Here is a 96,428-nt window from a genome sequence, read left to right on the forward strand (position 1 = left end):
AACATGAGGGGATTGCGACCTGGTGCGTGGAAGGGGGGCGCTCCGGGTGGTACCGGGGCCGCCCGGATGCGCTCAGCGCCGCTGCCCGTACCCCTGCAGCCGCTCCCCCGCCTCCTTCAGCTGCTCCCGCGACAGCAGGGACGGCGTCAGGCCCGGCACGGAGGAGGCCGTCAGCCACAGGCGGCACATCCACTCCAGCTGGGCGGTGCGGTCGTAGGCCTCGGCCAGGGTCGTGCCGTAGGTGACGGTGCCGTGGTTCTGCAGGAGGCAGCCGGAGCGGCCGGCGAGGGCGCGGAGCATGTTCTCGGCCAACTCCTCGGTGCCGTACGTGGCGTAGGGGGCGACCCGGACGGGGCCGCCGAGCGCGCCGGCCATGTAGTGGATCAGCGGGAGTTCGGGGACGAGGGTGGAGACGGCGGTGGCGTGCACGGCGTGGGTGTGGACGACGGCGCGGGCGTCGGTGGTGCGGTAGACGGCGAGGTGCATGGGCAGTTCGCTGGTCGGTACGAGCGTGCCGCGCACCTGCCGCCCGTCGGGGCTGACGCCGGTGATGTCGTGGGGCCCGAGCCGGTCGTAGGGGACGCCCGAGGGGGTGACGAGGACCGTGTCCCCGACACGTACGGAGACGTTGCCGGACGTTCCGACGACCAGGCCCTCGGAGACGGTCCGGCGCGCGGTGGCCACGAGTTCCTCCCAGGCCCGGGCCTCCTGGTCCGGCACACCGCTGCCCCGCGGTTCCGGCGCATCCCGCGCGCCGCCGTGGACATCCTGGATGTCCCGGGCATCCCGCCGCTCCCCTCGCTGTTCAGCCATGCCGCGATCCTGTCAGGCGGGCGCCGGCCTGTCCCGGTGCGGGCGCGAGGGCAGGGGGAAGCCTTCGGCGGCGACCGCGCCCCGTGGGTGGCACGTCATGACCCGGCGCCCCGCGGGCGCACCGCCCGCGGGGCGCCCTGCCGGGTGACCGAAATCTCGTCAGGGAAGGCATGACCCGGCCGAGGCGGTCCGCGACGGGCCGCCGGCCTTACGGAATCCGGGGCCGGCGGCACCGGACCGGGTGCCGTGAGCCCCAAGGGTGCAACGACCCCCCTACCCGGACACCGGCAAGCCCCTCCCAGTTCATCTTTCGTTCATCTAGGTTACCTACGTTCATCCAGCCAATGACCTCGAACGATTGCCTGGGTAAATGGAAGGCATCTCGCTGATCCTCGCGATTGTGGTGGTAACCGCTCTCGCGTTCGACTTCACGAACGGTTTCCACGACACCGCGAACGCGATGGCCACCACCATCTCGACAGGTGCCCTCAGACCCAAGGTCGCGGTGGCCATGTCCGCCGTCCTCAACCTGGTCGGCGCCTTCCTCTCCGTGGAGGTCGCCAACACGATCTCCAAGGGCCTGGTCGACGAGAGCGGCATCCGTCCCGAGGTCATCTTCGCCGCACTGGTCGGCGCGATCCTGTGGAACCTGCTGACCTGGCTGGTCGGACTGCCGTCCTCCTCCTCGCACGCCCTGATGGGCGGCCTCATCGGCGCCACGGTCGCCTCGGCCGGCGTCGGTGCCGTGCACGGCGACGCGCTGGTCACCAAGGTGCTGATCCCGGCGATCGCCGCCCCGCTGGTCGCGGGCGTCGCGGCCATGCTCGCGACCAGGCTGACGTACAGGCTCGGCGGGAAGGCCGACGGGAAGGCCTCCGCGAAGGGGTACCGCGCCGGGCAGATCGCCTCGGCGGGCCTGGTCTCGCTGGCGCACGGCACCAACGACGCGCAGAAGACGATGGGCATCATCACCCTCGCCCTGGTCGCCGGCGGCACCCTCGCCCCCGACTCCGACCCGCCCCTGTGGGTCGTCATCTCCGCGGGCATCGCCATCGCGCTCGGCACCTACCTCGGCGGCTGGCGCATCATCCGGACCATGGGCAAGGGCCTGACGGACCTTCAGCCGCAGCAGGGCTTCGCGGCGCAGACCAGTGCCGCCACGGTCATCCTGGCCTCCTCCCATCTGGGCTTCTCGCTCTCCACCACGCACTCGGTCTCCGGTGCGGTGATGGGCGCGGGGCTGGGACGCAGGGGCGGTGTGGTCCGCTGGTCCACCGCCACCCGGATGTTCGTCGCCTGGGGTCTGACGCTCCCGGCCGCCGCGCTGGTCGGCGCCATCGCCGAGTGGGTGACGGGCTTCGGTTCCTGGGGCACCGCCGTGGTCGCGGTCTTCCTGGTCTCCTCCAGCGCCGCGATCTGGAAGATCTCCCGTCGCGAGGTCGTGGACCACACGAACGTCAACGACGAGGCCGGGGAACCCGCCGGCGTGGTGACGGCGGCGATGGCCGCGGTGACGCCGCCGCCGGCCGGCACCCCCGTGGACGGCCTCACGGCGACGATCCCCGCACAGAAGACGGCCTCGGAGCCGACGCCCACCCAGGCCACCGTCTGACCACGAGGTCACAGAAGGAAGCAGCAGCAACATGAAGATCGACTGGGCGGCTCTCGGCTCCGTCTTCGGCGTCAGCCTCGTGGTCACCGTGGCCCTGGTGGGCCTGTTCACCCTCGGCGTGGCCGGTCTGTCGCGACGCGAACGGGCGGCGGAGCAGGGGGAGTCGGCGGCGCTGGCGGTCACCGGCGCGTACGCCGCGTTCGCCGCGTGCGCGGTGGCCGTGGGATATGGGATCTATCTGATCGTCGCCTGACGGCGCTCCGACTCGTCCGGCCGCGTTCCCGCGCCCCGCACGGCGCCCTCCACGAGGGCCCGGGCGGGGCGCTTCGCCGTGTGCGGCGAGGGCGGGCGCGGCGTGGGTGAGACCGGTGTCGCCCGTGCCGTGTGGGCCTCAGCACAATCGTCCCGCCGCAGGTCAAAGGCAAGTTGACGGCTGTTCTCGCCCCGTGGTGGACTTCCGGGGCCATGTACGGCGGCAGGAGAGGAAGTCCGGTGCGAATCCGGCGCGGTCCCGCCACTGTGACCGGGGAGGTGTCTCCCCGGGAGCCAGGAACTCTCGCCTCCGGTCTCGTCGAACCAGGGCGTGGACACCCTGAGTGAGGACATATCGCTATGCCCGGCAGTGCACTGAAGTCCCGTACCAGGTCCGTGCCCTTCGACGCAGCCGGCTGAGCCCCCGTGCGTGCCGATCGCGTGTACGCGTACGGCGCCGCCGCCGGACTCCTCGGCGACCTCCTCCTCGGCGACCCCCGCCGAGGGCATCCGGTCGCCGCGTTCGGGCGGGCCGCCGGGGCCGTGGAACGGGTGCTGTGGCGCGACCACCGCGGGTGGGGCGCGCTGCACGCCGCCGTGTGTACCGGTGGCGCCGTCGCGCTGGGCGCCGCCGCCCGCCGGGCCGTACGGTCCTGCCCCGCCGCTTCCGTCGCGCTGACCGGCGTCGCCACCTGGGCCGTCGTCGGCGGGACCTCGCTCGGGCGGGAGGCCCGGGCCGTCGGGCGGGCCCTGCAGGCGGGGGACGTCGAGGCGGCGCGGGCGCGGCTGCCGCACCTGTGCGGCCGGGACCCGCAGACGCTCGACGCGCGGGAGATCGCACGCGCGGTGGTGGAGTCGGTGGCGGAGAACACCTCCGACGCCGTGGTCGGGGCGCTGGTGTGGGGCGCCGTGGGCGGGGTGCCGGGGCTGCTCGGGTTCCGGGCGGTGAACACGCTGGACGCGATGGTGGGGCACAGGTCGCCGCGCTACCGCAGGTACGGGTGGGCTTCCGCCCGGCTCGACGATCTCGCGGGGTGGCCGGGGGCGCGGCTGACCGCCTCGCTCGCCGTGCTGGCGGGCGGCGATCCGCGCGGGGCCGTGCGGGCCTGGCGGGCTGACGCCGCGAAGCACCCGAGTCCCAACGCCGGGCCCGTGGAGGCGTCGTTCGCGGGGGCGTTGGGAGTGCGGCTCGGGGGGACGTTGTCGTATGCGGGACGGGTCGAGCACCGGCCGGTGCTGAACGGTGGGGGGCGTGGAGTGGAAGTGGGCGACATCGAGCGGGCCGTCCGGCTGTCCCGGCGGGTGAGCCTGCTGGCGCTGGGAGCCGGCGCCGCCGGTGCCTGGCTGCGGGGGCGGCTGCCGGGGAGGGGCGTATGACCGGACGCGGGCTGCTGGTCGCCGGCACCACCTCCGACGCCGGCAAGAGCGTCGTCACCGCCGGGATCTGCCGCTGGCTGGTGCGGCAGGGCGTCAAGGTCGCGCCCTTCAAGGCGCAGAACATGTCGCTCAATTCGTTCGTCACCCGCGAGGGCGCCGAGATCGGGCGGGCACAGGCCATGCAGGCGCAGGCGTGCCGGGTGGAGCCGACCGCGCTGATGAATCCCGTGCTGCTCAAGCCGGGCGGGGAGCGCAGCAGCCAGGTGGTGCTGCTCGGCAGGCCGGTCGGGGAGATGAGCGCGCGGGGCTACCACGGCGGGCGGCAGCAGGCGTTGCTGGGGACCGTCCTCGACTGTCTCGCCGAGTTGCGGGGCACGTATGACGCGGTGATCTGTGAGGGGGCCGGCAGCCCGGCCGAGATCAATCTGCGGCGGACCGACATCGTGAACATGGGGATCGCCCGTAACGCCCGGCTTCCCGTGCTCGTGGTCGGCGACATCGACCGCGGCGGTGTCTTCGCCTCCTTCTTCGGGACCGTGGCCCTGTTGTCGCCCGAGGACCAGAGGTGCGTCGCCGGGTTCCTCGTCAACAAGTTCCGCGGCGACGTCTCCCTGCTGGAGCCGGGGCTGGACATGCTCCGGTCGCTCACCGGGCGGCGGACGTACGGCGTACTGCCCTACCGGCACGGGCTCGGCATCGACGAGGAGGACGGGCTGCGCGTCTCGATGCGCGGGACGGTACGCGAGTCCGTCGTCGCGCCGCCCGTCGGCGAGGACGTGCTGCGCGTCGCCGTGTGCGCCCTGCCGCTGATGTCCAACTTCACGGACGTGGACGCCCTCGCCGCCGAACCCGGCGTCGTGGTGCGGTTCGTGGACCGGCCGGAGGAACTCGCGGACGCGGACCTCGTGGTGATACCCGGGACCCGCGGGACCGTGCGGGCGCTGGAGTGGCTGCGGGAGCGGGGGCTGGCGGCGGCCCTCGCCCGAAGGGCCGCCGAGCAGCGGCCCGTTCTGGGCATCTGCGGCGGCTTCCAGATCCTCGGTGAGCACATCGAGGACGACGTGGAGAGCGGCCTCGGCCGGGTCGACGGGCTGGGCATCCTGCCCCTGAAGGTGCGCTTCGCCCGGGACAAGACCCTCGCCCGGCCGGCCGGCGAGGCCCTCGGCGAGCCCGTCGAGGGGTACGAGATCCATCACGGCGTCGCCGAGGTCACCGGCGGCGATCCCTTCCTGGACGGGTGCCGGGCCGGGCAGACCTGGGGCACTCACTGGCACGGCTCGCTGGAGTCGGACGGTTTCCGCCGGGCGTTCCTGCGGGAGGTGGCCGCCGCCGCGGGCCGCCGGTTCGTGCCGGCGCCCGGCACCTCCTTCGCCGCGCTGCGCGAGGAGCAGCTCGACCGGCTCGGCGACCTGATCGAACAGCACGCGGACACGGACGCGCTGTGGCGGCTCATCGAGTCCGGCGCGCCGCAAGGACTGCCTTTCATTCCACCGGGAGCGCCCGCATGAGCACTGTGTTGTTGTTGTCCACCGCCGACACCGATCTGCTGGCGGCCCGTGCCTCCGGCGCCTCCTACCGGATCGGCAACCCGACCCGCGTCGACGTCGCCGGCGAGCTGCCCGCGCTGATCGAGGGCGCGGACATCGCCGTCGTACGGCTGCTGGGCGGCAAGCGGGCCTGGGAGGACGGGCTGGCCGCGCTCAGGGCGTCGGGGATTGCCACCGTGCTGCTCGGCGGGGAGGCCGTGCCGGACGCCGAGCTGATGGCCGAGTCGTCCGTGCCCGCCGGTGTCGTGGCGGAGGCGCTGCGCTATCTCGTCGAGGGCGGGCCCGCCAACCTCACCGAGCTGGCGCGGTTCCTGTCGGACACCGTGCTGCTGACCGGGGAGGGCTTCGACGAGCCGCGGAAGATGCCGCAGTACGGCGTCCGCGGCTCCCGTGCGTTCGTCGAGGGCCGTCCGACCGTCGGGGTGCTCTTCTACCGGGCCCACGAGCTCAGCGGCAACACCGCCTTCGTCGACACCCTGTGCGAGGCGATCGAGGCGCGGGGTGCCAACGCCCTCGCGGTGTACTGCGGTTCGCTGCGCGGTGCCGACGCCGGGCTGTACGAGATCCTCGCGCGGGCCGACGCGCTCGTCGCCACCGTCCTGGCCGCCGGCGGCACCCACGCCTCGCACGCCTCGGCGGGCGGCGACGAGGAGGCCTGGGACATCGGGGCGCTCGCCGAGCTGAACATCCCCGTGCTGCAGGGGCTGTGCCTGACGTCGTCAAGGAGCGCCTGGGACGGGTCGGACGCCGCCCTGACCCCCATGGACGCGGCGATGCAGGTCGCGATCCCGGAGTTCGACGGGCGGCTGATCACCGTGCCGTTCTCCTTCAAGGAGCAGGGACCGGACGACGTCCCGGTGTACGTCGCCGACCCCGGGCGGGCGGCACGGGTGGCCGGGATCGCCGTACGGCACGCGCAGTTGAGGCACAAGCCGAACGCGGACAAGAAGGTCGCGCTGGTCTTCACCGCGTACCCGACCAAGCACTCGCGCGTCGGCAACGCGGTGGGGCTGGACACGCCCGCCTCGGCGGTGCGGGTGCTGGACGCGCTCAAGGAGGCCGGGTACGGACTCACCGAGTACCCCTCCGGCGGCGACGAGCTGATCCACCGGCTCATCGAGGCGGGCGGGCACGACGTCGAATGGCTCACGCAGGAGCAGTTGGCCGCCGCGCCCGCGCGCGTGCCGCTCGCCGACTACCAGGCGTGGTTCGGCAAGCTCGATCCGGAGCTGAGGGACGCCATGGCCGAGGCGTGGGGCGAGCCGCCGGGTTCGCTGTACGTCGACGGGGACGACATCGTGCTCGCCTCCCTCCGGTTCGGGAACGTCGTCGTCATGATCCAGCCGCCGCGCGGCTTCGGCGAGAACCCGATCGCGATCTACCACGACCCGGACATGCCGCCCTCGCACCACTACATGGCGGCCTACCGCTGGCTGGAGAACAGTTTCGGCGCCGACGCGATCGTGCACATGGGCAAGCACGGCACGATGGAGTGGCTGCCGGGCAAGGGACTGGGTCTCAGCGGGGGCTGCGCGCCCGACGCGGTCCTCGGCGACCTGCCGCTGATCTACCCGTTCATCGTCAACGACCCCGGCGAGGGCACCCAGGCCAAGCGGCGCGGGCACGCCACCGTCGTCGACCACCTCGTGCCGCCGATGGCGCGTGCGGACACGTACGGCGACCTGGCCAAGCTGGAGCAGCTGCTCGACGAGTACGCGCTGGTGTCCGACCTGGACCCGGCGAAGGCGCCGGCGGTGCGCGCGCAGATCTGGACGCTGGTGAAGGCGGCCGAGCTGCATCACGACCTGCATGTCGACGAGCAGCCGGACGACGCCTCGTTCGACGAGTTCGTGATGCACATCGACGGCTATCTGTGCGAGATCAAGGATGTGCAGATCCGGGACGGTCTGCACATCCTGGGTGGCGGCCCGGAGGGTGAGGCGCGGGTGAACCTCGTCCTCGCCGTGCTGCGGGCCTCGCAGGTGTGGGGCGGGCAGGCGAACGCGCTGCCCGGGCTGCGGGCCTGCCTGGCCGGACACTTCGGGCTGGCCGAGAAGGAGCTGCTGGCCGAGCCGGGGGCGCCGGTGAAGGTGCCGGTGGAGCTGACGGATCTGGTCACGGGTCCGTCCCGTACCGCCGCCGACGCGGTCGATCTGCTGGAGCAGCTGTGCCGGCGGATCGCGGAGGGTATGGAGTCGCGCGGCTGGACGGCGTCCGAGAGCACCGCTCTCGTGCGGGAGGTGCTCGGCACCGAACTGCCCGACGCGGTCGCCGTGCTCACCTTCGCCTGCGCCGAGGTCGTGCCGCGCCTCGCCCGCACCGGCGACGAGATCGGCCACATCCTCCGGGCCCTGGACGGCGGTTACGTCCCGGCAGGCCCGTCGGGCTCGCCGACCCGGGGCCTGGTCAACGTCCTGCCGACCGGCCGGAACTTCTACTCCGTCGACCCCAAGGCCATCCCGTCGAGGCTGAGTTGGGAGGTGGGGCAGTCGCTGGCGGACTCGCTGGTGCAGCGCTACCTCGCCGACAACGGCGAGTACCCGAAGTCGGTGGGCCTCACGGTCTGGGGCACGTCGGCCATGCGCACCCAGGGCGACGACATCGCCGAGATCCTCGCGCTGCTGGGCTGCCGGCCGGTGTGGGACGACGCCTCACGCCGCGTGAACGGCTTCGAGGTGATCGGCCTGGCCGAACTGGGCCGGCCCCGCATCGACGTCACCGTGCGCATCTCGGGCTTCTTCCGGGACGCGTTCCCGCACGTGGTCGGGCTGATCGACGACGCGGTGCGGACGGTGGCGGAGCTGGACGAGCCCGCCGGGAGCAACTTCGTGAAGGCCCACGCCGACGAGGACACCGCCGCGCACGGTGACCGGCGGCGCGCCACGGCCCGTGTCTTCGGCTCCAAGCCGGGGGCGTACGGTGCCGGGCTGCTGCCGCTCATCGACGCCCGGAACTGGCGCTCCGACGCCGACCTCGCCGAGGTGTACGCCGTCTGGGGCGGCTACGCCTACGGGCGCGGGCTCGACGGGCGGGCGGCGCGCGGGGACATGGAGACGGCGTTCCGGCGGATCGCGGTCGCCGCGAAGAACGTCGACACCCGCGAGCACGACCTGGTCGACGCCGACGACTACTTCCAGTACCACGGCGGCATGGTCGCCATGGTCCGGCACCTGACGGGCACCTCCCCCGAGGCGTACGTCGGTGACTCGGCCACCCCCGACCAGGTGAAGACCCGCACCCTGGGCGAGGAGACCCACCGCGTCTTCCGGGCCCGCGTGGTCAACCCGCGCTGGATGGCGGCGATGCGCCGGCACGGCTACAAGGGAGCCTTCGAGATGGCGGCGACCGTCGACTACCTCTTCGGCTACGACGCCACCGCCGGGGTCGTCGACGACTGGATGTACGAGAAGCTCAGCGCGGAGTACGTCTTCGACCCGGAGAACCGGGACTTCATGAAGCAGTCCAACCCGTGGGCGCTGCGCGGCATCACCGAGCGGCTGCTCGAGGCCGCCGACCGGGGGCTGTGGGCGGAGCCGGACGCGCAGACACTGGAACGGCTGCGCGCCACCTACCTCGAACTCGAAGGCGACCTGGAGGGCGACGACCAGTGAGCACCCCCTTTCCGTTCACGGCCGTGGTCGGCCAGGACGACCTGCGTCTCGCGCTGCTGCTGAACGCCGTGTCGCCGGCGGTCGGCGGCGTGCTCGTCCGTGGTGAGAAGGGCACGGCCAAGTCGACCGCCGTGCGGGCGCTTTCGGCCCTGCTGCCACAGGTCGCCGTGGTGCCCGGCTGCCGCTTCTCCTGCGACCCCGCCGCACCGGACCCCGCCTGCCCGGACGGACCGCACGAGCCCGGCGCGGGGATCCACCGGCCGGCCCGCATGGTCGAGCTGCCGGTCGGGGCCTCCGAGGACCGGCTGGTCGGGGCGCTCGACATCGAGCGGGCGCTCGCCGAGGGCGTGAAGGCCTTCGAGCCCGGACTGCTCGCCGACGCGCACCGCGGGATCCTCTACGTCGACGAGGTCAACCTCCTCCACGACCACCTGGTCGACCTGCTGCTGGACGCCGCCGCGATGGGCGCCTCGTACGTCGAGCGCGAGGGTGTCTCCGTACGGCACGCCGCGCGCTTCCTGCTCGTCGGCACCATGAACCCGGAGGAGGGCGAGCTGCGGCCGCAGCTGCTCGACCGTTTCGGGCTGACCGTCGAGGTCGCGGCCTCGCGCCAGCCGGACCAGCGCGTGGAGGTCGTCAAGAGGCGGCTGGCCCACGACGCCGATCCCGCCGCGTTCGCGAGCCGGTGGTCGGCCGAGGAGAGCGAGGTACGGGCGCGGATCGTGGCGGCGCGGGAGCTGCTGCCGTCGGTGCGGCTGGGCGACGGGGCGCTGCGGCAGATCGCCGCGACCTGTGCCGCCTTCGAGGTGGACGGCATGCGGGCCGACATCGTGATGGCACGCACCGCCACCGCGCTGGCCGCCTGGGCGGGGCGTACCGAGGTGCTGGCCGAGGACGTGCGGCAGGCCGCGCTGCTCGCCCTGCCGCACCGGCGCCGGCGCAACCCGTTCGACGCACCGGGGCTCGACGAGGACAAGCTGGACGAGACGTTGCAGGAGTGCGCGGACCCGCCCGGCAACGACGAGGACGACGATCCCGACCCGGACGGGCCGGGCGGCGGTCCCGGCGGGGACGGCGGGCAGCCCGATGCGGGGCCGCAGGGGGGCGACGGCGCGCGGCCCGAGGAGCCGGGCGAGGGTGCGCCCGCGCCTGCCGGAGCCGGCGAGCAGTCCGCCGTACGGGCCGGCGAGCCGTTCCGTACGAAGGTGCTGAGCGTTCCGGGGATCGGCGAGGGCGCCGCCGGGCGGCGCTCGCGGGCGCGCACGGAACACGGGCGGACCACCGGGGCGCGACGGCCCGAGGGGGCGCTGACCAAGCTGCATCTGGCGGCGACCGTGCGGGCGGCGGCGCCGCATCAGCGGGCGCGGGGACGGTCCGGGCGGGGTCTGGTCGTGCGCAGGGACGATCTGCGGCAGGCGTCGCGGGAGGGCCGCGAGGGCAATCTCGTGCTGTTCGTGGTCGACGCCTCCGGGTCCATGGCGGCCCGGCAGCGGATGGGTGCCGTGAAGGGGGCCGGGCTGTCGCTGCTGCTGGACGCGTATCAGCGGCGGGACAAGGTGGGCCTGGTGACCTTCCGGGGTGCCGGGGCCGACGTCGCGTTGCCGCCCACCTCGTCCGTGGACGCGGCGGCGGTGCGGCTGGAGTCGCTGCCGACCGGCGGGCGTACGCCGCTCGCGGCCGGTCTGCTCAAGGCGCACGACGTGCTGCGCGTGGAGCGGTTGCGGGATCCGGCGCGGCGGCCGCTGCTCGTGGTGGTGACCGACGGGCGCGCCACCGGTGGGCCGGAGCCCGTGCTGAACGCCGGGCGGGCGGCCCGGTTGTTCGCCGCCGACGGGGTCGCCTCGGTGGTCGTGGACTGCGAGTCCGGGCCGGTGCGGCTGGGACTCGCGGGGCGGCTCGCGGGTGAGCTGGGCGGTACGGCGGTGACGCTGGACGAGTTGCGGGCCGACGCGATCGCCGGGCTGGTGAAGGACGTGCGCAGGAGGGCCGCGTAATGCCGCAGGGACAGCCGAGTGTCGTACCGGACGACGGGCTGACCACGCGTCAGCGCCGCAACCGGCCGCTGGTCGTCGTGCACACCGGCGTGGGCAAGGGCAAGTCCACCGCCGCGTTCGGACTGGCGCTGCGGGCCTGGAACCAGGGGTGGCCGATCGGGGTGTTCCAGTTCGTCAAGTCGGCGAAGTGGAAGGTCGGCGAGGAGAACGCGCTGCGGGTGCTGGGCGCCAGCGGTGAGGGCGGGACCGTCGACTGGCACAAGATGGGCGAGGGATGGTCCTGGGTCCAGCGGGACATCCAGGGGGACAACTCGACCAACGAGGAGAAGGCCCGCGAGGGCTGGGAGCAGGTCAAGCGGGACCTCGCCGCCGAGACGTACAAGCTGTACGTGCTGGACGAGTTCGCCTATCCGATGCACTGGGGGTGGGTGGACGTCGAGGAAGTCGTGTCCGTGCTGCGGGAGCGGCCGGGGACCCAGCATGTGGTGATCACCGGGCGGAACGCGCCGGAGGCGCTCGTCGACTTCGCCGACCTCGTGACGGACATGTCCAAGGTCAAGCATCCGATGGACGCCGGGCAGAAGGGGCAGAGGGGCATCGAGTGGTGACGTCGGTGCCCCGGCTGGTCATCGCCGCGCCTTCCTCGGGGAGCGGCAAGACCACCGTCGCCACGGGGCTGATGGCCGCGTTCGCCGCCCGGGGGCTCGCCGTGTCCCCGCACAAGGTCGGGCCGGACTACATCGACCCCGGGTACCACGCGCTCGCGACCGGGCGCGTGGGACGGAACCTCGACGCGTATCTGTGCGGGGCGGAGCTGGTGGCCCCGCTGTTCCTGCACGGGGCGCGCGGCTGCGGCGTCGCCGTGGTCGAGGGGGTGATGGGGCTGTACGACGGTGCCGCCGGGGAGGGTGAACTGGCGTCCACCGCCCATGTCGCCAAGCTGCTGCGGGCGCCGGTCGTGCTCGTGGTCGACGCGTCGTCGCAGTCGCGGTCGGTGGCGGCGCTGGTGCACGGGTTCGCGTCGTGGGATCCGGAGGTACGGGTCGCAGGCGTGATCCTGAACAAGGTCGCGTCGGACCGGCACGAGGAGTTGCTGCGGGAGGCGCTTGAGTCGGCGGGGGTGCCGGTGCTCGGGGTGCTGCGGCGGGCGGCCCGCGTGGACATCCCCTCCAGGCATCTGGGGCTGGTGCCGGTCGCCGAGCGGCGGGCCTCGGCGGTAGAGGCGGTGGCTGCCATGGCCGCGCAGGTGGAGGCCGGGTGCGATCTGGAGGCGTTGCTGGGGCTCGCGCGGAGTGCGGGCGCGTTGCCGGGGGCGCCGTGGGATCCGGCCGAGGCCCTCGGGGCATTGGCCCCGGACCACCCCCGCGCACCTGTGGAAGGCCCCGGCCCACGGGTTCGGGTCGCCGTCGCCGGCGGAGCCGCGTTCACCTTCTCCTACGCGGAGCACGCCGAGCTGCTCGCCGCCGCCGGGGCCGAGGTCGTGGTGTTCGATCCGTTGCGGGACGAACGGCTGCCCGACGGCACGCGCGGTCTGGTCGTCGGGGGCGGGTTCCCCGAGATGTACGCCGCCGAGCTGTCGGCCAACGAACCGCTGCGCGGGGCCGTCGCCGCGCTCGCGGACCGGGGCGCGCCCGTCGCCGCCGAGTGTGCCGGGCTGCTGTACCTCTGCCGAGAGCTGGACGGTCAGCCGATGTGCGGGGTGCTGGGCGTGGACGCCCGGATGTCGCAGCGGCTGACCCTCGGCTACCGCGACGCCGTCGCCGTGAGCGACAGTGTGCTCGCGGCGGCGGGAACGCGGATGCGGGGCCACGAGTTTCATCGCACGGTCGTCGAACCGGCGGCCGGGCCGGTGCCCGCCTGGGGGGTGCGCGCCCCACGGCCGCGCGTGGAGGGTTTTGTGGAGCGCGGTGTGCACGCGAGCTATCTGCACACGCACTGGGCGTCCGCGCCCGGTGTCGCCCGTCGGTTCGTGGAAAGGTGCCGGACGTCATGAGCAGCAGGCTGGTCGGGGTGGGGGTCGGACCGGGCGACCCGGAACTGGTGACCGTGAAGGGCGTGGGCGCCCTGCGGGCCGCCGAGGTCGTCGTCGTTCCCGTGATGGACACCGGGGAGCGGGGGCGGGCCGAGGCGACCGTGCTGCACTACGTGCCCGAGGAGAAGGTCGTCCGGGTCGTGTTCGCGCTGAACGAGCGGACCGACCGGGCCCGGCGTGAGGCGGCGTGGGACGCGGCGGGTGAGCGGGTCGCCGGGCTGCTGCGGCTCCACGCCCACGTCGCGTTCGCCACCATCGGGGACCCGAACGTGTACTCCACGTTCACCTATCTCGCGCAGACCGTCGCCGAGTCGGTCCCGGGCACCGTCATCGAGACCGTCCCCGGCATCACCGCCATGCAGGACCTCGCCGCGCGCTCGGGTGCCGTGCTGACGGAGGGGACCGAGCCGCTCACGCTGGTGCCGGTGACCGCCGGTGCCGCCGTGCTGAAGGAGGCGCTGAACGGGCCCGGGACCGTCGTCGCCTACAAGTTCGGGCGGCAGGCCGCCGAGGTCGCCGAGGCGCTGCGGGAGAGCGGGCGGATCGAGGGTGCCGTCTGGGGGTCCGCGCTCGGGCTGCCCCAGGAGTCCGTGCGGCCCGCCGCGGAGCTCGACGGGGCGCCGCTGCCGTATCTGTCCACGCTCATCGCGCCCGCGCGGCGCGACGGCGGCCGGGGCGGCAAGCTGTGACGTCCCCGGGGTCATTCCGCGATGCCCACCACCAGCCAGATGAACGCCGCTCCCCCGATCGTGCACAGCAGGGTCGGCCCGGCGGTGTGCCTGTGGTGGGCCTCGGGGAGGATCTCGGCGGCGGCCAGATAGAGCAGCGCCCCGCCGAACAGGCCGAGATAGCCGCCCAGTACGGGCTGCGGGATGGTCACCAGCAGCGTGCTCGCCGCGCCCACGACGGGGGCCACGGCGTCCGCGAACAGCATCGCGACCGCCCGGCGGCGGGCGTTGCCGTACAGGGTCGTGAGGGTGAAGGTGTTGAAGCCGTCCGCGAAGTCGTGGGCGATCACCGCGAGCGCGACCGCCACGCCCATGCCTTCGCCGATCTGGAAGGCGGCGCCGATGGCCACGCCGTCCATGGCGCTGTGCGCGACCATCGCGGCGGCGGCCGTCAGGCCCACCTCGGGCGTGCGCTCGTGCTCGTCGGCGCCGTGCGCCGAGCGCCGCGCGGCCAGCAGCCGTTCCACACCGTGGGCCAGCAGGAAGCCGGCCACGAACAGGAGCAGGGCGGCCGGGACACCGTGCACCTCGGTGCCGGCCGCCGCGAGTGCCTCCGGCAGCAGGTCCATGCCGACGACGCCCAGCATCAGGCCGCCGGCCAGGCCCAGCACGAGGTGACGGCGGTCCGTCACGTGCTGCGCCGTCCAGCCGCCCGCCAGCGTCATCAGGAACGCGCCCAGCGCGACGAAGACCGCCATGCGCCCTTGCTATCCGATCAGCCCGCGGTCGCGCACATCCGGCCGCACGCGCGTTGACTTCCGTACGAGAGGACTCGAACCCATGGCCGAAGCCCCCACCGGCAAGGTGACCTTCGTCGGTGCCGGCCCCGGCGCCGCCGATCTGCTGACGTTCCGTGCCGCGCGTGCCATCGCCGAGGCCGACGTCGTGATCTGGGCCGCGAGCCTGGTCCAGGCGGAGGTGCTCGAACACGCCCGTGCGGGCGCCGAGATCCTCGACTCGGCGACGATGTCGCTGGAGGACGTCGTGGCCGTGTACGAGCGGGCCCGGGCCGAGGGGCTGAAGGTGGCCCGCATCCACTCCGGCGACCCTGCCCTGTGGGGCGGTACGCAGGAGCAGGCCGACCGGTGTGCCGCGCTCGGCATCGCGACCGAGATCGTGCCGGGCGTCTCCTCGTTCTCCGCCGTCGCCGCGATCGCCGGGCGGGAGCTGACGATCCCCGAGGTGGCGCAGTCCGTCGTGCTCACCCGGCTCGGCGGCGGCAAGACGCCGATGCCGCCGGGCGAGGAGGTGCGTGAGTTCGCCCGGCACGGCACCACCATGGCGGTCTTCCTGTCGGCGGCCCGCAGCGGGCAGTTGGTGCGGGAGCTGCTGGAGGGCGGCTATCCGACGGCCACCCCGGTCGTCGTCGCGTACCAGGCGACCTGGCCGGAGGAGCTGGTCGTGCGGTGCACGGTCGGGACGCTGGAGAAGACGGTGAAGGAGCACAAGCTCTGGAAGCACACCCTCTTCCTGGTGGGTCCGGCGCTCGACGCGCACGGCACCCGCTCGCACCTTTACCACCCGGGCCACTTCCACGGCTTCCGCAAGGCCGACCCCGAGGCCCGCAGGGCCCTGCGCGAACGGGGCGCGAGCACATGATCAGGGTCGTCGGCACGGGCACCGGCGCACCGCTGCCGGACGACGTGGCCGCCGGCGCCGAACTGGTCGTCGGCGGGCGGCGCCATCTTCAGGCCGTGCGCCTGCCCGAGGCGGCGGGGCGGATCGTGCTCGGGCCGCTGGCCCCCGCGCTCGACACCATCGAGGAGTACGTCGCCGAGGACCGGCAGGTCGTGGTGCTGGCGTCGGGGGACCCCGGGTTCTTCGGCATCGTACGGGCGCTCGCCGAGCGGTTCGGGACGGAGCGGCTCGAGGTCCGGGCGGGTGTCTCGTCCGTGGCCGGCGCGTTCGCGCGCGCCGGGCTGCCCTGGGACGACGCGGTGGTCGTCTCCGCGCACGGGAGGGAGCTGCGGACGGCGGTGAACGTGTGCCGGGCACGGCCGAAGGTGGCCGTGCTGACCGGGCCGGGCGCCGGACCCGCGCAGCTGGGGGCGGCGCTGCTGCACAGCGACCGCGTGCTCGTGGTCGCCTCCGCGCTGGGTGACCCGGCCGGGGAGCGGGTGGAGCGGGTGACGCCCGCCGAGGCCGCGGCCCGCGACTGGGGGGCGGCGGTGAGCGTCGTGCTGTGCCTGGACGAGCGTCGGACGCTCGGCGCGGTGCGTACCGTCGCGGGCCCTGCCGGGGGGCCCGCCGGATGGGCGCTGGACGAGGGCGAGTTCACGCACCGGGACTCGATGATCACCAAGTTCGAGGTGCGGGCACTGGCCCTGGCCCGGCTCGGGCCGCGCCTCGGTGATCTGGTCTGGGACGTCGGGGCGGGGTCCGGATCGGTGGCCGTCGAGTGCGCGCGGCTCGGTGCCGCGGTCGTCGCCGTGGAGAAGACGGCGGACGGTGTGGAGCGGATCCGGGCCAACGCGGCGGCGCACGGCGTCGACGTCCGGGTGGTGCACGGGCAGGCGCCCGGGGCGCTGGCCGGGCTCGACGACCCCGACGCGGTGTTCGTCGGGGGCGGGGGGCGTGAGCTGCCCGCCCTTGTCGCGCAGTGCGCGCGGCGGGCGCGGCGGACGGTGGTCGTCGCCCTGGCCGCGCTGGACCGGGTGCCGGGGGTGCGCGAGGCGCTCACCGGGGCCGGGTTCACCTGTGACGGGGTGCTGTTGCAGTCGTCGCGGCTCGCGCCGCTGCCGGGTGAGGTGAGCCGTCTCGCGGCCGCCAACCCCGTCTTCCTGCTGTGGGGCGTCCGGCCCCCGGCGTGTACCGAAGGAGTTCCTCAGTGATCGGGCTCATCTGCGCCACGGCGGCGGGAGCGGCGGCGCGGGACCGGCTGGCCGCGGCGTGGCCGGACCGGACGCGCGTGTACGAGGGTCCCGTGGGGGACGCCGTGCGGGCCGCCTTCGTGGAGTGCGAGCAGCTGGTGTGCTTCCTGGCCACGGGCGCCGTGGTACGGCTCGTGGCCCCGCTGCTGGGTGACAAGGCGTCCGACGCCGGAGTGGTGTGCGTCGACGAGGGCGGCCGGTTCGCGGTCTCCCTGGTGGGCGGGCACGGCGGCGGTGCCAACGAACTCGCCCGTGAGGTGGGTGCGTTGCTGGGTGCCGAGCCCGTCGTCACCACGGCGACGGACTCCGTCGGGCTGGCCGGTCTGGACACGCTGGGCCTGCCCGTGGAGGGTGACGTGGCCGCCGTGTCCCGGGCGCTGCTCGACGGCGAACCGGTCGCCCTGCGCGCCGAGTCGGCGTGGCCGCTGCCCGCGCTGCCGGTCGCCGCGGAAGGGGCCTACGTCATCCGGGTCAGCGACCGTGCCACGGAGCCCGCGGCGGGCGAGGTCGTCCTGCGGCCGCCGTCCCTCGTCGTCGGCGTCGGCGCCTCGAAGGGAGCCCCCGTCGACGAGGTGCTCGCGCTGGTCGGGGGCGCCCTGCGGGAGGCCGGTCTGTCCCCTCGCAGCATCGCCCGACTCGCCACCGTCGACGCCAAGGCCGAGGAGGCCGGGATCGTCGCCGCCGCCGAGCGGCTGGGCGTGCCCCTGGTGACGTACTCCGCCGAGCGGCTGGCGGCCGTCGAGGTCCCCAACCCCTCCGACGCCCCCCTCGCCGCCGTCGGGACCCCCTCCGTCGCGGAGGCCGCGGCGCTCCTCGGCGGCGGCGAACTCCTCGTCCCCAAGCGGAAGTCGGCGATGGCGACGTGCGCGGTCGTACGGCGGCCCGCGCGCGGCAGGCTCGCGGTGGTCGGGCTCGGGCCCGGGGCCCGCGATCTGCTCACCCCGCGCGCCGGGGCGGAGCTGCGCCGCGCCTCCGTCCTCGTGGGGCTCGACCAGTACGTCGCCCAGATCCGCGATCTGCTGCGCCCCGGCACCCGGATCCTGGAGTCGGGGCTGGGCGCCGAGGAGGAACGTGCGCGCACGGCGGTCGAGGAGGCGCGCAAGGGGCACGCGGTCGCGCTGATCGGCAGCGGTGACGCGGGCGTCTACGCCATGGCGTCGCCCGCGCTGGCCGAGGCCGGCGACGACATCGACGTGGTCGGCGTCCCCGGAGTGACCGCCGCGCTGGCCGCCGGCGCGATCCTCGGGGCCCCGCTCGGGCACGACCACGTGTCGATCAGCCTGTCCGACCTGCACACGCCGTGGGAGGTCATCGAGCGGCGGGTCCGGGCGGCCGCCGAGGCGGACATCGTCGTGACGTTCTACAACCCGCGCAGCCGGGGCCGCGACCGGCAGCTGCCCAAGGCGCTGGCGATCCTCGCGGAGCACCGCGCGCCGACGACGCCCGTCGGTGTCGTACGCAACGCCTCCCGGCCGGACGAGTCCAGCCGGCTGACCACCCTCGCCGCACTCGATCCGGCGACGGTCGACATGATGACGGTCGTGACTGTGGGCAACACGGCCACCCGGGAGATCGCGGGGCGCATGGTGACGCCGCGCGGCTACCGCTGGCAGCAGGAGGAGGCCCGGTGAACCGTGTGGTCCACCCCATCGAGCAGGAGTCCTTCCGGCGGCTGCGCACCCGGCTGGACACCTCCCGCTTCCCGCAGCTCACGCGGGCGGTGGTGGAGCGGGTGATCCACTCCGCCGCCGACCTCGACTACGCGGACGACCTCGTCATGGACGAGGGGGACCTGGTGTCCGCCCATGCGGCGCTGCACTCCGGCGCCGCCGTCGTCGTGGACGTCGAGATGGTCGCCGCCGGTATCACCCGGCGCGACACCGTCTGCCGGCTCAGGGACGCCCGGTCCGGGCCGGGGCTGACGCGTTCGGCGCACGCCGTGCGGCTGGCGTACGAGGACGTCGGGCCGGGCGCGATCTGGGTGGTCGGCTGTGCCCCGACCGCGCTGGAGGAGCTGCTGACGCTGGACGCGCGGCCCGCGCTGGTGATCGGGCTGCCCGTCGGTTTCGTCGGCGCCGCCGAGTCCAAGGCGGCGCTGCGGGAGAGCGGACTGCCCGCCGTGAGCAACGTGTCCGAGAGGGGCGGTTCGGCGGTCGCCGCGGCCGCGCTCAACGCCCTGCTGTACCACCCCACTTCGCACGAGGAGAAACCGTGACCACCCCGCCGCCCGCCCTGCTCATCGCCGGCCACGGCACCCGGGACGAAGCCGGAGCCGAGGCGTTCCGCGACTTCGTCCGGGAGCTGGGGCGCCGCAACCCGGAACTGCCCGTCGCGGGCGGGTTCATCGAGCTGTCACCGCCGCCGCTGGGCGAGGCCGTCACCGAGCTCGTGGAGCGGGGCGTACGCCGCTTCGCCGCCGTGCCGCTGATGCTGGTGTCCGCCGGGCACGCCAAGGGCGACATCCCCGCCGCGCTGGCCCGCGAGAAGGAGCGGCACCCCGGGATCTCCTACACCTACGGGCGCCCGCTGGGCCCGCACCCGGGGCTGCTGTCGGTGCTGGAGCGGCGGCTCGACGAGGCGCTGGGCACCGGGGGGCGTACGCCCGGGGACCGCGCCGACGTGACGGTGCTGCTGGTGGGGCGCGGGTCCACCGACCCGGACGCCAACGCCGAGGTGCACAAGGCGGCCCGGCTGCTGTGGGAGGGGCGCGGGTACGCCGGGGTGGAGACGGCGTTCGTGTCGCTGGCGGCGCCGGACGTACCGAGCGGGCTGGACCGGTGTGTGCGGCTGGGGGCGCGGCGGATCATCGTGCTGCCCTACTTCCTGTTCACCGGCATCCTCCCCGACCGGGTGCGATCGCAGACGGAGGGCTGGGCGGCCGCGCACCCCGAGGTCGAGGTGCGCTCGGCGGACGTGATCGGCCCGGAGCCGGAACTGCTCGACCTCGTGATGGAGCGGTACGAGGAGGCCGTGACGGGCGATCTGCGGATGAACTGCGACACCTGCGTCTACCGCATAGCGCTGCCCGGCTTCGAGGACAAGGTGGGCCTGCCGCAGCAGCCGCATTTCCACCCCGACGACGACGGCCACCACGGGCACGGGCATCACCACGGCGCGCACTCCCATGCCCACTGACGGGCACGATCTGCGCCATCACGGCGACGCCGAGGTCCGCGACGACGGCGCGGACCTCGTCGACCTCGCCGTCAACGTCCGCGCGGACACGCCCCCGCTCTGGCTGCGCGAGGTCGTCGCCGGCTCGCTGGCCGGGCTCGCCGCCTATCCGGACGGGCGGCGCGCGCGGGCCGCGGTGGCCGCACGGCACGGGGTCGGCGTGGAGCGGGTGCTGCTGACGGCCGGTGCCGCCGAGGCCTTCGTGCTGCTGGCGCGGGCGCTGGAAGTACGTCACCCGGTCGTCGTGCACCCGCAGTTCACCGAGCCGGAGGCCGCCCTGCGGGACGCCGGGCACACCGTCGGCCGGGTGCCGCTGCGCGAGGCGGACGGCTTCCGCCTGGATCCCGCGGCGGTACCGGACGACGCCGACCTGGTGGTGATCGGCAACCCGACCAACCCGACGTCTGTGCTGCACCCGGCATCGGCCGTGACCCGACTGGCACGTCCCGGGCGGACGCTGGTCGTGGACGAGGCGTTCATGGACGCCGTGCCCGGCGAGCGGGAGACGCTGGCCGGGCGGACGGACGTCCCCGGGCTCGTCGTGCTGCGCAGCCTGACCAAGACATGGGGCCTGGCGGGGCTGCGCGTCGGGTACGTCCTCGCCTCCCCCGAGACCGTCGCGGACCTCGAACGCGCCCAGCCGCTGTGGCCCGTCTCGACACCCGCGCTGGCCGCCGCCGAGGCGTGCGTGACGCCCCGGGCCTTGGCGGAGGCGGGCCATGCCGCCCACCGCGTCGCCGCCGACCGGGCCCACCTGGTGGCGGGGCTGTCGCGGATCCCCGGGCTCCGGATCGTGACACCGGCCGAGGGCCCCTTCCTCCTCGTCCGGCTGCCACGGGCCGCCGCCGTACGCCGGCGGCTGCGCGCCCTCGGCTTCGCGGTCCGGCGCGGGGACACCTTCCCGGGGCTCGACGAGGACTGGCTGCGGCTGGCGGTACGGGACCGGGCGACGGCCGGCTCCTTCCTGCGGGCGCTGGAGCGGGCCTTGACGGAGCAGGACCGCTGATCCCCGGGCCATGGGGGCCTGCGGGAAGCGGAACCCGGCACCGTTGAGGTGCCGCCGGCGTAGGGCAGCCTGCGGTTGCCCGGGGTCGCCGCGGGCCCGTGCCGGCGTCCGGCCGGCGGCACGGGCCCGTGGCGGCCAGGCGTCAGCCGCGGTCGCGGCGGGCCAGGGCGACCGCTCCGCCGCCGGCCACCAGCAGGGCGAGGGCGCCGCCCGCGATGTACGGGGTCGTCGAGTCGCCCCCGGTCTCCGCGAGGCCGGCCTCCGCGGCGCCGCCCTGGGGCTCGACCCCGGTGACGGGGTCGGTGCCCGTCGCGGCGCTCGGCGCGGGGGCCTCCTCCTCCGGCTCGGCGGGCGCGGGAGGCGTCTCGCAGGTCGCCTTGGCCAGGGTCACGGTGCCCCGTACATCGGCCACGTTGAGCTTCAGCGGGTTGACGGACACGTTCAGTTCGAGAGCGGTGGCGGCCGCCGTACGGGAGGTCGTCTCGCGCCGGGACAGGTCCAGGCGCACCTCGCCCACGCCCGGTACCGTCACGTTCGTCGTCCCACCGGCGGTGAGCGTCACCTTCTTGCCCAGCACGGTCACCCCGGCGACGTCGGACTCGGCGACCGGGGCCTCCCCCGCGGCGCAGGTCGCGGTCGACGTGACGGTCTCGACCTCGATGACCGACAGCAGCGGCAGACCGGGCACGTTCAGCCGGGCGCCGGCCAGCCGGGTGCTGCCCTCCGCCTTCCCGTCGGCCACGGTGGCCTTGGCCTGCGCCACGTCCGCGCGCAGCACGCTGAACGGCCTTCCGCCGTCGACGCCGTCCAACTGGGCGGTGAGCGCGGTCTTCTCGGCGCTCTGCGGGGCCTGCACCTCGTTCAGGGTGACCGCGAGCGGGACGTCGACGGTCTTGTTGAGCAGGGAGACGTCCAGTCCGGTGCGCAGGACGAGCGCGCTCGCGCGGCCCTGGTCCCCTGTCGCGTGCGCGGGGCCCGCGCCGGCCAGCGCCGCGGGACCGGCGGCGAGGACGGCGGCGGCCGCGAGCGCGACCGGACGGCGTGCGGGCATACGGAAGTTGTTGCTGTTCAAGGTGGTAGGACCCCCCAGAAGAGTGATGCGTGGGACTCCGCAAGAATTACGCACCGAGAGTGAACGGGCGGCAATCCTGCGTCACTTCACTCCATCGTGGGGTTTCTGTGAACGAGTTCGATTTCCCGGTACGCCTGTGCGCACGCCGGGCACTCCGACAGGCGGCGCGGCGGGAGCGCTCCTATGCTGAGGCAAAGAGCCTTGCGGCCCGAGGTCGCGGGCCTCTGCTCGTACGGCGGGGAGACAGCCCATGACGCGTTCCTGTCGAAGATGGCGCAGGGGGGCGGTGATCGCGGCGGCTGTGGGGGCGCTCCTGGCCCCGGCCGCGGGCACAACCGCCTTGGGAGCACCAGGGTCCGCCACGGCCGCGGCCGGGCAGCCCTCACCTTCCCCGTCGCCCTCGGACGGCTTCCGTACCCTCACGCCCGAGGTGAAGCGTCAGGTCGACGCGGCCGTCGAGAAGGTCATGCGGGACGCGGACGTACCCGGTGTGACCGTGGGCCTGTGGACACCCGGCAAGGGCAGTCATGTGCGCTCGTTCGGCGTCGCCGACAAGGAGACCGGCCGGCCGATGACGCCGGACCTGTACACGCGGATCGGCAGTGAGACCAAGACCTTCACCGTGACGGCGCTGCTGCGGCTGGCCGACGAGGACAGGATCGGTCTCGACGACGTCATCGGCCAGTACGTCGAGGGCGTGCCCAACGGGGACAAGATCACCCTTCGCCAGCTGGCCGGGATGCGCAGCGGGCTCTACAACTACTCCGAGGACCAGGACTTCTTCAAGGCGCTGACGTCCGACCCCCAGCGGCCCTTCACCCCGCGGGAACTGCTCGACTACTCCTTCAGGCACCCGGTGCTCTTCCCGCCGGGCGAGAAGTTCTCCTACAGCAACACCAACCTGATCCTGCTCGGGCTGGTCGTCGAGGAGATCAGCGGCCTGCCGCTGCGGGACTACATCCGAAAGAGTGTCACGGGGCCCGCCGGCATGGACCGCACGCTGCTGGCGACGGATGCCGCCTTCCCGGAGCCGCACGCCCACGGGTACACCAACCAGACCGCGGACGGGAAGGTCGCCGACAGCACCTACTGGAACCCCTCCTGGGCCTGGGCGGCCGGCGCGATGATCTCCACCCTGGAGGATCTGCGCGTCTGGGCGCCCACCGTCGCCACCGGTGTCCTGCCCGACGGCCGCACCCTGGTCAGCCCCGCCACCCAGAAGCAGCGGCTCGAAACACCGCCCACCGGCATCCCGGGCGCCGGGTACGGGCTCGGCATCTTCGAGGTCCAGGGCTGGATCGGGCACAACGGCTCCCTGCCTGGCTACGAGTCGCTGACCATCTATCTGCCGCAGGCCGAGGCCACCCTCGTCGTGGTGCTGAACACGGACATCGGCGAGGGCGGCACGGAGCCCAGCACGCTCTTCGGCGACGCCATCACGAAGATCGTCAGCCCTCGGCACGTGTTCGACCTGCCCGCCCAGCCGACGGGCCGCTGAATCCGCCGGGGCTGCTGCATCCGCCGGGGCCGCTGCATCCGCCGGGCGCGACCGCGGCTTCGGGCGCCGGGCGCCGGGCGCCGGGCGCCGGGCGGGTCTAGCCGACGATCCGGCCGTCGAGCACCACCCTCCGCGGGGCCGCCAGCGCCCGCACGTCCGCACGGGGGTCCGTCGCGTACACCACCAGGTCGGCCGGGGCCCCCTCGTCGAGGCCGGGGCGGCCGAGCCACCGCCGGGCCGACCAGGTCGCCGCCGACAGGGCCTGGAGCGGGGGGATCCCGGCGGTGACCAGTTCCTCCACCTCGGCGGCCGCGAGGCCGTGTGCCAGTGAGCCGCCCGCGTCGGTGCCGACATAGACCGGGATGCCGGCGTCGTAGGCGCTGCGGACGGTGTCGTAGCGGCGTGCGTGGAGCCTGCGCATATGGGCCGACCAGGCGGGGAACCTGGAGTCGCCGGCGTCGGCCAGCGTGGGGAAGGTGGCGATGTTGACGAGGGTCGGGACGATCGCGACGCCGCGCTCGGCGAAGAGCGGGATCAGGTCGTCGGTGAGGCCGGTGGCGTGCTCGACGCAGTCGATGCCCGCCTCGACCAGGTCCCGCAGGGAGTCCTCGGCGAAGCAGTGGGCGGTCACGCGGGCGCCCAGCCGGTGGGCCTCCGCGATGGCGGCCTCGGCCGCGTCCCTCGGCCAGCAGGCCGACAGATCGCCGAGGTCGCGGTCGATCCAGTCGCCGACGAGCTTGACCCAGCCGTCGCCGCGGCGGGCCTCCTGGGCGACGTAGGCGACGAGGTCCTCCGGCTCGATCTCGTGGGCGTAGTTGCGGATGTAGCGGCGGGTGCGGGCGATGTGGCGGCCGGCACGGATGATCTTCGGCAGGTCCTCGCGGTCGTCGATCCAGCGGGTGTCCGAGGGCGAGCCCGCATCGCGGATCAGCAGGGTGCCGGCGTCACGGTCGGTGAGCGCCTGCTTCTCGGCGACGTCCTGGGGGACCGCGCCATGCTGGTCGAGGCCGACGTGGCAGTGGGCGTCGACCAGGCCGGGGAGGGCCCAGCCCCGCACGGTGCGCACGTCGCGGACGCCGGCGGGGCGGTCGTAGGAGATCCGCCCGTCGATCACCCACAGCTCGTCGCGGACGTCGTCGGGACCTACGAGGACGCGGCCCCTCACGTGCAGCACTTCGCTCATGTACCGCACCCTAACGCCCCGCTGTACGGCCGGTTTCCGGGTGCGGATCGTGGGGCCGGTCGAGCGGTTTCCCGAGCCCCTCAACTGGCGTTGTCCTCCTCCACGCTTGCCATGGCGGGGTCGAGGAGCCTGGAGAGGAAGTGACGGGTGCGCTCGTGCTGGGGGCGGGCGATGACCTGCTCGGGGCCGCCGTCCTCGACGATCAGCCCGCCGTCCATGAAGACCACCCTGTCCGCCACCTCACGGGCGAAGGTCATCTCATGGGTGACGACCATCATCGTCATGCCCTCCTGGGCGAGCACGCGCATGACGGCGAGCACGTCCCCGACGAGTTCCGGGTCGAGGGCCGAGGTCGGCTCGTCGAAGAGCATGACCTGCGGGCCCATCGCCAGGGCACGGGCGATGGCCACGCGCTGCTGCTGGCCGCCGGAGAGGGAGGACGGGTACGCGTTCGCCTTCTCGGCGAGGCCCACGCGCTCCAGGTTCTCCGCGGCCACCTTCGCGGCCGCGGCCTTGCCCCGGCGCAGCACCCGGCGCTGCGGCAGGGTGAGGTTCTCGGTCACCGTGAGGTGCGGGAAGAGGTTGAACTGCTGGAAGACCATGCCGATCCGGCGGCGTACGGCGTCGATGTCGACGTCCGGGTCGGTGAGTTCGGTGCCCCCGACGAGGACCTGGCCCCTGGTCGGCTCCTCCAGCAGGTTGACGCAGCGCAGCAGCGTCGACTTGCCGGAGCCGGAGGGGCCGATGACGCACGCGACCTCGCCCTGGCCGATCTCCAGGTCGATGCCGCGCAGGACGTCGTTGTCGCCGAAGGACTTGTGCAGGTCGCGGATCTCGATCTCGGGCCGGCTCATTTCACGGCCTCCTGGGCCTTCGCCTCCATGCGGCGTACGACGAAGCCGAGCGGGATGGTGACCAGCAGATAGCACAGGCCGGCGACCAGGATCGGCGTGGAGTTGGCGGTCTGGCTGGCCAGGTCACGGCCGAACTTCGACAGCTCCCGTTCCTCCAGCGTGACCCCGAGGAACAGCACCAGCGAGGAGTCCTTGAAGAGGAGCACGAGTTCGTTGGTGAGCGGCGGCAGGATGATCCGGAAGGCCTGCGGGAGGATGATCGAGACCATCGCGCGGGCCGGGGAGAAGCCCAGCGAACGGGCCGCCTCCATCTGTCCCTTGGGCACCGCCTGGATGCCCGCGCGGAACGTCTCCGCCATGTACGCCGCCGCCACCAGGCCGAGCGCGAGGGCGACCTTGCCGTAGGTGCCGCCGGGGATCTCGGTTCCGGGGAAGGCGAGCGGGACGGCCACGCCGATGAAGATGAAGATCAGCAGGGCGGGCAGGCCGCGGAAGATCTCGATGTAGACGCCGGCGACCCAGCGGTAGGGGCCGACGGACGACAGCCGCATCAGCGCCAGCACCATGCCGAGCACCAGGCCGACGGCGAAGCCGGAGACGGTGTAGAGCACGGTGTTCTTCAGCGCCAGCGTGATGACGTCCGGGAACATCTGCCGGGCGATGTCGCCCTGGGCGAACTGGTTGGCCAGCCGGCCCCAGTCGGCGCCGGCCGCGAGGGCGATCAGGGCGCCGACGAACACGACGTACTGCGCGCCCCGGGACAGGCTGCGCCTCTGACGCCGCGTCAGCCTCTTCCTGGCCGGCTGCACCTCGGCCTTGGTGGCGTCGGTCATGAGGCGGCGGGCGAGGGGGAGGCGGCGGACTCCTCGTACGGGCCGATCCACTGCTCGTACTGCTTCTTGTACGTGCCGTCGGCCTTGGCGTCGGCGAGCGCCTTGTTGATGGCGGCGAGCAGTTCGGTGTTGCCCTTCTTCACCGTGAAGCCGTACTGCTCACCGGTGTTGACCTGCTCGGCGACCTGGAAGGCGGCCGCGTTGGCCTTGTCCTTGAGCCAGCCCTGGACGACCGGGTAGTCGATGACGACGGCCTCGACCTGGCCGGTGCGCAGGCCGTTGAGGACGGCGTCGGAGGACTCGAAGGAGACCGGGTCGAGGCCCTGGCTCTTGGCGTGGTCCTCACCGGTGGTCTGCGCCTGCGCGCCGACCTTCTTGCCCTTGAGCTCGGCGAAGGACTTGATGCCGCTCTTCCTGTCGACCAGCACGGCCTGGGTGGCCTCGAAGTACGGGTCGGAGAAGTCGACGTTCTTCTTGCGCTCCTCGGTGATGGTCATGCCGGCGGCGGCCAGGTCGCACTGGCCGGCGTTGAGGGACCCACCGGTCTTGAAGTTCTCGAAGGGCTGGTCGACGATCTGCTGCCGCACGCCGAGGTCCTTGGCGACCAGGTCGACGAGGGAGACGTCGAAGCCCTGCACCTCGCCGTCGATCTCCGACTGGAAGGGCGGGTACGGCAGGTGGGTGCAGGTGGTGAGCTGGCCGGCCTTGACGACCTCCACCCCGCCGGCGGCGGTCTTCGTACCGCTGCCGCCGTCGCCGTCCGACGAGCAGCCTGCGACCAGCGCCAGCCCGGCCGTCGCGGTGATGGCGGCCAGTATGCGGGCGCGGCGCCCGAGGACCGTGTTCACGGGGTACCTCCTGTGCGGGAACTGAATGTTCCGATTATAAGGAGAGCTTTGGGATGCCCAAAACAAACCGATGGCTCCGGGGCCGGGAGACCTGCGAAACCACCGGTGACCGGGGCTCCGACGGCCGGGCGGTTACGCTCGACGGCGTCGATCCCATGACCGAAGAGAGCACCGCCGTGACCCATCCCCTCCTGGACCTCGCCCCGCTGAGCGCCGCGCACTTCGCCTCCGTCGAGGACCGGGTGGCACGGCTGCTGGACACCCGGCAGGACGTCGTGATCATGCAGGGCGAGGCACTGCTGCCGCTGGAGGGCGCGATCCGGGCGGCCGCGGGGCCGGGGACGGTCGCACTGAACGTGATCACCGGCCCGTACGGCCGGACGTTCGGCGACTGGCTGCGGGACTGCGGGGCGACGGTGCGCGACCTCGCGGTGCCCTTCCACACGGCGGTCACCGCGGAGCGGATCCGGGAGGCCTTCGCCGAGCACCCGGAGATCGACTTCGTGTCGCTGGTGCACGCGGAGGCGGCGACCGGGAACACCAACCCGGTGGCGGAGATCGGTGCGGTGGTGCGTGAGCAGGGCGCCCTCTTCTACCTCGACGCCGTCGCCTCGGTGGGCGCCGAGCCCGTACTGCCGGACGCCTGGGGGGTGGATCTGTGCGTGATCGGCGCGCAGAAGGCGATGGGCGGGCCCGCCGGGGTGTCGGCGGTGTCGGTGAGCGAGCGGGCGTGGGCCCGGATGGCGGCGAACCCGCGGGCACCGCGGCGCTCCTACCTGTCGCTGCTGGACTGGAAGGAGCGCTGGGTCGACGCCGGCCGCGAGGCCCTGCCGCACGCGCCCGCCCAGCTGGAGATGCTGGCGCTGGAGGCGTGCCTCGAACGCATCGAGACGGAGGGCCTGGAGACCGTGATGGCCCGCCACGGCTGCGCCGCGGCGGCGACGCGCGCCGGGGCCTCGGCCCTGGGCGGCGGCCTGGAGCCGTACGTCCACAAGGCCTCGGAGGCGGCCCCGGTGGCGACGACCCTGCGCACTCCGCCGGGCGTCGTGGCCTCGGAGCTGGTCGCCCGCGCCCTCGCCTCCGACCCGGCCCTGCCGCTCGCGGCGGGCGGCGGCGCCCTGGCCCAGGAGATGATCCGCGTCAACCACTACGGCCCGGACGCCACCCTCCACACGGTCCAGGCAACCCTGGCAGCCCTCGGAGCAGCCCTCGCAGCCCAGGGCCACCCCACGAACCCGGAAGCCTGCCGCCGGTCGGCGGAGGAGGCCTGGCGGTAGGAACCGGGGGCAACGGGCCGGGGCCCCGGTTCGGGGAGCCGGTGGCCGGGGTGTGCGTGGGCCGGTCCGGTGCCGGAGGTTGCTGGCATGCTCGGCGCATGACGTCTGACACCCCCGCCCCCCTGACCCTCCCCGACGGCCGGCCGGTGCCGAGCACGACCGGTGACGAGCGGGCCATGCTGGAGGGCTGGCTCGACTTCCACCGGACCACTCTGGAGCTGAAGTGCCGTGGGCTGGACGACGCCCAGCTGCGCCTCGCCTCGGTCCCGCCCTCGTCGCTCACGCTGCTCGGGCTGGTGCAGCACCTCGCGGAGGTCGAGCGGAACTGGTTCCAGCGGGTGCTCGCCGGTCTCGACGTACCGCCGGTGTACGAGGAGGAGACCGGGTACGCCCTGCACCCGGAGCGCGGTCTCGACGAGGCACTCACCGTCTGGCACCGCGAGGTCGCGCGTGGCCGGGAGATCTCCGCCGGCCGACCGCTGGACGACACCGGGCGGCTGGTGGACGGGCCGCTCGCCGGCATGGACGTGTCCCTGCGCTGGGTGCTCATCCATCTGATCGAGGAGTACGCCCGGCACAACGGTCACGCCGACATCCTCCGCGAACGTATCGACGGTGTGACCGGAACCTGAATTCACGGCAATTAGCGAGCATTCTCCGGTCATCATTCCGCAATTTAATCCGGCGCAGCTTCCCGTTCGCTTCTGCCCGCTTCTCCCGACCTTAAACGCAACGATTTCGCTCACACCGAGCCGTCCGGTCCGGGGAGGTCTCGTGCGGGTTGCATCGCTGTGACGCATTACACATCACGCCCGTTTTGCACCGTATGACGTGGGTAAACACGGACATTTTGCCACCCCTCGCACCAACCTCCGCGCACGCGCGATAACACAGGACGCGACCTTTCGTAACCCCACCCGGCAATGCATTTTCAATTCGCGATGGGTAAATTGAATTTGCATGACTGCCGCACAAGCAGACCTGTACATAGACCGCCCGGCGGTGGCCGACGGCGCCGCTTTCTGGCGGCTCGCCAAGGAATCCGGAACACTTGACCTGAACTCCGCGTACAGCTACCTCCTGTGGTGCCGGGACTTCGCCGGCACCTCGGCCGTGGCGCGGACGGCCGGCGGCGAGGCCGTCGGGTTCGTCACCGGCTTCCTGCGGCCGGACAGCCCCGGGACCCTGCTCGTCTGGCAGGTGGCCGTGGACCCCGCCCAGCGCGGCCGGGGGCTCGCCGCACGCATGCTCGACGCCCTGACCGCCCGGGTCGCCGCCGAGCACGGGCTGACCTCCGTCGAGACCACGATCACGCCGGGCAACACCGCCTCCGAGCGACTGTTCACCTCGTACGCCGCGCGCCACGACGCGGGCGTCGAGCGCGAGGTGCTCTTCGGCACGGACCAGTTCCCGGACGGCCCGCACGACCCCGAGGTCCTGTACCGCATCGGCCCGCTGACCCACCTGCCGCACACGTCGGACTGACGCGCGCACGCAGGCACGCAAGGCACACGAGCCTCGGCGGACCCGTCGGCGCCCCTCCCCCATGCCCCCCAGCTTGCTCTCGCCACGACCCCCGCACTGACCAGTCGCACAGAGGAGCGAATTACCGTGACCATCACCCAGCCCGACCTCAGCGTCTTCGAAACCCTGGAGTCCGAGGTGCGCAGCTACTGCCGCGGCTGGCCCACCGTCTTCGACCGTGCGCGCGGCAGCCGGATGCACGACGAGGACGGCCACGAGTACCTCGACTTCTTCGCCGGCGCCGGCTCGCTGAACTACGGGCACAACAACCCCGTGCTGAAACGAGCGCTGCTCGACTACCTGGAGCGGGACGGCGTCACCCACGGTCTCGACATGTCGACCACCGCCAAGCGCGGCTTCCTGCAGACCTTCCAGGATCTGGTGCTGCGTCCGCGTGACCTGCCCTACAAGGTCATGTTCCCGGGCCCGACGGGCACCAACGCCGTGGAGTCCGCGCTGAAGCTGGCCCGGAAGGTGAAGGGACGCGAGGCCATCGTCTCGTTCACCAACGCCTTCCACGGCATGTCCCTCGGCTCCCTCGCCGTGACCGGCAACGCCTTCAAGCGGGCCGGTGCCGGTATTCCGCTGGTGCACGGCACACCGATGCCGTTCGACAACTACTTCGACGGCACGGTCCCGGACTTCCTGTGGTTCGAGCGCCTGCTGGAGGACCAGGGCTCCGGCCTCAACAAGCCCGCCGCCGTGATCGTCGAGACGGTGCAGGGCGAGGGCGGCATCAACGTGGCCCGGCCCGAGTGGCTGCGCGCGCTCTCCGAGCTGTGCGAGCGCCAGGACATGCTGCTGATCGTCGACGACATCCAGATGGGCTGCGGCCGTACCGGCGCCTTCTTCTCCTTCGAGGAGGCCGGGGTCGTCCCCGACATCGTGACGGTTTCGAAGTCCATCAGCGGGTACGGGCTCCCCATGTCGCTGTGCCTGTTCAAGCCCGAGCTGGACGTCTGGGAGCCGGGCGAGCACAACGGCACCTTCCGCGGCAACAACCCGGCGTTCGTCACCGCGACCGCCGCGCTGGAGACGTACTGGACCGACGGCTCGGCGATGGAGAAGCAGACCCGTGCGCGGGGCGAGCAGGTCGAGCAGGCCATGATCGCCATCACGGAGGAGAACCTCGCCGACGTCAAGGAGTACCGGGGCCGCGGCCTGGTCTGGGGCATGGAGTTCCACGACAAGGAGCGTGCCGGGCGGGTCGCCAGGCGCGCCTTCGAACTGGGGCTGCTCATCGAGACGTCCGGCCCCGAGAGCGAGGTCGTCAAGCTGCTGCCCGCGCTGACCATCACGCCCGAGGAACTCGACGAGGGCCTGCGTGTCCTCGCCCGCGCGGTCCGGGAGACCTCCCCGGTCGTCACCGCCTGAAGCACCACCCGTTATCTAGGAGGCATCGCACCACCGTGATCGTCCGTTCGTTCAAGGAACTCGAAGGCACCGACCGGCACGTGAAATCGGCGTCCGGCACCTGGGAGAGCAAGCGCATCGTCCTCGCCAAGGAGAAGGTCGGCTTCTCCCTGCACGAGACGGTCCTGTACGCCGGCACCGAGACGTCGATGTGGTACGCCAACCACGTCGAGGCCGTGGTGTGCGTAGCGGGCGAGGCCGAGCTGACCGACCACGAGACCTCCCGGACGTACACCATCACGCCCGGGACCATGTACCTCCTCGACGGCCACGAGCGGCACACGCTGCGCGTCAAGGAGGACTTCCGCTGCATCTGCGTGTTCAACCCGCCCGTGACCGGGCGGGAGGACCACGACGAGAACGGCGTCTACCCCCTGCTCACCGAACCCGAGGAGGTGTGACCGGGATGACCACCACCGGCGTCACCGATCTGTACCCCAGCCGCGGCACCACCGAGGTGTCCACGCCCCGCAAGGACCCCGTCGTCTGGGGCGCGCCCGGCACGCCGGGCCCGATCGACGTCGCCGATCTCCAGGCGTACGAGCGTGACGGCTTCCTCGCCGTCGAGCAGCTCATCACGGACGACGAGGTCGCCGTCTACCGGCGGGAACTCGACCGGCTGGTGAACGACCCGGCCATCCGCGCCGACGAGCGCTCGATCGTCGAGCCGCAGTCCAAGGAGATCCGCTCCGTCTTCGAAGTGCACCGGATCAGCGAGGTGTTCGCCTCCCTGGTGCGCGACGAGCGGGTCGTCGGGCGGGCCCGGCAGATCCTCGGCTCGGACGTGTACGTCCACCAGTCGCGGATCAACGTCAAGCCCGGTTTCGGGGCGAGCGGCTTCTACTGGCACTCGGACTTCGAGACCTGGCACGCCGAGGACGGACTGCCGAACATGCGCACGGTGTCGGTCTCGATCGCACTGACCGAGAACTACGACACCAACGGCGGGCTCATGATCATGCCGGGGTCGCACAAGACGTTCCTCGGGTGCGCGGGGGCCACGCCGAAGGACAACTACAAGAAGTCGCTGCAGATGCAGGACGCGGGCACGCCCTCGGACGAGGCGCTGACCTCGATGGCCTCGGAGTACGGCATCAAGCTGTTCACCGGCAAGGCCGGTTCGGCGACCTGGTTCGACTGCAACTGCATGCACGGGTCGGGTGACAACATCACGCCGTTCCCGCGCAGCAACGTGTTCATCGTGTTCAACAGCGTGGAGAACACGGCCGTGGAGCCGTTCGCCGCGCCGGTGCGGCGCCCGTCGTTCATCGGGGCGACGGACTTCACCCCGGTGAAGTGACCCACCGCGCCTGAGCGTTACGACCGGAGCCCGGACCCCCGTCACGAGGGGCCGGGCTCCGGTCGTGCGGCGGGTCAGCCGGACAGCACGTCGAGGATCCGGTCCACGTCGGCGGCCGTGTTGTACAGGTGGAACGAGGCCCGCAGATTGCCCGCCCGGCCGGAGACCTGGACATCCGCGCGCGCCAGTTCCTCAGCGCGGTGCGCGAGCCCCGGCACGGAGACGATCGCCGAGCCCGGCGCGGGGACGGTCTCGTGGCCGAGGGCGCCCAGTCCCGCGCGGAAGCGGTCGGCGAGGGCGACGTCATGGGCGTGCACGGCGTCCACGCCGAGTTCCTCGATCAGTTCGAGGGAGCGGCGCAGCCCGGCGTAGGTGAACAGTGCCGGGGTGAGGTCGAAGCGCCGGGCGGAGTGGGCGAGTTCGGTGACCGGGCCGTAGCAGCTGTCCATGGGGACCTCCCCGGCGACCCAGCCCGCCAGCACCGGCGTCAGCCCGGCGAAGTCCTCCGGGACGACGAGGAAGGCCGCCCCGTGCGGGCCGAGCAGCCACTTGTAGCAGGTCACGGCGGTGAAGTCGTAGGCACTCGCGTCCATGGGCAGCCAGCCGGCTGCCTGGGAGAAGTCGACGTACGTCCGGGCCCCGTGCTCGCGGGCCGCCTCGCGCAGCGCGGGCAGGTCGGCGACGCGCCCGTCGGCCGACTGCGCGGCGCTGACCGCGACCAGCGCGGTGCCCGGGCGTACGGACTCCGCGATCCGCTCCAGCGGCACGGCCCGCACCTTGAGGTCGCCGCGCACATGGAACGGGTTGAGGACGGAGGTGAAGTCGTCCTCGGCGGTGAGGACTTCGGCACCCGGGGGGAGCGAGGCGGCGATCACGCCGGTGTGCGCGGCGACCGAGGCACCCGCCGCCACCCGGCCGGCCGGGACCGCGGCCAGCCGGGCGAAGGCGGCGCGAGCGGCCTCCACGTCGTCGAACAGCGGGTCCAGGGGCCGGCCCTCGACCCGCAGCCGCACGGCCTCGTGCAGCGCGGTCACGGTGCGGGCCGGCAGCAGCCCGTTGCTCGCGGTGTTCAGATAGGTGTTCTGCGGGGCGAACTCGGAACGGACCAGGCTCTCGAAGGTCTCCATGGATCCACTGTGCGGCCGGAGGATCTCCCCGTCCATTGCGCATTTCTACGTGGATTCCCTAAGGGTCTCTTATGGACCCGGCCTGACCTGCGCCTTCATCGGCGAGGCGGCACCGCGCACCCGTCAGGGCCGCACGCGTCCGCCTCGCCGTCATCGATCAGCGTCAGCGGCGTGCGCTCGCCCCAGGCCTGGGTCAGCGCCCGTTCGAACACTTCGGCGGGCTGGGCTCCGGAGACCCCGTACTTCCGGTCGAGCACGAAGAACGGCACTCCGTTGGCACCGAGCTGTGCGGCCTCCCGCTCGTCGGCGCGCACCTCGTCGGCGTAGGCCCGCGGGTCGGCGAGCACCTTGCGCACCTCGGCCTCGTCGAGCCCGGCGCCGGTGGCGATGCCCACGAGCCGCTCGTCGTCGTTGAAGACGGACTGCTCCTCGGCGAAGTTCGCCCGGTACAGCCGCTGCATCAGCTCGTCCTGGCGGCCGTGCTCCTTGGCCAGGTGGAGCAGCCGGTGCATGTCGAAGGTGTTGCCGTGGTCGCGGTCACGCGTCCGGTACTCCAGCCCCTCGGCGGCGGCCTGCGCGCCCAGGTTGTCCTCGCCGGCCCGCGCCTGTGCCTCGCTCATGCCGTACTTCTTCGCGAGCATCGTCAGCACGGGCTGCACGTCGTCCTTGGCCCGGCCCGGGTCCAGTTCGAAGGAACGGTGCACCACCTCGACCTCGTCGCGGTGCGGGAAGGCCGCGAGCGCCTTCTCGAAGCGGGCCTTGCCCACGTAGCACCAGGGGCAGGCGATGTCGCTCCAGATCTCGACGCGCATATGTCTCGGCTCTCTTCGACTCGTAGGGGCACGGAGGTCTCCCTCCACGAGATGGGTGAACGTTCAAGGGGTGGCGTCGATTCCCGTGTCGACCCGGGGGTTGACGGCGGAATCAACCCGGCGGTCAACTCGCGGGCCGACGTGCGCCGCCGCGAGCGGCAGGCTCAGGGACATGACGACGACCGACCACGTCGAGCGATGCCCCGGACGGCGTACCCGTGGCGAGAGCCCGGTGGCCGCCGCCGCCCTGTGGATGCTGGGCATGGCCACGCGCCGGCTACGGTGCCCGCGGCGCCGGGGCGGTTCGGCTCGCCGAGAGCCCGCGCCCCGACGTCGTGCTCATGGACCTCGGCACGCCGGTGCTCTACGGCGTCGCGGCCACGGCCGCCGTACGCCGCAAGGCCCGGACAGCGCGGTGCTGGTGCCGGCCACCTACGCCGACGACGACTCGGCCTTCCCGGCGCTGCGCGCGGGCGCCCTCGGCCGTCTGACCAAGGACGCCGACGACGAGGTCGGGGCGGCGATCCGCGCCGTGCACCGCGGACGCAGCCGGCTCGGCCCCCGTGGTCCAGGCACGCCTCGTCGCCCAGGTCCGGTCGCAGGCGGTCCCGCCGGGCACCCCGCGCCGGGAAGGGGGCGCGGTGGGGGCGTCCTGCCGGAAGGCCTGACCCCGCGTGAGGCCGAGGTGCTCACCCTCATCGCCCGGGGCCTTTCCTACGCGGAGATCTGCGACCGGCTGGTGGTGAGCCGGGCCACCGTGGAGACGCACATCAACCGCAACTTCGCGAAGAGATGACCTCCCCCGCCACGGCTTCACCGCTCCAGACGCCCGTTGAACCGCCGGGGCAGCCCCAGCGGATTGCCGTCCCGGAGCTCCGGCGGCAACAGGGCCTGGGGCGCCCCCTGGTACACCACCGGCCGCAGCCACCGCTCGATCGCCGTTCCGCCCACGGAGGTGGACGTCGAGGTCGTGGCCGGGTAGGGGCCGCCGTGGTGCTGGGCCGGCGCCACGGCTACCCCGGTCGGCCACCCGTTCACCAGCACGCGCCCCGCGAGCGTCGTCAGCCGCGCCAGCAGCTGACGCCCGCGCCCCTCCCCCGCGGCCTCCTCCGCCGACAGGTGCACCGTCGCCGTCAGGTTCCCCGGCAGCCGGGAGAGCACGGCCGTCGCCTCGTCCTCGTCCTCGTAGCGGACCACGACCGTGACCGGTCCGAAGCACTCCTCCAGCAGCAGGTCGTACGGGCCCTCGTGCGCCAGCTTCCGCGCCGGCACCGTCAGGAAGCCGGCGCTGACCGTGTGCTCACCGCCCGCGCCGGGTGTCACGGGCGACTCGACGCCGTCGAGCGCGGCCCGCTCGGCGACCCCGGCGACGAAGTTGTCCCGCATCCGGCGGTCCAGCAGTACGCCGGCCTCGGTGTTGCTGACCGCGTCCGTCAGCGACTTCACCAGCTGGTCGCCCGCCGCGCCGGACGGCGCCAGCACCAGCCCGGGCTTCACGCAGAACTGCCCGACGCCCAGCGTCATCGAGCCCGCCAGCCCGGCGCCGATCTGCTCGGCGCGTTCCGCGGCCGCCGCCTCGGTGACCAGCACCGGGTTCAGGGAGCCCAGCTCGCCGTGGAAGGGGATCGGGACGGGACGCGCGGCCGCCGCGTCGAAGAGGGCACGCCCGCCGCGCACCGAGCCGGTGAATCCGGCCGCTGCGACCAGGGGGTGCCCGATCAGCTCCACTCCCGCCTCGAAGCCGTGGACGAGGCCCACCACCCCGTCGGGGACCCCGTGTTCCCGGGCGGCCCGGCGCAGCACCTTGGCGACCAACTCGGACAGGGCGGGGTGGTCGGGGTGGGCCTTGACGACGACGGGGCACCCGGCGGCCAGGGCGCTGGCGGTGTCGCCGCCTGCGACGGAGAAGGCGAAGGGGAAGTTGGAGGCGGAGTAGACGGCGACGACGCCCAGCGGGATCTTGTAGCGGCGCAGGTCAGGGATGGGCGGGGTGGCGGTGTCGTCGGGGTGGTCGACGACGACGTCGAGGAAGGCGCCCTCCTCGACGATGCCGGCGAAGGCCCGCAACTGGTAACAGGTACGCGCGAGTTCGCCGGTCAGCCGGACGGGGCCGAGCGCGGTCTCGGCGTCGGCGGTCTCCACGAGGCCGTCCCGGGCCGCTTCCAGTTGATCGGCGGCGGAGCGGAGGAAAGCGGCGCGGACGGTGCGGTCGGCGAGGGCACCCCGGGCGTCGTGCGCGGCACGGACGGTGGTGTCCACCTCCTGGGCTGTGGCCTCCACCGCAACCTGTTCACGCTGCTTCCCGGTACGGGGGTCGACACTCCAGACTGGTGCTGCTGCCACCGCGGGTCCCTCCAGATGTCTTGCCGCATACGTACGTCACTCACGACGTCACCGACCAGCGTTGTTCGATATACTGAACGCCGTCTCTGTTCGTGAATATGATGGAGACTATATCTCCGGTTTCCCGTCACGAAGGGGTCAAGGGCGATGTCGGCAGCCGAGACAGGCGGCGGGGCGCAGGTCAAGTCCGCGGTGCGGACCGTGGAACTGCTCGAGTACTTCGCGGGATCTCCCGGCATGCACTCGCTGGCCGCCGTGCAGGAGGCGGTGGGCTATCCCAAGTCGAGCCTCTACATGCTGCTGCGCACGCTCGTCGAACTCGGCTGGGTGGAGACGGACGCGACCGGCACGCGGTACGGCATCGGCGTGCGGGCGCTGCTCGTCGGCACGTCGTACATCGACGGCGACGAGGTGGTCGCGGTGGCCCGGCCGACGCTGGACCGGCTCTCGGACGACACCACGGAGACCATCCACCTGGCCCGCCTGGACGGCACCAACGTCGTCTATCTCGCCACCCGCCAGTCCCAGCACTACCTGCGCCCGTTCACCCGCGTAGGCCGCCGGCTGCCCGCGCACTCCACCTCGCTGGGCAAGGCGCTGCTCAGCACCTTCTCCGACGAGCAGGTGCGCAAGATGCTGCCCGAGACCCTGCCGGCGCTGACCGAGAACACCATCACCGACCGGGAGAAGCTCATCGAGGAGCTGCATCTGGTTCGGGAGCAGGGGTACGCCGTCGACCGCGAGGAGAACACCCTCGGCCTGCGCTGCTTCGGCGTGGCGATCCCCTACCGCACCCCCGCCCGCGACGCCATCAGCTGCTCGATCCCGGTGGCCCGGCTCACCCCCGCGCACGAACAGATGGTCAAGGACGCCCTGTTCGACGCCCGCGACCGGCTGACGCTCGCCACGCGGAGGCTGTAGCCGTGGACCGTGGGAGGCGGCCCGCTCTCCCGCGCGCAGGAGCCGAGAACAACTCCTACGTCTACGACGCGCTGCGCGCCGGTCCGGCGCCCGGGACCGTTCCCAGGCGGTGATCGCGGCGCACGAGGCCGGGTTTCTGAGGAGCCGATGAGAAAACGGGACGGAAGGGAACGTTCCGGCCGGTGCCGCTCGTCTGTAAGGCGGGATGAACAAGACGATCAGGCGCGCGTCGGTCTTCGCGCTGCTCCTGGTGCTGGTCCTGCTGGTCAGGGCCACCTGGGTGCAGTTCTACAAGGGCCAGGCGCTCGCGGACGACAAGGACAACCGGCGCAACGCGATCGAGCTGTACAGCGAGCCGCTCGGCAACATCGTCGTGGCCGGCGACTCGGTGACCGGCTCGGCCCGGACGACGAGCGGCGACCTCAGATACAAGCGGACGTACAAGGACGGCGCCCTGTACGCGGCGGTGACGGGCTACAGCTCGCAGGTGTACGGCGCCACCCAGCTGGAGGGGATCTACCAGGACCTGCTGGACGGCACCGACACCCGGCTGAAGACCGTGATGGACACGGTCACCAACCAGCGTGCCGACCCGGGTGACGTGATCACGACGATCGACCCGGCCGCCCAGCGGGCGGCCTACGAGGCGCTGGGCGACAAGAAGGGCGCCGCCGTCGCGATCGACCCGGGGACCGGGAGGATCCTGGCCGTCGTCTCGACCCCGTCGTACGACCCGTCGGAGATCACCGCGGGCAACCCGGAGGTCTGGACACAGCTCACCGAGGACGACGAGGACAAGCCGATGACCAACCGGGCGCTGCGCCAGCCGCTGCCGCCCGGCTCCACCTTCAAGCTGGTCGTCGCGGCGGCCGCGCTGGAGGACGGGCTGTACGCGTCGGTGGACGACAGGACGGACAGCCCCGACCCGTACCCCCTGCCGCAGTCCTCCAGCAACCTCACCAACGAGAACCCGAACGCGCCCTGCGAGAACGCCTCGATCCGGGTGGCGCTCCAGTACTCCTGCAACAACGTCTTCGGCAAGATGGCCGTCGACCTGGGCCAGGACAAGGTCCGCGAGATGGCGGAGAGGTTCGGGTTCAACGACGGCGAGCAGGACGTTCCGGTGCGCGCGTACGAGAGCGTGTACCCGAAGGAGATGGACAAGGCGCAGACCGCCCTGTCCGGCATCGGCCAGTTCGACGTGACCGCGACGCCGCTCCAGATCGCGATGGTGTCTGCGGCCATCGCCAACGGCGGGGAGCTGGTCGAGCCGCACATGGTCTCGAAGATCACCGACCACAGCGGCGACGTGCTGGAGGACTACGACGACAACGCCTCCAGCAAGGAGATCGTGAGCTCCGACACCGCCGAGCAGTTGCAGTCGGCGATGCAGACGGTCGTCGCGGAGGGCACGGGGTCGAACGCGCAGATCTCCGGCGCCACCGTGGGCGGCAAGACGGGCACGGCCCAGCACGGCGAGAACAACAGCAAGACGCCGTACGCCTGGTTCACCTCGTACGCCAAGTCCGGCTCCTCAAACAAGGAGGTCGCGGTGGCGGTGGTGGTCGAGCAGTCCGACGCGGCGCGCTCGGAGGTCAGCGGCAACGGGCTGGCGGCGCCGGTGGCCAAGGCCGTCATGGAGGCGGTGCTGCGGTAGGAGAGGGGGCGGCCACCGGACTCTGCCGGTGAATGACGACGGTGAGGGACGCCGGGGCGGCGATCGGTCCGCCGCGAGTGCGGGAACCGTCGAGGGCGGCCCCGGGAACTCGCCGCACCGTGGCGCCCGGCCTCACCTGCCCCGGTGCCACTGCGGGTCCCGGCCGCTCAGGCCGACCGCCCGGTCCAGCAGTGGCGCGTCCTGGGGGACGGTGACGACGGGGCCGAAGAGGCTGCCGTCGCGGACCGTCTCCTCGGCCGCCGCGAGCAGGAAGCCGTACGACGCGCGCAGCGCCGCCGGGTCGGGTTCGCAGGGCTGGCCGGTGGCGCGGGCCAGGTCCCAGGCGTGGATCAGCAGCTCGTCGGCCGCGATCACACCCGCGAGGTCGCCGGGCAGGTCCACGCCGCCCGCGCGGGTCATGCCGGTCCAGGCGGCCGGGTCGCGCCAGGCGTCGGCGAGTTCGTCGAGGGCCTTGGGCAACTCCTCACGCCAGCCCGGGCCGATGTCCGGCACGGTCGTGTCCGGGCTGGTGTCGGTCGTCGGGCCGAGGGCCTTGCGGCCCGCGTCCCGGAAGGCGACGGAGAGCCCCAGCAGATGCCCCAAAAGGTGGCGCACCGCCATCTTCGGGCACGGCGTCGGGTCCGCGAGCTGCTCGTCGACGACACCGGCGGCGAGGTGCGCGACGATCCGGGTCTGCGGGCCGAGGTCGAGGGTGGTCAGGTCGGTCATCGGTGCTCCTCCAAGAAGGTGTCCTGGGAGGTAGACGGAGGACGGCGCCGGAAGTCATCGATCGCGGGCCGGATTTCTACGGCATCTTCCCGATCCGGTCCCCCGGGCCTTGGACCCACCATGACCAGGCATGACCGCTACACATGACAACGGCGACACCGGCGGCGTGCCCCGGCGTCCGCCGGCCGACCGCGACGCCGCCCTCTGCCTCGGCGGCGTGGTGGTCTCGGGCGTCGGCACCTCGGCACTGTGGCTGGCCTCCGGTGTCTGGGTGAAGGAACTCACCGGTTCGGACGGCCTCGCCGCGCTGAGCCTGCTCGCCCTGTGGGCACCCGTCCTCGCCGGCCCGGTCCTTGGCACCCTGGCCGACCGTGTCCGCCGCAAACCCCTGCTGATCGCCGCCAGCCTGCTGATGGCGGCGATCCTGCCCACTCTGCTGCTGGTGGACTCCCCGGCGGACGTGTGGCTGCTGTTCGCCGTCCTGTTCGTCCACGGCACGGCAGGTGTGGTGCAGGACGCCGCCGAGTCGGCACTCGTGGCGTCCGCGCTCGACCCGGCCCGGCTCGGCGGCTTCAACGGTCTGCGGACGACCCTCAACGAGGGCGTGAAGCTGATCGCCCCGCTGGCCGGGGCCGGCATCTACGCGGCGTACGGCGGGGCGGGCGTGGCTCTGCTGGACGCCGCCACGTTCGCGCTGGCGGCGGTCCTGTACGCGGCCCTGCGGGTCCGGGAGAGCCCGCCCGCCAAGGGCCGGCGCGCGCCCATGTCCGAGGGTGTCCGGCAGCTGTGGGCGCACCCGCGCCTGCGGCCGCTCGTTCTCGCCGGCGGCACGGCCATGCTCCTCGCCGGCCTCAACGGCGCCCTGCTGTACGCCGTCGTGGAGGGGCTGGGGCGCCCCCCGGCGTACGCCGGTGTCCTCGCCGCCCTCCAAGGGCTCGGGTCGGTCGCGGCCGGCCTTGCCTCCGGCCCCGCCCTGCGCCGTCTCGGTGAGCGCCGGTTCGCGGCGGCCGGGATCGCGCTCACCGGCGTCGCGGTCGCGCTGCGGGCGGTGCCGCACGAGCCGGCGGCATGGGCGGGCAGCGTGGCGATCGGCGCCGGGCTGCCCTGTGTGCTGATCGCCGCCCTGACCGCCGTGCAGCAACAGACCCCGGGCGCCCTGCTGGGCCGTACGGCGGCCTCGGCGAGCACCCTGTTGTTCGCCCCCAACGTGCTGGGGCTCGCGGCGGGGGCGGTCCTGGTGGAGTTGCTCCCCCACCGGCCGCTGCTGGTCCTGCTCGGGCTGGCGCTGCTCCTGACTCCGCTTCAGCTGCCGTTGAGCGCCTGCCGTACCGCCGCCAGGTCGCCGTCGGACGCCAACCCGGCGTGATAGAGACGCAGTTCCGTGGCCCCGAGCGTACGCGCGCGTGCGGCGTCCTCGGCCAGGGTGCCGGGGCGCCCGCCCATCCCGGAGACCACGGTGAAGTTGGCGGCGAGCACGGCACCCTCGGGGGCCCGCTCGGCGAACGGGGTCAGCAGGCCCGCCCCTGCCGTGCACGGCACGACCACGCCGTCCGCGACGGACAGGATGTGGCCCGGGTCCACGCCCGCGTTGGCACCGCAGTGGTACGACACGGGGTCCGCGTGCAGCAGGATCTGGAAGCCGTCGGGCGCGGCGGCGCGGACCGCCGCGACCACCGCCTCCTGGAGGCCGCGTGCCGTGTCGTCGCGCCACGCGCGCGTGGCGGTGGCCAGGGTCTCGCCGAGCAGCCTCTCGACGCCCGCCCAGCCTCCGTCGCAGGGCGCGCCCCGCCACACCGGCTCCAGCGCGGTCCGTACGGCGCCGGCCAGCTGGACCGGGTCGGGGCCCTGTGCGGCGTAGCCCGCCCGGCAGGCGGGGCAGAAGCACAGCGACATCAGGTACTGGGCGGCGTCCCCGAGGGCGACGCCCGCGGTCTTGTCGTGGGTGTGCAGATGGGCGAGGCCGTACCAGCCGAGGGACTCCAGCTCGGTGCCTCGCGCGCCCGGCCGTACGGCGGCCTCGGCGGCCAGCTCGACGAGGTACGCGCGCGTGGCGGGCTGCGCGACACAGGGTGCCCAGGGGTAGCGGTCGCCGTAGGCGTTGACGACGGAGGTGTCCGGATGTTCGTCGCCCAGACGTGAGTTGTGTGCGAGGACCACCCAGGTGTGCGCCTGGAGGCCGGCGTCCGCGAGGGCGGCCGCCGCCTCGCCGTACGCGTCGCCGGGCGCCCAGCCGCCGGCCGGGTAGGGGCGCAGGGGGCGGCCCTTCCAGCGGGCGTCGCCGGGTGGGTAGAGCACGGCGGCGTGCCCGGCGGTGACGACGCGGTGGCGGGGGTGGCGGGGCGTGAGGGCGCGCGTGGAGTGGTAGGCGGCGGCGAGCGTCACCTGGTCCACGCCGAGTGCGGCGATCCGTTCCGGGGCCCGCGGGTCCCCGTTGACGTCCCAGGGGTAGACGAACGCCGACGCCTTCACGGGCCCTCCGCCAGCAGCGCGTGGCCCCGGTCGATCAGCTGGGCGAGCTGCTTGACGTGGTCCTCGCCCGGTTCGTGCAGCGGGGGCCGCACTTCGCCCACGTCCAGCCCGCGCAGCCGCACGCCCGCCTTGACGAGGGAGACGGCGTAGCCGTGGCCCTGGGCGCGCAGTTCGACGAAGGGCCGGTAGAAGCCGTCCAGCAGGCGGTGGGCGGTGTGGTCGTCACCGGATCCGAGGGCCGCGTGGAAGGCGAGGGCGATCTCCGGGGCGAAGCAGAAGACGGCCGAGGAGTAGAGCGGGACGCCCACGGCGCGGTAGGCGAGCTGGGTCAGCTCGGCGGTCGGCAGTCCGTTGAAGTACAGGAAGCCGCCGGGGACCTCGGTGCGTACGGCGCTCACGATCCGCTGCATCAGGTCCAGGTCCCCGAGTCCGTCCTTCAGTCCGATGATCCCGTCCGTGCGGGCGAGTTCGGCGACGGTCCCCGGGGTGAAGACGGCGTTGTCGCGCTGGTAGACGACGACCGGCAGCGCGGTGGCCGAGGCGACCTCCCGGTAGTGCCGCAGCAGGCCCTGCTGCCCGGCGACGACGAGGTACGGAGGCATGGCGAGCAGCCCGTCCGCTCCGGCCCGTTCGGCGAGCCGGGCGTAGCGTACGGCGAGCGCGGTGCCGTATCCGGCGCCCGCGACCACCGGTACGCGCCCCGCCGTCTCCTCCACGGCCGCCCGTACGCAGGTCTCGAACTCCTCCGGCGTGAGCGCGTGGAACTCCCCGGTGCCGCAGCAGGCGAAGACGGCGGCGGCCCCGGCCTCGACTCCCTGGCGGACGTGGGCCCGGTAGGCGTCGAGGTGCGGGGAGCCGTCCGGTCCGAAGGCGGTGACCGGGAAGAACAGCGGCCCGCTGGGAACGCTGAGGCGGGCGGCGAGCGGAGCTGGCGTCACGGGTTCTCCAAGGTCCATATTCATGTTTCACGTCCACATCCCTGAACATGCTCACGCTATGGTGGTCACCCAGGAGGGGTCAAGCAGGTCAACCCCCGATGCACCAGCGGATTCCGTGCCTCCGCAGGCGCCTTGACGGGTGCGGCCGCGCTCCCTAGCGTGGCGTGTCCATGCATGTGAATATCGTGCAGGCATACGGCCGGTTGGCCCCGCCACGCGCTCTTGCCGCTCGTTCATGAGACCCCGCAAGGAGACCCGAGGATGCCCGCTCCCCGCATCGTTCTGCTCACCGGCGCCGCCGGCGGCCTCGGCACCCTGATGCGGGGCCTGCTCCCGGCCCACGGGTACACGCTGCGCCTGTTCGATCAGCGCCCCGTCGAGGACGCGCCGGACGCGATCACCGCGGACCTGGCCGACCGGGCGGCCCTGCGCGAGGCCGTGCGGGGCGTCGACGCGATCATCCACCTCGCGGGCATCTCCCTGGAAGCCTCCTTCGAGAAGATCCTCAAGGCCAACATCGAGGGCACCTACAACCTGTACGAGGCCGCCCGCGAGGAGGGGGTTGCGCGGGTGGTCTTCGCCTCCTCCAACCACGCGGTGGGCTACACCCCGCGCCCCCAGGCCGGCGACCCGCTGATCGAAGTCGGCACCCCGCGCCGCCCCGACACCTTCTACGGCCTGTCCAAGTCCTTCGGCGAGGACCTCGCGCAGTTCTACTGGGACAAGTACGGCGTGGAGACCGTCTCCGTCCGCATCGGCTCCTGCTTCCCGGAGCCGACCGGCGTGCGGATGCTCTCGCTGTGGATGAGCCCCGCCGACGGCGCCCGCCTCTTCCACGCCGCCCTGACCGCCGAGGACGTCGGCCACACGGTCGTCTACGGCTCCTCCGCCAACACCCGCCTGTGGTGGGACCTGTCCACCGCGCGGGCGCTCGGCTACGCACCGCAGGACGACTCCGAGCCGTACGCCGAGAAGCTGATCGCCGAAGAGGGCGAGCTGGAGGCCGGCAACGAGGCGCACGCGTACCTGGGCGGCCACTTCGTGACGGACCCGCCGATCTGGCCGTACTGACGAGATCCCGACCCCGGCAGGGGCGGGCGGGCAGGAAACGGGCCCGCCCGCTCCCCCATGCGGGCACAGCTCACGATGCGGTCCGGCAGCACCCCAGGGGCGCGGGGAACTACGCGACCAGCCACAACGCACCCGCGGACGACACACGCCCCCGCGCCCCGCAACCGGCCGCCCCCAAGACCGAACGGGCACACCCGGGCACCATCACTCCCCTGACAGACCTGGTCAGCACCTCGCACCCGCTGTAGAACTTCCCCCATGGGCCCGAACGGGCAACGGGGCGAGAAGGCGGGTGACAGGGATGAACCGAACCGCGGAGGAACGGCAGCGCGAGATCGTGCGCGCCGCGCGGGCGGCCGGCTCCGTCGACGTCACGGCGCTCGCCACCCAGCTCGGCGTGGCCAAGGAGACCGTACGGCGGGATCTGCGCGCCCTGGAGGACCACGGGCTGGTCCGCCGCACCCACGGCGGTGCCTACCCCGTGGAGAGCGCCGGATTCGAGACCACCCTCGCCTTCCGCGCCACCAGCCACGTCCCCGAGAAGCGCCGGATCGCGGCCGCCGCGGCCGAGCTGCTCGGGGACGCCGAGACGGTCTTCGTCGACGAGGGCTTCACCCCGCAGCTCATCGCCGAGGCGCTCCCCAAGGACCGGCCGCTGACCGTGGTCACGGCGTCCCTGCCGGTGGCGGGCGCGCTCGCCGAGGTGGAGGGCTTCTCGGTGCTGCTGCTCGGCGGCCGGGTCCGCCCGGGCACACTGGCCGCCGTCGACCACTGGACGACGAAGATGCTCGCCGGCTTCGTCGTCGACCTCGCCTACATCGGCGCCAACGGCATCTCCCGGGAGCACGGCCTGACCACTCCCGACCCCGCGGTGAGCGAGGTCAAGGCGCAGGCGGTGCGGGCCGCGCGGCGCACGGTCTTCGCGGGTGTGCACACCAAGTTCGGCGCGGTCAGCTTCTGCCGGTTCGCCGAGGTCGGCGCGCTGGAGACGATCGTCACCAGCACCCTGCTGCCCACCGCCGAGGCACACCGCTACTCGCTGCTCGGCCCCCAGGTCATCCGCGTCTGAGATTCCGGCGCACCCCCTCCACAGGGCGCCGCACGCCCTTCAACACCCCTTATCTCCCCATATGTTCAGGAGCGATGCATGCGAACCCAGAGCCGACGGAGGCCGCGGGCCACGCTCGCCGCGGCCGCCGCAGGGACGCTGCTCTGCCCGCTGATCTCCGGCTGCTGGGCCGGAGCGGGCGGGGCAGGATCCGGCGGCGACTCGATCAACGTCCTGATGGTCAACAACCCCCAGATGGTCGAGCTCCAGAAGCTCACCGCCGCCCACTTCACCAAGGACACCGGCATCAAGGTGAACTTCACCGTGCTGCCGGAGAACGACGTCCGCGACAAGATCAGCCAGGACTTCGCCAACCAGGCGGGCCAGTACGACGTCGCCACCCTCTCCAACTACGAGATACCGATCTACGCCCGCACCGGCTGGCTGAAGGAGATGGACTCCTACGTCGCCGAGGACCCCGCGTACGACGAGCAGGACGTCCTGAAGCCGATGCGCCAGTCCCTGACCGGCGACGACGGCAAACTCTACGGTCAGCCCTTCTACGGCGAGTCGTCCTTCCTCATGTACCGCAAGGACGTGTTCGAGCAGCAGGGCCTGACGATGCCCGCGCACCCCACGTGGACCCAGATCGCGGACCTGGCCGCGAAGGTCGACGGCGCCGGGTCCGGCATGAAGGGCATCTGCCTGCGCGGCCTGCCCGGCTGGGGCGAGGTCATGGCACCGCTGACGACCGTGGTGAACACCTTCGGCGGCACCTGGTTCGACGAGGACTGGAAGGCCCGGCTCGACTCCCCCGAGTGGGAGAAGGCGACGAAGTTCTACGTCGGCCTGGTCCGCCGGCACGGCCAGTCCGGCGCGGCCCAGTCCGGCTTCGCCGAGTGCCTCAACAACATGACCCAGGGCAAGGTCGCCATGTGGTACGACGCCACCTCCGCGGCCGGTTCCCTGGAGGCCACCGGCTCCCCCGTCAAGGGCAAGGTCGGCTACGCCCCGGCGCCGGTCGAGCGGACCGAGTCCTCCGGCTGGCTCTACACCTGGGCCTGGGGCATCCAGCAGGCGTCCCGCAACACCGACAAGGCCTGGCAGTTCGTCTCCTGGGCGTCCAGCAAGGAGTACGAGCAGCTGGTCGGCGACGAGATCGGCTGGTCGAACATCCCGGCGGGCAAGCGGGCGTCGACGTACACGAATCCCGACTACCGCGCCGAGGCCGCCGCCTTCCAGGAGATGACGAAGGAGGCCATCGAGGGCACCCGGCCGGACGACCCGGGCGTGCAGCCGCGGCCCGCGCCCGGCATCCAGTTCGTCGGCATCCCCGAGTTCACCGACCTCGGCACCAAGGTCTCCCTGGAGATCAGCGCGGCCATCGCCGGACGCCAGTCCGTCGACGCGGCACTGAAGAAGTCCCAGCAGCTCGCCGAGCGCATCTCCGAGGAGTACGAGGGACGATGACCGCCACCACCACGGCCCCCGTGGCCGCACCGTCCGCACCCACGAGGAATCGCGAGCCGTCGGGCCGCCTGCGCGCCTGGGCCACCCGGGCGCCGCTCCTGCCCGCCCTGATCTTCATGATCGTCGTGACCCAGCTGCCGTTCGTGGCCACGCTGGTGATCTCCTTCTTCGACTGGAACGCCCTCTACCCCGACGCCCGCCGCTTCACGGGTGCCGACAACTACCGCCACGTCCTGACCGACGCCGCCCTGCGCGACTCGGTGTGGACGACGATCCTGCTGACCGTGACCGTCGTCCTGGTCAGTCTGCTCCTCGGCCTGCTGCTGGCGCTGCTGCTGGACCGAAGGTTCAAGGGCCGGGGCGTGGTGCGCACCCTGCTGATCGCGCCCTTCCTGGTCGTCCCCGTCGCGGCGGCGCTGCTGTGGAAGCATGTGCTGTACAACCCTGAATACGGCTTGCTCAACGGGCTGTTGCACTATGTGGGCGGCCCACAGCCGGACTGGATCTCCGACACCCCGCTGCTCGCGGTCGAGGCGTCCCTCGTCTGGCAGTGGACCCCGTTCATGATGCTGATCGTCCTGGCCGGCCTGCAGAGCCGCGACCCGCAGCAGATCGAGGCCGCGCGGGTGGACGGGGCGAGCGACTGGCAGATCTTCCGCCACCTCACGTTCCCGCATCTGCGCCGCTATCTCGAACTCGGCGCCCTGCTCGGCTCGATCTACATCGTGCAGAACTTCGACGCGGTCTTCACCATCACGTCCGGCGGCCTGGGCACCGCGAACCTCCCCTACACCGTCTACCAGAGCTTCTACCAGGCCCATGAGAACGGCCTCGCCTCGGCCGCCGGCGTCCTGGTGGTCATCGGCTCGATCATCATCGCGACCTTCGCCCTGCGCGTGGTGTCGTCCCTGTTCCGCGAGGAGGTGAAGCGCGGATGAGCGGCACCGCCGTACGCGTCCGTCGTATCCCCCGTAAGGGCACCGGCCTGAGCCTGGTGGCCTGGCTGGCCGGCGTCGTCTTCTTCCTGCCCATCGCGTGGATGGCCCTGACGTCCTTCCACTCCGAGCAGGACGCGGCGACCAACCCGCCGTCCTTCGGCGCCCCACTCACCCTCGACGGCTACCGCGAGTTCTTCGGCGCCGGTGGCGGGGCCGGCCCCTGGCCGTCCCTGATCAACTCGACGGTGGCGTCGCTGACGTCGACGCTGCTGGTCCTGCTGCTGGCACTGCCCGCCGCGTACGCGCTGTCGATCCGCCGGGTGCGCAGGTGGACGGACGTGCTGTTCTTCTTCCTCTCCACGAAGATGCTGCCGGTGGTGGCGGGCCTGCTGCCGATCTACCTGTTCGCCAGGAACGCCGGTCTGCTCGACAACATCTGGCTGCTGGTCGTGCTCTACACCTCCATGAACCTGCCGATCGCGGTGTGGATGATGCAGTCGTTCCTGGCCGAGGTCCCGGTGGCGGTGATCGAGGCGGCCCGTGTGGACGGTGCCCGCCTGCCGACGGTGCTGGCCCGGGTGATCGCCCCGATGGCGCTGCCCGGAATCGCCGCCACCGCCCTGATCTGCTTCATCTTCAGCTGGAACGAGCTGCTGTTCGCACGGGTCCTCACAGGGGTGGTGGCCGAGACCGCCCCCGTCTTCCTGACCGGCTTCATCACCAGCCAGGGCCTGTTCCTGGCCAAGGTGTGCGCCGCGTCGCTCGTCATCTCCCTGCCGGTACTCGCCGCGGGGTTCGCCGCCCAGGACAAGCTGGTCCAGGGCCTGTCGCTGGGAGCCGTGAAATGAAGGCCGCCGTCATCGAGTCCGTGGGCAGGGCCGTCGTCGCCGAGGTCCCGGACCCGGCCCCGGGCCCGCGCGAGGTCGTCGTGCAGGTCGCCGCCTGCGGCCTGTGCGGCACCGACCTGCACATCCTCCAGGGCGAGTTCGCGCCCGAGCTGCCGATCGTGCCCGGCCACGAGTTCGCGGGTGAGGTGGTGGCCGTAGGCACCCGGGTCACCGAGGTGGCACCCGGCGACCAGGTGGCCGTCGACCCCTCCCTGTACTGCTACGAGTGCCGCTACTGCCGCGCCGGCCACAACAACCTGTGCGAACGGTGGGCCGCGATCGGCGTGACCACCGCGGGCGGCGCCGCCCAGTACGCGGTCGCCCCCGTCGCCAACTGTGCGAAGCTGCCCGAGCACATCCGCACCCAGGACGCGGCGCTGGTCGAGCCGCTGTCGTGCGCGGTCCGCGGCTACGACGTCCTGCGGTCCCGCCTCGGCGCCCATGTCCTGATCTACGGTTCGGGCACGATGGGCCTGATGATGCTGGAGCTGGCCAAGCGCACGGGCGCGGCGAGCGTGGACGTGGTCGACGTGAACCCGGCCCGGCTGGAGACCGCCCGGCAGCTGGGCGTGTCGGCGTCGGCGGTGACCGCCGACGAGCTGGACCGGCCGCAGGGCTGGGACGTGGTGGTGGACGCCACCGGGAACGCCGCGGCGATCCAGGACGGCCTGGACCGCGTGGCCAAGGCGGGCACGTTCCTCCAGTTCGGCGTGGCGCACCACGCGACGCGGGTGACGATCGACCCGTACCGGATCTACAACCAGGAGATCACCATCACCGGCTCCATGGCCGTCCTGCACAGCTTCGAACGCGCGGCCGAGCTGTTCGCCAACGGCGTCCTGGACCCCGACGTCTTCATCAGCGACCGCCTGCCGCTGAGCAGCTACCCGCAGGCGCTGGAGCAGTTCGCGTCGGGGGTGGGCAGGAAGATCGTGGTGGTGCCGTAGCGGCACGTGCCGGGCGGCGCGAAAACCGGTGGGCCCCAAGGCCCTCCCGGCCCTACCCTGCCGCACATGCCCCAGCCACACGGTTTCCGCTACGACGTCCACCCGGAGGGCACGGTCGTGGTCACCCACCACGGCCGCGCCGCCGCCGCCCTGCGCGGCCCGCGCGCCGACCGGTTCCTCGCCGAGATCGACGCCGGCGACCCGCAGCTCGTCATGGCCCGCTGGACGGGAAACTACCGCCGTGGCAACGAACGCACCGCCCGCCTGCACCCCCGTAACCGCCGCTGACCCGATCGGCCGCACGGTAAGGGAACGGTAAAGCGGCCCCGGTCGTTCTCGGGTCATGACCGCTATGACCCCCGGCTCGAACATCCCTCTTTCCACCGCCCGCGTGACGGTGGACGTCGCCGCCCCGGTGCGGCTCGACGTATCGGGCCTGCTGCTCACCGCCGACGGCAAGGTGCGCTCCGACGACGACTTCATCTTCTACAACCAGCCCAGCGGCCCGGGCGTGACCTACCGCTCCGGCGGCGGCACGGCCCCCGACGCCATCACGGTCGACACCACCGCCCTCCCCCCGGGCATCGAGAAGATCGTCGTCACCGCGAGCCCGGACGCGGCGGGCCAGACCTTCCAGGGCGTCGAACCGACGGCCACGATCCGCAACGCGGACGACAACAGCGTCCTGGCCACGTTCACGCCCCCGCAGCTCGGCGCCGAGACGGCACTGGTGGTCGTCGAGATCTACCTGCGCAACGGCGCGTGGAAGGCCCGCGCCGTGGGCCAGGGCTACGCCAACGGCCTGGCCGGCATCGCCACGGACTTCGGCGTGTCGGTGGAGGAGCCGGCCGCCCCCGCCCAGCCGGCCGCCCCGCCCCCGGCCGCCATGCAGCCGCCGGTGGCCCCGCCCGCCCCCGTCATGGACCCCCGCATCGCCGCACCGCCGGCGCCCACCGCGCCCCCGGCCACCCCGCCGGCCCCGGCAGCCCCCGGCGCCGGGAAGATCAACCTCGACAAGGGCCGGGTCAGCCTCCAGAAGAACCAGACGGTCTCCCTGGTCAAGGGCGGCCGCCCGCTGCTCTCCCAGGTCAAGATGGGCCTCGGCTGGGAGCCCGCCTACCGCGGCCGGGACATCGACCTCGACGCCTCGGTCATCGCGTACGGCCCGCAGCGCAACCACATCGACAGCTGCTACTTCGGCAAGCTGCAGATCGTGGGCGGCGCGATCAAGCACTCCGGCGACAACCTCACCGGGGAGGGCGGCGGCGACGACGAGGTGATCGTGGTCGACCTCGGCCGGCTCCCGCAGGAGGTCACCGGCCTGGTCTTCACGGTCAACTCCTTCTCCGGCCAGAAGTTCACCGAGGTCGCCAAGGCCTACTGCCGGCTGATCGACGCCGCCAGCGGCGAGGAGCTCGTCCGCTTCGACCTCACCAACGCGGAGGCACAGACGGGCGTGCTGATGGCCAAGCTGATCCGCCAGTTCTCCGGCGAGTGGGAGATGACCGCCATGGGCGACTTCGTCAAGGCCCGCACGGTCCGCAACATGGTCAAGCCGGCTGCCCAGGCCCTGTAACGAGCGGCGGCACCCGCGCCGGCGCCGGAACGACGGCGGCGGGCGCCCCCACCGGGAGCGCCCGCCGCCCACCCGTACCGCGGTGGCGTCAACCCGCCGCGATCCACGGCCAGTCGGCGTCCCGCGCCGCCTCCAGCAGCGGCACCATCCGGAACGCCGCGTCGGAAAGCCCCGCGAACACATGCCGGTTCCCCGTGCCGGACGGGCCGTGGCCCGCCCGGTACCCGGCGAGGTTCCAGGTGTAGACCGGCATGTTCGCCGGGACCTGCTCGGTGGGGCCGCCGTGGCGGCTGCGGGCGTACTGCTCGTCGGTGACGATCAGCACCCGGTCGTGCGCGAGGTAGTGCCGGCGCACCGCCTCGGTGGTGTCGGTGCCGCCCAGGTCGCCGAAGCGCTCCAGCACCTTGAGCACCGACTCCCCCTCGCGGAACGGCACCCGGTTGCTCATCGTCCCGAACTCGACGAGGTCCGCCTGCGCGGCCCGCAGCGCGAGAGCCGTGCCGAAGATCGCCGCCGCGTCGGCCCGGTTGAGCTCCGACCGGTCGGACAGCCGCGAGCAGAACAGCGAACCCGAGCGGTCGACGAGGACCAGCGTCCGGCCGGGCACCGCCGGCACATTGGCCAGCGAGTGCCCGAGTGCCTGCTCCAGCGGGGAATTCATGGGAAGAGGTAGCCGCCGCCTTCGCACCGGGAGGTGCGTGACGTCGTGATCTCACTGCAGGAGGCGCGGCGGGCGCCTGGCGAGCGAAATTGACTACCGCCGCTGGCGCTTCCAGGGGCCGTTGATGGCCAGCATGATGCCCGGTTCCTGGATGTTGGCGTACAGCGTCTTTCCGTCGGGCGAGAAGGTGACCCCGGTGAACTCGCTGAACTCGGGCTCCTCCTCGGTGCCGATGTTCAGGTCGTTGCGGGCGACGGGGTAGGTACGGCCGCTGTCGGTGGCGCCGAACAGGTGCTGGATCCCCTCGCCGTCCTCGGCGATGATCAGGCCTCCGTAAGGGGAGACGGTGATGTTGTCGGGGCCGTCGAAGGCACCGTCCTTGGACGGGTCCGGGTCGACACCGAGCAGCACCTTCAGGGTGAGGGTGCGGCGCTTGGGGTCGTAGAACCAGACCTGGCCGTCGTGCTGGACGGGGCTCTCCTCACGGGCGTACGAGGAGACGATGTACGCGCCCCCGTCGCCCCACCACATGCCCTCGAGCTTGCGGGCGCGGGTGACCTCGCCCTCGCCGAACTGCTCGCGCACGGAGACCGTCCTCGCGTCGCGGTCCGGGACGTCGATCCAGTCGACGCCGTAGACGGTGCCGACCCTGGTGGCGCGGGAGAGGTCGTCGACGAAGTGGCCGCCGGAGTTGAAGCACCGGGGGGCCTGGAGGACACCGGCGTCGTCGGCGAGGGCGCGGAACCTGCGGGGGCCGTACTCGAAGCCCTTCGGCGGGGTCCAGCGGTAGAACAGGCCGTTGGGCTCGTCGGCGTCCTCGGTGAGGTAGGCGTGGCCCCGCCTGGGGTCGATGACGACGGCCTCGTGGTCGTACCGGCCGAAGAACTTCAGCGGCTTGGGGTCGCGGTTGGCGCGCCGGTCGCGGGGATCGACCTCGAAGACGTAGCCGTGGTCCTTGGTCATGCCGTTCTCGCCGGCCCGGTCGGAGTTCTCCTCGCAGGTCAGCCAGGTGCCCCAGGGGGTGGAGCCGCCGGCGCAGTTGTTGGCGGTGCCGGCGATGCCGACCCACTCGGCGACGCGGCCGTCGTGGCGCACCTCGACGACCGTGCAGCCGCCGGGGGCGGCGGGGTCGTAGACCAGGCCCTCGGTGAGCGGGACGGGGTGGTCGTAGTCGGAGCGTGGGCCGTCCATCTCGTGGTTGTTGACCAGGAGGGTGGTGCCGCGGGGGCCCGCGAAGGCGGCGGTGCCGTCGTGGTCGGCGGGCGTGAACTCGCCCGACTCCAGCTTGGTCCGGCCCGCGTAGGTGAGGATCCGGTACGAGAAGCCGGCGGGCAGGGCGAGGATGCCGTCCGGGTCGGGGAGGAGCGGGCCGTATCCGACCCCGCCGTGCCGGGCGGCGGACTCCTCGCCCGTGGTCTCCGTCTCGGCGGACGCGAGGGCACCCGGCGCGCTGGAGAGGGCGCCGACGCTGCCCGCCAGTGCGACGCCGGTGCCGGCGATCGCGGTGGTCCTGGCGAAGTCCCTGCGAGTGAGCGACATGCTGTCTCCTGTGACGAGGGGAGTGCCGTGGAGGGGTGGGGCGGACCTCGGGTCGGCGCAACGGTGTCGTCCGGCCGTGAACGCCGCTTGAACACCGGGCGACACCGCTGGATGCGCTTGCGTGAATCCGTGACGACCCGTCACCGGCCGGCCACTCGGCCGGGCCGGAACCGCTCCGGACGAGCACTCCCGTCCGTCGGGACAGGCGTCAGCCTCCCTGCTGGGAGCGGGCCTTGAAGGCCGCCTTCCTGGCCTCCTTGGCGATCCTCTTGTCCGGGTGGATGCGCCCCATCGCCTCCAGGACGTCGGCGGTGGCCGGATGGTCGACGCGCCAGGCCGCCGCGAAGAAGCCGCTGTGCTGCTCGGCGAGGCCCTCGACCAGGGCGTGCAGTTCCTCGGAGTTGCCCTCGGCGGCGAGCTGCGCGGCCAGGGTGTCCACGGTGAGCCAGAAGACCATCGCCTCGGACGGGGCGGGAACCTCCGCGCAGCCGTGCTCGGTCAGCCAGACCCGGGCGAGACCGCCCAGCTCGGGGTCGTCCAGCACCTCCCGCAGCGCGGGTTCGGCCTCGATGCCGACGAGGGACAGGGCCTGCTGGCAGCGGAGCCGGCGCAGCGGGGCGCCGGGGTCCGCCCCCCGGGCCGCGGCGAGCAACTCCCGTGCGGCGGCGAGGGATTCGCGGCGGGCCAGCCACTGCTCGGTCTCGGCCTGCGCGGCGCGCGGCCCGAAGGTGGCCGTGCCGTCGAGCAGCGCGTCGGCGCCCTTGTCGGCCAGTTCACCCACGGCCGGCGCCTCGATCCCGGCCTCCAGCAGCCGCGCCCGCAGGCCGTACAGGCCGAGCGGGGTGAGCCGGACCATGCCGTAGCGGGAGATGTCGGTGTCGTCCACGGCGGCCGGCTCCTCGGCGTCGTCGGCCTCCGCCATCAGCGCCTCGTCGACCGGCTGGTACTCCACGAGCCCCACCGTCTCCAGCGTCCGGAACTGGTCGTCCAGCCGCATCATCGCGTCGGACACCTGCTCGAGCACGTCGTTGGTGGGCTCGGCCATGTCGCCCGGCACGATCACCGAGGCGGCCAGCGCGGGCAGCGGCACGGCCGCGGCGCCGGGGCCGTCCTCGCTGACGGTGAGCAGGTAGAGGTTGCCGAGCACGCCGTCGAGGAACACGGATCCCGACTCGGGGTCCCAGTCCAGCGCGGAGGTGCCGGCCTCGCCGCCCTCGTCCATCGCGGCGATCAGGTCGTCGAGGTCGGGCACGCTCGCGTCGGAGAGCACCGTCTCCAGGGCACCCAGCCAGACGGCGAGGACGTCGTGCGGGGAGCCGCCGGTCAGCGGCGCCAGCTCCTCACCCGCCGTGACGGTGCCCGCCTCCTCGTCGAGGATCTCGACCAGGCCGGCGTCCACGGCCACCCGCCAGGCCTCGCTCGCCAGCGCCGCCGCGTCGTCGCCGCCCAGCCCGAGCTCCCCGGCCGCGGCCGGCAGCTGCTCGTCGACCAGTCCGCCCCCGGCGTCCACGCGCGTGGCGGGCCCGGCCCAGCGGGCGAGCCGGACGGCCCGGGACAGCACCGGCGTGGCCAGCGCGTCACGCGCCAGCTCCGCTTCGGAGGACAGCCGCACCGGCGGCAGGAAGGAGCTGTCTGACATCGGGAGGATCTCCTAGGGCGCCTCGAAGGCCGTTCGGCCGTCTGCACGTCGTAGGACCGCCGAAAAGCCGTCGTACGACTCAGCCACTCAGCCTAGACGGATTTGAGCACATGCCGCCCGGTTCATCTCCCCGCCGGGTGCCGTACATGGCCAGAACCTTGACAAGTGCCGTGACCACACTGGAAATTGACGCGCGTAGAAACTGGGGGGACAAGTGTTCACCGATACTGTCCCGCCGATCACGGTTTCCACGCGAGTCGCCACCGTTTGCAACGCTCCACTCTCGTCCTGGCGCCCACGTACGTCCCCGGAGGGATCCCTTTGCCGAGCAAGTCTTCCGCGCGCCTCGCCGCGCTCACCGTCGCCGCCGTCTGTTCCGCGGCGTCCACCGTCGTCATCGCCTCGCCCGCGCACGCGGAGGCGGTGCGCATCCATGACATCCAGGGCACCACGCGGATGTCCCCGTACGCCGGCCGGCAGGTCACGGACGTGACCGGAATCGTCACCGGCGTCCGCGGCTACGGCTCGTCGCGCGGTTTCTGGATCCAGGACCCGGCCGCGGACGCCGACCCCGCCACCAGCGAGGGCGTCTTCGTCTTCACCAGCTCCACCCCGAAGGTCGCCGTCGGCGACTCGGTGAGCGTCTCGGGCACCGTCTCCGAGTACGTTCCCGGCGGCACGTCCTCCGGCAACCAGGCGCTCACCGAGATCGTCCGGCCGACGGTCACCGTCCTCTCCAGCGGCAACCCGGTCCCGGCCGCCACGGTGATCGACGCACGGTCCGTGCCGAACGCCTACACCCCGGCCGGTGACCCGGCGGCCGGGGGCTCCGTCAACGGCCTGCCGCTGCGGCCGAGGATGTACGCCCTGGACTACTACGAGTCCCTGGAGGGCATGAACGTCCAGGTCGCCGACACGCGTGTCGTCGGGGCCACCGACCCGTACACCGAGCTGTGGGTGACGGTGAAGCCGCGCGAGAACGCCAGCCGGCACGGCGGCGCGGTCTACGGCGCGTACACCGCGCAGAACACCGGCCGGCTCCAGATACAGTCCCTCGGCGCGGTCGCCGACTTCCCGGACGCGAACGTCGGCGACGTGCTCGCCGGCACCACGACCGGCCCACTGGACTACAACCAGTTCGGCGGCTACACCCTCGTCGCGAGCGAGCTCGGCACCCTGAAGCAGGGCGGCCTGGAGCGTGAGACGACCCGCAAGCAGCGGCGCGGCGAGCTGGCGGTGGCGACGTACAACGTCGAGAACCTGGACCCGTCCGACGCCACGTTCGACGCGCACGCCGCCGCGATCGTGAACAACCTGCAGTCGCCCGACATCGTGTCCCTGGAGGAGATCCAGGACAACAACGGCGCGACGAACGACGGCACGGTCGCCGCCGACCTGACGATGGCCAAGCTGATCGACGCGATCGTCGCCGCGGGCGGCCCGGCGTACGAGTGGCGCTCGGTCGACCCGGTGGACAACGCCGACGGCGGGCAGCCGGGCGGCAACATCCGCCAGGCGTTCCTGTTCAACCCCGAGCGGGTGTCCTTCACGGACCGCGCGGGCGGCGACGCGACGACCGCGGTGGGCGTGAAGAAGGTGCGCGGCAAGGCGGCACTGACGGTCTCCCCCGGCCGGATCGACCCGTCCGGCGCGGCCTGGGCGAACAGCCGCAAGCCGCTGGCCGGCGAGTTCGTGTTCCGCGGCGAGACGGTCTTCGTGATCGCCAACCACTTCAACTCCAAGGGCGGCGACCAGGCACTGCACTCGCAGTACCAGCCGCCGGCCCGTGGCTCGGAGACCCAGCGCCACCTCCAGGCCACCGCCGTGAACGCCTTCGTGAAGCAGCTCCTGGACATCCAGAAGAACGCGGACGTCGTCGCGCTCGGCGACATCAACGACTTCGAGTTCTCCGACACGGTGGAGATCCTCGAAGGCGACGGCGAGCTGTGGTCGGCGATCAAGTCGCTGCCCCGGAGCGAGCGTTACTCGTACGTCTACCAGGGCAACAGCCAGACCCTGGACCAGATCCTGGTCAGCCCGTCGATCCGGCGCAGCTGCGACTTCACGTACGACAGCGTGCACATCAACGCCGAGTTCCACGACCAGATCAGCGACCACGACCCGCAGGTGCTGCGGTTCCGCCCGTAACCGGTCGCGCCCTCGTCAGGGCTGGCTGAAGGCCCCGTCCAGCCAGCCCTGCCAGGCGGCCTCGTCCGCCTTGGCGTCGGCGCCCGGGGCGAAGTCGTGCACGGACATGCCGAGGACGTGCCCCCAGTGGTTGCGCCCGAAGAAGCGGAGCATCGCGTCGTCGGTGCGCAGACCGATGAAGTACGGGTTGCGGAAGTCGAGGACGGCATCGAGGAGTTGGCCCTCGGGCCCGCGCACCTGGACCCGCCCGCCCACGGTGGCGTCGTCCGCCAGCCCGAGCGCCCGACCGACCGCGGCAAGGGCGTCGGGGGCGCCGGACGCCTCGGGTCCGTCGAAGGTGGCGAAGGCGGTGACCGGCCGGCCGCCGAACGCCGTGAGGTACTCGCGCAGGGTGTGCAGGTAGAACTCGGTGTGCTTGCTCGCGCCGTCGTACTGGTTGTCCCAGTCGTCGACGAAGATCCCGCTGTGCACGTACCGCACCCACGCCCGCCGGCCGCCGTCGCGCGGCTCGACGGTGTAGTCGAGCTGGTTGAGGGTCTGCTCGGAGATCCCCTCGACGTCCTCGACACGGTTGGCGTACCGGTGCGGCGGGTCCCAGACGACGACCTCGGACCCGAAGGGGCCCTTGCCGCCCTCGCGCGGCTCGGGCGCCTCCATCGGCCACAGCCAGCCACCGGTACCGGCGGTGAGGGCCTCCCACACCTGCTCGGGTGTGGCGTCGACCTCGAACTCCCGGGCGATCTCGAATTCCTTGGACATGGTGTCTCCTGGGTGGCGGCGGTACCGGCGGTACCGGTGGTCCTAGCTGTCGATTTCCGGTGCGGATGGCTGGGGCTTGACCGTGGGATGGACGGCCACGACGATCCGGTGGGCCCGGCCGCCCTCCGCGTCCGGGGCGTCGTACTTCTGGATCAGCGCGGTCACGCCCGCCGTCAGCTCCTCGACGAAGGCCGCCCGGTCGGCGGCCGAGGCGAACCGCACCTCGCCGTCGAGCGCGTACGTCGCCAGCCGCTTGCGGGCCTTGGCCGCGCCCGTGATCAGCGTGCCGACGTCCCGTACGAGCCGCGCGCCGAGCGCGAGCAGCCAGCGCGCGGACAGCTGGTCGCGGAAGCGGTCCGGGTCGGGCTGCACGGCGGCCGACGCCAGCGGCGAGATCACGTACGAGGCAGCGGTCGCCCGCATCAGCCGCTCGGTGACGTTGCCCTTGCGGCGCTCCCCCGCGAGCTCGACCAGGCCGTGCCGCTCCAGCGTCCTGAGGTGGTAGTTCACCTTCTGCCTGGGCAGCCCCACCTGGCCTGCCAGCATCGCGGCCGAGGCAGGGCCGTCGGCGAGCCGGGCGAGCAGCGCGGCCCGGACGGGGTCCAGACAGACGGCTGCGGCCTCGGGGTCCTCGATCACTGTCACGTCCAGCATGGGACCACCGTCTCACCGAAAACTCTTTTTGTCCAGACGGCTGGAGTTGTCGGTACGGGGTTTCGGGGATCGGGAGTCGGCGTCCGGGGCGGGGTGCGGGGGCCGCGCGTGCCGCACACGAAAGGCCGGCCGGTGTCTCCACCGGCCGGCCTTTCGCCCTCGCCCCCGCACCGGGGCGGCGCCCTTCCACCGCCACTCGGGCGGCGCCCTTCCACCGCGACTCGGGCGGCGCCCTTACGCCGCCTACCGCCCGCCGTGCCGCCGCCGCAGAACCGCCGCCGCGACGACCACCGCACCGGCCGCCGCGCCCGCGGCCAGCCCGGGGTGCCGCAGCCCGGCCAGGACGACCGTACGCACCGGCTGCGGAACGGCAGCGTGCTCGACGGCCTCGGTCGCCTTCGCGGCCCTGCCCTGCACCGCGTGGTTCGCCTTCGCCGCCTTGCCCTGCACCGCGTGGTTCGCCTTCGCCGCCTTGCCCTGCACCGTGTGAGTGGCCTCGGCGGCCTTGCCCTGGACGGCGTGACCGGCCTGGGCGGCGCTGCTGCGCAGCTGGACGGTCATCGCGCCGGCCTTGTCCTTCAGGTCGGCGGCGCGCGCCTTGGCCCGCCCCTTGACGTCCGCCTTGGCCGCCAGCTCCTCGACCGTGTCGCCGAGTTGGCTGCGGGTCTGCGCTATCTGCCGGCGCAGCTCGTCGGGCCCCTTGGCGCCGGTACCCTGCGTCGTCCTGTCTGTCATCGATGTGCCCTTTCCTTGATCTCCTCGACATCGGCCCTGACGCTGCCGAGGGTCTCCTCGGGCGTGGGGGGTGCCGCCCTGCGCAGCTGTGCGCGGCCGGTCGCGGCCAGTAGCCCGGCGAGCGCGAAGAGCACGGCCGTGACGATCAGAGCCGCGGCCCAGACGGGCAGCGTCAGCGAGAGTGCGGCGATGGCCGTGGCGGCGAGCGCGAGCAGCCCGGCGTAGGCGATGGCGCCCGCGGCGCCGAGGAGCCCGCCGCCGCGGCCGGCGCGGCGGCCCTTGGCCGCCAGCTCCTCCTTGGCGAGGCTCACTTCCTGCCGCACGAGTTGGGACAGCTGTTCGGTTGCCTGGCCGACGAGTTCGCCCACCGAGTGGTGCTCCTCGGTCGTGGGCTTGGCGTCCGGGATCCCGGTCACGGCATTCCGCCTCCTCTCGGTTCGGAACACCCGGGTACCCGCACCGACCCTCCCTACCCCTTCGCCGCACCCCGCCCCCGGGCCGCCCCGGCCGACTCCGGAACCGGTCGAGGCGGACCTGCAACAGCGCCGCCTCGGCGACGAGTTCGCCTACGCCGAGACCGGCGGCCGTCAGCCCCGGCTCAGCTCGCCCGGCCGATGATCGTCCGGGCGCCCCGGAGCCCGGACCCCGCCCCGGCGACCGTCCACAGCCGCTCCCCCGGCCGGCCGCCGACGAGAGGCCGGGCGAAGGAGCGAGGCAGACGGACGTACGGCCACGCAGGCAGCCCGTACCGGGAGGGGCCGGGGCCGACGGCACCGCGCGCACCCGTTGGCGGGGGGGGGGGGGGGGGGGGGGGGGGGGGGGGGGGGGGGGGCGGGGGGCGGGCGCCGCCCGCCCCCCCCCCCCCGGGGGGGGCGGCCCCCCCCCCCCGCCCCCCCCCCCCCCCCCCCCCCCCCCCCCCCCCCACCCCGCCTCACACAAACAACGCTTACGGATACATCGTAGAAAATTTAAGTGGAGCTACACGGTCAAGCGGCCGACACTACTCCCATGACGAACCCCTCCCCTGCCCCACGGCCCTTCGGCCGCACCCTGTGCGCGATGGTCACGCCCTTCACCGAGGCCGGGGCGCTCGACCTGGACGGCGCACAGCGGCTCGCCGACCGCCTGGTGGCACGGGGCTGCGACGGGCTGGTGCTCAACGGCACGACGGGCGAGTCGCCGACCACGTCCGACGCCGAGAAGGCGGCGCTCGTCCGGGCGGTCCGGGAGGCGGTCGGGGACCGCGCGTCCGTCGTCGCGGGCGTCGGAACCTCCGACACCCGCCACACGATCGACCTCACCCTGCAGGCCGAGCAGGCGGGCGCCGACGGCGTCCTGGTCGTCACCCCGTACTACAACCGGCCACCGCAGGACGCCGTGGAGGCCCACTTCCGCGACGTCGCGGACGCGTCCGGCCTGCCCCTCGCGCTCTACGACATCCCGGCCCGCACCGGCACCCGCATCGAGCCGGAGACGCTGATCCGGCTCGCGGAGCACCCCCGCATCGTGGCCGTCAAGGACTGCTCCTACGACTTCCTGGGCACCCAGAAGGTCCTGTCCCGCACGAACCTCGCGTACTACGCGGGCTGCGACGAGCACATCCTCGCCCTGTACGCCGTGGGCGCTGCGGGCTGCGTCAGCACGGTGGCGAACGTGATCCCCCGGTACGTCGACTCGGTACTCACCGCCTTCGACGCGGGCGACACGTCGGGAGCGGCCCGCCGCCAGCGGCAGGCCACGCCACTCGTCGAGGCGATGATGGCCGCCGGCCTCCCCGGCACGGTCACCGCCAAGGCACTGCTGACGGCCCTCGGCCTGCCCTCCGGCCCGGTCCGTCCACCCCTGCGGGCTGCCGGCCCCGACGCCACGGACCGCTTGCTGGCGGCGTACGGGCAAGTGACGACGGCCGACGAAGAGGTCGTTGCCGAGGACCTGGTGGCGGCCGAGGAACTGGTGGCAGCCGAGGACCGCACGCCGCACGCGCGGCGACGACCCCGGTGACCGCGAAGGCCCGGGGCCCCGCCGCACGCCATGTCTCCATGGCCTCCACGCGGCAGGGGCCCCCGGCCCCGGCTTTCACGGCGCGGACGGTTCAGGACGCGCCGTTCTCCGTCGTCCGCTCGCTGCCGATCAGCCGGAAGTGCTCCAGCACGTCCTCCGCGGGATCGTCGACCTGGCCCAGGTTGACCAGGCCGATCCGCGGACCGTTGTGCGAGGCCGTGTTGGTCTCGTCGGCGTGCGCGACGCCCGCCGGAAGCCAGCACACCGTCGCGGCGGCCACCACACCGGCCAGCCGGCTCGCCGTGATCTTCGCCCGCTCGTTCGTCATTGCTCAGTCCTCGTCTCACCGTTGCGGCATCCGGACGGACACCGGGTCCACCGGATTCATCTGCCGGGAGCCACCCGAGGTAACGGAGGGTAATCCTTTTAAGTGATCGTTCCGATCGACGGCGGGCGCCGGTGGCGGCTGTTCCGTATCGGATCAGGGCTGGATGATGCCGGCGCTGTCGCGGACGAAGACGGCTCGGGTGTCCGCAGGGCTGTACCGCTCCGTGAACTCGAACTCCCCGGCCGTACCCGCCGCCGGGGAGTCAGGTGGCTCGACGTACAGGACGTAGGTCTTGGCCGTGTCGGACTCACTTTCCAGTTGCAGCCACCCGGTGCAGCCCGCCGCGGGAAACGTACCCGTCGCCCTGACCGTGACCTCGCTGTCCGAGCGCGTGACGGTGAACTGCGCCGTACCGAGCTCGAGGCGCTTGAGGCCACTGTCCTTCCACCGTCTGAAGAGATCGATCCACTCCTGCGGCCACGGGCCGCCGGACGAAACCGGCGGCATGTTCGCCGCTTCCAGACGCTCCAGGATCTCGTCCGCGTGGGCGACCACGTCCTCGTACGTCCACAGGTTCATGGCGGCAGCCATGTGGGCGCGGTCCGTCGGCCGGAACATGGGGCGGATGTGAAGCTCGTACACCGGCGTGCGCATCTGGGAGTACACCTCCGTGAGGACGTCCTTCAGCTCGACTTCGCCGAGAGGGTGCACATCACCCCGCACAGGGATCCTCAGTGCGCCCGCCAGTCTAGATTCGGCCCGGGGTGTCCGCATCAGCGGTGCCGCGGTGCCCCGTTCGTCACGGCTCGGCGTCGCCCGGCGGCAAAGAGGGCTCTCGACAGCACACGAACGCCCTCCCCGGCCGTCCTCGGGCCGTGGGAGGGCGCTCGGCGATGAGATCCGACGCCGACCGACTGCCGACGGCTCAGCAGCGGGTCAGGACATCGGCCGACGCTCAGTTGTGGCTGTGCAGTACGTCGTTCAGGCCGCCCCACTCCGCGTTGTTCGGGCGGGCCTCGACCGTGCCGGTGACGGAGTTGCGGCGGAAGAGGACGTGGGAGGCGCCGGAGAGTTCACGGGCCTTGACGATCTGGCCGTCGGGCAGGGTGACGCGGGTGCCGGCGGTGAGGTAGAGGCCGGCCTCGACCACGCATTCGTCGCCGAGCGCGATGCCGACGCCCGCCTCCGCGCCGACGAGGGACCGCTCGCCGATCGCGACCCGCTCCTTGCCGCCGCCGGACAGCATGCCCATGGTGGAGGCACCGCCGCCGATGTCGGAGCCGTCGCCGACGACGACGCCCTGCGAGATCCGGCCCTCGACCATGGAGGTGCCGAGGGTGCCGGCGTTGAAGTTGACGAAGCCCTCGTGCATGACGGTGGTGCCCGCGGCGAGGTGGGCGCCCAGACGGACGCGGTCGGCGTCGGCGATACGGACGCCGGCCGGGGCCACGTAGTCGGTCATGCGCGGGAACTTGTCGACACCGAACACGCTCAGGTGCAGGCCCCGGGCGCGGGCGGCGAGCCGGACGGTCTCCAGGGTGCCGACGGCGACCGGGCCGAGGGAGGTCCAGGCGACGTTGGCGAGCAGGCCGAAGACGCCGTCCAGGTTCGCCTCGTTGGGCTTGACCAGACGGTGCGAGAGCAGGTGCAGGCGCAGGTACGCGTCGTGGGTGTCGAGCGGCTTGTCCTCGACCGAGGAGATGACCGTCCGGACCGCCACGACCTCCACGCCGCGCACCTCGTCCTTGCCCAGGGCCGCGACGCCGTGCTCACCGAGCAGCTCGGCGGTGCGCGCCGCGTCGAGGCGCTCGGTACCGGCCGGGCCGGGCTCTGCGGCCACCTCGGGCGCGGGGAACCAGGTGTCGAGGACAGTGCCGTCGGCGGCGATCGTGGCAAGGCCGGCGGCCACGGCGCCGGTGGTGCGAGGAGCAGTCGTGTCGGTCATGAGGGCAACCTAACCGGCGGGGGGCCAAGGATGCGAACCAGCGGCGGGATGTCTCAGGTGGCGGGCGGGGCGGCGCCCGCCACGGGACGCAGGACCCGCGCCAGCACCTCCCGGGCCCACTCCTCGTCGTAGGCCACCCCCGTCAGCAGCACCTGCAGGCAGATGCCGTCCATCAGCGCCAGCAACGCCCGCGCGCTCGCCGGATCCGTGCGGCGGGCGAGGTGGACGCCGAGCTCCTCCGCCCACTCCGCGGCCACCGGTCCGAGCGCCGGGCGGCGCAGCGCGGCGAGGTACAGCTCGTACTCCAGCTCCACCCCCGTGCGGTCGCCCGCGAGCCACTCCCCGAGGAGGGCGGCCAGCTCGGCCGGCAGGTCGGCCCGCGGATCGGTCAGCGCCTCGTGTCCGGCGACCAGCTTGGAGAAGCCCTCGTTCGCCTGCCGCAGCGCCGCGACCAGCAGGTCGTCGAGGGTCTTGAAGTGGTACGTCGTCGAACCGAGCGGCACATCGGCCTCCGCCGCGACGGACCGGTGGCTGAGCCCGGCGATCCCCTTGGCGCCGGCCACCCGGATCGCCGCGTCGATGATCCGCTGCCGCCGCTCGGGGTCGTACCGCCGGCCCATCAGTGCCCCCCGCCCAGGTTGAGCACCACGACGCCCGCCACGATCAGCGCGATCCCGGCGGCCTTGGCCACGCTCATCCCCTCCCCCAGGAACAGCATCCCGATCACCGCGATCGCCGCGGTGCCGACGCCGGCCCAGATCGCGTAGGCCGTGCCGACGGAAACCGTCTTCAGGGTCTGTGCCAGCAACGCGAACGCGACCACATACCCGAGGGCGGTGATCAGCGACGGTCCCAGCCTGGTGAAGCCGTGGCTGTACTTCATCGCGGTGGTGGCGGCCACCTCGGCGGCTATGGCCCCGGCGAGCAGAAGGAATCCCATGTGTACGAGGGTACCCAGCGTTATGTACACCCGTACATAAAGCAGGGCGTAAAAGTGGCCCCCGGCGGTGCGCCGGGGGCCACTGAAGAAGCCCGCGAGGGCGACCTCAGACGTTGAAGCCGAGCGCGCGCAGCTGGTCGCGCCCATCGTCCGTGATCTTGTCCGGACCCCACGGCGGCATCCACACCCAGTTGATCCGCAGCTCGCTGACGAGGCCGTCCGTGGCGGACTTGGCCTGGTCCTCGATGACGTCGGTCAGCGGGCAGGCCGCCGAGGTCAGGGTCATGTCGACGGTCGCCACGTTGGAGTCGTCCACGTGGATGCCGTAGATCAGGCCGAGGTTGACGACGTCGATGCCCAGCTCGGGGTCGACGACGTCCATCAGGGCCTCGCGGAGCTCCTCCTCCGAGGCCGGTTTCATCTCCACGGTCTCGCTCATGCCGTCTTCCTTTCGGCGTCGGCGCCGTCACCCAGCGCCTGGGCCGTCGCGTCCTTCCACGCCATCCAGCTCAGGAGGGCGCACTTGACCCGGGCCGGGTACTTGGAGACACCCGCGAACGCGACCGCGTCCTCCAGGATGTCCTCCATCGCGTCGTCCGGCTCGAGCTTCCCCTTGGACTGCATCAGCTCCAGGAAGGTCGCCTGGATCCGCTGCGCCTCGGCAAGTTCCTTGCCGACGAGGAGTTCGTTCAGTACGGAGGCCGAGGCCTGGCTGATCGAGCAGCCCTGGCCCTCGTACGAAACGTCGTTGATGGTCGTGCCCTCGTACTTCACCCGCAGCGTGATCTCGTCGCCGCAGGTCGGGTTCACATGGTGCACCTCGGCATCGCCGTCCCGCAGACCACGCCCGTGAGGGTTCTTGTAGTGGTCCAGGATGACTTCCTGGTACATGGAATCCAGTTTCACCGTTTCAGCACGCCCCTCAGCCGAAGAAGTTCCGTACGTGCTCCAGGCCGTCGACCAGTGCGTCGATCTCGGCCGGCGTGGAGTACAGATAGAACGACGCTCGCGTGGTCGCAGGAATTCCGTAGCGGAGGCAGACGGGCCGGGCGCAGTGGTGGCCCACGCGGACCGCGATGCCCTGCTCGTCCAGCACCTGGCCCACGTCGTGCGGGTGGATGTCACCGAGCGTGAAGGAGATTGCGGCGCCGCGCTCCTCGGCCGTGGTGGGGCCGATGATGCGCAGGTCGGGGAACTCGGCCAGGCGCTTGACCGCGTACTCGGTGAGCGCGTGCTCGTGCGCGAGGATCTTGTCCATGCCGATCGCGTTGAGATAGTCGATCGCCGCGCCGAGGCCGACCGCCTGCGCGATCGGCGGGGTGCCCGCCTCGAACTTGTGCGGGGCGGGGGCGTACGTCGACGAGTGCATCGACACGGTCTCGATCATCTCGCCGCCGCCGAGGAACGGAGGCAGGTCCTCCAGCAGTTCCTGGCGGCCCCACAGCACGCCGATGCCGGTCGGGCCGCACATCTTGTGGCCGGTGAAGGCCACGAAGTCGGCCTGGAGGGCCTGTACGTCCAGCGGCATGTGCGGCGCGGCCTGCGAGGCGTCGACGCACACCAGCGCGCCCACTTCCTGCGCACGGCGCACTATCGCCTCGACGGGGTTGAAGGTGCCCAGGATGTTGGAGACGAGCACGAAGGAGACGATCTTCGTCTTCTCCGTGATGATCTCGTCGATGTTGGACAGGTCGAGCCGGCCGTCGTCGGTGAGGCCGAACCACTTCAGCTTCGCGCCCGTGCGCTGCGACAGCAGCTGCCACGGCACGATGTTGGAGTGGTGCTCCATCTCCGTGATGACGATCTCGGTCTCGGAGTCCACCCGGTAGGGCTCGTCGGCCCAGCCCAGCATGTTCGCCACGAGGTTGAGGGACTCCGAGGCGTTCTTGGTGAAGATCACCTCGTCGCGCGAGGGGGCGTTGACGAACTCCGCGACCTTGTCGCGCGCACCCTCGTACAGCGCCGTGGCCTCCTCGGCGAGCACATGCACACCGCGGTGGACGTTGGCGTTGTAGCGCTCGTAGTACTCACTGAGGGCGTCCAGCACCTGGCGCGGCTTCTGCGAGGTCGCCGCGTTGTCCAGGTACACGAGCTTCCGGCCGTCGTGGATCTGTCGGTCCAGGACGGGGAAGTCCTTGCGGAGCGCCTCGGTGTCGAGGAGGCCCGGCAGCTGTGTCACGCGGATACGCCACCCTTCGTGTCGACTCCGTCGAGCTTGGCATATGCCTCGTAACCCTCGTTCTCCAGCTTGTCGGCGAGCTCGGCGCCGCCGGACTCGACGATGCGGCCGGCCGAGAACACGTGGACGAAGTCGGGCTTGATGTAGCGCAGGATGCGCGTGTAGTGGGTGATCAGCAGGGTGCCGACCTCGCCGGTCTCACGGACGCGGTTGACCCCCTCGGAGACGACGCGCAGCGCGTCGACGTCCAGACCGGAGTCGGTCTCGTCGAGGATCGCGACCTTCGGCTTGAGCAGCTCCAGCTGCAGGATCTCGTGGCGCTTCTTCTCACCGCCGGAGAAGCCCTCGTTGACGTTGCGCTCGGCGAAGGCGGGGTCGATGTGGAGACGCTCCATGGCCTCCTTGACCTCCTTCACCCAGGTGCGCAGCTTGGGGGCCTCGCCGCGGATCGCGGTGGCGGAGGTGCGCAGGAAGTTGGAGACCGAGACGCCGGGGACCTCGACCGGGTACTGCATCGCGAGGAACAGGCCGGCGCGGGCCCGCTCGTCGACGGACATCTCCAAAACGTCCTCGCCGTCGAGGGTGACGGTGCCGCCGGTGATCGTGTACTTCGGGTGACCCGCGAGCGAGTAGGCGAGCGTCGACTTGCCGGAGCCGTTGGGGCCCATGATGGCGTGCGTCTCGCCCTGCTTCACGGTGAGGTCGACGCCCTTGAGGATCTCCTTCGTGGCGTTGTCGGCCTCGACGGTGACGTGCAGGTCTCGGATTTCAAGCGTTGCCATGGGTGCCTCAGGACTCCTGGGTGAGGGAGACGAGCACGTCGTCCCCTTCGATCTTTACGGGGTATACGGGGACGGGGCGCGTCGCGGGGAGGCCGGACGGCTTGCCGGTGCGCAGGTCGAAGGACGATCCGTGCAGCCAGCACTCGATCTGGCAGTCCTCGACCTCGCCCTCGGACAGCGAGACGTTCGCGTGGGAGCAGATGTCGTGGATCGCGAACACCTCGCCCTCGGTGTGCACGAGGGACACCGGCGTGCCGTCGAGTTCCACCCGCTTGGGGGTGTCCTCCTCCAGCTCGCTCAGCGCGCACGCGCGTACGAAGGTGGTCATCCGACCGCCGCCTCCAGCTCCTCCTCGATCTTGGCGAGCAGCCGCTCCTCGATGTCCGGGACACCGATCTGCTGGACCAGCTCGGCGAAGAAGCCGCGGACCACCAGCCGGCGGGCCTCGTACTCCGGGATGCCGCGGGCCATCAGGTAGAACAGCTGCTCGTCGTCGAAGCGGCCGGTGGCGGAGGCGTGACCGGCGCCGACGATCTCGCCGGTCTCGATCTCCAGGTTCGGCACCGAGTCGACCCGCGAACCGTCCGTGAGGACCAGGTTGCGGTTCATCTCGTAGGTGTCCGTGCCCTCGGCCCTGGCCTCGATCAGCACGTCGCCGATCCACACGGCGTGCGCCTCGTCGCCCTGCAGCGCGCCCTTGTAGGCCACGTTCGACTTGCAGTGCGGGGTGTTGTGCGTGACCAGCAGGCGGTGCTCCTGGTGCTGCCCGGCGTCCGTGAAGTACAGGCCGTACAGCTCGGCCTCGCCGCCGGTGCCCGCGTAGGTGACGCGCGGGTGCAGGCGTACGAGGTCGCCGCCGAAGGTGACGACGACGGACTTGAAGGAGGCGTCGCGGCCGACGAGAGCGTTGTGCTGGGCCACGTGCACGGCCTTGTCGTCCCAGTCCTGGACGGAGACGACGGTCAGCTTGGCGCCGTCGCCCAGGATGTAGTCGACGTTGCCGGCGAGCACGGCGTCACCGGTGTGGTCGATGACGACCACGGCCTCGGCGAAGGCTCCCAGCTCGACGACCTGGTGGCCGTAGGCGACCCCGCCCTCGCCGTGCACGGCGATGCGGATCGGCTCGGTGAGGACCGTGTCCTTGGGGACGGTGACGACCCCGGCCTTCTCGAAGGCCGAGTACGCCTGGGCGGCGACGCGGTCCACCGGTGTGCCGGACTTGCCGAGCCGCGCGTCGTCGCGGCCCACGGTCTCGACGACGACGCCCGCGGGGGCCTCGACCTCGACCTTGACGCCCTCGCCGGTGGCGACGGCGGTGCCGTCGTGCAGCCCGCGCAGGCGCTCCAGCGGGGTGAACCGCCACTCCTCCTCACGGCCGTGCGGGACCGGGAAGTCCGCCACGTCGAAGGAGGGCGGCGCGCTCATGCGCGAGACGACGGTCGACTCCGCGGCGACCGCGATCGAGCCGGCGGTGGTCGAACCCACCGGGATGTTCTGGGCCTCAGCCATGGCTGTCGGTCTGCTCTCTTTCCTGCGTTTGCGATCCTCGGCCCGCCCCGGGGGCGGGCCGCCTGCTGCCGTACCGGATGGCGGGCCTCAGCCGACCGCGCCTTCCATCTGCAGCTCGATCAGCCGGTTGAGCTCCAGGGCGTACTCCATGGGCAGCTCCTTGGCGATCGGCTCGACGAAGCCGCGCACGATCATCGCCATCGCCTCGAACTCGCTCAGACCGCGGCTCATCAGGTAGAAGAGCTGGTCCTCGGAGACCTTGGAGACGGTCGCCTCGTGGCCCATGGACACGTCGTCCTCGCGGACGTCCACGTACGGGTAGGTGTCCGAGCGGGAGATGGTGTCGACGAGCAGAGCGTCGCACAGCACGTTCGACTTGGCGCCCGGGGCGCCCTCGCCGATCTCGATCAGACCGCGGTAGGACGTACGGCCACCGCCGCGCGCAACCGACTTGGAGACGATGTTGGACGAGGTGTTCGGCGCCATGTGGACCATCTTGGCGCCGGCGTCCTGGTGCTGGCCCTCGCCCGCGAAGGCGATGGACAGGGTCTCGCCCTTGGCGTGCTCGCCCATCAGGTAGACGGCCGGGTACTTCATCGTCACCTTGGAGCCGATGTTGCCGTCGATCCACTCCATGGTCGCGCCCTCGTAGGCGACGGCGCGCTTGGTGACCAGGTTGTAGACGTTGTTCGACCAGTTCTGGATGGTCGTGTAGCGGCAGCGGGCGTTCTTCTTGACGATGATCTCGACGACCGCGGAGTGCAGCGAGTCCGACTTGTAGATCGGGGCGGTGCAGCCCTCGACGTAGTGCACGTAGGCACCCTCGTCGACGATGATCAGGGTCCGCTCGAACTGGCCCATGTTCTCGGTGTTGATCCGGAAGTAGGCCTGGAGCGGGATCTCGACGTGCACGCCCGGCGGCACGTAGATGAAGGAGCCGCCGGACCACACGGCGGTGTTCAGCGACGCGAACTTGTTGTCACCGACCGGGATGACGGTCCCGAAGTACTCCTTGAAGAGCTCCGGGTGCTCCTTCAGGGCGGTGTCGGTGTCGAGGAAGATGACGCCCTGCTCCTCCAGGTCCTCACGGATCTGGTGGTAGACGACCTCCGACTCGTACTGGGCCGCGACACCGGCGACGAGGCGCTGCTTCTCCGCCTCCGGGATGCCGAGCTTGTCGTACGTGTTCTTGATGTCCTCGGGCAGGTCCTCCCAGGACTCCGCCTGCTTCTCCGTGGAGCGCACGAAGTACTTGATGTTGTCGAAGTCGATGCCCGACAGGTCCGAGCCCCAGTTCGGCATGGGCTTCTTCTCGAAGAGCTTCAGGCCCTTGAGGCGGAGCTTGGTCATCCACTCCGGCTCGGACTTCTTGCCCGAGATGTCGCGGACGACGGCCTCGCTCAGGCCGCGCTTCGCTGCGGCACCGGCCACGTCGGAGTCGGCCCAGCCGTATTCGTACTTGCCCAGGCCCTCGAGTTCGGGGTGGGCAGTCTCCGTGGGGAGAGTCATGCGGGGTTCCTCCCGGCCGTGCTTGCAGTGTCGTGGGTCTTGGAAGTCTTGGGAACGAACGTCGTGCAGACACCGTCGCCGTGCGCGATGGTGGCCAGCCGCTGGACGTGTGTACCGAGCAGCTCGGCGAAGATCTCCGTCTCGGCCTCGCACAGCTGCGGGAACTGCTCGGCGACGTGGGCGACCGGGCAGTGGTGCTGGCACAGTTGCTCGCCGGTGGGCGCGCTGCGCGCCGTAGCAGCGTACCCGTCCACGCTCAGGGCCCTGGCCAGCGCTTCGGTGCGTTTCTCGGGCCCGGCCGCCTCGACCGCCTGGCGGTACGCGCGCGCCTGGGCGGCGATCCGGGCGCGGGCGAAGGCGGCGACCGCCTCGCTGCCGCCCTCCCGTTCGGCGATCCAGCGCAGCGCGTCGGCGGCGAGCTTGTCGTAGGACTGGTCGAAGGCGTCGCGGCCGCAGTCGGTCAGGGCGAACACCTTGGCGGGACGGCCGCGCGTGCGCGCCCCGTAGACGCGCTGCTCGCGCGCCTCGACCACGTCGTCGGCGACCAGCGCGTCCAGGTGCCTGCGTACGGCCGCCTGGGTGAGTCCGAGCCGTCCGGCGAGTTCGGCGACGGTCGACGGGCCGTGGTCCAGGATGGATCGCGCGACCCGGTTGCGCGTCGAGCGCTCTCCAGTCGCGAACTCCTCCTGAGGGGCCCCCGTGGGGGTCTCCCGAGCCTCGCCGACGTTTTTCACAACGCCATTGTTGCGTAATTCCTCCGACCCTGACAAGCGCCGCCCGATCCGGCGGACGGTGCCCTGCGTCACTTAGGCATACCTAAGCTGACCTGCGGAAACGATCTTTGATCGATCACGTCACGCGCGGTTCGCCGGCTCGCCTGGCCCCCGTCCGAACACCCGAAATGGTGCCCGCACCCCCTCCGACCGGGCCTCTTGCGCGGCGCGCGACCCCGGCCCGTGAAGGGGAGCGGCCGGCGTCCGGTCGCCCCCGCCGAATGACGCGGGGCCCTCAGCGAGCGGTGGCCCGCGGCGCACCGGCCCCGTCCGGAGGAGTTCCCGCACCCGCCCGTCCGGGTGACCGGACACGTACCTAGACTCTGGACCCATGCGAAGTGAGCCCGTGGTCCAGGTGCAGGCCCTGGTGAAGCGGTACGGCGACCGGACCGCGGTGAACGGCCTCGACCTCAGGGCCGGGGCGGGCGTCACCGCCGTGCTCGGGCCCAACGGGGCGGGCAAGACGACCACGGTCGAGACCTGCGAGGGATACCGCAGGCCGGACTCCGGAACGGTGCGCGTCCTGGGCCTCGACCCGGTACGGCAGTCCCGCGAGCTGCGGCCGCGGATCGGCGTCATGCTCCAGTCCGGCGGCGTCTACTCAGGCGCCCGCGCCGACGAGATGCTCCGGCATGTGGCCCGGCTGCACGCGCATCCGCTGGACGTGGACGCCCTGATCGAACGCCTCGGCCTCGGCGGCTGCGGCCGCACGGGCTACCGCCGCCTCTCCGGCGGCCAGCAGCAGCGGCTTGCGCTGGCCATGGCCGTCGTGGGCCGCCCGGAGCTGGTGTTCCTGGACGAGCCGACCGCGGGCCTCGACCCGCAGGCGCGCCGGGCCACCTGGGACCTCGTCCGGGACCTGCGCGCCGACGGGGTCTGCGTGATCCTCACGACCCACTACATGGACGAGGCCGAGCAGCTCGCCGACGACGTCGCGATCATCGACGGGGGCCGGGTCATCGCCCAGGGCTCCCCCGAGGCGCTCTGCCGCGGCGGCGCCGAGAACACCCTGCGCTTCACCGGCCGGCCCGGCCTCGACGTCGGCTCCCTGCTCAAGGCGCTCCCAGCCAACTGCGCGGCCGTCGAGCTGACGCCGGGCGCGTACCGGGTCGTCGGCAAGGTCGACCCGCAGCTGCTGGCGACGGTGACGTCGTGGTGCGCCCAGCACGGGGTGATGCCGGACCGGATCTCGGTGGAACGGCACACCCTCGAAGACGTCTTCCTCGAGCTCACGGGCAAGGAGCTGCGGTCATGACCAGCGCCGGTACCTACGTTCCGAGGCCCGGTGCCGCCCCGCTCCCCCGCATGATCGCGGCGCAGGCGGCGCTGGAGACGAAGATGCTGCTGCGCAACGGCGAGCAGCTGCTGCTGACAGTGATCATCCCGACGCTGCTGCTGGCGCTCTTCAGCACCGTCGACGTCGTCGACACCGGCGAGGGCAAGGCCGTCGACTTCCTCGCACCCGGCATCCTCGCGCTCGCCGTGATGTCGACGGCCTTCACCGGCCAGGCCATCGCGACGGGCTTCGAACGCCGGTACGGCGTACTGAAGCGGCTGGCGTCCTCCCCGCTCCCCCGCTGGGGCCTGATGACCGCGAAGACCGTGTCCGTGCTGGTCGTCGAGGTGCTCCAGGTGATCCTGGTGACGGTGATCGCCCTCGCCCTGGGCTGGTCCCCGCAGGGCAACCCGTTCGCCGTCCTGCTCCTGCTGGTCCTCGGCACGGCCGCCTTCTCCGGCCTCGGTCTGCTGATGGCGGGCACGCTCAAGGCGGAGGCGACGCTGGCCGCGGCGAACCTGGTCTTCCTGCTGCTGCTGGTCGGCGGGGGCGTCGTCGTCCCGCTGGACAAGTTCCCCGAGGCCGCGCAGAGCGTGCTCGGGCTGCTGCCCATCGCCGCGCTGTCGGACGGCCTTCGGGACGTGCTCCGGCACGGGGCGGCGATGCCGTGGGGCGACCTGGGGATCCTGGCCGGCTGGTCGGTGGTGGGGCTGGCGGCGGCGGGCCGCTTCTTCCGCTGGGAGTAGCCCGGAGCGGGCCCCTAGTGAAAGCGTGCACAAGCCCGGGCCTACGATGGTCCGCGTGCCGAACGTGACCCGCCCCGCCGCCGCAGCCGCCGTGCGCAACCCGCTCGCCTTCATCGCCGCGCGCTGGACCCCCACCTCCCGGACGGTTCGGCGGGCCGCGCTCGCCGCCCTCGTCATGTCGGTGCTCATCGTGGTCACCGGCGGCGCGGTCCGGCTGACCGGCTCGGGCCTCGGCTGCCCGACCTGGCCCAAGTGCACGGCCGACTCCCTGACCACGACCCGCGAGATGGGTCTGCACGGCGTGATCGAGTTCGGCAACCGCATGCTGACGTACGTGCTGTGCGCGGCCGTCGGCTGGGCGATCATCGCGGCCCGCGCGCAGAAGCCGTGGCGCCGGAGCCTGACGCGGCTGGGCTGGGCGCAGTTCTGGGTCGTCATGAGCAACGCCGTGCTCGGCGGCATCGTGGTCCTGGTCGGCCTCAACCCGTACACGGTCGCGGCCCACTTCCTCGCCACCACGGCGCTCATCACGGTGGCGGCGGTGATGTGGCAGCGCACCCGGGAGGGCGACGGGGCGCCGCGCCCGCTGGTCGGCACGGCCGTGCGGCAGCTGATGTGGTGCCTGATCGCCGCGAGCGTCCTGCTGATCGCGGTCGGCACGGTGGTCACCGGCGCCGGCCCGCACGCGGGCGACTCCAGCGACGTACCGCGCATGCCGGTGGACTGGGAGACCGTCAGCAAGGTGCACGCCGTCCTGGCGTGGATCGTGGTGACGCTGACCTTCGCGCTGTGGTTCGTCCTCAAGGCCGTCGACGCCCCGCGCGGCCCGCTGAACCGCACCCGCGACCTGTTCCTGGTGCTGCTCGCGCAGGGCGTCATCGGCTACGTCCAGTACTTCACCGACCTGCCCGAGCTTCTGGTCGGGCTGCACATGCTGGGCTCCTGCCTGGTGTGGATCGCGGTCCTGCGGGTGGCCCTGTCCCTGCGTGAACGCCCGGCGGATCTACCGGCCGAGGCGCCGGCGCCTCAGGAGTACGCGGCCACCGGCGCGTCGATGGCCGGCCCCAGGTAACTCCGCGTCAGCTCGCCCCGCCGCACCGTCCGCTCCGGGGCGGGCGGCGCGGGATTGCCGCACCGCCGCTCGCGGATGTCCTCGACCACCGCCGCGGGCGCTCCGAGGGCGGGCTGCGCGTCCGGTGCCTCCCGTCCGGAGATCAGCCGCCCCTCCCGCAGGGCCACGGTCGCCCAGGCCAAGGTCGTCAGCCCTCCGTCGGCCCAGGCGTCCCGCGTCCACGGCCCTGCCCGGCGCACGGCCGGCGGCCAGAAGCCCCGCTGGTCGCGGACGACGAAGGCGGCGGGCTCCGGCTCCGGCGCGGGCGGGAGCGGCTCCGCCGGCGCCAGGCCGGACAGCACCCGGCCGAAGTCGCGGGTGACAGGGGTCACGGGACGGCGCATCAGCCGACCGTGCGCCCCTGAGACGCGGTCGCCGGGAGCCGCCCGGGGCATCGGGCGGGAGACAGCTGCCGTGCAGCCGGTCCGCCAGGGGCTCGCTGCGCAGCCGGCTGTGCGGCGTCGCGACCCGCCACGCGACACGCGGCGTCACGGGCCCCGGCAGCACCGCGATCGGGTCGAGGTCGCTGCGGCCCTCCTGGTGGTCGCCGCCGGCGAGCGAGCCGTGCGCCCGGACGGCGGCCCGAGCGGCCTGAGTCCGGCGAGGAAACCGTCGAGCAGTTCCCGGGTCGGCCTCCGCCCAGTCCGTGCCGCTCAGTCCAGCCCGTACACCCTGCACGCGTTCCCCGCCGCGATGAGGCCCGCCACCCGCTGGGCGTCCGCCGTCGACCAGGCGCCCTCGGCGACCCAGGTGCCCAGGACGCGCGCCAGTGCCTCACGGAACAGCCGGGCGCCCACCACGTGCAGTTCGGGCAGGCCCTGGGCGCCGCTGGAGAAGAGGATCTTGCCGAAGGGGGCGAGTTCCAGGATCTCGGCGAGCACGGTGGCGGCGCGCGCGCCGGTGCGGACCAGGGCCGCGCCGCAGTCGGCGTAGACGTGCGGGAAGACGCCGGCGAGGTGGGCGGCGTGGCGGTGGTACGGGTAGCCGTGCAGCAGAACCAGGTCGGTGCCGAGGCCCGCCGTCGCACGGACGAAGTCCGTCAGGAGCACCGGGTCGGTGCGGTCGATGCGCAGGCCCGGCTCACCGAGCCCGGCGTGCAGCTGGAGGGGCAGCCCGGAGGCGACGGCGATCCACAGCAGATGCCGTAGCAGCACCGGGTCGCTCAGCTCGCCTCCGACGCGGCGCCCGGCGAGCCAGCGGCCCGCGGCGCCGCGCACCTCACCCGGCCCCGGCGGTTCGGGGGCGAGCGCCAGGCCGTGCCGGACGCCCGCGACCGAGGTGAACGCGACGGCGTGCACGGCGGCCCCGTGCACCGACTCGGCGAGGTTCGCCAGGAACGACTCGACGGTGCCGGAGGTGTCGGCGACCTGCTCGGCCAGCAGCTCCAGACGGACGATCTCCCGCGCCTGCGCGGTGGCGGTCGATGCCATTTCGAGGGGGCCGGTGAGGTCGCCGGGCAGCCCGGTGTCGACCAGATACGTGGTGATGCCGCTGCCGCGCAGCAGCCGCCGGGCCGCCTCCGGTACGCCGAGCTCGCGACGGCGGGCGAGATAGCGGGCGGGCGGGCAGTGCGGTTCCAGGCCGAGCAGCGGGGGGCACCAGCGGCGTACCGCGAAGCCGGTCTGGGTGTCGAAGAGGGTGGTGCCGGGGGCGGGCGGGCCCTCGGTGCGGGCCAGCTGGGCCTCGAAGGTGCCGAGGCCCAGTTCCGTTCTCAGTACGCCGTGGCAGTACTGGTCCACGAGGGACGGCGTTTCGATCATCCGGGCTCCCGGGACTGGACCACGTACTCCTACGGGTCCTAACGGGTGAACCGGGTGTCAGGTGTTGCGTCCCTCGTGCCCTGTGACAGGAGACACCGTCAGCCGCCGATCTGGATCCCGGCCATCCGCTTCCACTCGTACGGGCCGGTCTTCACCTTCGCCGCGAACTCGCCGTCGAAGGACTCGTGGACGGTGACGCCGGACTTCTCGACGGCCTGCTGGGCGGTCGCGTACGTCGGCGCCACCAGGTCGCCCCAGCCGCCGTCCGTGCCGACCAGCACGATCCGGGCGCCGCGCTGCCCGAGGTAGGCGACCTGGGCCTCGGCACCTCCGTGGGCCTTGGCGAAGGCGCCGATCTGCCGAGCCAGCTTGGCCACCCTGCGCGCGGCCTTAGCGTCAACCTGCTGCGTGTCTGCCATGACCAGGATGCTACTCGCGAGTAGATCAGCAGGCGAGAGCGGGGCCCTGTGACCTGTGTCAGCGCAGGAAGGGGTCCACCGCCACGGCCACGAACAGCAGCGACACATAGGTGATCGACCAGTGGAACAGCCGCATCTCCTTGAGCTTCCCGCCGGTCACCTCGGCCTTGGCCCGGTTCTGCAGGGCGTGCGCCTCCCACAGCCACCAGCCGCCGGCCGCCAGCGCGACCAGCGTGTAGAACCAGCCGGTGTAGCCGAGCGGGGTGAGCAGCAGCGAGACGGCGACCATCACCCAGCTGTAGAGCACGATCTGCTTGGCGACGACCTTGTTGGACGCGATGACCGGCAGCATCGGCACGCCGACACGCGCGTAGTCGTCCTTCACCTTCATCGACAGCGGCCAGTAGTGCGGCGGCGTCCAGAAGAAGATGACCATGAACAGGATGAACGGCGCCCAGGAGAGGGAGTTCGTCACCGCGGACCAGCCGATCAGCACCGGCATGCAGCCCGCGATGCCGCCCCACACGATGTTCTGCGAGGTACGGCGCTTGAGGAGCATCGTGTAGACGACGACGTAGAAGAGGAGTGCGCCGAGGGCGAGCCAGGCGGACAGCCAGTTGACGGCGAGACCGAACAGCAGGGTGGAGGCGATCGCCAGGGCGACGCCGAAGGCGAGGCACTCGCGCGGGCTGACCATTCCGGTGACCAGCGGACGCTGCGAGGTGCGGTCCATGAGCGCGTCGATGTCACGGTCGATGTACATGTTCAGCGCGTTGGCGCCGCCCGCGGAGAGGTACCCGGCGAGGCAGGTGACGAGCACCAGCCCGAGGTCCGGCACCCCCTGCTCGGCCAGGAACATCACCGGCACCGTGGTGATCAGCAGCAGCTCGATGATCCGCGGCTTGGTCAGCGCCACGAACGCCTTGACCCGGGCCCCGAACGGCCGGTGAGTCGGGCCCCGGCTCGTCCCGATATCCCCCATTGCCTCAACGGCATGGGAGGTGCCCCCATCCGCAGGACGGGATTCAACGGCCGTCACGCACACCCCTGACAGAGACATCCCAGCAAACCTGAACCGTGTGAAGTCCCGGTAAAGGCTCGCGCGTACCACGCCACTCTAGACGTTGCCCATACCGCGGCCTTCGCGGGGGTGGGGTCGTGTTGGACGGTGCGCTCCAAGGGGCGCGGAGAGCGTCGATTGAGCAGTCGGATGAGCGGCTGCGTATTCACCTGCCGAATGCGGAACGACCCGGTCGGGAGGCGGATCGACGACACTCCCGGCAGTCTGGAATGACTCGAAAAAACGCACGTTCTCACGGGGGTAGGCTCGACAGCGGCCGGTGGGCGCCCAGTGCACCGGCAGCCGGTGTGCGCCGAGGACACCGGCCTTCGACATGTGGAGAGGAGCCCTGACCCAGGGTGAGCACCAAGCCGACCACCACAGACCTCGAGTGGACCGAGCTGGACCAGCGGGCCGTCGACACCGCCCGCGTCCTGGCCGCCGATGCCGTACAGAAGGTCGGCAACGGCCATCCCGGTACGGCGATGAGCCTGGCGCCTGCCGCCTACACCCTCTTCCAGAAGGTGATGCGGCACGACCCGGCGGATGCCGACTGGGTCGGGCGGGACCGTTTCGTCCTGTCCGCCGGGCACTCGTCCCTGACCCTCTACACCCAGCTGTACCTGGCCGGCTTCGGCCTGGAGCTGGACGATCTGAAGGCCTTCCGGACCTGGGGATCGAAGACCCCGGGTCACCCCGAGTACGGCCACACCGTGGGCGTCGAGACCACCACCGGCCCGCTGGGCCAGGGCGTCGCCAACGCGGTCGGCATGGCGATGGCGGCCCGCTACGAGCGCGGCCTGTTCGACCCGGACGCAGCCCAGGGCGAGTCCCCGTTCGACCACTTCATCTACTGCATCGCCGGTGACGGCTGCCTCCAGGAGGGCATCTCCGCCGAGGCGTCCTCCCTCGCGGGCCACCAGAAGCTCGGCAACCTGATCCTGCTGTGGGACGACAACCACATCTCGATCGAGGGCGACACCGAGACCGCCGTCTCCGAGGACACGGTCAAGCGCTACGAGGCGTACGGCTGGCACGTCCAGCGGGTGGCCCCGAAGCCGGACGGCGACCTGGACCCGCACGCCCTCTACGACGCGATCGAGGCGGCCAAGCAGGTCACCGACCGGCCGTCCTTCATCGCGATGCGCTCGATCATCGCCTGGCCCGCCCCCAACGCCCAGAACACCGAGGCCGCGCACGGCTCGGCACTGGGCGACGAGGAGGTCGCGGCCACCAAGCGCGTCCTCGGCTTCGACCCGGAGAAGACCTTCGAGGTCTCCGACGAGGTGCTCGGCCACACCCGGCAGGCGCTGGAGCGGGGCCGGCAGGCGAAGGCCGAGTGGGAGAAGTCGTTCCAGGCGTGGCGCGACAGCAACGAGGAGCGCGCCGCCGAGTTCGACCGCATCTCCAAGGGCGAGCTGCCCACCGGCTGGGAGGAGAAGATCCCGGTCTTCGAGGCGGGCAGGGGCGTCGCGACGCGTGCCGCGTCCGGCAAGGTGCTCCAGGCCCTCGGCGCCGTGATCCCCGAACTGTGGGGCGGCTCCGCCGACCTGGCCGGCTCGAACAACACGACGATCGACAAGACGTCGTCGTTCCTCCCGGCGGACAACCCGCTGCCGGAGGCCGACCCCTACGGCCGCACGGTCCACTTCGGCATCCGCGAGCACTCCATGGGCGCGGAGATGAACGGCATCGCGCTGCACGGCCACACCCGTATCTACGGCGGCACGTTCCTCGTCTTCTCCGACTACATGCGCAACGCCGTACGTCTGTCGGCACTGATGCACCTGCCGGTGACGTTCGTGTGGACCCACGACTCCATCGGCCTCGGCGAGGACGGCCCGACGCACCAGCCCGTGGAGCACCTGGCGTCGCTGCGCGCCATCCCCGGTCTGAACGTGGTCCGCCCGGCGGACGCCAACGAGACCGCGATCGCCTGGCGCGAGATCCTCAAGCGGTACACCAAGGAGTACGACAAGGGCGCCCCGCACGCGCTCGCGCTGACCCGTCAGGGCGTGCCGACGTACGAGCCCGACGAGAACGCGGCGCGCGGCGGTTACGTGCTGTTCGAGGCCGAGGGCGGCGAGCCCCAGGTCGTCCTGATCGCGACCGGTTCCGAGGTGCATGTCGCCGTCGAGGCGCGCGAGCAGCTCCAGGCCGAGGGTGTGCCGACCCGGGTGGTCTCGATGCCGTCCGTGGAGTGGTTCGAGCAGCAGGACCAGGGGTACCGGGACAGCGTGCTTCCCCCGTCCGTCAAGGCTCGCGTCGCTGTCGAGGCGGGAATCGGCCTGACCTGGCACAAGTACGTCGGGGACGCCGGCCGCATCGTTTCCCTGGAGCACTTCGGTGCTTCGGCCGACGGCAAGGTCCTTTTCCGCGAGTTCGGCTTCACTGGCGAGAACGTGGCCGCCGCGGCGCGGGAATCGATCGCCGCCACCCGGCGCTGACGCTCATATACGACACGTAGGAGATGCATTTTCCATGACAGACGCACTGAAGCGCCTCTCCGATGAAGGCGTCGCGATCTGGCTGGACGACCTGTCGCGCAAGCGGATCACGTCCGGCAACCTCGCCGAGCTGATCGACCAGCAGCACGTCGTGGGCGTCACCACCAACCCGACGATCTTCCAGAAGGCGATCAGCGGCGGCGACGGGTACGAGCAGCAGCTCACCGACCTCGCCGCCCGCAAGGTCACCGTCGAGGAGGCCGTCCGCATGATCACCACGGCGGACGTCCGTGACGCCGCCGACATCCTGCGCCCGGTCTTCGACGCGACGGGCGGCAAGGACGGCCGGGTGTCGATCGAGGTCGACCCGCGCCTCGCGCACAACACCCGTGCCACCGTCGCCGAGGCCCGGCAGCTGGCCTGGCTGGTGGACCGCCCGAACACCCTGATCAAGATCCCGGCCACCAAGGCGGGCCTGCCGGCGATCACCGAGACGATCGGCAACGGCATCAGCGTCAACGTCACGCTGATCTTCTCGCTGGAGCGCTACCGCGAGGTCATGGACGCCTACCTGTCCGGCCTGGAGAAGGCCAAGGAGCGGGGCCTGGACCTCTCGAAGATCCACTCGGTGGCGTCCTTCTTCGTGTCCCGCGTGGACACCGAGATCGACAAGCGGATCGACGCGCTCGGCACCGACGAGGCCAAGGCGCTGCGCGGCAAGGCCGCCGTCGCCAACGCGCGCCTCGCCTACCAGACGTACGAGGAGGTCTTCTCCTCCGACCGCTGGAGCGTGCTGGAGAACGCGGGCGCCAACAAGCAGCGTCCGCTGTGGGCGTCGACCGGCGTGAAGGACAAGGCGTACAAGGACACCATGTACGTCGACGACCTGGTCGCGCCGAACACGGTCAACACCATGCCGGAGGCCACCCTCGAAGCCACCGAGGAGCGCGGGCAGATCACCGGCGACACCATCTCCGGCACCTACGAGCAGGCCCGGGCCGACCTCGACGCCGTCGAGCAGCTCGGCATCAAGTACGACGACGTGGTCCAGCTCCTCGAGGACGAGGGCGTCGACAAGTTCGAGGCCTCCTGGATTGACCTGCTGAAGTCGACCGAGGCGGAGCTGAAGCGCCTCGCCCCCTCGGAGGGCTGACACCTTGTCCTCCGCCGGAGCGAACCCGCTCCGTGACTCCGCAGACCGACGGCTCCCGCGTATCGCGGGGCCGTCGGGCCTGGTCATCTTCGGCGTCACGGGCGATTTGTCACGAAAGAAGCTGATGCCCGCGGTGTACGACCTCGCGAACCGGGGTCTGCTGCCACCGGGCTTCTCGCTGGTCGGGTTCGCCCGCCGCGAGTGGGCCAACGAGGACTTCGCGCAGGAGGTCCACGACGCGGTCAAGGCACACGCCCGTACGCCGTTCCGCGAGGAGGTCTGGCAGCAGCTCATCCAGGGGATGCGCTTCGTCCAGGGCACCTTCGACGACGACGACGCCTTCGAGCGGCTGCGCGCCACGATCGACGAGCTGGACAAGGCGCAGGGCACGGGCGGCAACTTCGCCTTCTACCTCTCCGTGCCGCCCCGTTCCTTCCCGGTCGTCATCCAGCAGCTGAAGAAGCACGGGCTGGCCGACCAGAAGGGCGGCTCCTGGCGCCGCGCCGTGATCGAGAAGCCGTTCGGCCACGACCTGAGGTCGGCCGAGGAGCTGAACAAGGTCGTGCACGAGGTCTTCGCCCCGGACCAGGTGTTCCGGATCGACCACTACCTGGGCAAGGAGACCGTCCAGAACATCCTGGCGCTGCGCTTCGCCAACACGATGTTCGAGCCGATCTGGAACCGGTCCTTCGTGGACCATGTCCAGATCACCATGGCCGAGGACATCGGCATCGGCGGCCGCGCGGGGTACTACGACGGGATCGGCGCCGCCCGTGACGTCATCCAGAACCACCTGCTCCAGCTGCTCGCGCTGACCGCGATGGAGGAGCCCTCCTCCTTCGACGCGGACGCGCTGGCCGCGGAGAAGACCAAGGTGCTCGGTGCCGTGAAGCTGCCCAAGGACCTGGGCCGCTCCACGGTGCGCGGGCAGTACGCGGCGGGCTGGCAGGGCGGCGCGAAGGTCACCGGCTACCTCCAGGAAGACGGCATCGACCCCGCGTCGAAGACCGACACCTACGCGGCCATCAAGCTGGAGATCGACAACCGGCGGTGGGCGGGCGTGCCGTTCTACCTGCGCACGGGCAAGCGCCTGGGCCGCCGGGTCACCGAGATCGCGGTGGTCTTCCAGCGCGCCCCGCACTCCCCCTTCGACACGACGGCGACCGAGGAACTGGGCCAGAACGCGATCGTCATCCGCGTCCAGCCCGACGAGGGCGTCACCGTCCGCTTCGGCTCCAAGGTGCCGGGCACCTCGATGGAGATCAGGGACGTCTCCATGGACTTCGCGTACGGCGAGTCCTTCACGGAGTCCAGCCCGGAGGCGTACGAGCGGCTGATCCTGGACGTCCTGCTGGGCGACTCGAACCTCTTCCCGCGCACCGAGGAGGTCGAGCTGTCCTGGCGGATCCTCGACCCGATCGAGGAGTACTGGGACGGCCACGGCAAGCCCGCGCAGTACCCGGCCGGCACGTGGGGGCCCGTCGAGGCCGACCAGATGCTCGAACGAGACGGACGGAGCTGGCGCCGGCCATGAAGATAGACCTCACCGACACCACGGCCAGCAAGATCAACAAGGCGCTCGTGCAGGGCCGCCGCGCCATCGGCACGCCCGCCGTCGGCATGGTCCTCACCCTGGTCGTCGTCACCGACGAGGAGAACGCCTACGACGCCCTGAAGGCGGCCGGCGACGCCTCGCGCGAGCACCCCTCGCGCACGCTGGTGGTGATCCGGCGCGTCTCACGCAGCCCCCGCGACCGCACGCAGTCGCGCCTGGACGCCGAGGTGCGGGTGGGCGCCGAGGCGGGCACCGGCGAGACCGTCGTCCTGCGGCTGCACGGCGAGGTGGCCGACCACGCGCAGTCGGTGGTGCTGCCGCTGCTGCTGCCGGACGCCCCCGTGGTCGTCTGGTGGCCGGTCGACGCGCCGCTCGACCCGGCCGGCGACGCGCTCGGCGCGCTGGCCCAGCGCCGGGTCACCGACACCTACGCCGCCGAGCAGCCGGTACGGGAGCTTTCCGCCCGCGCCGACACGTACGCGCCCGGCGACACCGACCTGTCCTGGACCCGCATCACGCCCTGGCGCTCGATGCTGGCCGCGGCCCTCGACCAGGTGGTCTGCGAGGTCCGGGGCGTCGAGGTGGAGGGCGAGGAGTTCAACCCGAGCTGCGAGCTGCTGGCGATGTGGCTCGCGGACCGGCTGGACGTCCCCGTCCGGCGCTCGCTGTCCGCCGGACCCGGGCTCACCGCGGTCCGCATGGAGACGGACTGCGGGCCGATCGCCCTCGACCGCGCCGACGGCTCGCTGGCCACGCTGTCCATCCAGGGCCAGCCGGACCGTGCGGTGGCGCTGAAGCGGCGGGACACGGCCGAGCTGATCGCGGAGGAGCTGCGACGGCTGGATCCGGACGACACGTACGCGTCGGCACTGCGCTACGGGGTGGACCGGCTGAACGCGTCGCCCACCGCCGCCGGGGAGCTTCCGGCCAAAGGAGAACCCACGGGAACGGGAGACGGAGACGGGGAACGGACCGGGGGCGGCGACGGAACCGGCACCGGAACCGAAGCCGAAGCCGAAGCGATCCCGGCTCCCGTCGAAACTGCTGCGAAGGCGCCCGCGAAGGACGCGGCGGCGCCGGCACCGGTGAAGAAGGCGGCGGCGAAGTGAGCACACCCCAACTGGTCGTCCACCGCGACAAGGAACTGATGGCGCAGGCCGCCGCGGCCCGGCTGATCACGAAGATCGTGGACGCCCAGGCCTCGCGCGGCAGCGCGTCCGTCGTCCTCACCGGTGGCCGCAACGGAAACGGCCTGCTGGCCGCGCTGGCCGCCGCGCCCGCCCGGGACGCCGTCGACTGGTCCCGCCTGGACCTGTGGTGGGGCGACGAGCGCTTCCTGCCCGAGGGCGACCCGGAGCGCAACGTCACGCAGGCCCGCGAGGCGCTCCTCGACTCCGTGCCGCTGGACCCGAAGCGCGTGCACGCCATGCCCGCGTCGGACGGCCCGCACGGCTCGGACGTGGACGCGGCGGCGGCCGCCTACGCCGAGGAACTGGCCGGGGCGGCGGTCCCGGAGAACCACGCCCCGGTCCCGTCCTTCGACGTCCTGATGCTGGGCGTCGGCCCGGACACCCACGTTGCCTCCCTGTTCCCGGAGCTCCCCGCGGTACGGGAGACCGACCGCATGGTGGTCGGCGTCCACGGCGCCCCCAAGCCCCCGCCGACCCGTGTGACCCTGACTCTCCCCGCCATCCGCGCGGCCCGCGAGGTATGGCTGCTGGCAGCCGGCGAGGACAAGGCCGACGCCGCGGCCATGGCCCTCTCGGGCGCCGGCGAGATCCAGGCCCCGGCGGCCGGCGCGTACGGCCGCGCACGCACCCTGTGGCTCCTGGACTCGGCGGCGGCGTCCCAGCTGCCGAGGTCGCTGTATCCGCCGGCGTCGGCCTGACGGCACGGCTCCGCACGGCACAAGGACGCCGGGCACACCATGCGGTGGGCCCGGCGTTCTTCTTGCCTCCGACAGACGGACGGACGGGGCTACTTGACCGACCCCGCCATCACCCCCTGCACGAAATGCCGCTGGAAGGCGAAGAACACCACCACCGGGACGATCAGGGAGACGAAGGCACCGGGGGCCAGGACGTCGATGTTGCTGCCGAACTGGCGGATCTGGGACTGGAGTTCCACCGTCAGCGGCTGGGAGGCGCTGTCGGCGAAGAGGAGTGCCACCAGCATGTCGTTCCAGACCCACAGGAACTGGAAGATGGCGAGGCTGGCGATGGCCGGGCGGCCCACGGGCAGGATCAGGCGGGTGAAGATGCGCCACTCGCTGCCGCCGTCCATCCGGGCCGCCTCCAGCATCTCCTTCGGCATCTCGGCGAAGTAGTTGCGCAGCAGGAAGACCGCGAACGGCAGTCCGTAGGCCACGTGGAAGAGGACCACGCCCGGGATCGTGCCGAACAGGCCCAGCTGGCCGAAGAGTTTGGCCACCGGAAGCAGGCCGATCTGCACCGGCACCACCAGCAGCGCCACCACCAGCAGGAACAGCGGCTCGCGGAAGGGGAAGTCGAGCCAGGCGAAGGCGTAGCCGGCGAGCGCGGCGACGACGACCACGAGGAACGTCGTCGGCACCGAGATCAGCACGGTGTTCCAGAAGGCCTGCGTGACGCCGGAGTTCTGCAGCAGCGCCGAGTAGTTGTCGAAGGACAGCTGGCCGGGGCTGGTGAACACCGTCCACCAGCCGCCCTTCGCGGTGTCCTCGGCGGACCGCAGCGACGACAGGAACAGCCCGGCCAGCGGAGTGAGCCAGATCAGGCCCACCACCACGAGGACGGCCTGGACCAGGCTGTTGCCCAGACCGCGTCGGACGGCGTTCATCGCTGACTCCTTCGGAAGCGGCGGACGTTGAAGACCATCGCGGGAATCACCAGCAGCAGGAGCAGGACGCCGAGCGCGCTGCCGAGCCCCTGGTCGTTGCCCCCGCCGAACGACACCAGCCACATCTGGGTCGCCAGCACGGTCGCGTCCTGCTGCACCGGTCCGGGCGCGATGATGTAGACGAGGTCGAAGACCTTCATCACGTTGATCACCAGGGTGACGAAGACGACGGTCAGCACCGGCGCGAGCAGCGGCACGGTGATCTTCCGGAAGATCTGCCACTCGTTGGCGCCGTCCATCCGCGCCGCCTCCAGCGCGTCCCGGGGCAGCGCGGACAGCCCCGCGCCGATCAGCACCATCGCGAAGCCGGTCCAGATCCACAGGTACGCCCCGATGATCGCCGGTGTGACGAGCGCCGGGCCGAGCCAGGAGACGCCCTCGTAGGGCGGCGCGAAGTTGGCGGCAGGCAGCCGCACGGTGTACGAGCCCGGCTGAAGCCCGGTGAAGGCGAAGGAGCCGTCGGACGCGGTGGTCGTCGTACCGGCCGTCCTCCCGTCCCGTACCGCCTCGACCGTGATCTCGGGCAGCCCGCTCTCCTGCCGGTCGACGCGGCCCTGCTCCCCTCCCCCGCCGGGCGTGAAGTCCAGGTAGACGACTCCGCGCAGTTCGCCGGGGCCCGCCTTCCGCCCCGCCGCCCCGTGAGCGGGCTCCGCACCGCCGGGCAGGTCGCCCGGCAGCACGCCGACCAGGCCGAGCGTCACGGTGTCGCCCGGGGAGACGCCAGCGGTCGTCCGGTACGCGCCGTCCGCCTCCTTGGTCATCCCCTGGCCGTCGCGGGCCCGCGCGGCCGGATAGGACGAGGTGCCCTGGAAGGCGTCGTGCACGGAGACCACGGCGGCGTTCAGCACGCCCTTGTCGGGGTCCTCGTCGTAGGCGAGCCGGAAGATGATGCCCGCGGCCAGGAAGGACACCGCCATCGGCATGAACAGCAGCAGCTTGAACGCCGTCGCCCAGCGGATCTTCTCCACCAGCACGGCCAGGATCAGGCCGAGCCCGGTCAGCAGCGCCGGCGCCACGACGACCCAGATCGCCGTGTTGCGCACGGCCTTCAGCGTCGCCGGGTCGCGGAACATCTCGGTGTAGTTGCCGCCGCCCACGAACCGGGTGCCGGACGCGTCGAAGAAGCTGCGGCCGACGGAGAACAGCACGGGGTAGACGACGAGCGCGCCGAGCAGCAGCAGGGCGGGCAGGACGAACAGCAGGGCGACGGCCGGCCTGCGCCACCGCGGGCGCCGGGGCTTTCCGGCGGCCGCGGCGGCCGGCGGGCTCGCCTCCTTCACGAGCGTCGCGGTCATGGCCGTCAGTTCCCGTACGCCTTGGCCGCAGCGGCCTCCAGCTCGGCGGCGGTGCCCTTCGGGTCGGACGGGTCGCGCAGGAAGTCCTGGAGGATCTTCCACTCGCCCGCGCCCTTGGTGCCGCCGAAGGCCGCCGGTGCCTGGTCGGACATGTCGAAGCGGACCGAGTCGCCCGCGCCGACCAGGGACTCGGCGGTGGCCCGGGTGACGTCGTCGCCGTAGGAGGCGAGGTCGACCTTCTTGTTCGGGGACAGGAAGCCGCCGGCTTCGGCCCACACCGCGGCGGCCTCCGGGGTGGCGAGGTACTCCAGGAGCTGCATGCCCGCCTCGGCGTTCTTGCCGTCCTTCAGCACGACGGCCGCGTCGCCGCCGCTGACGACGGGCGCGTCACCGCCGCCGACCGCCGGGAACGGGAAGAAGTTCGCGTCCTCGCCGATGGTCCTGCCGAACTGGTCCTTGGCGACACCGGCCACGAAGTCGCCCTCGTAGACCATGCCGGCCTCGGGCTCGGGGCCGAACACCTTCTCCACCGAGCCCGGGAAGTCGGTGTTCAGGGCACCCTTCTGCCCGCCCGCGATCAGCTGCTTGTCCTCGAAGAGCTTGCCGAGCGTCGTCAGCGCCTCGACCACGGAGGCGTCGGTCCACTTCAGCTCGTGCGCGGCGAGGGCGTCGTACTTCTCGGGTCCGGCCTGGGAGAGGTAGATGTTCTCGAACCAGTCGGTGAGCGTCCAGCCGTCCTGTCCGGCGACCGAGAAGGCGGCGAGCCCGGAGTCGGAGATCGTCTGCCCGGCCTTCAGCATCTCCTCGTACGTCGCCGGCGGCTCGACCCCGGCCTGGGTGAGGGCCTCGGGGCTGTACCAGACGGTCGACTTGTGGGCGGCCTTGAAGTACAGGCCGTACAGCGTGCCGTCGACGCTGCCGTAGCTCTTCCACACGTCCGCGTAGTTGGCGCCCACGGAGGTCTGCGCGGTCTTGGACAGCGGCTTCAGCCAGCCCTCCTTCGCGAACTGCTGGAGCACGCCGACCTGCGGGACCATCACCACGTCGGGGGCGTTGCCGCCCTCGATCTTGCTGCCGACGACGGTGGAGACGTTGTCGCCGGTGGACACGAACTGGGTCTTCGCGCCGGTCTTCTCGGTGAAGGCGTCGAGCACCTTCTGGAAGTTCTCCTGCTCGCTGCCGGACCAGACACCGGCCACGGTGACCGTCCGGCCGCTGAGGGCCTTGTCGCCGCCGCCGGCCGCGACCGGGCCGCCGCCGCAGGCGGTCGTGCCCAGCGCGAGGACCAGGGCGGTGCAGCTGAGCAGGGTGGTACGTCGTCGCATCATCGTTGATGTCCCTTCAGGGGGTGGGAGTTGACGAGGGGTCGGTGATCCACCAGACGGCGGTGGAGCCGGGCAGCACCCCGGCGTCCGGGCAGGGCCCGCTCGCCAGCAGGGGGGTGCCAAAGACCGGCGCGGGTGTGGGGGCGGTGCCGAAGTTCACGGCGCAGACCAGGTCGTCGCCGCGGGCGAAGGCCAGGACGCCCGGCGGGGTGTCCAGCCAGCGCAGCGTGCCCTCGCCCAACTGGGGCAGAGAGGAGCGCAGCTGGAGGCCGTCCCGGTACAGGTGCCAGAAGGAGCGGGTGTCGGCCAGCGCCCGGTCGGTGGCGTGCTCGGCGAACCACTCCGGTTGCGGCAGCCACGGCTTGACGCCCTCGACGCCGGAGGTGAAGCCGAACGGCGAGGCCTGCCCCGACCAGGGCAGCGGCACCCGGCAGCCGTCGCGGATCCGGGCCCGGCTGCCGGTGCGGTGGAAGATCGGGTCGGTGAGCACGTCGTCGGGCAGGTCGACGACCTCGGGAAGGCCGAGCTCCTCGCCCTGGTAGATGTAGGCGGCCCCGGGCAGCGCCAGCATCAGCAGTGCGGCGGCGCGGGCGCGGGCGGCGCCCAGGCCGCTGCCCTCCGTGGCGGGTTCGCCGTAGCGGGTGACGGTGCGGACCTGGTCGTGGTTGTTGAGGACCCAGGTCACCGTGGAGCCGGTCCCGGCGATGTCCTGCATGGCCTCGGAGATGACCTTGCGGAAGGCGTCCGGGTTCCAGGGCGCGCCGAGCAGGTCGAAGAAGAAGGCCTGGTGCAGTTCGTCGGGGCGGACGTAGAGGGCGTGCTCGCGGGCGGTCGGCACGGACACCTCACCGACCAGGAGCCGTTCCTGGCCGTCGCGGGCCGCGTACTCGTCGCAGGTCGCGCGCCAGCGTCGCCAGACGTCGTGCACCTCGGGCTGGTTCCAGGCGAGCGGGTTGACCGAGTCACGTGTGCGGGCGTCGGCCTCCGGGTCGTCGGAGTCCGGCAGGCCGGGGTGCTTGAAGAGGCCGGCGGCCACGTCGATGCGGAAGCCGTCGACACCGCGGTCGAGCCAGAAGCGCAGGGTCCGGTCGAACTCCGCGCCGATCCCGGGATTACGCCAGTTCCAGTCGGGCTGCTCGGGCGTGAACATGTGCAGGTACCACTGGCCGTCGGGCACCCGCGTCCAGGCGGGGCCGCCGAACATGGCGTGCCAGTTGTTGGGCGGCTCGGCGCCGCCCTCGCCGCGGCCGTCGGCGAAGTGGAACCGGGCGCGGGCCGCGCTGCCGGGCGGCGAGGCGAGCGCCTCGCGGAACCACGGGTGCTCGCTGGAGCAGTGGTTCGGGACGATGTCCAGCAGCACCTTCACGCCGAGCCGCCGGGCGGCGCGCACCAGCAGGTCGAACTCGGCGAGGTCGCCGAAGAGCGGGTCGACGTCGCAGTAGTCGGCCACGTCGTACCCGTGGTCGTGCTGCGGCGAGGGGTAGAAGGGGCTCAGCCAGATGCCGTCGACCCCGAGCTTCTTCAGGTACGGCAGTCCGGTCCGGACCCCGGCGAGGTCGCCGATGCCGTCTCCGGTGCTGTCGAGGAAGCTGCGGACGTACACCTGGTAGATCACCGCATCACGCCACCAGTGGTGCCTGTTCAACCCATTGATCCATCTCTACGAGTGCAGGTTATGCATGCATGTTAAGTAGGCGTGACGCGAGGGTGTCAACGAATGGACGTAAGCTACCCGGGAGTTGATTACCGCATAATGTAACTATCCGGGCATTCTGCGCCCAGTTGAGATGTTGGCGTTACCTAACGGGTAACTATCGACTGGAGGTCGCGGCGAGCTCGCGCGCCAGGCGCCGCACCGCGCCGCCGGCACTCTCGCGGCCCGTCATCGCGTCGTGCACGACCGCCTGGACCACCAGGCTGACCTGGTCGTAACGCGGGCTCTTGGGACGCGGCGCCGCGGCGAGCACGCTCGCGCGCAGGGTCGGCAGATAGGGGAAGTCCCGGACCAGTTCCGGATCCTCGTACAGCGCGGCCCGTACGGGTGGCAGCGCGCCACGGGTGAGCACCTGGCGCTGGACGGGCTCACTGGTGAGATACGCGAGCAGGCGCGCCGCCGTGTCGGGGTGCCGCGCGTGGCTGCTGACGGCCAGGTTGGAGCCGCCGAGCACACTCGTGCCGGGGCCGTCGGGTCCGGGCAGGGGCACGGCGCCGACCTTGCCGGCCAGCGGGGACCCGGCGGCCGAGGCGGCGGCGTAGGCGTACGGCCAGTTGCGCAGGAACAGCAGGCGGCCGTCGAGGAAGGCCTGCTTGGACTCCTCCTCCTTGTACGTCAGCGCCTGCCGCGGTATCCAGCCCTCGCGCACACCGCGGGCGAGGAAGCCGATGCCCTCGCGGGCCGCGTGCGAGTTCACGGTGACACGCTCGCCCTCGTCGCCGAGGATCGTGCCGCCCGCCGAGTACACGGCCTCGGCCGCGTTGACGGTGAGGCCCTCGTAGGGCAGGAACTGCCCGGCGTAGCCGTCCAGGCCGTGCTCAGGGGCGACCGTCTGCGACACCCGCTCCAGCTCGGCCCAGGTGCGCGGCGGTGGGACGCCCTCCTCGGCGAGCACGTCCTTGCGGTACAGCAGAAGGCCGGCGTTGGTGACGTAGGGGACGGCGTACAGCCGCCCGTCGTACGTCGCGGTGCCGACGACCGGCGGGAGGAAGGTGCCGAGCGGGAAGCGGTCCCGGGGCAGCGGGCGGATCCAGCCGGCCGCGGCGAACTCGGAGGTCCAGGCGACGTCGATGTTGAGGACGTCGAACCGGCCGCGGGAGCCGCCGCGCAGGTCGGTGATCATCTGCGCGCGGGTCTCGTCGGCGGAGTCCGGCAGCTCGACGAGCGTGACCTTCTCGCCGGGATGGGTGCGGTTCCAGTCCTGGAGCAGGGGTCCGAGATAGCCGGTGAGGTCGCCGGCGGTGGCCAGGGTGAGCGGGCCACGGCCGCCCGCGGTGCCCTCGTCGGCACGGGCGCCGGAGGTGACGTAACCGGTCAGTACGACGACGAGGACGAGAAGGCCCCTACCGGCGGCGTGCGTCCACCGCATAGGTTCCTCCCTGTACACCGGCATCGGGCCTCGTCGCCCGCAGTCCGTCGCCATGTATACCCGTTAGGTATGGGCGATACTAGGGCGTGGAGCACACCGAGCGGACGCGAGGAGGAGAGCACGAGTGCGCCTGCCCCTCCTGGCACTCCTCGCGCGCGAACCGGCCCACGGCTACGAGCTGAAGCAGGACCTTGAGCAACTGCTGGGTGCCGCGTACCCTCAGCCGAACATCGGCCAGATCTACGTCACCCTCGCCCGGCTGGAGAAGTCGGGACTGATCGAGGGCGAGGAGATCGAGCAGTCGAACCGGCCGAACAAGAAGATCTACCACCTCACCGACGCCGGGCGGGAGGCGCTGCACGCCTGGTACGAGGAGACGGCGGACGAGCCGCGGGTACGGGACGAGTTCTTCATGAAACTCGCGCTCGCCCCGCAGACCGGGCTGGCCGACCAGATCGCGCTGATCAACAAGCAGCGGCGCCAGTATCTGAACACCATGCGCAGCCTGTCGAAGCTGGCCGCCGCCGAGAACCGGGACAACCGCGTCGCGCAGTTGCTGATCGAGGGCGCGATGCTGCATCTGCAGGCCGACCTCGACTGGTTGGAGCGCTGCCAGGAGGAACTGGAGGAGCTGGAGTGAGCGAGCACCGTCCCACTCCCGCGCTGCGCGCCGAAGGCCTGGTCAAGACGCATCACGGCCAGGGTGCCCCGGCACATGCCGTGCGCGGCGTCGACCTGGCCGTGGCGCCGGGCGAGTTCGTGGCCGTGACCGGCCCGTCGGGCGCGGGGAAGTCGACGCTGCTGCATCTGCTCGGCGGGCTCCAGCGCCCGGACGGCGGCAGCGTCTGGCTGGACGGCGAGTGCACGGACTCCTACAGCGAGGCGCGCTGGGCAGTGGAACGCCGGCGGCGCATCGGGATCGTCTTCCAGTTCTTCAACCTGGTCTCCAACCTGTCTGTAGCGGACAACGTCGAGCTGCCCGCGCTGCTCGCCGGTCTCGCGCCGAAGCGGGCACGGGCCGAGCGCGAGGCGCTGCTGGCCGAGCTGGGGCTGGACGGCAAGGAGCGCAGCATGCCGGGCGAGCTGTCCGGCGGTGAGCAGCAGCGGGTCGCGCTGGCCCGCGCCCTGGTCAACCATCCGCCGCTGCTGCTGGCCGACGAGCCCGCGGGCAGCCTGGACAGCCGGGGCACCCGCGAGGTGATGCGGCTGCTGTCCCGCTTCCACCAGCGCGGCCAGACGATCCTGCTGGTCACCCATGACGCACGGCTGGCGAGCGCCGCGGACCGGGTCATCAGCTTCTTCGACGGCCGCATCGCCGACGACGCGGAGCTGACCGGGGTACCGTCGCACCGGGCGGGGGCGTCCCGGGTGCTGGAGCTCAGGGACTGATCACCGGTGTACCACGCCCCCGGGCCGAGAGGCTGAGGCCGATGCGAGCGACCCTGCGCTGGGTGCACTCCGACCTGCGGACGCACCGCGGTGAGGCGCTGTTCCTCGTGCTCGCGACCGCCGGCGTCGTCGCCTCGCTGCTGCTGGCGACGGCGCTCTTCGGCTACGCGACCAACCCCTGGCAGCGCGTCTTCACGCAATCCCGGGACGCGCACGTGTGGATCCACACGGCACCCTCGGCCGACGCGGGCAAGCTCTCCCGCCTGGGCGGTCTCGACTCCGTCGCGGGCCCCTACCCCACCGAGTCCGCCACCGTCGCCGCCCGCGGCATCCGCGCCTCGGTCGAACTGCGCGGGGCGCCCGCCGGCCCCACCGGCGGGCGCCCCGTCCTCACCTCGGGCCGCTGGCTGGACGGCGCGCACCCCGACGGCGTGGTGCTGGAGAGCCATCTGGCCCGCGCCCTGCTCGCCGAGCCCGGCGACGTCCTCGCCCTGCCCGGCACCGCGCGCACCCTCACCGTCGCCGGGATCGCCGACAGCGCCGAGCCGCGCTACCGCCCCGGCGAGCGGCCGGGCCTGGTCTGGGCGCTGCCGTCCGCCGTGCGCGCCCCGGACGGCGCGGTGACCGGGCTGCGTCTGACGGAACCGGACGAGACGGACTACGCCGTCCAGCGCGCCGTCACCGTGCTGGGGGCCGGCGCGGTCAGCGAGGTCTCCACCTGGCAGCAGGCCCGGTCCGAGGCACAGGGGGACACCCGGCTGCTCGGCCAGGTACTGGGCCTGTTCGGGCTGGGCGCCCTGCTCGCGGCCGGGCTCGCCGTGCACGGGGCGATCGGCACCCGCATACGGAGCCATCTGCGGGACATCTCCGTGCTCAAGGCGATCGGCTTCACACCCGGGCAGGTGGTACGGGTCTTCCTGCTCCAGCACCTCGCGTACGCCCTGCTCGGCGCGGTGGCCGCGGCGGCGCTGACCGAAGCCCTGGGCAGCCGGATCCCCGGCCGCCCCGGGGAGGCGGTCGGCGTGTGGCAGGGCCTGCCGGGGCACACCGCGGCCCTGGCCGGCACACCGGTGGCCGCCGTGCTGTTCATCGCCGCGACGACGGGGCTCGCGGCCTGGCGGGCGGGGCGGGTGCCGCCGGTGCCCGTGCCCCGGGCCGCCGTCCCGGCCGACGGACGGCTGTCGGGCGCGGGACGCCGCGCGCTGGGACTGCGCCTGCCGCCCGCGCTGGTCCTCGGCTGGCACAAGGCGTTCGCCCGCCGGCCACGGACACCGGCCACCGTCGCCCGGCTGGCGCTGCCCCTGCTGCTGATCGTGGTGGCGATGAGCGCGTGGACCACCCTCGACCGCTTCCACAGCAGCCCCGGCCAGGTCGGTCTCGCCGACCTCACCGTCCGGCCCGACCGAGAGATCGGCGACGCGGAGGTCCGTACCCTGCTCGGCGACGACCCGCGGATCACCGCCGCCCACCCGGGCGTCGAGGTGGCGGCGCTGGTGCCGGGGCAGACGGGCACCATCGCGCTGCGCGGTCTCGGCACCCGTGAGGCCCCCTACCCCTACGCCATGGCCGAGGGCCGCCCGGCGCTCGGCCGGGACGAGGCGGTCGCCGGGCAGGGACTGCTGGACCTGCTCGGTGTACGCGTCGGCGACTGGGTGCGCATGACCGTGGGCGACCAGCCGCAGATCCTGCACATCGTCGGCCGCAGCATCGAGACGGAGAACGCCGGCCGGGTCATCTCCACCTCGCTCGACACGCTCCGCGAGAACGACCCGGAGCTGCGCCCCGCCCTCTACGAGCTGCGTCTGCGGCCGGGTGCCGACCCGCACGAGGTCGCGGCCGACCTGGCGACGGCGGCCGGCGGACACCTGGACGTGCACGCCGTGCCCAACCCGGTGGACGGGCTGTCGTCGCTGCGCGGGGTGGTGCTGGGCCTGATCGCCGTACTGGCGCTCATCGGGATCGTCGAGCTGCTCACCGTGATCGGCGGCACCGTCCGGGAGGGCGAGCGGGACCTGCTGGCGCTCAAGGCGATCGGCCTCACCCCACGGCAGATCACCGGGATCACCGTCACGGCCACCGCCTGCACCGCCCTGACCGCGGTCCTCCTCGGCACCGCCCTGGGCCTGCCGCTGGCGCACTGGCTGATCGACGCCCAGGGCAGCTCCAGCGGCATCGGCGCCGGAATCGCGCGGGGTCCGTCGCCGGGCCTCCTGCTGCTGTTCGGCACGGCCGCCGTGGCCGGCGCCGCCGCCCTGGCCGCCCTCCCCGCGACCCGCGCCGCCCACCGCCGCCTGGCGGACACCCTCGGCGCGGTGGCCTGAGCCGGGGCCGCGCCGTCAGACGGTGACCGGCGTGGCGCGCCGGTAGCTGCTGCCGTCACGCTCGCGCACGAGCAGACCGTTCTCGACGCAGTAGCGCCGCAGCGCCGAGGTGTCGTCGTGGACGGTGCGGAAGGCCTCGTTGACCTCGCCTTCGGTGTAGCTGCGGCCGTCCGCGAAGAGGGTCTGCGTCAGATGCTCCAGCAGTGCGCGGCGTACGACCGGACGGACCGGGATCGAGGTCAGCCGGCCGTGGGCGAAGAACCCGGTCAGGCGCCGGGGTACGCCGGTCTGCGCCGGTTCGGCGGGGCGGGCACGGCGGAAGACGGCAGGGTCGGCCTTCAGGGAACCGTCCGGCAGGCGCTCCACGAGCCCGGCCGAGACCAGGCGCCCCAGGTGCCTGCGCGCGGCGGGAGAGTCCTCCTCACGGGGCGGCAGGTCCTGCAGCACGATCCGGGCGTACAGCTTCAGCCGTTCCTGATCGGCGAGCGCGGCCATGAGCTGGTCCATGATGGGTGTCCTTCCGGCGGGTGACGGGCCGGAGCAGTGTCACCCGCCGGAAGCCGGCCGCGCATCCGCATTTCACGTCCGCACGGCCGCCCTCAGGGCTCAACGGCCACGCAGCTCGCGGTACTTGGCGACCAGCGCGGTCGTGGAGGCGTCCAGGCCGGGCACGTGTGCGCCCTCGGTCAGGGCGGGTTCGACGCGCTTGGCGAGGACCTTGCCGAGCTCGACGCCCCACTGGTCGAAGGAGTCGATGTT

The 96,428-nt window shown here is 72.3% G+C and carries 90 protein-coding genes, 1 pseudogene and 1 riboswitch; of the genes and pseudogenes, 47 read left to right on the forward strand and 44 right to left on the reverse strand.

Going from position 1 to position 96,428, the window contains the following annotated elements:
* Positions 1-72: 72 nt before the first annotated feature.
* On the reverse strand, positions 73-813 hold the full coding sequence (locus tag ACGF8A_RS24030) for a class II aldolase/adducin family protein (RefSeq protein ID WP_393111399.1): 741 nt from the start codon (positions 811-813) through the stop codon (positions 73-75).
* A 370-nt stretch (positions 814-1,183) separates the two neighbouring features.
* Here ACGF8A_RS24030 and ACGF8A_RS24035 point away from each other — a divergent pair, with 370 nt between their 5' ends.
* From ACGF8A_RS24035 to cobI, 9 genes are all read left to right on the forward strand, one after another.
* Positions 1,184-2,425, forward strand: coding sequence for an anion permease (locus tag ACGF8A_RS24035; RefSeq protein ID WP_393111401.1), 1,242 nt, complete (start codon positions 1,184-1,186; stop codon positions 2,423-2,425).
* A gap of 31 nt (positions 2,426-2,456) precedes the next feature.
* Complete coding sequence (locus tag ACGF8A_RS24040) at positions 2,457-2,678, forward strand: hypothetical protein (RefSeq protein ID WP_393111403.1); 222 nt, start codon at positions 2,457-2,459, stop codon at positions 2,676-2,678.
* Positions 2,679-2,905: 227 nt separating this feature from the next.
* Positions 2,906-2,981: riboswitch (cobalamin riboswitch) on the forward strand.
* Between the two features lie 122 nt (positions 2,982-3,103).
* Positions 3,104-4,054 (forward strand): cobalamin biosynthesis protein, encoded by a 951-nt coding sequence (locus tag ACGF8A_RS24045; RefSeq protein ID WP_393111405.1) that lies wholly within the window; start codon positions 3,104-3,106, stop codon positions 4,052-4,054.
* Complete coding sequence (locus tag ACGF8A_RS24050; protein ID WP_393111407.1) at positions 4,051-5,562, forward strand: cobyric acid synthase; 1,512 nt, start codon at positions 4,051-4,053, stop codon at positions 5,560-5,562. The genes ACGF8A_RS24045 and ACGF8A_RS24050 overlap by 4 nt, the downstream gene beginning before the upstream one ends.
* A complete protein-coding gene (gene cobN / locus ACGF8A_RS24055) occupies positions 5,559-9,212 on the forward strand; it encodes a cobaltochelatase subunit CobN (RefSeq protein ID WP_393111409.1) in 3,654 nt (1,217 codons plus the stop codon). Before ACGF8A_RS24050 ends, cobN begins: the two co-directional genes overlap by 4 nt.
* Entirely contained in the window at positions 9,209-11,206 is a 1,998-nt protein-coding gene (locus ACGF8A_RS24060; protein WP_393111411.1) for a putative cobaltochelatase, read from the forward strand. The genes cobN and ACGF8A_RS24060 overlap by 4 nt, the downstream gene beginning before the upstream one ends.
* Entirely contained in the window at positions 11,206-11,814 is a 609-nt protein-coding gene (gene cobO, locus ACGF8A_RS24065) for a cob(I)yrinic acid a,c-diamide adenosyltransferase (protein WP_393111413.1), read from the forward strand. The genes ACGF8A_RS24060 and cobO overlap by 1 nt, the downstream gene beginning before the upstream one ends.
* The gene (locus ACGF8A_RS24070) at positions 11,808-13,199 is read left to right on the forward strand and encodes a cobyrinate a,c-diamide synthase (RefSeq protein WP_393111415.1); all 1,392 of its coding nucleotides are present in this window, start codon (positions 11,808-11,810) and stop codon (positions 13,197-13,199) included. Before cobO ends, ACGF8A_RS24070 begins: the two co-directional genes overlap by 7 nt.
* Complete coding sequence (cobI, locus tag ACGF8A_RS24075) at positions 13,196-13,927, forward strand: precorrin-2 C(20)-methyltransferase (RefSeq protein ID WP_393111417.1); 732 nt, start codon at positions 13,196-13,198, stop codon at positions 13,925-13,927. The genes ACGF8A_RS24070 and cobI overlap by 4 nt, the downstream gene beginning before the upstream one ends.
* A gap of 11 nt (positions 13,928-13,938) precedes the next feature.
* Here cobI and ACGF8A_RS24080 read toward each other — a convergent pair whose 3' ends face one another.
* A complete protein-coding gene (locus tag ACGF8A_RS24080; protein WP_393111419.1) occupies positions 13,939-14,664 on the reverse strand; it encodes a ZIP family metal transporter in 726 nt (241 codons plus the stop codon).
* Positions 14,665-14,746: 82 nt separating this feature from the next.
* On the opposite strand from ACGF8A_RS24080, the gene cobM reads away from it, so the two are divergent.
* From cobM to cobC, 6 genes are read left to right on the forward strand one after another with little or no spacing between them, the layout of a single operon-like run.
* Positions 14,747-15,565 carry a precorrin-4 C(11)-methyltransferase gene (gene cobM / locus ACGF8A_RS24085; RefSeq protein WP_393111421.1) on the forward strand — a complete coding sequence of 273 codons (819 nt, stop codon included), beginning with the start codon at positions 14,747-14,749 and terminating at the stop codon, positions 15,563-15,565.
* Positions 15,562-16,797, forward strand: a complete 1,236-nt coding sequence (cbiE, locus tag ACGF8A_RS24090) for a precorrin-6y C5,15-methyltransferase (decarboxylating) subunit CbiE (RefSeq protein WP_393111423.1) — start codon at positions 15,562-15,564, stop codon at positions 16,795-16,797. Before cobM ends, cbiE begins: the two co-directional genes overlap by 4 nt.
* Positions 16,794-18,467, forward strand: coding sequence for a precorrin-3B C(17)-methyltransferase (gene cobJ, locus ACGF8A_RS24095; protein ID WP_393111425.1), 1,674 nt, complete (start codon positions 16,794-16,796; stop codon positions 18,465-18,467). The genes cbiE and cobJ overlap by 4 nt, the downstream gene beginning before the upstream one ends.
* The gene (locus ACGF8A_RS24100) at positions 18,464-19,051 is read left to right on the forward strand and encodes a precorrin-8X methylmutase (RefSeq protein WP_393111427.1); all 588 of its coding nucleotides are present in this window, start codon (positions 18,464-18,466) and stop codon (positions 19,049-19,051) included. The genes cobJ and ACGF8A_RS24100 overlap by 4 nt, the downstream gene beginning before the upstream one ends.
* Positions 19,048-19,971 carry a sirohydrochlorin chelatase gene (locus tag ACGF8A_RS24105; protein ID WP_393111430.1) on the forward strand — a complete coding sequence of 308 codons (924 nt, stop codon included), beginning with the start codon at positions 19,048-19,050 and terminating at the stop codon, positions 19,969-19,971. Before ACGF8A_RS24100 ends, ACGF8A_RS24105 begins: the two co-directional genes overlap by 4 nt.
* Entirely contained in the window at positions 19,961-21,016 is a 1,056-nt protein-coding gene (gene cobC, locus ACGF8A_RS24110) for an Rv2231c family pyridoxal phosphate-dependent protein CobC (RefSeq protein ID WP_393111432.1), read from the forward strand. Before ACGF8A_RS24105 ends, cobC begins: the two co-directional genes overlap by 11 nt.
* Positions 21,017-21,158: 142 nt before the next feature.
* Here the strand turns inward: cobC and ACGF8A_RS24115 are convergent, their stop codons facing one another.
* On the reverse strand, positions 21,159-22,088 hold the full coding sequence (locus tag ACGF8A_RS24115; RefSeq protein ID WP_393111434.1) for an SCO1860 family LAETG-anchored protein: 930 nt from the start codon (positions 22,086-22,088) through the stop codon (positions 21,159-21,161).
* Between the two features lie 250 nt (positions 22,089-22,338).
* Here ACGF8A_RS24115 and ACGF8A_RS24120 point away from each other — a divergent pair, with 250 nt between their 5' ends.
* Positions 22,339-23,586 carry a serine hydrolase domain-containing protein gene (locus ACGF8A_RS24120; RefSeq protein ID WP_393111436.1) on the forward strand — a complete coding sequence of 416 codons (1,248 nt, stop codon included), beginning with the start codon at positions 22,339-22,341 and terminating at the stop codon, positions 23,584-23,586.
* Between the two features lie 97 nt (positions 23,587-23,683).
* Here the strand turns inward: ACGF8A_RS24120 and ACGF8A_RS24125 are convergent, their stop codons facing one another.
* From ACGF8A_RS24125 to ACGF8A_RS24140, 4 genes are all read right to left on the reverse strand, one after another.
* Positions 23,684-24,769, reverse strand: a complete 1,086-nt coding sequence (locus tag ACGF8A_RS24125) for an amidohydrolase family protein (RefSeq protein ID WP_393111438.1) — start codon at positions 24,767-24,769, stop codon at positions 23,684-23,686.
* Between the two features lie 80 nt (positions 24,770-24,849).
* Positions 24,850-25,623: an amino acid ABC transporter ATP-binding protein gene (locus ACGF8A_RS24130; protein ID WP_393111440.1), complete on the reverse strand. Its 774-nt coding sequence runs from the start codon at positions 25,621-25,623 to the stop codon at positions 24,850-24,852.
* Positions 25,620-26,456, reverse strand: coding sequence for an amino acid ABC transporter permease (locus ACGF8A_RS24135; protein WP_393111442.1), 837 nt, complete (start codon positions 26,454-26,456; stop codon positions 25,620-25,622). The genes ACGF8A_RS24130 and ACGF8A_RS24135 overlap by 4 nt, the downstream gene beginning before the upstream one ends.
* On the reverse strand, positions 26,453-27,304 hold the full coding sequence (locus ACGF8A_RS24140; RefSeq protein ID WP_393111444.1) for a transporter substrate-binding domain-containing protein: 852 nt from the start codon (positions 27,302-27,304) through the stop codon (positions 26,453-26,455). Before ACGF8A_RS24140 ends, ACGF8A_RS24135 begins: the two co-directional genes overlap by 4 nt.
* Positions 27,305-27,459: 155 nt before the next feature.
* Between ACGF8A_RS24140 and ACGF8A_RS24145 the strand changes: the two genes are divergently transcribed.
* From ACGF8A_RS24145 to thpD, 6 genes are all read left to right on the forward strand, one after another.
* Positions 27,460-28,581 (forward strand): pyridoxal-phosphate-dependent aminotransferase family protein, encoded by a 1,122-nt coding sequence (locus ACGF8A_RS24145; protein WP_393111446.1) that lies wholly within the window; start codon positions 27,460-27,462, stop codon positions 28,579-28,581.
* Positions 28,582-28,679: 98 nt separating this feature from the next.
* Positions 28,680-29,213: a DinB family protein gene (locus ACGF8A_RS24150; RefSeq protein WP_393111448.1), complete on the forward strand. Its 534-nt coding sequence runs from the start codon at positions 28,680-28,682 to the stop codon at positions 29,211-29,213.
* Between the two features lie 328 nt (positions 29,214-29,541).
* Entirely contained in the window at positions 29,542-30,066 is a 525-nt protein-coding gene (ectA, locus tag ACGF8A_RS24155; RefSeq protein WP_393111450.1) for a diaminobutyrate acetyltransferase, read from the forward strand.
* Positions 30,067-30,192: 126 nt separating this feature from the next.
* Positions 30,193-31,479 (forward strand): diaminobutyrate--2-oxoglutarate transaminase, encoded by a 1,287-nt coding sequence (ectB, locus tag ACGF8A_RS24160; protein ID WP_393111452.1) that lies wholly within the window; start codon positions 30,193-30,195, stop codon positions 31,477-31,479.
* A gap of 35 nt (positions 31,480-31,514) precedes the next feature.
* Positions 31,515-31,919 (forward strand): ectoine synthase, encoded by a 405-nt coding sequence (locus ACGF8A_RS24165; RefSeq protein ID WP_365451587.1) that lies wholly within the window; start codon positions 31,515-31,517, stop codon positions 31,917-31,919.
* 5 nt (positions 31,920-31,924) lie between these two features.
* On the forward strand, positions 31,925-32,818 hold the full coding sequence (gene thpD, locus ACGF8A_RS24170; protein WP_393111454.1) for an ectoine hydroxylase: 894 nt from the start codon (positions 31,925-31,927) through the stop codon (positions 32,816-32,818).
* A 74-nt stretch (positions 32,819-32,892) separates the two neighbouring features.
* Here thpD and ACGF8A_RS24175 read toward each other — a convergent pair whose 3' ends face one another.
* Positions 32,893-33,945, reverse strand: coding sequence for an aminotransferase class V-fold PLP-dependent enzyme (locus tag ACGF8A_RS24175; protein WP_393111456.1), 1,053 nt, complete (start codon positions 33,943-33,945; stop codon positions 32,893-32,895).
* 95 nt (positions 33,946-34,040) lie between these two features.
* On the reverse strand, positions 34,041-34,757 hold the full coding sequence (locus ACGF8A_RS24180) for a DsbA family oxidoreductase (RefSeq protein WP_393111458.1): 717 nt from the start codon (positions 34,755-34,757) through the stop codon (positions 34,041-34,043).
* A gap of 415 nt (positions 34,758-35,172) precedes the next feature.
* On the opposite strand from ACGF8A_RS24180, the gene ACGF8A_RS24185 reads away from it, so the two are divergent.
* Entirely contained in the window at positions 35,173-35,553 is a 381-nt protein-coding gene (locus ACGF8A_RS24185; RefSeq protein ID WP_393111460.1) for a LuxR C-terminal-related transcriptional regulator, read from the forward strand.
* A 17-nt stretch (positions 35,554-35,570) separates the two neighbouring features.
* Here the strand turns inward: ACGF8A_RS24185 and ACGF8A_RS24190 are convergent, their stop codons facing one another.
* Positions 35,571-37,100 (reverse strand): aldehyde dehydrogenase (NADP(+)), encoded by a 1,530-nt coding sequence (locus ACGF8A_RS24190; RefSeq protein WP_393111462.1) that lies wholly within the window; start codon positions 37,098-37,100, stop codon positions 35,571-35,573.
* A gap of 147 nt (positions 37,101-37,247) precedes the next feature.
* Here ACGF8A_RS24190 and ACGF8A_RS24195 point away from each other — a divergent pair, with 147 nt between their 5' ends.
* Positions 37,248-38,021, forward strand: coding sequence for an IclR family transcriptional regulator (locus ACGF8A_RS24195; protein ID WP_393111464.1), 774 nt, complete (start codon positions 37,248-37,250; stop codon positions 38,019-38,021).
* Between the two features lie 205 nt (positions 38,022-38,226).
* Positions 38,227-39,678, forward strand: a complete 1,452-nt coding sequence (locus ACGF8A_RS24200; RefSeq protein WP_393111466.1) for a penicillin-binding transpeptidase domain-containing protein — start codon at positions 38,227-38,229, stop codon at positions 39,676-39,678.
* Positions 39,679-39,810: 132 nt separating this feature from the next.
* Here the strand turns inward: ACGF8A_RS24200 and ACGF8A_RS24205 are convergent, their stop codons facing one another.
* Positions 39,811-40,407, reverse strand: a complete 597-nt coding sequence (locus ACGF8A_RS24205; protein WP_393111468.1) for a TIGR03086 family metal-binding protein — start codon at positions 40,405-40,407, stop codon at positions 39,811-39,813.
* A gap of 130 nt (positions 40,408-40,537) precedes the next feature.
* Here ACGF8A_RS24205 and ACGF8A_RS24210 point away from each other — a divergent pair, with 130 nt between their 5' ends.
* A complete protein-coding gene (locus ACGF8A_RS24210) occupies positions 40,538-41,773 on the forward strand; it encodes an MFS transporter (protein WP_393111470.1) in 1,236 nt (411 codons plus the stop codon).
* Here ACGF8A_RS24210 and ACGF8A_RS24215 read toward each other — a convergent pair.
* Both ACGF8A_RS24215 and ACGF8A_RS24220 read right to left on the reverse strand, forming a co-directional pair.
* Positions 41,710-42,876: a hypothetical protein gene (locus tag ACGF8A_RS24215; RefSeq protein ID WP_393111472.1), complete on the reverse strand. Its 1,167-nt coding sequence runs from the start codon at positions 42,874-42,876 to the stop codon at positions 41,710-41,712. The two genes, ACGF8A_RS24210 and ACGF8A_RS24215, sit on opposite strands and share 64 nt — an antisense overlap.
* Positions 42,873-43,814, reverse strand: coding sequence for a 5-dehydro-4-deoxyglucarate dehydratase (locus ACGF8A_RS24220; RefSeq protein ID WP_393111474.1), 942 nt, complete (start codon positions 43,812-43,814; stop codon positions 42,873-42,875). The genes ACGF8A_RS24215 and ACGF8A_RS24220 overlap by 4 nt, the downstream gene beginning before the upstream one ends.
* A 261-nt stretch (positions 43,815-44,075) precedes the next feature.
* On the opposite strand from ACGF8A_RS24220, the gene ACGF8A_RS24225 reads away from it, so the two are divergent.
* The 8 genes from ACGF8A_RS24225 (at position 44,076) to ACGF8A_RS24260 (ending at position 51,751) form a co-directional block, all read left to right on the forward strand.
* The gene (locus ACGF8A_RS24225) at positions 44,076-44,885 is read left to right on the forward strand and encodes an NAD-dependent epimerase/dehydratase family protein (protein WP_393111476.1); all 810 of its coding nucleotides are present in this window, start codon (positions 44,076-44,078) and stop codon (positions 44,883-44,885) included.
* Between the two features lie 301 nt (positions 44,886-45,186).
* Complete coding sequence (locus ACGF8A_RS24230) at positions 45,187-45,954, forward strand: DeoR/GlpR family DNA-binding transcription regulator (protein ID WP_393111478.1); 768 nt, start codon at positions 45,187-45,189, stop codon at positions 45,952-45,954.
* A gap of 78 nt (positions 45,955-46,032) precedes the next feature.
* Positions 46,033-47,403, forward strand: coding sequence for an ABC transporter substrate-binding protein (locus ACGF8A_RS24235; RefSeq protein ID WP_393111481.1), 1,371 nt, complete (start codon positions 46,033-46,035; stop codon positions 47,401-47,403).
* On the forward strand, positions 47,400-48,341 hold the full coding sequence (locus ACGF8A_RS24240; protein WP_393111483.1) for a carbohydrate ABC transporter permease: 942 nt from the start codon (positions 47,400-47,402) through the stop codon (positions 48,339-48,341). Before ACGF8A_RS24235 ends, ACGF8A_RS24240 begins: the two co-directional genes overlap by 4 nt.
* A complete protein-coding gene (locus tag ACGF8A_RS24245; RefSeq protein WP_393111484.1) occupies positions 48,338-49,189 on the forward strand; it encodes a carbohydrate ABC transporter permease in 852 nt (283 codons plus the stop codon). Before ACGF8A_RS24240 ends, ACGF8A_RS24245 begins: the two co-directional genes overlap by 4 nt.
* A complete protein-coding gene (locus ACGF8A_RS24250) occupies positions 49,186-50,175 on the forward strand; it encodes a zinc-dependent alcohol dehydrogenase family protein (protein ID WP_393111486.1) in 990 nt (329 codons plus the stop codon). Before ACGF8A_RS24245 ends, ACGF8A_RS24250 begins: the two co-directional genes overlap by 4 nt.
* Positions 50,176-50,241: 66 nt before the next feature.
* On the forward strand, positions 50,242-50,463 hold the full coding sequence (locus ACGF8A_RS24255) for a hypothetical protein (RefSeq protein WP_393111488.1): 222 nt from the start codon (positions 50,242-50,244) through the stop codon (positions 50,461-50,463).
* A 64-nt stretch (positions 50,464-50,527) separates the two neighbouring features.
* Positions 50,528-51,751, forward strand: coding sequence for a TerD family protein (locus ACGF8A_RS24260; protein ID WP_393111576.1), 1,224 nt, complete (start codon positions 50,528-50,530; stop codon positions 51,749-51,751).
* 88 nt (positions 51,752-51,839) lie between these two features.
* Here ACGF8A_RS24260 and ACGF8A_RS24265 read toward each other — a convergent pair.
* The 3 genes and pseudogenes from ACGF8A_RS24265 to ACGF8A_RS24275 form a co-directional block, all read right to left on the reverse strand.
* Positions 51,840-52,409: pseudogene (locus tag ACGF8A_RS24265) on the reverse strand (TROVE domain-containing protein); the annotation flags it as partial.
* A 96-nt stretch (positions 52,410-52,505) separates the two neighbouring features.
* A complete protein-coding gene (locus tag ACGF8A_RS24270; protein WP_393111490.1) occupies positions 52,506-53,951 on the reverse strand; it encodes an alkaline phosphatase PhoX in 1,446 nt (481 codons plus the stop codon).
* A 208-nt stretch (positions 53,952-54,159) separates the two neighbouring features.
* The gene (locus ACGF8A_RS24275; RefSeq protein ID WP_393111492.1) at positions 54,160-55,590 is read right to left on the reverse strand and encodes a hypothetical protein; all 1,431 of its coding nucleotides are present in this window, start codon (positions 55,588-55,590) and stop codon (positions 54,160-54,162) included.
* Positions 55,591-55,911: 321 nt separating this feature from the next.
* On the opposite strand from ACGF8A_RS24275, the gene ACGF8A_RS24280 reads away from it, so the two are divergent.
* Complete coding sequence (locus ACGF8A_RS24280; RefSeq protein ID WP_393111494.1) at positions 55,912-57,738, forward strand: endonuclease/exonuclease/phosphatase family protein; 1,827 nt, start codon at positions 55,912-55,914, stop codon at positions 57,736-57,738.
* Positions 57,739-57,753: 15 nt separating this feature from the next.
* On the opposite strand, the gene ACGF8A_RS24285 is transcribed toward ACGF8A_RS24280, so the two are convergent.
* From ACGF8A_RS24285 to ACGF8A_RS24300, 4 genes are all read right to left on the reverse strand, one after another.
* A complete protein-coding gene (locus ACGF8A_RS24285) occupies positions 57,754-58,497 on the reverse strand; it encodes an SRPBCC domain-containing protein (protein WP_393111496.1) in 744 nt (247 codons plus the stop codon).
* A gap of 42 nt (positions 58,498-58,539) precedes the next feature.
* Positions 58,540-59,151: an ArsR/SmtB family transcription factor gene (locus ACGF8A_RS24290; RefSeq protein ID WP_393111498.1), complete on the reverse strand. Its 612-nt coding sequence runs from the start codon at positions 59,149-59,151 to the stop codon at positions 58,540-58,542.
* A 243-nt stretch (positions 59,152-59,394) separates the two neighbouring features.
* On the reverse strand, positions 59,395-59,886 hold the full coding sequence (locus ACGF8A_RS24295; protein ID WP_393111500.1) for a DUF3618 domain-containing protein: 492 nt from the start codon (positions 59,884-59,886) through the stop codon (positions 59,395-59,397).
* Complete coding sequence (locus ACGF8A_RS24300; RefSeq protein ID WP_393111502.1) at positions 59,883-60,302, reverse strand: phage holin family protein; 420 nt, start codon at positions 60,300-60,302, stop codon at positions 59,883-59,885. Before ACGF8A_RS24300 ends, ACGF8A_RS24295 begins: the two co-directional genes overlap by 4 nt.
* A 592-nt stretch (positions 60,303-60,894) precedes the next feature.
* On the opposite strand from ACGF8A_RS24300, the gene dapA reads away from it, so the two are divergent.
* Positions 60,895-61,887, forward strand: coding sequence for a 4-hydroxy-tetrahydrodipicolinate synthase (gene dapA, locus ACGF8A_RS24305; RefSeq protein ID WP_393111504.1), 993 nt, complete (start codon positions 60,895-60,897; stop codon positions 61,885-61,887).
* 91 nt (positions 61,888-61,978) lie between these two features.
* Here dapA and ACGF8A_RS24310 read toward each other — a convergent pair whose 3' ends face one another.
* The 13 genes from ACGF8A_RS24310 to ACGF8A_RS24370 form a co-directional block, all read right to left on the reverse strand.
* On the reverse strand, positions 61,979-62,215 hold the full coding sequence (locus ACGF8A_RS24310; protein ID WP_393111506.1) for a hypothetical protein: 237 nt from the start codon (positions 62,213-62,215) through the stop codon (positions 61,979-61,981).
* Positions 62,216-62,368: 153 nt separating this feature from the next.
* On the reverse strand, positions 62,369-62,938 hold the full coding sequence (locus ACGF8A_RS24315) for a hypothetical protein (RefSeq protein ID WP_393111508.1): 570 nt from the start codon (positions 62,936-62,938) through the stop codon (positions 62,369-62,371).
* Between the two features lie 232 nt (positions 62,939-63,170).
* Positions 63,171-64,160 carry a 2,3,4,5-tetrahydropyridine-2,6-dicarboxylate N-succinyltransferase gene (gene dapD, locus ACGF8A_RS24320; protein WP_393111511.1) on the reverse strand — a complete coding sequence of 330 codons (990 nt, stop codon included), beginning with the start codon at positions 64,158-64,160 and terminating at the stop codon, positions 63,171-63,173.
* Between the two features lie 53 nt (positions 64,161-64,213).
* Entirely contained in the window at positions 64,214-64,780 is a 567-nt protein-coding gene (locus tag ACGF8A_RS24325; RefSeq protein ID WP_393111513.1) for a TetR/AcrR family transcriptional regulator, read from the reverse strand.
* A complete protein-coding gene (locus ACGF8A_RS24330) occupies positions 64,780-65,100 on the reverse strand; it encodes a DMT family transporter (protein WP_393111515.1) in 321 nt (106 codons plus the stop codon). Before ACGF8A_RS24330 ends, ACGF8A_RS24325 begins: the two co-directional genes overlap by 1 nt.
* A 106-nt stretch (positions 65,101-65,206) precedes the next feature.
* Entirely contained in the window at positions 65,207-65,539 is a 333-nt protein-coding gene (locus ACGF8A_RS24335; protein ID WP_093546390.1) for a metal-sulfur cluster assembly factor, read from the reverse strand.
* Positions 65,536-66,006, reverse strand: coding sequence for a Fe-S cluster assembly sulfur transfer protein SufU (sufU, locus tag ACGF8A_RS24340; RefSeq protein ID WP_393111517.1), 471 nt, complete (start codon positions 66,004-66,006; stop codon positions 65,536-65,538). Before sufU ends, ACGF8A_RS24335 begins: the two co-directional genes overlap by 4 nt.
* A 16-nt stretch (positions 66,007-66,022) precedes the next feature.
* Positions 66,023-67,279, reverse strand: a complete 1,257-nt coding sequence (locus tag ACGF8A_RS24345) for a cysteine desulfurase (protein WP_393111519.1) — start codon at positions 67,277-67,279, stop codon at positions 66,023-66,025.
* Entirely contained in the window at positions 67,276-68,061 is a 786-nt protein-coding gene (sufC, locus tag ACGF8A_RS24350) for a Fe-S cluster assembly ATPase SufC (protein WP_393111521.1), read from the reverse strand. Before sufC ends, ACGF8A_RS24345 begins: the two co-directional genes overlap by 4 nt.
* 7 nt (positions 68,062-68,068) lie before the next feature.
* Positions 68,069-68,389, reverse strand: coding sequence for a bifunctional 3-phenylpropionate/cinnamic acid dioxygenase ferredoxin subunit (locus ACGF8A_RS24355; protein WP_393111523.1), 321 nt, complete (start codon positions 68,387-68,389; stop codon positions 68,069-68,071).
* Complete coding sequence (sufD, locus tag ACGF8A_RS24360) at positions 68,386-69,570, reverse strand: Fe-S cluster assembly protein SufD (protein ID WP_393111525.1); 1,185 nt, start codon at positions 69,568-69,570, stop codon at positions 68,386-68,388. Before sufD ends, ACGF8A_RS24355 begins: the two co-directional genes overlap by 4 nt.
* An 87-nt stretch (positions 69,571-69,657) precedes the next feature.
* Positions 69,658-71,079, reverse strand: coding sequence for a Fe-S cluster assembly protein SufB (sufB, locus tag ACGF8A_RS24365; protein WP_393111527.1), 1,422 nt, complete (start codon positions 71,077-71,079; stop codon positions 69,658-69,660).
* The gene (locus tag ACGF8A_RS24370; protein ID WP_393111529.1) at positions 71,076-71,813 is read right to left on the reverse strand and encodes a helix-turn-helix transcriptional regulator; all 738 of its coding nucleotides are present in this window, start codon (positions 71,811-71,813) and stop codon (positions 71,076-71,078) included. Before ACGF8A_RS24370 ends, sufB begins: the two co-directional genes overlap by 4 nt.
* A 370-nt stretch (positions 71,814-72,183) precedes the next feature.
* Here ACGF8A_RS24370 and ACGF8A_RS24375 point away from each other — a divergent pair, with 370 nt between their 5' ends.
* From ACGF8A_RS24375 to ACGF8A_RS24385, 3 genes are read left to right on the forward strand one after another with little or no spacing between them, the layout of a single operon-like run.
* On the forward strand, positions 72,184-73,107 hold the full coding sequence (locus ACGF8A_RS24375; protein WP_393111531.1) for an ABC transporter ATP-binding protein: 924 nt from the start codon (positions 72,184-72,186) through the stop codon (positions 73,105-73,107).
* Positions 73,104-73,874: an ABC transporter permease gene (locus ACGF8A_RS24380; protein WP_393111533.1), complete on the forward strand. Its 771-nt coding sequence runs from the start codon at positions 73,104-73,106 to the stop codon at positions 73,872-73,874. The genes ACGF8A_RS24375 and ACGF8A_RS24380 overlap by 4 nt, the downstream gene beginning before the upstream one ends.
* Before the next feature lie 46 nt (positions 73,875-73,920).
* Positions 73,921-74,946 carry a heme A synthase gene (locus ACGF8A_RS24385; RefSeq protein ID WP_393111535.1) on the forward strand — a complete coding sequence of 342 codons (1,026 nt, stop codon included), beginning with the start codon at positions 73,921-73,923 and terminating at the stop codon, positions 74,944-74,946.
* On the opposite strand, the gene ACGF8A_RS24390 is transcribed toward ACGF8A_RS24385, so the two are convergent.
* The 4 genes from ACGF8A_RS24390 to ACGF8A_RS24405 form a co-directional block, all read right to left on the reverse strand.
* Complete coding sequence (locus ACGF8A_RS24390; RefSeq protein WP_393111537.1) at positions 74,901-75,329, reverse strand: hypothetical protein; 429 nt, start codon at positions 75,327-75,329, stop codon at positions 74,901-74,903. The genes ACGF8A_RS24385 and ACGF8A_RS24390 overlap by 46 nt on opposite strands.
* Positions 75,330-75,638: 309 nt before the next feature.
* A complete protein-coding gene (locus ACGF8A_RS24395; protein WP_393111539.1) occupies positions 75,639-76,745 on the reverse strand; it encodes an amidohydrolase family protein in 1,107 nt (368 codons plus the stop codon).
* 98 nt (positions 76,746-76,843) lie between these two features.
* Positions 76,844-77,164: a hypothetical protein gene (locus ACGF8A_RS24400; protein ID WP_393111541.1), complete on the reverse strand. Its 321-nt coding sequence runs from the start codon at positions 77,162-77,164 to the stop codon at positions 76,844-76,846.
* 58 nt (positions 77,165-77,222) lie between these two features.
* Complete coding sequence (locus tag ACGF8A_RS24405) at positions 77,223-78,209, reverse strand: heme o synthase (RefSeq protein WP_393111578.1); 987 nt, start codon at positions 78,207-78,209, stop codon at positions 77,223-77,225.
* A gap of 374 nt (positions 78,210-78,583) precedes the next feature.
* On the opposite strand from ACGF8A_RS24405, the gene tkt reads away from it, so the two are divergent.
* Genes tkt through pgl form a run of 5 tightly spaced genes read left to right on the forward strand, consistent with a single transcriptional unit; the run spans position 78,584 to position 85,267 of the window.
* Positions 78,584-80,671 carry a transketolase gene (tkt, locus tag ACGF8A_RS24410; RefSeq protein WP_393111543.1) on the forward strand — a complete coding sequence of 696 codons (2,088 nt, stop codon included), beginning with the start codon at positions 78,584-78,586 and terminating at the stop codon, positions 80,669-80,671.
* A 34-nt stretch (positions 80,672-80,705) separates the two neighbouring features.
* Positions 80,706-81,824 carry a transaldolase gene (tal, locus tag ACGF8A_RS24415; protein ID WP_393111545.1) on the forward strand — a complete coding sequence of 373 codons (1,119 nt, stop codon included), beginning with the start codon at positions 80,706-80,708 and terminating at the stop codon, positions 81,822-81,824.
* 4 nt (positions 81,825-81,828) lie between these two features.
* Positions 81,829-83,358, forward strand: a complete 1,530-nt coding sequence (gene zwf, locus ACGF8A_RS24420; RefSeq protein ID WP_393111547.1) for a glucose-6-phosphate dehydrogenase — start codon at positions 81,829-81,831, stop codon at positions 83,356-83,358.
* The gene (gene opcA / locus ACGF8A_RS24425; protein WP_393111549.1) at positions 83,355-84,488 is read left to right on the forward strand and encodes a glucose-6-phosphate dehydrogenase assembly protein OpcA; all 1,134 of its coding nucleotides are present in this window, start codon (positions 83,355-83,357) and stop codon (positions 84,486-84,488) included. Before zwf ends, opcA begins: the two co-directional genes overlap by 4 nt.
* Positions 84,485-85,267 (forward strand): 6-phosphogluconolactonase, encoded by a 783-nt coding sequence (gene pgl / locus ACGF8A_RS24430; RefSeq protein WP_393111551.1) that lies wholly within the window; start codon positions 84,485-84,487, stop codon positions 85,265-85,267. The genes opcA and pgl overlap by 4 nt, the downstream gene beginning before the upstream one ends.
* Positions 85,268-85,356: 89 nt before the next feature.
* On the opposite strand, the gene ACGF8A_RS24435 is transcribed toward pgl, so the two are convergent.
* The 5 genes from ACGF8A_RS24435 to ACGF8A_RS24455 form a co-directional block, all read right to left on the reverse strand.
* Positions 85,357-86,196: a carbohydrate ABC transporter permease gene (locus tag ACGF8A_RS24435; RefSeq protein WP_393111553.1), complete on the reverse strand. Its 840-nt coding sequence runs from the start codon at positions 86,194-86,196 to the stop codon at positions 85,357-85,359.
* Positions 86,193-87,551 (reverse strand): carbohydrate ABC transporter permease, encoded by a 1,359-nt coding sequence (locus ACGF8A_RS24440; protein ID WP_393111555.1) that lies wholly within the window; start codon positions 87,549-87,551, stop codon positions 86,193-86,195. The genes ACGF8A_RS24435 and ACGF8A_RS24440 overlap by 4 nt, the downstream gene beginning before the upstream one ends.
* Positions 87,552-87,556: 5 nt before the next feature.
* Complete coding sequence (locus ACGF8A_RS24445) at positions 87,557-88,879, reverse strand: ABC transporter substrate-binding protein (protein WP_393111557.1); 1,323 nt, start codon at positions 88,877-88,879, stop codon at positions 87,557-87,559.
* Between the two features lie 13 nt (positions 88,880-88,892).
* Complete coding sequence (locus tag ACGF8A_RS24450; RefSeq protein ID WP_393111559.1) at positions 88,893-90,521, reverse strand: glycoside hydrolase family 13 protein; 1,629 nt, start codon at positions 90,519-90,521, stop codon at positions 88,893-88,895.
* A 166-nt stretch (positions 90,522-90,687) separates the two neighbouring features.
* Positions 90,688-91,959: an ABC transporter substrate-binding protein gene (locus ACGF8A_RS24455; RefSeq protein ID WP_393111561.1), complete on the reverse strand. Its 1,272-nt coding sequence runs from the start codon at positions 91,957-91,959 to the stop codon at positions 90,688-90,690.
* A 124-nt stretch (positions 91,960-92,083) separates the two neighbouring features.
* Here ACGF8A_RS24455 and ACGF8A_RS24460 point away from each other — a divergent pair, with 124 nt between their 5' ends.
* The 3 genes from ACGF8A_RS24460 to ACGF8A_RS24470 are packed head-to-tail and all read left to right on the forward strand — an operon-like array spanning position 92,084 to position 95,669.
* On the forward strand, positions 92,084-92,599 hold the full coding sequence (locus ACGF8A_RS24460) for a PadR family transcriptional regulator (protein ID WP_393111563.1): 516 nt from the start codon (positions 92,084-92,086) through the stop codon (positions 92,597-92,599).
* A complete protein-coding gene (locus tag ACGF8A_RS24465; RefSeq protein WP_393111565.1) occupies positions 92,596-93,348 on the forward strand; it encodes an ABC transporter ATP-binding protein in 753 nt (250 codons plus the stop codon). Before ACGF8A_RS24460 ends, ACGF8A_RS24465 begins: the two co-directional genes overlap by 4 nt.
* A gap of 41 nt (positions 93,349-93,389) precedes the next feature.
* Complete coding sequence (locus tag ACGF8A_RS24470; RefSeq protein ID WP_393111567.1) at positions 93,390-95,669, forward strand: FtsX-like permease family protein; 2,280 nt, start codon at positions 93,390-93,392, stop codon at positions 95,667-95,669.
* 15 nt (positions 95,670-95,684) lie between these two features.
* On the opposite strand, the gene ACGF8A_RS24475 is transcribed toward ACGF8A_RS24470, so the two are convergent.
* Together ACGF8A_RS24475 and ACGF8A_RS24480 are read right to left on the reverse strand one after the other, a co-directional pair.
* A complete protein-coding gene (locus ACGF8A_RS24475; RefSeq protein ID WP_393111569.1) occupies positions 95,685-96,176 on the reverse strand; it encodes a DUF2087 domain-containing protein in 492 nt (163 codons plus the stop codon).
* Positions 96,177-96,275: 99 nt separating this feature from the next.
* On the reverse strand, positions 96,276-96,428 hold a 153-nt coding region (locus ACGF8A_RS24480), incomplete at its 5' end, for a hypothetical protein (protein ID WP_393111580.1).

The organism is Streptomyces sp. NPDC047706 (assembly GCF_043204795.1).
Classification (GTDB): Bacteria; Actinomycetota; Actinomycetes; order Streptomycetales; family Streptomycetaceae; genus Streptomyces.

What these genes read in the sequence shown, in the direction of transcription:
- ACGF8A_RS24035 (WP_393111401.1), top strand. Translation starts at nt 1,184, where the DNA reads ATGGAAGGCATCTCGCTGATCCTCGCGATTGTGGTGGTAACCGCTCTC.
- ACGF8A_RS24275 (WP_393111492.1), bottom strand. Translation starts at nt 55,590, where the DNA reads ATGTCAGACAGCTCCTTCCTGCCGCCGGTGCGGCTGTCCTCCGAAGCG.
- ACGF8A_RS24230 (WP_393111478.1), top strand. Translation starts at nt 45,187, where the DNA reads ATGAACCGAACCGCGGAGGAACGGCAGCGCGAGATCGTGCGCGCCGCG.
- ACGF8A_RS24355 (WP_393111523.1), bottom strand. Translation starts at nt 68,389, where the DNA reads ATGACCACCTTCGTACGCGCGTGCGCGCTGAGCGAGCTGGAGGAGGAC.
- ACGF8A_RS24295 (WP_393111500.1), bottom strand. Translation starts at nt 59,886, where the DNA reads ATGACAGACAGGACGACGCAGGGTACCGGCGCCAAGGGGCCCGACGAG.
- thpD (WP_393111454.1), top strand. Translation starts at nt 31,925, where the DNA reads ATGACCACCACCGGCGTCACCGATCTGTACCCCAGCCGCGGCACCACC.
- ACGF8A_RS24030 (WP_393111399.1), bottom strand. Translation starts at nt 813, where the DNA reads ATGGCTGAACAGCGAGGGGAGCGGCGGGATGCCCGGGACATCCAGGAT.
- ACGF8A_RS24180 (WP_393111458.1), bottom strand. Translation starts at nt 34,757, where the DNA reads ATGCGCGTCGAGATCTGGAGCGACATCGCCTGCCCCTGGTGCTACGTG.
- ACGF8A_RS24330 (WP_393111515.1), bottom strand. Translation starts at nt 65,100, where the DNA reads ATGGGATTCCTTCTGCTCGCCGGGGCCATAGCCGCCGAGGTGGCCGCC.
- cobI (WP_393111417.1), top strand. Translation starts at nt 13,196, where the DNA reads ATGAGCAGCAGGCTGGTCGGGGTGGGGGTCGGACCGGGCGACCCGGAA.
- ACGF8A_RS24125 (WP_393111438.1), bottom strand. Translation starts at nt 24,769, where the DNA reads ATGAGCGAAGTGCTGCACGTGAGGGGCCGCGTCCTCGTAGGTCCCGAC.
- ACGF8A_RS24135 (WP_393111442.1), bottom strand. Translation starts at nt 26,456, where the DNA reads ATGACCGACGCCACCAAGGCCGAGGTGCAGCCGGCCAGGAAGAGGCTG.
- dapD (WP_393111511.1), bottom strand. Translation starts at nt 64,160, where the DNA reads ATGACCGACACGACTGCTCCTCGCACCACCGGCGCCGTGGCCGCCGGC.
- ACGF8A_RS24205 (WP_393111468.1), bottom strand. Translation starts at nt 40,407, where the DNA reads ATGACCGACCTGACCACCCTCGACCTCGGCCCGCAGACCCGGATCGTC.
- cbiE (WP_393111423.1), top strand. Translation starts at nt 15,562, where the DNA reads ATGATCAGGGTCGTCGGCACGGGCACCGGCGCACCGCTGCCGGACGAC.
- cobM (WP_393111421.1), top strand. Translation starts at nt 14,747, where the DNA reads ATGGCCGAAGCCCCCACCGGCAAGGTGACCTTCGTCGGTGCCGGCCCC.
- ACGF8A_RS24235 (WP_393111481.1), top strand. Translation starts at nt 46,033, where the DNA reads ATGCGAACCCAGAGCCGACGGAGGCCGCGGGCCACGCTCGCCGCGGCC.
- ACGF8A_RS24335 (WP_093546390.1), bottom strand. Translation starts at nt 65,539, where the DNA reads ATGAGCGAGACCGTGGAGATGAAACCGGCCTCGGAGGAGGAGCTCCGC.
- ACGF8A_RS24210 (WP_393111470.1), top strand. Translation starts at nt 40,538, where the DNA reads ATGACCGCTACACATGACAACGGCGACACCGGCGGCGTGCCCCGGCGT.
- ACGF8A_RS24260 (WP_393111576.1), top strand. Translation starts at nt 50,528, where the DNA reads ATGACCCCCGGCTCGAACATCCCTCTTTCCACCGCCCGCGTGACGGTG.
- ACGF8A_RS24285 (WP_393111496.1), bottom strand. Translation starts at nt 58,497, where the DNA reads ATGTCCAAGGAATTCGAGATCGCCCGGGAGTTCGAGGTCGACGCCACA.
- ACGF8A_RS24470 (WP_393111567.1), top strand. Translation starts at nt 93,390, where the DNA reads ATGCGAGCGACCCTGCGCTGGGTGCACTCCGACCTGCGGACGCACCGC.
- ACGF8A_RS24290 (WP_393111498.1), bottom strand. Translation starts at nt 59,151, where the DNA reads ATGCTGGACGTGACAGTGATCGAGGACCCCGAGGCCGCAGCCGTCTGT.
- ACGF8A_RS24270 (WP_393111490.1), bottom strand. Translation starts at nt 53,951, where the DNA reads ATGTCGCTCACTCGCAGGGACTTCGCCAGGACCACCGCGATCGCCGGC.
- cobO (WP_393111413.1), top strand. Translation starts at nt 11,206, where the DNA reads ATGCCGCAGGGACAGCCGAGTGTCGTACCGGACGACGGGCTGACCACG.
- ACGF8A_RS24325 (WP_393111513.1), bottom strand. Translation starts at nt 64,780, where the DNA reads ATGGGCCGGCGGTACGACCCCGAGCGGCGGCAGCGGATCATCGACGCG.
- ACGF8A_RS24440 (WP_393111555.1), bottom strand. Translation starts at nt 87,551, where the DNA reads ATGACCGCGACGCTCGTGAAGGAGGCGAGCCCGCCGGCCGCCGCGGCC.
- ACGF8A_RS24130 (WP_393111440.1), bottom strand. Translation starts at nt 25,623, where the DNA reads ATGAGCCGGCCCGAGATCGAGATCCGCGACCTGCACAAGTCCTTCGGC.
- ACGF8A_RS24375 (WP_393111531.1), top strand. Translation starts at nt 72,184, where the DNA reads ATGCGAAGTGAGCCCGTGGTCCAGGTGCAGGCCCTGGTGAAGCGGTAC.
- ACGF8A_RS24400 (WP_393111541.1), bottom strand. Translation starts at nt 77,164, where the DNA reads ATGGCAGACACGCAGCAGGTTGACGCTAAGGCCGCGCGCAGGGTGGCC.
- ACGF8A_RS24050 (WP_393111407.1), top strand. Translation starts at nt 4,051, where the DNA reads ATGACCGGACGCGGGCTGCTGGTCGCCGGCACCACCTCCGACGCCGGC.
- ACGF8A_RS24455 (WP_393111561.1), bottom strand. Translation starts at nt 91,959, where the DNA reads ATGCGGTGGACGCACGCCGCCGGTAGGGGCCTTCTCGTCCTCGTCGTC.
- ACGF8A_RS24245 (WP_393111484.1), top strand. Translation starts at nt 48,338, where the DNA reads ATGAGCGGCACCGCCGTACGCGTCCGTCGTATCCCCCGTAAGGGCACC.
- ACGF8A_RS24310 (WP_393111506.1), bottom strand. Translation starts at nt 62,215, where the DNA reads ATGACGAACGAGCGGGCGAAGATCACGGCGAGCCGGCTGGCCGGTGTG.
- tal (WP_393111545.1), top strand. Translation starts at nt 80,706, where the DNA reads ATGACAGACGCACTGAAGCGCCTCTCCGATGAAGGCGTCGCGATCTGG.
- sufD (WP_393111525.1), bottom strand. Translation starts at nt 69,570, where the DNA reads ATGGCTGAGGCCCAGAACATCCCGGTGGGTTCGACCACCGCCGGCTCG.
- ACGF8A_RS24040 (WP_393111403.1), top strand. Translation starts at nt 2,457, where the DNA reads ATGAAGATCGACTGGGCGGCTCTCGGCTCCGTCTTCGGCGTCAGCCTC.
- ACGF8A_RS24120 (WP_393111436.1), top strand. Translation starts at nt 22,339, where the DNA reads ATGACGCGTTCCTGTCGAAGATGGCGCAGGGGGGCGGTGATCGCGGCG.
- ACGF8A_RS24240 (WP_393111483.1), top strand. Translation starts at nt 47,400, where the DNA reads ATGACCGCCACCACCACGGCCCCCGTGGCCGCACCGTCCGCACCCACG.
- ACGF8A_RS24475 (WP_393111569.1), bottom strand. Translation starts at nt 96,176, where the DNA reads ATGGACCAGCTCATGGCCGCGCTCGCCGATCAGGAACGGCTGAAGCTG.
- sufB (WP_393111527.1), bottom strand. Translation starts at nt 71,079, where the DNA reads ATGACTCTCCCCACGGAGACTGCCCACCCCGAACTCGAGGGCCTGGGC.
- ACGF8A_RS24395 (WP_393111539.1), bottom strand. Translation starts at nt 76,745, where the DNA reads ATGATCGAAACGCCGTCCCTCGTGGACCAGTACTGCCACGGCGTACTG.
- ACGF8A_RS24175 (WP_393111456.1), bottom strand. Translation starts at nt 33,945, where the DNA reads ATGGAGACCTTCGAGAGCCTGGTCCGTTCCGAGTTCGCCCCGCAGAAC.
- cobN (WP_393111409.1), top strand. Translation starts at nt 5,559, where the DNA reads ATGAGCACTGTGTTGTTGTTGTCCACCGCCGACACCGATCTGCTGGCG.
- ACGF8A_RS24195 (WP_393111464.1), top strand. Translation starts at nt 37,248, where the DNA reads ATGTCGGCAGCCGAGACAGGCGGCGGGGCGCAGGTCAAGTCCGCGGTG.
- ACGF8A_RS24445 (WP_393111557.1), bottom strand. Translation starts at nt 88,879, where the DNA reads ATGATGCGACGACGTACCACCCTGCTCAGCTGCACCGCCCTGGTCCTC.
- sufC (WP_393111521.1), bottom strand. Translation starts at nt 68,061, where the DNA reads ATGGCAACGCTTGAAATCCGAGACCTGCACGTCACCGTCGAGGCCGAC.
- opcA (WP_393111549.1), top strand. Translation starts at nt 83,355, where the DNA reads ATGAAGATAGACCTCACCGACACCACGGCCAGCAAGATCAACAAGGCG.
- ACGF8A_RS24145 (WP_393111446.1), top strand. Translation starts at nt 27,460, where the DNA reads ATGACCGAAGAGAGCACCGCCGTGACCCATCCCCTCCTGGACCTCGCC.
- ACGF8A_RS24380 (WP_393111533.1), top strand. Translation starts at nt 73,104, where the DNA reads ATGACCAGCGCCGGTACCTACGTTCCGAGGCCCGGTGCCGCCCCGCTC.
- ectA (WP_393111450.1), top strand. Translation starts at nt 29,542, where the DNA reads ATGACTGCCGCACAAGCAGACCTGTACATAGACCGCCCGGCGGTGGCC.
- ACGF8A_RS24150 (WP_393111448.1), top strand. Translation starts at nt 28,680, where the DNA reads ATGACGTCTGACACCCCCGCCCCCCTGACCCTCCCCGACGGCCGGCCG.
- dapA (WP_393111504.1), top strand. Translation starts at nt 60,895, where the DNA reads ATGACGAACCCCTCCCCTGCCCCACGGCCCTTCGGCCGCACCCTGTGC.
- ACGF8A_RS24080 (WP_393111419.1), bottom strand. Translation starts at nt 14,664, where the DNA reads ATGGCGGTCTTCGTCGCGCTGGGCGCGTTCCTGATGACGCTGGCGGGC.
- ACGF8A_RS24435 (WP_393111553.1), bottom strand. Translation starts at nt 86,196, where the DNA reads ATGAACGCCGTCCGACGCGGTCTGGGCAACAGCCTGGTCCAGGCCGTC.
- ACGF8A_RS24385 (WP_393111535.1), top strand. Translation starts at nt 73,921, where the DNA reads ATGGTCCGCGTGCCGAACGTGACCCGCCCCGCCGCCGCAGCCGCCGTG.
- ACGF8A_RS24255 (WP_393111488.1), top strand. Translation starts at nt 50,242, where the DNA reads ATGCCCCAGCCACACGGTTTCCGCTACGACGTCCACCCGGAGGGCACG.
- ACGF8A_RS24225 (WP_393111476.1), top strand. Translation starts at nt 44,076, where the DNA reads ATGCCCGCTCCCCGCATCGTTCTGCTCACCGGCGCCGCCGGCGGCCTC.
- cobC (WP_393111432.1), top strand. Translation starts at nt 19,961, where the DNA reads ATGCCCACTGACGGGCACGATCTGCGCCATCACGGCGACGCCGAGGTC.
- ACGF8A_RS24200 (WP_393111466.1), top strand. Translation starts at nt 38,227, where the DNA reads ATGAACAAGACGATCAGGCGCGCGTCGGTCTTCGCGCTGCTCCTGGTG.
- ACGF8A_RS24250 (WP_393111486.1), top strand. Translation starts at nt 49,186, where the DNA reads ATGAAGGCCGCCGTCATCGAGTCCGTGGGCAGGGCCGTCGTCGCCGAG.
- ACGF8A_RS24390 (WP_393111537.1), bottom strand. Translation starts at nt 75,329, where the DNA reads ATGCGCCGTCCCGTGACCCCTGTCACCCGCGACTTCGGCCGGGTGCTG.